The sequence below is a fragment of the Acidobacteriota bacterium genome (assembly GCA_016184105.1).
Taxonomy (GTDB): domain Bacteria; phylum Acidobacteriota; class Vicinamibacteria; order Vicinamibacterales; family 2-12-FULL-66-21; genus JACPDI01.
The window spans coordinates 1-94548 of record JACPDI010000014.1; the positions used below are offsets into that span (position 1 = coordinate 1).

A 94548-nucleotide genomic window follows, 5' to 3' on the forward strand; every position below is an offset into this window, starting at 1 on the left:
ATGGTGCCTCCCTCTTCTGACGTGCAGCGGACTACTGGGTGATCCAATCCCCCGAGAAGCCAGCCTTGTATCACCGCCCCGGAATGAAGTCAATAAAGACGCATTTCCACGCGTCTTCTCGCATATACTGGCCCCATGTCATAAAGTTGAAAGCTTCCGCGGCTGACGAAATCAAGCGATTGGGTCATCCAATGGACCACTTGCCCGAACACTCGGCGCACTCCAAGCTCCATAACTTCTCCGCTGTCCGTCCCCATCGGTTGTTTCAGGATGTGGTGAGCCAGGTCATGGGGCTCATTTCGAGCGGCGAACTGCCGCCGGGCAGCCGTCTGCCCACCGAACGTCAGCTCACGAAGCAAATCCGCGTCAGCCGCAACGTGCTGCGCGAGGCGTTCCGGGTTCTCGAGGAGCGAGGCATCATCCTGGCCAGGCCTGGCGACGGTCGATACGTGCGCGCGCTCAAATCCGCCCGCGTTCAGGAGCCGACCAGCGCGGTCGAGCAACTCGAGCTCGCGACCATATTCGACATCCTCGAAGCGCGCGAAGTGATCGAGACACAGACGGTCGCGCTCGCCTGCTCGCGGATTACGCCGCCTCACGTGACGCGGCTGCGGGAGGCGGCCGGGCGCACGGGGAGCTGGCAGGACAATCTCGAATTCCATGTCAGCCTGGCGTCGGCCACGCATAACTACATGCTCGAACGCCTGGTTCGGGAACAGATCGAGTTGCTGCGCGACCTCCACCAGCGGCAGCATTACACGGCCCGAGACCAGAGCATCAAGCTCCTCAAGGAGCACGCGCAGATCGCGGAGGCGGTCATCGCGCGGGATGCGGCGACGGCAAAGAGGTTGATGCGGCGGCATTTGGCGCATACCCGCCGGAGCCTCAGCGACCTGCACGGCGCCGCGTCCCGGCCAAACGGAGACGAGTGACGATCCGCCGCACAGACATCACCATCATCGGCGCTGGTATCGTGGGGCTGTCACTGGCGTGGCACCTTCAGCGGCTCGGCGTCGACCGGGTGGTGGTGCTCGAGCGCGGAAGCGCCGGCGGCCAGTCAACCGGCCTCGCCGCGGGCGGGATCAGGCGGCAGTTCGCCACGCGCATCGAGATCGAGATGACGCTCGCCGGCTGGCAGTTTTACGAAGCTGTCCTCTCCGATCCGAGCTTTCCTGGCAAGTTTGAACCGGCCGGGTACGTCTTTCTGGCCGGCCCTCAGCAAGCCGAGAGCTTGCAGCGCGCGTGGGCCCTCCAGCACGAGCTGGCCTTACCCGTACGATGGCTGGAACGCAGCGATCTGGCAGACCTGTGTCCCTACTGCGACCTGGCGGGGCTCTCGTGCGGAACACTCTGCGCGGACGATGGTTTCATCCGTCCATCGGAGGTCGTGCAGTGGCTCCTGCGCGAGTGTCGGTCGCGAGGGATCCTGATTCGCGAGCACACCCCCGTTGACGCCCTCGAGGTCTCGGCCGGCCGCATCCGGGCAGTTCGGAGCGGCAGCGCGAGGACCTTCTCCGATGTCGTCGTGAACGCGGCAGGAGCCTGGGCAGGCGTCGTCGGAACCATGGCGGGCGTGAACATCCCTGTGGAACCGTCCCCGCGGATAAAGTTGATCGCCGAAGGGAACACCGGGCTACCTGGTGAAACGCCGATGATCGTCGACCTGCCGAGTGGAACCTATCTACGGTCGAATCGCGCGCGCACGACTGTCGGCGTCAAGCCGGAGAAGCGAGTGGTGAGCTTCCGTGTCGAGGCCGACGTCGGGCTGCTGCTTTCGATGCTGCGACGAGCCAGCGCGCGATTCCCCGGATTGCGCCATGCGCAGGTGCGAGGCGTGATTAAAGGATTGTACGAACTGACGCCTGACGGCCTGCCTTTGGCCGGACCTGTTGCGGGTGTAGCCGGCCTCTATGTCGCCGCCGGGTTCAACGGGCACGGCATCATGCATGGACCTGGCGTGACGCGCGCGCTGGCACAGCTCATTGTGACCGGTAGTGCCGAAGCGCTGGATCTCGAAAGACTGCACCCGGATCGTTTCGAACGCCGCGCAGCCGAAGAGCGGGTCAGTTTCCTCTGAGAGGCGGCATCGGCGGTACCTCCGATGGCCTTCGGCGAGGAGATCGCCCTTCCGGTATGACAGCCACCGCACGCCGCGAGCGATTGACGCGGCAACGGCGAGCCGGTACCGTACGAGCCAGGGACACTCTCAATGAATCAGGCGGGCGGCGCGCGGCGGATCGATGTCGGAGTTCTCGGTGCGACCGGAATGGTCGGCCAGCAGTTTCTCGCGCAGCTCACCGCGCACCCGTGGTTCCGCCCGCGATGGCTCGCCGCGAGCGAGCGCTCCGAAGGACGGACGTATCGCGAGGCCGCGTCCTGGCGGCTCGCGGGCGCGCCGCCGCCGGATCTCGCCGACACGCGCATCGAAGCGTGCGTGCCCGGCAAGGGCCCGCTCGTGATGTTTTCCGCGCTCGACGCGAAGGCCGCAGGCGAGATCGAGCCGGCGTTCGCGCGAGCAGGCCACATCGTGATCAGCAACGCCCGCAGCTTCCGCATGGACCCGTCCGTGCCGCTGCTGATCCCCGAGATCAATCCCGACCACCTCGGCTTGCTCCCGCGCCAGCGCCGCGAGCGCGGCTGGCGCGGAGCGATCGTCACCAACCCGAACTGCTCGACGGTCGTGCTCGCCATGGTACTGGCGCCGCTGCGCCAGTTCGGGCTCTCCGCGGTGAACGTGACGACGCTGCAGGCGGTGTCGGGCGCGGGATACCCGGGCGTCCCGTCGCTGGACATCCTGGGCAACGTCATCCCCGCGATCGGCGGAGAAGAAGAGAAGATCGAAAGCGAGACGCAGAAGATTCTCGGCGCGTTCGATGCCGAGGCGGTTGTCCCCCACCCCACCGTCGTCAGCGCGCACACGACGCGGGTGCCGGTCGTCGACGGCCACACCGAGATGATCTCGCTGCGCCTGGATCGAGGCGCGTCTCCGGAGGATGTCCGCGCCGCGCTGGCCTCCTGGCGCGGGCGCCCGCAGGAACTCGGCCTGCCGAGCGCGCCGGCCGAGCCGATCGTGTGCCTCGACGATCCACTTCGCCCGCAGCCGCGGCTCGACGTGATGCGGGGCGGAGGGATGACCGTGTCGGTTGGACGCATTCGTCCCTGCCCGGTGCTCGGGCTGAAGCTGGCGGCCCTCGGCCACAACACGATTCGCGGGGCAGCGGGAGCGGCGGTGCTCAATGCCGAATTGATGCGGGCGGACGGGTGGATCGAGGGGGACTGACCCTTCCTGTGTGCTGTCACGAAAGCAGGCGCGCGCGAAGCGACTCGAGCGCCGGCGGAATCTCCTGTTCCTGTCTCGGCAGATTCAACAGCCGCTCCAACGCTGGAGGAACGGCGACCGGCCGGCCAAGCAGCGGCTCGACGATGTCGTTGAACTTCGCCGGGTGTGCGGTCGCGACCAGGATCCAGTGTTGGTGCGCGCGCCTCCGCGCCAGCATCCGGTACACGTGCGCGGCCGTCGCGCCGTGCGGGCACCAGGCATACCCCAGTGACGCAGCGTCGCCTGCAATCGCCGCCCGAATCTCCTGGTCCGTGACCGAATAGGCGGACACCCGCTCGCGCACCCGATCGTCATCCTCATACAACCAGCGCAGCCGGTGCACGTTGGATGGATTCCCCACGTCCATCGCCGATGCCAGCGTCGGCACGCCCGGCCGCGGGCGCCACGATCCGCCATCCATGTAGTCCGCGATCGTCCGGTTCTCATTGGTCGCCAGGACGATGTCGCCGATCGGAAGTCCAATCTCGCGCGCCCAGATGCCGGCCACAGCGTTGCCGAGATTTCCGGCGGGGATGATGAACCCGGGCTTTCGTCCCTCGCGCCGCCAGATCTGCAGGGCGGCCGCCGCGTAGTAGGACATCTGCGGCAGCAGCCGTCCCAGGTTGATGCTGTTGGCCGATGAGAGCGCATGGCTGCGCGCCAGCTCCGGATCGCGGAACGCCTCGTTGACGACGCGGTGGCAATCGTCGAAGCTCCCGGACACGGCAAACGTCCGCACGTTGTCGCCCCAACAGGCCAGCTGCTGCGCCTGGCGATCGGACACGCGCCCCTTCGGGTACAGCAACGCGATCTCGACCCACGGCCGCTTGTAAAACGCGGCGGCCACCGCTCCGCCCGTGTCTCCGGAGGTCGCGACCAGGATGGTCAGGCGCTGCGCGGATCCGCGCCGGGATCGCGGCGTAACGCGCTCCAGGCTTGCGGCGAGGAAACGCGCGCCGAAATCCTTGAACGCGCACGTGGGGCCGTGAAACAGCTCCAGGACGCTCGCAGGCCCCGGCGCCCGATCGAGCGCCACCAGCGGCGCGGGGAAATTCAAGGCCTCGCGGCAGATCGCCGCCAGCTCCGGCTCGAGCGCGCTGCCCGCCACAAAGGGGGCCAGCAGACGCTCGGCAATGCCCGGAAGAGACTCCAGTCCGTCGAAGTCAGAAACGGTGAGCGCCGGCAGTTGCGTCGGGACGTACAGGCCGCCGTCCGGCGCGATGCCCTTGATGATGGCCTCGCTCAGATCGCTGGCCGAGACCGCGGCGCTTCCGGTACTGGTGAACTTCATGACTGTTTTATGACGTGGGCTCCCGGCGTATCGATCGGCGAGATCCACGAGTCGCTTTCGAGGCCGACCGACCGGAACGCGCCGGCCATGGCCGCGCGCACGGCGTCCGCCCGGGACTGCTCGCACCAGGCGAACACCGACGGGCCCGCGCCGGATATGGAGCACCCGAGCGCGTCGGCTCGAAGCGCGGCGGCCTTGACCTTCTCGAACCCGGGAATGAGCTGCTTGCGCTGCGGCTCGATGAGCACGTCCTCGAACGAGCCGCGGATCAGCGGCAGGTCGGCGGTGAAACAGCCCGCGAGAAACCCGGCGAGGTTGGCCTGCTGCCAGACGACATCGGAGAGGCTGACCGTGCGGCTGAGGATCTCCCGCGCTTCACGCGTCGACAGCTCGAGGTGCGGGTGTACGACGACCGAGCGCAGGGCCGCGGGCACGGGGATCTGCTTCACGATCGGCTGCTCGATCCCGACGGTGAGCACGAGCCCGCCGTAGAGCGACGGCGCGATGTTGTCCACGTGGGCCGTGCCGCTCGCCGCCGCCTCTCCGGCGATCGCGAACTTGAGCAACTGGAGCTTGTCGAACGGCGCTGGAAGCAGCGCGTTGGCCGCCACCACGGCGGCCACGGCGGAGGCGGCCGAGCCGCCAAGGCCGGAGCGCATCGGGATCCCCTTTTCGATCGTCAGCTCGAATGCGTGGCCACCGCCGAGCGCTTCGGCCAGCGCCGCCACGGCCACCGCCGCCGTGTTGCGCTCGGGGTCGTACGGCAGGTCCGCCGCGATGCCGGAAATGCCCGCGATGCGCACGCCGCGCCCGGCGATCCGCTCGGCTCTGACGCGATCGCCAATCGAGGACAGGCTGTGGCCGAGGACATCGAAGCCGACGGCGACGTTGCCGACGCTGGCGGGCGCGAATGCAACGGCCGCTGTCTGCATCAGAGGGGGCTCCGCCGTTCGTGGCCGAAGGGCGAACCTATGACACCCTCGACGAGAAGTCTCGTTTGACGTAGCGGAACGGGGTCATTATACTTCGTCAAGTCATGACGCTCACGTGCACGCGCACCCAGACTCGAAAGCGGATTAAGCGGGCCAGCAGGCCGCGGTGGTGCATGCGCGCGTAACGTCCTCGAACAATTGGAGCGATACTGGACGCCGGCCTGCACCACAGGCCGGCGTTTTTTTTTGCGGGAGTGGCAATGGAGGAGAACGGTCGGGTGGTCATCATGAAGTTCGGCGGCACCTCCGTGGCGGACGCGGAAGCCATCGCGCGCGTCGTCCGGCACGTGATGGCGCGGGCCGGCCGGCATTCGTCGAACGCGCAGCCCGTCGTCGTCGTCTCGGCGCTGGCCGGCGTCACCGACCGGCTGCTCGCGCTCGCCACCGCGGCCGAGCAGGCGGACGCGCAGGCGCTGCGCGCGGGCGTCGAGGCGCTGCGGGCGCGTCATCTGCAGGTCGCGGCGGAGGTGGCGCCGAAGCCGATCGCCGATCTGGCGACCGCGATCGACGCGGAATTCGCGGCGATCGGCGCGCTCCTCGACACCGCGGCCGCCGCGCGTCACGCCTCGCCGGCGGTCGTCGACGCCGTCGCGGGAATCGGCGAGCTGCTCAGCAGCCGGATCGTCCACGCGGCGCTGGCCCGCGCGGGCGCGCCCGCCGCGTGGGTCGATGCGCGGCGCGTCATCGTGACCGACGACCACTTCACGGCGGCGATCCCGCTGGTGGCGGACACGGAAACCGCCATCGCGCGCGAGATCCGTCCCCTGCTCGCCGCCGGGCAGATGCCGGTCGTCGGCGGCTATATTGCGGCCACGCGCGACGGCATCCCGACCACGCTCGGGCGCGGCGGGTCGGACTACTCCGCGGCTCTCCTCGGCGCGGGGTTGGACGCGTGCGAGATCCAGATCTGGACGGACGTCGACGGCATGATGACCACGGATCCCCGCATGGTCTCCGGTGCGCGCGTCGTCTCGCAGCTCTCGTTCGGGGAAGCGTCCGCGCTGGCGCACTTCGGCGCGAAGGTGCTGCATCCCGGCACGATCCTGCCGGCGGTCGCCAAAGGCATCCCGGTGAGGATCCTCAACAGCCGGCGCTTCGACGGGCGCGGCACCGAGATCGCGAGCGTCGCGTCGGGGGGCAGCAACGTCGCCGCCATCGCGTGCAAGCGCCGCGTCACGCTGGTCAACTTCACCTCCACGCGCGCGTTGATGGTCTGGGGCTTCCTGCGGCGGGTGTTCGAGGCCTTCGAGCGCCATCGGACGCCGGTGGACCTGCTGGCCATGTCGGAAGCCGGCGTGTCGGTCGTCATCGATGACGACCGGCGTCTCGAGGCCATCGTCCAGGGCCTGGCGGATATCGCCGTCGCGCACGTCGAGCGCGCAATGGCGATAGTCTGTGTGGTCGGCGATGGTCTGCGTGAAGAGCCGCGGCTGGCGGAACGCATGATGGGAGCGCTCGACCGGTTCCAGGTGTGGATGGTCTCGCAGACCGCGTCGCAGCGCAGCCTCGCGGTGGTCCTCCGGGATACCGACGCGGCCGCGGCGACCTCGCGGCTGCACACCGAGTTCTTCGGGGCCAGGGGACCTGAAGAGCCGCTGCGTCATTCGAGGGCCGCGGACACCGCCGCCCGGGCGGTGCGCGGTCCGGTCCGCGAGATCAGGCCGTGAGCGTCCCGCTGCTGCTGATCGGGCACGGGCGCATGGGACGCCAGGTCGAGGCGCTCTGCGGCGAGTTCGGCATGCACGTGGCGGGCGTCGTGACCCACGCGTCGGCGGACCATCCCGAGCGCTGGCCCGCCGCGGATCTGGCCATCGATTTTTCCCGTGCCGAGGCCGTGCCGGTGAATCTGCCGCGGCTCGCGGCGCGCGGCACCAGCGTCGCGATCGGCACGACGGGCTGGCAGGATCATGAAGCCGCTCTGCGCGCCGAGGCGGAGCGCCATGGCATCGGCGTCGTGTCCGCCTCGAACTTCGCGCTGGGCGTGAACCTGTTCCTCGTGCTGGCAGAACGGGCCGCAGAGCTGTTCGCTGCCCATCCGGGCTTTGGCGCCTGGATTCACGAGCAGCATCACGCCGCCAAGCGGGATGCTCCATCGGGAACGGCGCTCGCCATCGAGCGCACCCTCCGGCGTTCGGGCTACGCGCACCGAATCGATGTGGCATCCACCCGGGCGGGAGAAATGCCCGGCGCGCACACGCTGGGCTTCGATGCGGCCTCGGAGACGATCACCCTGACGCACACCGCGCGCGACCGCGCGGCGTTCGCCCGCGGCGCGCTCGCCGCCGCCGCCTGGCTGCGCGGGCGCCGCGGCTGGTTCGGCATGAAAGACGTCCTCGGCGTTCAGCAGCAACAGGAGCAGCGATGACGCGAAGCACTTGGACCGGATGCGGGACCGCGCTCGTGACGCCCTTCAGGCAGGACGGAACGCTCGACGAGCCGGCGATTCGACGGCTCGCGCGCCGCCAGGTGGACGCGGGCATACACTTCCTCGTCCCGTGCGGGACAACCGGTGAAAGCCCGACGCTCTCTGAAGACGAGCGCGTGCGGATCGTCGAGATTGTCGTCGACGAAGTGGCCGGCCGGGTGCCGATCCTGGCCGGGGCGGGTGGATACGATACGCGGGAAGTCATCCACACGGCCCGCCGGATGAAGCAGGCCGGCGCCTCAGGCATCCTTTCGGTCACCCCCTACTACAACAAACCCACTCCCGAAGGCCTCGTGCAACACTACAGCGCGATTGCCGGCGAGGCCGGCCTTCCGATCGTCGTGTACAACGTCCCCGGACGCACCGGCTGCAACGTCGACGCGGCCACGCTGCTGAAGCTGAGCGCGATCCCGGGCATCGTCGGGGTCAAGGAGGCGTCGGGCCAGATCGCCCAGATCTGCGAGGTCTGCCACGCCGTGCCGCGAGACTTCATCGTCTTGTCGGGCGACGATGCGCTGACCCTGCCGGTGATGGCGGTGGGCGGGCGCGGGGTGATCTCGGTGGCGTCGAACGAAGTGCCCGCCGCGATGGTGCGGCTGGTCGAACTGGCCGAGCAGAATGACTTCGCCGCCGCGCGGGGGATTCACGCGCGGCTGCTGCCTTTGATGACGGCGAACTTCGTGGAGTCCAATCCCATCCCGGTGAAGGCGGCGATGGCGGCGATGGGACTCATCGAGGAAGTCTACCGCCTCCCGATGGTGCCGCCACGCGCCGAATCCCGCCGCCGCATTCTCGACGCGCTGACGCTCGTCTCCGCCAGCGAGCCGGCGGGAGCGCCCGCGCGATGACCACCGTGCTGAGGGATGAAATCGACCGGCTCACGCTGGCTTCCGAGACCGAGCCGCTCGATCCGGCACGCCTGAAAGAGACGGTCGCGCGGCTTCGCGCGGCGCTGTCGGCCGGCGAGGTTCGCGCAGCCGAGCCTGATGCCGACGCCCCGGCGGGCTGGCGCGCGAACGAGTGGGTGAAGCGCGGCATCCTCCTCGCGTTCCGCGCCGGCGAGCTGGTCGATGTGTCGGCCGACCATGGGCGCTGGCCGTTCTTCGACAAGGACACGCTGCCGCTGAAGCCGTTGACGCTGGCGTCCGGCGTGCGGGTCGTGCCCGGAGGATCGAGCGTCCGCGACGGCGCCTACCTCGGACGACGGGTGATCTGCATGCCGCCGATGTACATCAACATCGGCGCGTATGTCGGAGACGAGACGCTGGTGGACTCGCACGCGCTGGTCGGATCGTGCGCGCAGATCGGGCGCCGCGTGCACCTGAGCGCGGGAGCGCAGATCGGCGGCGTGCTCGAACCGGTCGGGGCGCTGCCGGTCATCGTCGAGGACGAGGTGCTGGTCGGCGGCAACTGCGGCGTCTACGAGGGTGCGGTGATCAAGCGCCGCGCGGTACTTGCCGCCGGAACGGTCCTGACGGGGTCCACGCCGGTCTACGACCTGGTCAACGATCGGATCGTCCGGGGGACGCGCGGCGAGCCGCTCGTGATCCCGGAGGGAGCCGTCGTGGTGTCGGGCACGCGGCCGATCGCCTCCGGGCGCGGCGCGGAGTTGGGGCTGTCGATCTCCGCCGCGATCATCGTCAAGTACCGGGACGACCGCACCGACGCGAGGACGGCGGTCGAGCAGGCGCTTCGGTGAACGTCGTCTCGTTCGCGCGGGCGCTGATCGACATCGACTCGACGACGGGATGCGAGGCGGCGGCCGGCGCGTGGCTGGCGGCGGAACTGGAGGCGCTCGGCTACCGCGTCGCCCGGCAGCCGGTGGGCGACGGCCGGTACAACGTGCTCGCGACGCTCGACGCGCCCTGCGTCGTGTTCTCGACCCACTACGACTGCGTTCCGCCGTTCTTCCCGAGCCGGCTGTCGGACGGCCGCCTGTATGGGCGCGGCGCGTGCGACGCGAAAGGGATCCTGGCCGCGCAGGTCGCGGCCGCCGAGCGGTTGCGCGCCCAGGGGGAGCGCCGGGCGGGACTGCTGTTCGTGGTCGGGGAAGAGCGCGGAAGCGACGGCGCCGCGGTGGCGAACGCGGCCGCATGCGATTCGCGGTACCTGATCAACGGCGAGCCGACCGACAGCCGGGTGGCGTCCGCCACGCGCGGCGTTCTTCGCGTGCGGCTGCGCGCCAGCGGGCGCGCCGCGCACTCCGCCGCGCCCGAAGCGGGGATCTCGGCGATCGAGAAATTGATCGACGCGCTCGTCCGCCTGCGCGCGCTGCCTCTTCCCGCCGATCCGGAGCTTGGCGCGACGTCATATTCGATCGGCCTCATCGAGGGGGGCGTGGCGCCGAACGTCATCCCGCCGCACGCCTCCGCCGAGGTGATGTTTCGAACGGTTGGCGATCACGAGGCAGTGCTGGCGGCCCTGCGCCCGATATCGGACCTGGTGGCGGTGAGTGAAGTGCTGACCGTGCCCGCGGTCAGGTTTCGGGTGCCCGCGGGCCTCGACGTCGACGCCGCGGTCTTTCCGTTCACGACGGATGTGCCGTTCCTGGATCGCTGGGGAACGCCGCTGCTCTTCGGGCCGGGATCGTTCCTGGTGGCGCACACCGCAGACGAGCACGTGGCGATCGCGGAGCTCGAGGCGGGTGTTGACGTCTACGAGCGGCTGGCGCGATGGTGCCTCGCGAAGCTGGGCTGAGGTTCGCCCCCGCACGCTCACGCGCCCGCGCTCCCGAAGCGCTCGCGCAACACGGATTTCTGCATCTTCCCCGTGGACGTCTTCGGGATCTCCGTGACGATCTCGAACGCGTCGGGCAGGGCCCAGGACACGAAGTGCGGCGCGAGGAACGCGCGCAGCTCCTCCGGCGTCGCGCTCGCGCCGGGCCGGAACACGACGACGGCAAGCGGGCGCTCCCCCCATTTCGCGTCGGGCATCGCGATCACCGCCGCCTCGGCGACCGCCGGATGCCCGGCGAGCGCGTTCTCGATCGCCAGCGAGCTGATCCACTCCCCTCCCGACTTGATGACGTCCTTGATGCGGTCGCGGATCTCGACCGTGCCGCGCGGGCCAATCGTCACCAGGTCACCGGTCCGGAACCAGCCGTCAGCGGTGAAGCGATCGGTCGAGTCGTCGCCGTAGTACGCGCTCGCCACCCAGGGCCCGCGCACCTCCAGCTCGCCCATCGTCTTTCCGTCCCACGGCACGTCCGAGTCCGCAACGCGCGCGCGAATCTCCACGAACGGAGCGGGCTGCCCCTGCGTGCAGCGATAGCGGTACCGCTCTTCGATCGGGGCGCTCGCCAGATCTGACGGCAGCTCGGCGACGGTGCCGAGCGGCGTCGTCTCCGTCATGCCCCACGCGTGGAGCACGCGCAGGTGGTGCCGCTCCTGGAATCCGCGCAGGATCGCCGGCGGGACCGCGGCGCCCCCCACGAGCATGGTGCGCATGCTCGAGAGGTCGTAGACCCCGGGCTTCGCATCGAGCGCCTGCAGGATGCCCGCCCAGATCGACGGCACGCCCGCCGTCACGGTGACCCGCTCGGCCGACATCAGCTCGAGCAGGCTCGTGGGATCGAGATAAGGACCGGGAAACACCTGCGCCGCGCCCGCCATCGCGGCGGTGAACGGCAGCCCCCACGCGTTGACGTGAAACATCGGGACGACGGGGAGCGCGACGTCGTCTTCGCGAAGGCCCATCGCGCAGCTCAACCCGGAAGCGAGCGAGTGGAGCACGATCGCGCGGTGCGAATACAGCACTCCCTTGGGCCGCCCCGTCGTGCCGCTCGTGTAGCACATGGCGGCGGCCTCCCGTTCGTCAATCTCGGGCTCGGTGAACGCGGCGCTGCCCGTGTCGAGCAGCGATTCGTAATCGAGCATGCCCGCCGGCGCCGGCTGGCCGTCCCCCATTACGATCAGCTTGGCGTCGGGCACGGCGGAACGAAAGCGCTCGAGGAGCGGGAGCAGCGTGGCGTCCACGAGGATGGCGCGATCCCCCGCGTGCGTCGCGATGTAGCCGAGATCGTCTGGATGCAGCCGGAGGTTCAACGTGTGCAGCACCGCTCCGGCGAGCGGGATTCCGAAATACGCTTCGAGGTGGCGGGAGTGGCTCCACGCGAGGGTTGCGACGCGATCTCCCGGGCGGATGCCGAGCGCCCGGAGCGCCGCCGCGAGCCGCCGGGCCCGCGACCCGATCTCCGCGTAGGTGGAGCGGTGGATCGACTTGTCCGCCCGCCGGCTGACGACAGGCTTGTGCGGAAAGAGTGTTTCGGCACGCCGGAGAATGGCTGACAGCGTGAGCGGGAAGTCCATCATCAGACCGTGCATGGCGCTCTCCTACGGAGGGAGATTCTACCGGCAGACGGCTTGCCGCCGTATGGCGAATCTGGTCTAATGCGCTCACCCAGCGGCCGGTCCTCTTCATGGAGGCGTACACGTGCTCATCAGGCGCAGCTTCGGATTGACGCTCCTGCCCATCATCGTGGCGCTCGCTGCCACCACGCTGTCCGCGGCCGCACAGAGCCGCGCGACGACCGCGGATCTCAGCGGCATCGTGCTCGATCAATCGAAAGCGGTCCTGCCCGGCGCGACGGTGGTCGTCACCAACATCGCGACGGGGGTCGAACGCACGACGGAAACGGGGGGGGACGGCCGCTTCATCGTGCCCGCCCTCCCGCCCGGCTCCTACTCGATCCGCGTCAGCCTGCAGGGTTTTGCCACGCAGGCCATGCCGCGCCTCGATCTGGCGCTCGGCCAGGAAGCGGAGGTGAGCTTCGTGCTGTCGATTGCCGGCGCGGCCGAGCTCGTCACCGTCACGGCTGAGGCCGGGATGGCCGACGTGCAGCAGACGGCGGTTGCCACGGTGGTCTCGCAGCAGCAGATCGAGGCACTCCCCATCAACGGCCGGAATTTCATGACGTTCTCGATCCTGACGCCCGGCGTCACGACCGACCGGACGCCGCAGCAGGGAGCCTCCGCCACCTCGGGGCTGACGTTTGCGGGCCAGCGCGCGCGGTCGAACAACATCACGGTTGACGGGCTCGACAACAACGACGCGACGCTCGGCTCCGTGCGGGCGACGTTCAGCCAGGAAGCGGTGCAGGAGTTCCAGGTCATCACCAACTCCTACTCGGCGGAGTTCGGCAAGGCGTCGGGCGGCGTCGTGAACATCGTGACGCGGAGCGGCAGCAACGATCTCCGGGGAAACGCGTTCTATTACTTCCGCGACGAGTCGCTCAACGCCAAGGAGCACTTCGAAAAGAAGAACCCGGCGGGCGATCGGATCGACCGGAAGAAGGCGCCGTTCAGCCAGCAGCAGTTCGGCGGCACGCTGGGAGGCCCGATCCGGCGGAACCAGTCGTTCTTCTTCCTCTCGGCCGAACGCCTCGACACGCAGGCGAACAACTTCGTCAACATCGACGACAAGACGCCGGTCACCGTCTTCGGACAGAACGTCGGCACCGCCGTCGACATCCTGCGGCGCGCGGGCTTTCCGGTCGAAGTCGGCAACGTCCCGTACGACGTCGAGTCGTCGCAGATCCTCGCGAAGGTGGACACCAACGTCACCGCGAACCACGCCGTGGCGGTGCGCCTCAACTGGGCCGACCTGTTGAACGAGAACATCGAGCCGTGGGGCAGATTGCGCGGAGCCGCGGCGCGTACCTGGACAGCCGCGACCTCATGGCGGCGGTGTCCCTGACCTCGGTGTTCTCCTCCGCCTTCGTCAACGAGCTGCGGTTCCAGGTCGCCAACCGCGATCAGAAGATCAACTCGCTCGATCCCACCTGCACGGGCGGGTGCGACCAGGAAAACGAAGGGGGACCGACGCTGGAAATCGGCGCGATCGGCGTCGGCCGCCACCGGTTCACGCCGCAGCCGCGCGAGAACCGCCGCTACCAGGTCGTGGAGACGTTCAGCGCCGCGGCCGGCGCGCACCACCTGAAAGCCGGCCTCGACTTTTCGTACATCGATCACATCTCGCAGGCGCTGCCGCTGCACTTCGGCGGCCGGTATATCTTCGCGCCGCTCCCCGCCATTCCGGCGCTGGGGCTGCCCGCGCCGATCAGCGCGATCCAGGCGGTCGCGCTCGGCCTTCCCGCCGCGTACGTGCAGGGATACGGCAACGCGTCGGTGCCGTACGGATACAAGGATGTCTCCCTGTTCCTGCAGGACGACTGGCGGATGGCGGACACCGTGACGCTGAAGGCCGGCGTGCGCTACCAGAACCAGTTCTGGGAGAAGACCACCCGCGTCGTGAACGGCCTGGCGCCGCACGGCTGGCCGAAGGACAACAACAACATCGCGCCCCGCCTGGCGATCGCGTGGGACGTGACAGGCGACAAGAAGACGTCCGTGCAGGCGTCGTACGGGATCTTCTTCGACAATCACATCACCGCGATCTGGGGCATCACCGAAGGCATCAGCGGAACGGCGGAGCAGGTGCGCACGCTCGCGGTCCGCATCCCGCAGTCGGTGCTCGCCTGGCGCGCGCCAGGGCGCCGGCTGCCGGAGCCGACCACTCCGTTTCCCAGCCTGGTGCTGTCGATCGATCCCGGGATGAAGACGCCGTACGCCCACCACGCGTCGGCGGGGATCGAACGCGAGCTGGGGACGGACATGGCCATGTCCGCGCATTTCGTGTACGCGCGCGGCCTCGATCAGCTCGGCACGATTGACTACAACCCCGTCACGAACCCGCTGACCCAGGGACGGCCGCTCGACGTCGGCGGCAGACCCGGAACATCGGCGTCGGTGCTGCAGTACACGACGTGGGGCGAGACCTGGTACAAGGGGCTCGCGCTGTCGGTGCGAAAGCGTTTCAACGGGCGGCATCAATTCCTCGCCTCCTACACGCTGTCGAAGGCGGAGGACACATCGGCGGACTACCAGAGCTTCTTCATCCCGCAGGACAACGGGTTCGGGCGCAACCCGAACGATCCCGACGGGCTGCCGATTGGATTCACGCCGTCGGCGGAACGCGGCCCCTCGCTGCAGGATCAGCGGCACCGGTTCGTGTTCAGCGGCGCGTACGTGCTGCCGTGGAACGTCACGGTGTCCAGCATCGTGACGCTGGCGTCCGGGCGCCCCTACAACATCCTCGCCGGCGCGGATCTGAATGGCGACGGCAACGGCGGCGCGACGGCGCCGGACCGGCCGAGGACGGACCCGGCCAACCCCGCCACGTCGATCGGGCGGAACGCGGGCGTGCTGCCGAATCAATACACGGTGGACGCGCGCGTGGCGAAGCGGTTTGGCATCCGCAACGCGGCGACGATCGACGTGATGCTCGAAGCGTTCAACCTGTTCAACACGACCACCTACACGAACGTCGATAATATCTTCGGTACGCGTGCGTACCCCGGCAGCCCGCTGCCCACCTTCGGCCAGTTCACGGAAGCCGCCCCGCCATTCCAGGCACAGCTCGCCGTGAAAATCGGTTTCTAGTCGATCGCACAGGGGGCGGACCTGAAAGGTCCGCCCCCGCAACCGCAGCCGCTCCTCCGACGCGATCCGTGCTACTCTGACTGCAGCTTTCCTGAAGCCTTCCTGCCTGTCCTGCTGGTAGCCAGACTCACTAAAGCGAGAGCGGCATCCGTTGGCCGGCTCGGCAGCTCTTTCAAGCAGGCGGAAGGAATCCCATGCTCACCGCGTTTTCACTGACGGGCTTCGTGTGGGTGCTGGCGACCCTGGCGGCCATCGCTATCGTGACGCTTCTTGCCGCGCGCAACGCGCGTCCGGCCAGTTCGATCGCCCTGGTGCTGTACGAAACGGAGCACCCGGAGCGGACGCGATGAGCAGGAGGCACGGCGGACCGGCACGCCCTGCGGCCGGACACGCCGACCTGCTCGACCCCTACCGCCACCTGGCGTTTCGAGTCATCGCGCAGGCGTGGCGCGACCTGTTCACGAGTGGCGCGGCCTCCTCGGAACGCGAGAGCGCGCGCGCATTCCTGAGCGGCGCCGGCCTGCTGGCGCACTGGTGCGAACTGGCCGACATGGACGCGGGCGCCGTGCGCTCCCGCGTCCACATGCACATCGCGAGGGGGCGGAGCGCCGCCGTCGCGGGAAAGGGGCGCTGACATGCGCACACGGCTTCCGCAGACGACGGAAGGACTCCCCATCGCGCCGCCGGAGGCGTGTCCGTTCTGCCGTTCGAAGACACTGACGACCACGAGCCGGACGATCACGTCCGCCACGTACTGGCGCTGCACGAGCTGCGGCGAGATCTGGAACGCGTCGCGACTGGAATCCGGCAGCCGCGGCTGGCAGCGCTACCGCTGAGGCGTGCTCACGATTTCCTTCGAAACACGCGATCCGCGCTGAGCATGCCGGCGCCGCGCGTGGCGATGAAGAGGAACGCGAAGCAGTACAGCACCGCCAACTCCCCCTGGTTCACAATCGGCCACACGCCTTTCGGGGCGTGCGCCATGAAGTACGCGGCGGCCATTTCGCCGCTCGCGACCAACGCGGCCGCCGTCGTAAACAGGCCGACCATCACCAGCAGCCCCCCCGCCAGCTCAATCACACCGGCCACCCAGAACAGGGATCCCATCGGCACCACCTGCCCGCCGTAGAGGCCGAACAGCTTCTGCAGCCCGTGAAACAGAAACAGCAGGCCCGTGACGATGCGAAACGCGGCGTAGGCATACCCTTCGAGGCTCATTCGTGCTGCCATGCGTGCTCCTCCTGCGCGGCAATTGTATCCGCTCCGGGGATCACGACTATAATGCCTTTCCCCGCGGGCCCACGGCCGTACTGGCAGGAAGGACGATATGCAGTCGAGCTGCGTCCGCGCGCTCCGGGGCGTTCGTTTCGGGCTGGTCCCCCTCTTCCTGCTGCTCGCGGGCGCCGCCGCATCGGCGCAATCCCCGCATATTCCCCAGCACCTGCGTGACCGCGCCGCGCGAGACGGGTCGGCCCGCGTCATCGTGGAACTCGGTGCCGGCACCCGCGCGGCGGACGTCCTCGCCGGCATGCCGGAGCACGCACGCCGGGTGCACCGCCTGTACCGCACGATCCCCTATCTCGCGCTCGATGCCACGCCGGTCGCGTTGAACGCCCTCGAAACAATGACGGGCAGCGTCCTGCGCGTCATGGAGGATGCGCTCGTCCGCCCGGCGCTCGCCGACAGCGCGGGCATCGTGCAGGCAGACCAGGTGTGGGCGTCCGGTTACGACGGCAGCGGAACGGCGATCGCCGTGCTCGACACCGGCGTGGACGGCTCGCACCCGCTGCTCGCCGGAAAGGTTGTCGCCGAGGCGTGCTTCTCGAGCACGGTGCGGGGAGAGAGCGAGTCGTTCTGCCCCGGCGGCGGCGACGAGGAAACGGGAGCCGGCACGGGGGCGCCCTGCGAACTCCCGGAGTGCCTGCACGGCACGCACGTCGCCGGAATTGCGGCGGGCAACGGCGCGGGCGCGGGACAGTCCTTCAGCGGCATCGCGAGCGGCGCGTCGCTCGTCGCGGTGCAGGTGTTCTCACGCATCGTGTCGGCCACCACGTGCGGCGGCCCGGCGCCGTGCGCGGCCGCGTACACATCGGATATCCTGGCCGGGCTCGAGCACGTTCAGAGCCTTGCGCTCTCGCACAACGTCGCGGCGGTGAACATGAGCCTTGGCGGCAGCACGTTCACCGCGCCGTGCGATGGCCAGCCCTACAAGCCCGCCATCGACAACCTCCGGTCGATCGGCGTGGCGACGGTGGTCGCATCGGGCAACAGCGGAGCGACGAACGCGATCTCCACGCCAGCGTGCGTGTCCTCGGCGATCAGCGTGGGAGCGACCACCAAGACGGATGCGGTCGCGTACTTCTCGAATGTCTCGCAGTACTTGACGCTGCTCGCACCAGGCGAAGCGATCGTCTCCTCGGTGCCAGGCGGCGGATGCCAGGCGTTGAGCGGGACGTCGATGGCCGCACCCCACGTGGCGGGGGCGTTCGCGCTCGCCCGCCAGGCCGCACCGCACATCGACGTCGTCGCGCTCCGCAACGCGTTCCGGTCCACCGGTCTCCCCGTCACGGATACGCGGCTGTTTGGAACCGCCACGACCCCGAGGATCAGGATCTTCCAGGCGCTCGCGGCCCTCGTGCCGATCACGAACCCGCCGCCGCAGGCGATCTCGCTGAGCCCGTCGAGGGCACGCGCCGGCGCGGGACTCGCGCTCGCCGTGGCGGGCTCGGGGTTCAACGCGTTCTCGGTCGTCCACTGGAATGGGTCGCCGCGTCCCACGACCGCGACGAGCACGACCCGCGTCGTCGCGTCGATTCCGGCATCCGATCTTCCGGCGGCCGGTACGGCCCAGATCACGGTCGTCACGCCGGAACCGGGCGGAGGCACGTCTGGCCCGCTGACGTTCACCGATCCGCCCCCGTCACTGGCGATCACGCAGTCGCTGGTGGCGCCGCAAACGTCCGTGACCGCGACGCTCACGAACGGGTATGGCAGCTGGTGGGATTGGCTCGGGCTCTTCCCGGCCGGCGCGCCTGATACGGGCTACCTGCAGTGGACGTATGTGGGCAGCGGCGTCACGGATCGCACGTGGACGGTCGCGATGCCCTCCACGGCCGGCGCGTACGAATTCCGGCTGTACGTAAACGACGCGCGGGCGGCGACGAGTCCGGCAATCACGGTTGATCCGACGGTGAATCCGACGCCATCGATTCAATCGCTCTCTCCGGCCGCAGCCGCGGTTGGAGGCGCGCCGTTCACGCTGACGGTGGGCGGCGACACGTTCGTGAGCGCCTCGGTGGTGCGGTGGAACGGCTCGAATCGCCCGACCACGTTCGTGAGCGCCACGCAGCTTCGGGCGACGATTGGCGCCGCCGACATCGCGGCGCCCGGCACCGCGATGGTCTCGGTTGCAACACCGGCCCCCGGCGGTGGGGAGTCCTCATCGTTGATCTTCGCGATTCAGCCGCCGCCGGCGCTGACGGTCGGCTCGGCGAGCGTCACGGCCGGCGCGAGCGTCACGGTGACGCTCACGAACGGCTTCGGGGGTGTCACGGATTGGCTCGCGCTTGCGGCCAGTGGCGCGCCGAACAACAGCTACGTCCAGTACGTGTACGTGGGCACCGGCATCACCACCCGCACCTGGACGGTGGCCATTGCCTCGCCAGGAACGTACGAGTTCCGCCTGTTTCTGAACGGGGGATACACCCTGGCGGCCACGAGCCCGGCGGTCACGGTGTCATCAGCGTCGACAACACCGCCGCCCGGCGGGTCGCCCGCGCTGTCAGTCAACGCGACAACGGTGCCGGCAGGCGCCCCAATCACGGTGACGCTGACGGACGGATACGGGGGCGGCACGGACTGGCTCGCGTTTGCCGCAACGACCGCGCCCAACGGGAGCTACTTGAGATACACCTACGTTGGCGCCGGCGTGACGACGCGCACGTGGACCGTCACGGCGCCGTCCACGCCCGGCACGTACGAATTTCGGCTCTTTCTGAACAACGGGTACACGCGAGCCGCGACCAGCCCCCCGGTGACGGTGCAGGCTCCCACAACGACGCCGACGCTCACCGTGAGCGCGACGAGCGTCGCGCCAGGCACGAACGTGACCGTCACGTTGCACGACGGGTACGGCGGAAGCTGGGACTGGCTCTCGCTCTCGGCGGCGGGTTCTTCTGCGCAGAGCTACCTGCGATACACGTACGTCGGCGGCGGCGTCACGACGCGCACGTGGACGGCGCCGATGCCGACCACGCCGGGCTCCTACGAATTTCGCCTGTACCTGGACAACAGCTACACGATCACCGCACGAAGCCCGGTGATCACGGTCACACAATGATGCGCTTGCGGACCGCGTACAGCACGATCTCCGCCGTGTTGTGCAGATTCAGCTTCTGCATGAGATTCGCGCGGTGCGTTTCAATCGTGGAGACGCCGAGCTCGAGGAGTGATGCCACCTCCTTGTTGGAACGTCCTTCAGCGAGGAGCTGAAGGACCTCCTTCTCGCGGTCGGTCAGCAGGTGGTACGTGTCGGTCAACCCGCGTGACTGGAGCTGGCGCATGTAGTCCTCGACGAGGACATTGGTCACCGTGGGGCTGAAGAACGTCTTGCCGGACGAGACCGACCGCACCGCCGGGATGAGGTCCTCGTCGGTGGCGTTCTTCAGCAGGTACGCGCGCGCGCCGGCCGCCAGCGCGCGCAGGATGTAGGACTCGTCGGTATGCATGCTCAGGATGACGACGCGCGGAGGCTGCTCGAGCTTCTGCAGCCGCGCGGTCAGCTCGATGCCGTTCATGGTCGGCATCGCGATGTCGGCGACCACGAGGTCCGGCCGCAGCTCCTCGCAGAGCCGGAACGCCTCCAGCCCGTCTGCCGCTTCACCCGCCACCTGCACGCCTGGCTCGGTCTCGAGCAGGCTCTTGAGGCCGCGCCGCACGATCGCGTGGTCGTCAACCAGCAGGATGCGCAACTGGTGCCGCCTCCACGAGCCCCTCGACCGGTATGTGAATGAGGATTGAAGTCCCGCCGCCGGGCTCCGTGCTGATCGCCATGGTCCCGTGGAGCTCGCGCACCCGCTCCTCCATCCCGCGCAGGCCGAGACCGTCCGGCCGCCGGCCCGGCTCGAAGCCCACCCCGTCGTCGCGAACGAACAGGTCGAGCCCGCCGTCGCGCGCGCTGACGCCGACGGCGATGCGATGCGCCCTGGCATGCCGGGCGCAGTTGGTCAGCGCCTCCTGCACGACACGGTAGACGCATGTCCGGTGGCGGTCCGGCAGCATCTCGAGCGCGCCGTCCACGCTCAGATCCACCGGGATGCCGGAACGCGTGCTGAAATCCCTGGCGTGCCACTCGAGCGCCGGCGTGAGCCCGAAGTCGTCGAGCATGCTCGGCCGGAGGCCCATGGAGAGGTCGCGCACCGTGTGGAAGATCTCGTCGATGAGATGCCGGCATTCGGCCACCGCCGCCGATACGCGGCTGCCGTCCTGCGTGCCGACCCGCTCGAGCCGGCCGAGCTCCAACCGGAGCGCCGTGAGCATCTGCCCCACGTGATCGTGAAGCTCACGCGAGAGGTTCTTGCGCTCCTCCTCCTGCGTGGCCACCAGCTGCTGTGAGAGCGAGCGCATCTGCCGCTCCGCCTCCTCGGTCACGGCCCGCTGCTGTTCCGATCGCGCCTCGAGCACCTTGAGCCGAACGGTGACGACGAGCGCCACGACCAGGCCGAACAGTACGCTCTGCCAGAGCAGCGCGTGCAGGTCGTCGCGAAACGCCACCTGACGGCGCCGCACCTCGGCACGCTGTGCGGCCAGGTTCGCATTGTTCAGCTCTTCGATTTCCCGCGCGATCCCCAGCACCGCCTCGCGGCGCGGCAGCACCTCGGTCCGGAGGAAGCGCGCGCTGCGCAGAATCTTCTGGACGAGCGTCCAGTCGAACAGCGGCTCGAACGCGGTCCAGTAATCGTCGAGCTTCTCCGCCAGGCTCGCGATCCGCTCGTCGTCGCGTCCATCCTTCCGCGCGATCGCGCCCAGCTCGTCCAGCGTCGTCGTGGTCGTTCGCCTGAAGGCCGCCAGTTGCTGCCGGTACTCGGGGGCGCGTTCGTTGTCGGTGTCGAGCAGATAGTCGCGAATGAAGATGCCGGACAGGTGAACGTCGGAGCGCAGACGCCTGAGCTTGGCGTCCACCTCGGAGTGGTGAGCGTTCAACCGGTCGAGCTGGGCCTGGATGTCCTGCGCGCGTCTGGAGGCGGTGGTCACCGACAGGGCGACGAGCAGCAACAGGGCACCGAGGCCCAACGCGGCGACCGGCCAGGTCCGCATCCTGAACACGACCTCACAAGCGTAACGCGCGGCGGCCCGCGCCGCCATCCCGGAAAGGGGGGAGGGGCTTTCTCCCCGATCAACCCGATTCCAACGGCCGGGTGCCGCGGTGTTAACTCGCGTGCATGCCCAGTCTGGCGTTTGCCGACATGCTGCCCCTTGCGGCCGACCACGTGGCCTGGACGCGCGAGTCATTCACCCGCTGGTTCCGCTCGCTGGAGTTCGACGAACGGATCATCGTGCTCTCGAATCGAGAGCCTGTCTGTCACGAGTTCAATGGGAGTGACGCGCCTCTCGCCGTGCGTGGGGGGTCCGGTGTCGTCAACGCGGTGGAGCCGCTCATTCGCGCGACGTCCGGCGTCTGGGTTGCCGCGGCTGGCGGATCGGCGGATCGCCTGGTGCCGCTCGAGCGCGACGGGCTACCCGTGCCCTCCGGCGCGCCGGAGTACCGGCTGCGCCGGGTGTGGCTGACACCGGAGGAACAACAGGGCTACTACGCGGGATGCGCGAACGAGGCGCTGTGGCCCCTGTTTCATCGCGCGCACGTGAAACCGGTGTTCCGATCCGACGATCTGTCCGCGTACTGGTCCGTGAACGCGCGGTTTGCCGATGCGGTGTGTGAAGAAGCGACGAACGTCGCGTCGCCGACCCACGCCGGCACGACCGGCGCGCCGGTGGTGCTCGTCCAGGATTACCATTTCGCCCTCGTCCCCGTGATGCTTCGCGAGCGCCTGCCCCGGAGCACGATCGTGACCTTCTGGCACATCCCGTGGGTGGACTGGCGGACGTTCCAGGTATGTCCCTGGCGCGATCACCTTCTCGAAGGGCTGCTCGGCTCCGACATCATCGGATTCCAGACCGCCGCCGACTGTCACAATTTCCTCGAGACGGTGGCGCGGTGGGGCGAAGTGCACGTGGATCGCGAGCAGGGCATCGTGACGTACCAGCGGCACCGCGTGCGCGTTCGCGAGTACGCCGCGTCGGTCGAATGGGATCCCGAACGCGAGCGCCGGACGCTGCCCGTCTGGGCGTGCCGCGCGGCCGTCCGGCGCGCGCTGGCGCTGCCCGCGCACATCCGACTCGGGGTCGGCGTCGATCGCCTGGACTACACGAAGGGAATCGAGGAGAAGTTCCTCGCCGTCGAGCGGCTCTTCGAGTGCTTTCCCGACATCGCCGGCCGGTTCGCGTTCGTGCAGCTCGCGCAGCCGACACGCGGTGCCCTTCCCGTCTATCGCGATCTGCGGTCGCGCGTGAGAGCGACGGCCGACCGGATCAATCGCCGCTTCGGCGAGGGGGACTACCGCCCGATCCTGCTGCTCGAAGGGAATCACGGCGCGGACGAGATCGACCGGTACTTCCGCGCGGCGGATGTCTGTTACGTCAACAGCCTGCACGACGGGATGAACCTGGTGAGCAAGGAGTTCGCGAGGGCGCGCGACGATCTGCGCGGCGTGCTCGTCATGAGCGAGTTCGCGGGAGCCGCGCGGGATCTTCCAGGGGCCGTATTGGTCAATCCCTACGACCTGGACGAGTCAGCGCGCGCGCTGGCGGGAGCGCTGGGCATGCCGGAACAGAGCCAGCGCGAGCGGATGCGGCAGATGCGCGAAAACGTCGCAGAGTTCAGCGCGCATCGCTGGGGCGCACGTATCCTGGCCGACGTGATCCGGCTGCGCCAGGATGACCGGCATCTGGGTGCAACCCAGGCCCGCATGTCCGCGGGATAGAATCATGGCATGCGGATTCTCGTCTTCGGGGCGGCGCTGCGCGCCGGCTCCTATAACAGGAAGCTCGCCGCGCTCGCCGCCGCACGCTTCGCCGCGCTCGGCGCCGAGGTCGATCACGCCGACTTCCGCGAGTTCGAGTCGCCGATCTATGACGGCGACCTCGAGGCCACGTCGGGGCTCCCGCCCCGGGTGCGGCAATTCAACGAACGCGTCAAGGCCGCCGGCGCGTTCGCCATCTCCACGCCCGAATACAATTTTTCTGTGCCTGGATCCCTGAAGAATCTCATCGACTGGTCGTCGCGCGAGCGGCCCATCGTGTGGAAGGGCAAGCCGGGCCTGCTGCTCGGCGCGTCGCCGTCGACGATCGGCGCCCAGCGCAGCCTGTGGGCGCTGCGCGTGCCGCTCGAGGCGCTGGGGGCGCACCTGTACCCGGACATGTTCTCGCTCGCGCAGGCCGACCAGAAACTCGACGCGTCCGGGCAGATCACCGATGAAAAGCTGGTGAAAAGGCTGAGCGACCTGACGGCGGCGTTTCTCGCGTTCGCCGGCGCGCTGTATTCACCGCGGAACGCGCAGAAGACGCAGAGGTGACCCGCGGACGGGAAACCGTCCGCGGGCATGATGCCAGGTTAGTTCTGGACCGACGGGCAGGTGCCGGTGGTCTCGCGGACGCTGGTCACCTCGAGCTCCTTCAGTTTCAAGTCCTTGCTCGTCACATCGATGCCGCTCGGCGGCGTGCCGGCCGTCGGGCCGCCGGTCGGCCCGGTCGCGCCGCGCTCACCCGCCTTCAGCGTGCCGGTGATCTCCACGCGGCGGCCGACGAACTGCTCGACCTGGCCCTCGTTCGCTCCGGTCAGCTCGTACGCCAGACCTGCGGTCGACGCGGCGCCGGAAGTGCCGGTCGGCGTTTCAGCCGGGGTTTCAGGTGTGCCGGCCGATGCCTTCCTGGCGTTCGCAAGCACGAACTCGTTCCCGACGCCGACGCCCGTTCCCATGGCGCCACCGCGACCCTGATCGTGCGTCCTGCGATAGTCGGCCTCGCGCACCACGCACCCGACCACGGTAATTTCGGACTCCTGCCGTGGAGCCGAGGTCGCGGCCTGGCTCTGGGGCTGCGCGGGTGTCTGCCCGGCCCCTGTCGTCTGCGCGAACACGGCCGTACCCAAGATCGCCACAGCGGCAAGGGTCACGGCGCTCGACAACGTCACTTTCATTGGCTTGCCTCCTGCTGAGTGATTCACGTTGCCGACCTCTCCTGCAAGCACCGGACCTCACGAACCTCTGCCGCATCACTCCTTCAGCGCCACCGGTTCGTCCTCGGGTTCGAGCGTCGTCATCTCTGCGGCGAGCATCTGCTCGCCCGCGCCGGCGCGCACGCGGCCGGCGCCCTCCTCCGCCGGAAGCGCCAGCGCCACCAGGAATCCGGCGGCGCTGATCACCGCGCCGGTGGCGAACACGCGGCGGAGCGCGGCGCCCAGCGCAGCACGCGACGCGGGATCGAGGGAAACGGCCGAGGCGCCCGCGCCCTCCGACGCGCCAAGCCCGCCGTTCGTCGCCATCCCCGCCGCGAGAATGGCGCCCATGATCGTCACCCCGATGGCGCCCCCGATGCTCCGCGCGAACTGGTTCAGCGAGGTCGCGAGCCCAAGCTCGGCGCGCGAAACCGATCGCTGCACGTGCAGCAGCAGCGACAGCATCGAGAAGCCCATGCCGCACCCGATGAGCGCCATGATGCTGATGAGCGTCCCCCAGCGCGGCTCGGCGCCAATGAGCCCGAGAAAGACGAACGCGATCGCCACGAGCGCCGCACCGATCTGTGTGGTGATGCGATAGCCGATGCGCAGCATCAACCGCACGCCAATAACGGACGTCGAAACCCATCCGAGGAACAGCGGCGTCAGGATCTGCCCCGCCTCTGTCGCGGTCAGTCCCATCGTGCCCTGGACGAACAGCGGCACGAAGGCCACGGCGCCGAACATCGCGACACCGATCAGAAACACGATGATGTTCGACAGCGCGATGAGACGGTGCGACAGGAGAGCCAGCGGCAGGATGGGGTGCGCCGTGCGGCGGTACGCCGTAATGAGGCCCGCGACGCACGCGGCCGACACCACGAACCACGGCCACCGTACGCCGACCACATCCGACAGCCCGACGAGCAGCGCGGCGACGCTGCCGGTCAGGAGCGCCGCCCCGCGCCAGTCCACGTGCGCATGCTGCGCCGGGGCGCCGCCCGGCAGCGTCCGTCCGACGACGATCGCGGCGACCAGCGCGAGCGGCACGTTGATGAGAAAGATCCACCGCCACGAGATCGCATCGGTGATGTAGCCGCCGGCGAGCGGCCCGAGGATCGATGCAACGCCCCACATCCCGCTGAACACCGCCTGCATCCGCGCGCGTTCGCGCAGCGTGTAGATCTCGCCGACAATCGTCACCGACACGGGGACGATGCAGCCGGCGCCGAGCCCCTGGACCGCGCGAAAGACGACGAGCTGCAGCATCGACTGCGCCGCGCCCGCCAGCGCGGATCCGATCAGGAAGATCCAGAGCCCGATCAAGTACAGAGCCCGCCGGCCGCGAAGGTCCGAGAGGCGCCCCCAGACCGGCACCGACGCGGTGGACGTGAGCATGTACGCGCTGAACACCCAGCTGTAATGCGCGAGACCGCCGAGCCGCGCGATCACCGTCGGCATCGCGGTCGCCACCACCGTGGCTTCCAGGGCGCCGAGCGCCATTCCGAGCAGCAGTCCGCCGGTGACAATCTGGCGGCGGAGCGGGGAGAGAGGTACGGACGGGGATGACTCGTCAGGGGCGGGCGCCGACATCAGGACATGATGTCACGGTTGACCGGCAGGTCACACGACGCGCGATCGTCAGGCCTCTTCCTCTGCATCCGTCCGCTCCTCGCGGCTGATGCGATCGGCGAGGCCAAACTGCTCGAGCCGCCGGTAGAAGGCGCGCCGGCTGAGCCCGACGAGCCGCGCGGCCACTGCCTTGTTGCCGCCGGCCTGATCGAGCGCGGCCACGATCCGCTCGCGGTCGACATCGGGCCGCTGGACGGCGGGGGCTCCCCCGCCGAGCGATCCCGGCGCGGCATTCCAGAGGCTTCCGGACAACTCGCGCTCGCTGATGAAATCCCCCTCGGCGAGCATGCACGCACGCTCGAGCACGTTGCGCAGCTCGCGGACGTTGCCCGGCCAGTGAGCGGAGACCAGCAGCTGCTCGGCGGCCGGCGTCAGCCCGGTCACGCGTTTGCCGAACTTTTCGTCGAACTCGCGGACGAACGCGGCGGTCAGGTACGGGATGTCCTCGCGGCGCTCGCGGAGCGCCGGCAACGCGATCGGGATCACGTTCAGCCGGTAATACAAGTCGCTGCGGAAGCGCCCCGCAGACACTTCCGCCGCCAGGTTGCGATTGGTGGCCGCGACGATGCGGACGTCCACGCGGCGCGGCTCCAGGGAGCCGACACGCTGCACTTCGCCCGTTTCAATGACGCGCAGCAGCTTGGCCTGGACCGCCGGCGGCAGCTCGCCCACCTCGTCGAGGAACAAGGTGCCGCCGTTGGCCGCCTCGAACAGCCCGGCCTTCGTGTCGGCCGCGCCCGTGAACGCGCCGCGGACGTGACCGAACAACTCCGATTCGAACAGGCTCTCGACCACGGCCGAGCAGTTGATCGCGACGAAGCGCCGGTCGCGGCGGGGCCCGACGTCGTGCAGCGCGCGCGCGACCAGTTCCTTGCCGGTGCCCGTCTCGCCGCTCACGAGCGCCGTCCGGACGTGCGGCGCCAGCCGGCGTATGAGCGCGAACAGATCCTGCATGGCGGGCGCGCGGCCGATCATCCCGCAGAATTCCAGCTGCCGCGCGACATCCCCTTCGACCGCGAGCAGCCCCCGGCGGCGCTCGGCCTCTTCTCTCGCCGCGTCGAACGCCTGGCGCAGGCGGTCGAAATCGAGCGGCTTGGCCAGGCAGTCGATCGCACCGCGCTTGACCGCCTCCACGGCGGTGTCGATCGTGGCGTGGCCCGACATCAGGATGATGTGGCAGTGCGGGTCCACGTCACGCACGCGGCTGATGACGTCGAGGCCGCCGACATCCGGCATGCGCAAATCCACGAGGACGAGGTCGGCGCGGCGCGCGCGCACCTGCTCGAGCGCCTCCGTGCCCCCCTGGCACAGTACGACCTCGAACCCTTCGCCCGCGCCAAAGCGGCTGATGACCGCAAGCACCTGCGGGTCGTCGTCCACGACGAGGAGAACGGGCCTGGAAGCGTCTGCCGGCTGGGCCATCGGGAATGTTGCATATCGTATACTCTCTGCGGGATTTCCTCCTCATGGCAGGAACCGGGGCCCGACAGCTCGCCGAGGCGCAGCAGCTCCACGACGCGCTGCGCCAGCTCGCCGCGGAAACCGAGGCGGCGCGGGAGGCGGAGCGCTCGCGCATCGCGCGCGAGCTGCACGATGAGCTCGGCCAGTTGCTGACCGGGCTCAAATTCGATATCTCCTGGCTGACCGCGGAACTGGCGCGCACGCCCGGCCAGCCCACGGTGGATGTCGCCAACAAGCTGCAGGCGATGGCGGGCCTGGTCGAGGTCTCCATCAAGACCGTCCAGCAGATTGCGAGCGAGCTGCGCCCGCCGGTCCTCGATCATTTCGGCCTCGCCGAGGCCGTGCAGTGGGAGGGCGCGATGTTCGAGCGGCGGACGGGAATCCGCTGCCGGGTGTCGGGCCGCCTTCGCCGGGAGCTGGCGACGGACCGCGCCACGGCGGCGTTCCGGATCGCGCAGGAGGCGCTCACCAACGTCGCGCGCCACGCCGGGGCGGGTGCCGTCCGCGTCGCCCTGCGCGAGACGAGCCGCGAGATGGTGCTCGAAATTCGCGACAACGGCCGCGGCATCAGCGCGCGTGCCGCGTCGGACCCGGGCTCGACGGGGCTGCTCAGCATGCAGGAACGTGCGCGCCTTCTTGGAGGCTCCCTTCGAATCACCGGCGCCCGCGGGCGCGGCACGACGATCGTGCTGAGGATCCCCCTGCAGCAGACGACATGACCGGCGGATCCACCCACGTGCTGCTCGTGGACGATCACCCCGTCGTGCGCGCCGGCCTCAAGCAGGAACTGGCGGGCACCGGCATCACGGTCGACGAAGCCGGCACCGCCGAGGAAGCGATCGCCCGCCTCCGCGCCGGACGCTGTGACATCGTCGTGCTCGACATCACGATGCCGGGCAGGAGCGGGCTCGACCTGCTGAAAGACCTGCGCCGCGAGCGCCCCGCGCTGCCCGTGCTCGTGCTGAGCATGCACCCGGCGGCGCAGTTCGCGCGGCGCGTCCTGAGCGCGGGCGCATCGGGCTACCTGACGAAGGACAGCCCGCCGGGAGAGCTGGCGAAGGCCATCGAGAAGGTGCGCGCCGGCCAGCGGTACCTGGGCCCCGGCACTCCGCAGGAGCCCGGCGGGACCCCGCAGCACGACCGGCTGTCGGACCGGGAATACCAGGTGATGCGCATGCTGGCGGCGGGCAAGTCCGTGTCGCAGATCGCGACCGACCTTTCGCTCAGCATCAAGAGCATCAGCACGTACCGCGTCCGCATCATGCGGAAGATGGGGCTGAAAACCAACGCGGACCTGATTCGCTACGGGCTCGACAACAACTTGGTGGATTGACGCGTGCCTACAGCCGCACGCCTCTCAGCCTGAGCGCGTTGCCGATCACCGACACCGAACTGAACGTCATGGCGGCGCTCGCCCAGATCGGCGAGATCAGCAGACCGAAGAACGGATAGAGCAGCCCGGCGGCCACCGGCACGCCGACCGAGTTGTAGATGAACGCGAGAAAGAGGTTCTGCCTGATGTTGCGCAACGTGGCGCGACTCAGGCGGCGGGCGCGCACGATGCCGCGCAGGTCCCCCTTGACGAGCGTGACGCCGGCGCTCTCCATCGCCACATCGGTCCCCGTCCCCATCGCGATCCCGACGAAGGCTTCCGCGAGCGCGGGGGCGTCGTTGATGCCATCGCCGGCCATCGCGACGCGGCGCCCCTGCTGCTGCAGCTGCTTGACCACGTCGCGCTTGTCGGGAGGGAGCACCTCGGCCCGCACGTCGGCAATGCCCAGGCGCGAGGCGACCGCCTGCGCGGTCGTCCGGTTGTCGCCCGTGAGCATGACGAGGTTGACCCCCTCCTCGCGCAACAGCCGCAGTGCCTCCGGCGTCGTCTCGCGAACGGGATCCGCCACGGCGATCCCGCCGGCGAGCCGCCCGTCGATCGCCGCCAACACGACGGTTGCGCCGTCGCGGCGCAGCGACTCGGCTTCCCCGGCGAGGGAATCGGGGTCGACTCCGTGGCGTCGCAGGTACGCGGCATTGCCGAGCACGACCCGGCGGCCCTCGACGATCCCTGACACGCCGCCGCCGGTCGCCGACTCGAACTCCTTCGCCTCGGCGAACGCCGCTCCGCTCTCGCGCGCGGCCGCCGTGATCGCCGCGGCCAGCGGGTGCTCGCTTCCCTGCTCGAGGCCGGCCGCGAGGCGCAGCACGTCCTTCCGCTCGAAGCCGGGCGAGGCGATGACACGCGAGACCTTCGGCTTGCCCTCGGTGAGAGTGCCGGTCTTGTCGACGACGAGCGTATCCACGCGCGCGAGGTGCTCGAGCGCTTCGGCGTTGCGAATGAGGACGCCGGCGGCGGCGCCGCGCCCCGTGCCCACCATGATCGCCATCGGCGTGGCGAGCCCCAGCGCGCACGGGCACGCGATGATGAGCACGGCCACCGCGTTGACGAGCGCGTGCGCGAGCCGGGGATCGGGGCCGACGGCCGCCCACACGACGAACGCGCCGGCGGCGGCGGCGACGACGGCCGGCACGAACCACGCGGCGACCGTGTCGGCAAGCCGCTGGATTGGCGCGCGCGTCCGCTGCGCTTCGCTCACCATCCGCACGATCTGCGCGAGGAGCGTTCCGCTGCCGACGCGTTCCGCCCGCATGATCACGCTGCCCGTCCCGTTGATGGTCGCGCCGGTCACGCGGCTGCCCGGCTCCTTCTCCACCGGCAGCGGCTCTCCCGTGACCATCGATTCGTCCACCGCCGTGCGCCCCTCGATGACAACGCCGTCCACCGGCACTTTTTCTCCGGGGCGGACGCGGAGGAGATCGCCGACCTGCACGCGCTCGAGCGGCACATCCGTCTCCGTCCCGTCGCGCAGAACGCGTGCCGTCTTGGGCGCCAGCCCGAGCAGCTGGCGGATCGCCGAGTTCGTGCGGCTGCGCGCGCGCAGCTCCAGCACCTGGCCGAGCAGCACGAGCGCGGTGATCACGACCGCCGAGTCGAAATAGGTTTCGACGACGCCGTGGTGGCGGAAGCTCTCGGGGAACACGCCGGGCGCGAGTGTCGCCGCGGCGCTGAAGAAGAACGCCGCGCCCACGCCGAGCGCGATCAGCGTGAACATGTTCGCGTGCCGGTTCACGACGGAGGCCCACGCGCGCTCGAAGAACGGCCAGCCCGCCCAGAACACCACCGGGATGGAGCAGGCCAGGCCCACCCAGTTGGTCACCCGCATGTCGATGAAGGGTGCGAGCCGCCAGCCGAGCATGTCGGCCATGGCGAGCACGAAGACGGGCAGGCCGAGCAGCACCGCGACGCGGAAGCGGCGCGTCATGTCCACCAGCTCCGGATTCGGCGCGTCCTCGAGGCCGACCGTGCGCGGCTCGAGCGCCATGCCGCAGATCGGGCACGAGCCAGGTTCGCTGCGCACGATCTCCGGGTGCATCGGGCACGTCCACTCGACCCGCCCGATCACGGTGCTCAGATCGGGCTCGAGCGCCATGCCGCACTTGGGGCACGCGCCGGGATGCGGCTGCCGCACCTCGGGGTCCATCGGGCAGGTGTAGATCGTGCCGTCGGGCGCGGGCGGCGCGTCCGCGGGCCTCGGCTGCAGGTACGTGCCGGGATCCGCCTTGAACTTGTCGGCGCAATCCGTCATGCAGAAGTAATACGTCTGCCCCTTGTAGTCGCAGGTCGCCGCGGCGCCGGCCGGCTCGATCATCATTCCGCACACCGGATCGAGAACTTCGACCGGATCGCTCTGCCTGTCTTCGTTCGCCATCTCGTTAGCCTCGCTGTCGATCGAACAGCGTGACGAGCTCGTCGTACATCGCCTCGGACGCGCCGGGCGCATCACGCTTCAGGGTGCCGGTCACGCAGTGGCGGAGGTGGTTGCGCAGCAGCCCGCGGCCGACGCCGCGCAGCGCCTCGTGCACCGACGAGATCTGCGTGAGGATGTCGGCGCAGTAGCGGTCTTCGGCCACCATCTTCTGGAGGCCGCGGACCTGCCCCTCGATGCGGCGCAGGCGGGTCAGGTTCGACGCCTTGATTTCCGGATCGACCGAGAGGGCTTTGCGGCCGTCGCCGTGCGCGCCGCAGCCGCATGCGGCCGCCTGGTTGGGGGCGTCCGCCGGTGACGCGGTCTTCCTGGGCATGGGGGCCTCCGGAGACATTATACATATACCCCCTATCCCTATGTCAACAGGAGCGCGCGCGATGTCACGAGAGGCGGACCGGGAGCGCGGTCGCCACCGTGCCGAACTGCCGTGCGGCGCTGCCGATCGCGGGCGCCACGGCAATCATCGGCGTCTCCCCCGCGCCGGCCGGCGGCAGGTCGCGCCGATCGAGGAACACGAACTCCATCGCGGGCACATCCTTGAACCGCGGCACGCGGTATTGCCCCATCGTCCCGTTGAGGATCTGCCCGCCCGAGAACTCGATCTGCTCGAACAGCGCACCGCCGAGCGCCTGCACGACGCACCCTTCCGCCTGGTTTCGCAGACCGTCGGGGTTGACGATCGCGCCGCACTCGAACGCGGTCACGATCCGCTCGGCCCTGAAGCCATCGGCGGTCCTGGATAACTCCGCCGCCGTGGCCACGACGCTCCCCTTCTCGGTGCCGCACGCGATCCCCAGCGCGCGTCCCGGGTGCGAGGGGCGCGGCCATCCCGCCTTCTCCGCGGCCGCGGCCAGCACGCGGCGCAGCCGCGCGTCCTGCAGGTGTGTGAGCCTGAACTCCACCGCGTCCACGCCAAGCTCGCGCGCGATTTGATCCATGTGCATCTCGCGGGCGTAGTTGTTCGCGTTCGCCGCGAGCGCGCGGTACGACCCCTGGCGCAGGGGCGAATCCGCCGCGCGGTACTCGATGCGCTGATTCGGGACGGCGTAGGGCGTCCGGATGCCGGCCGCGCCGGAGTTGTAGTCGTCGAACGCCCACAACACGACCGCGCCCGCCGCGTCCACGCCCGCGACGATATCGATGACGCCCGCGGGACGGAAGTAGCCCCACATGAACTCCTCGTCGCGGGTCCACACCACCTTCACCGGACGGCCCGCCGCTTTTGCCAGCCGCGCCGATTCGATCGCGTGCTCGCCGCGATGCTTGCCGCCGTAGGCGGAGCCCACGTCCGGCACGATGACGCGCACGCGGTCCTCGGACAGCCTGAAGGCGTCCGCCACCTCGGCGCGCACGTCGAAGGGACGCTGGGTCCCGGCCCAGACGGTCACCTTCCCGTCTTTCCACTCGGCCACCGCCGCGTGCGGCTGGTCACGCACGATCGCGCCGCCGCCCCGCCGACGAGCACCGTGCACGCGCCGCACTGTCCCTCGCCGCAGCCGTACTTGCTTCCGGTCAGCCCGAGTTCCGACCGGAGAATCGTCAGCAGATTGTCGCCGGGCGCCCCTTCGACCTGGTGCGCCCGCCCGTTGATGCGAAGTGTGTATTGGGGCATAGCCTTCCTTCAGGGGACCGCGTCAGTGGTGCAGCGAGTACGTCATCTTCGCAACCAGCGATCGATTGGATCTTCCCCCGAAGGCGCCGGCCGTCCGCCGCGTTTCGTTGTAGACGAGGTAGAAGTTGTCAATCGTCCTGAAGATGCGGTTGAGCCGGAGCTGCAGCACGGCCAGGCTGCCGGCGCTGTTGAACTGGACGTTCGCCGACGCGAGGAGCGTGGTGGTGAACGACACGTTCGAGCTGAGCCCGAGCAGGTGCGTCGTGAAGGCCCCCTCGACAAGATCGATGTCGTTCAGCTCGTAGCTGGACTCCAGGGAGAAGTTCTTTCCGGGCCGGTACGCGAACGCGAGCTCGTACGATCCGTGCGTGCCGTCATAGAACTGGCCGACGTTGGCTTCCGCCCTGCCGCTCACCTTCCGCCCGTTGTACGTCTCGATGCTGATCTCGGCCAGGTTCCAGCTGTAGCGCCCCGGCGGCAGGACGATGCCCTCGTGAATCTCGAACGGGTCCGGCAGATGTTCCACCTGGTTCTCCACCTTCCCGGCGAGCTTGTCTCCGGTCTGGAAGAGAACGCCGAACATCACGTTGCTCTCGCTCGACAGGAGCCGCCCGTCCTGCTCGTGGAAGTACACCGCCGACGGGGTCACATCGTACTGCCGCACCAGGCGTCCTCCGGGGCGGGGCTTCACCGACAATCGCGCGCCCAGCATCCGGTCGTCGCGGCGGATGAACCCCACGCCCGCGCGAAAGTCGTCGTCGATGTCGAGATAGTTGACGCCGGCCTCGATCAGGTCGGAGCGCCATTCCGCGCCGGCCTGCCTGGCCCAGCGCGTGCCCTCCACGCCGGCGTCGGTCGCGGCGGCGGCGAGCGCGGCGACGTTGAGATGATTCCAGAAGACGAACCGCGCGTCGATGCCGGCGACGCGGTTGCGGTCGCCGGCGCCCTGGCGGCTGGTGGCGATCGCCCCGATGTAGGATCGGCCGAGCAGCTCCTTGCGGATCCTGGCGACGCCGAAGTTCTCGCCGTCGCGCCCGGCGGTGCGATCGGCCTGCACGTTCAACACGCCCACGTCGAACCCGCCGGCCTTCCCCGTGAGTTTTCCCCCGGCGACGATCGGGATCGGCTCGCCGCCGGGTGAAAGGCCAATCGAACGGGTGTAGACGATCTCGAGCGGGCGCGACACGAACGGCAGCAGCCCGACTCCCATGCGCAGCAAGTCCGCCCCTTCGATGAAGAACTGCCGGCGCTCGGGAAACGACAGGCTGAAACGCGTGAGGTTGACCCTTTGCTCGTCCACCTCCGCCTGCGCGAAGTCCGGGTTCACGGTGAGATCGGCAGTCAGGTTCGTCGTCACGGCGAACTTCACGTCGTCGAGCCCGATCTCGCGGAGCAGGCTCGCGGGGCGCGAGGGCGACACGGCGTCAAGTCGTTCGGCGCCCGCCAGCACGTACGGCCGGACCCGCAACCGTTCCGCCTGGCGGATCTCCCGCAGCCCCGTGAGGTGACCGGCCTGGGAGACGTGCGTGAACGCGAAGTTGCGGTTCCACGCCGCCCAGTATGCGATCTCGTTCTTCCTCTTGATCACGCGCTCGAAGTTAATCCCCCAGGTCTGCTCTCTCGCGCCGGTGAACCGCAGCGTCTTGAAGGGGATCGCGATCTCCACCGTCCATCCCGTCTCTCCGAGCGCCGCGACCGCGCGCCAGTCCTCGTCCCAGGTGGCATCCACCGCCGTCGCCTCGTTTCGGATGATGCCGTCGAACCGGGTGCCGCGTGCGTTGGTGCGGAAGACGAACGCGTTGCGGTGATCGTGGTACGTGTCGAGCAGCACCGCGAAGCTGTCGTCGCTCTCGAGCGGGTTGTCGCGCCGCAGCTCCGCCGCGCGAATGAGATGCGGCTCCCGATCCGACAGCTCCGCCGCGATGTACACGTGTGTCCTGTCGTAGACGACGCGCACGCGCGTGGCCTCGGTGGCGCTCCGGCCCTCGACCGGCTCCTTCTGCCGGAAGTCGGCCATCGCCGCGGCGCCCATCCACGCCGCGTCGTCCAGGCGCCCATCGAGGGTCGGCCCCTGTTCGACGGCGCGTGCGGCGCTCGCCGGCGGGCCCGCCGGATCCGGGCCCGGCACCTGCGCGAGCACGGCTGGTCCGCCGACGAGCACGAACGAGAGCAATGCGGCTCTTCGCATGCGCGGGTTCAGAACGCCACGAGGTGCGTGTACTTGAACTGCAGCGCGCGGCGCGTCGCGCCTGCCAGCCGGACCTCGTTCCACACGACGTAGATGTCGCTGAGCGGCCGGTGAATGAGGTTGAGCCGCACGTTCGAGAGCCACGCGTCGAGGTCGCCGTTGTACTGCACGAAGGCGTTGAGGAACATTCGCGGCGTGAACGAGTAGTCGAGACGCAGACCGAGCAGGGTCGGGTCGAACGCGCCCTGGGGCAGGCTGATCGAGTTGCGGCCGATGGTGACGCTTGCCGAGAAATGCTGGTTGACGCGCACGCGGAGCCCGCCCGTCGCCGTGCGCTGGCGGCCGTCCCAGAATTCGCCGATTTGGGCGTGGATGTTTCCCGACAGCGCGGCGCTCTTGTTCGACTGGTAGCTCACGCTGGCGTGCTCGAAGGCGTACTCCCCTGCCGCGACGGTCAGGCCGGAGGCGCCCAGCGGAAAGCCTTCCAGAATCCGCTCCCGCGTGGTCGTCACGCCCGCCTTGAAGTCACCACCATCGGCGAACACAATCCCGAAGCTCACGCCGCCGACCCTCGTCAGCACGTCACGGTACCGATCGTCGGCGGTGATCTCGGCGTCGGCGCCGATGGTGTACTCGCGTATGGCGGTGTCGGTGCGCGCGGGGCGGAGCACCCGCGTGTACTCGCCGAAGAAGGTGCCGCTGGCCGGCCGCCGCACGAAACCGAGGTCGTGGCGGAAGGCGTCGCCAACGTGGACGAGCGTGGCGCGCGCCCGATGCGCGCGGTGATCCAGCCGCAGGCCGGCGCGCCCCGCCCAGTCGCTCTCCGCCTCAACGGTGCTGCTGCGCATCGCGAACGCTTCCATCTCGAGCGTTCGAACGGGCCGGTAGCGGAGGTCCGCGCCGGCGACGCGATTGAATGCCGCGGCGCCGCTCGCCTCACGGCCGAAGTAGAACACCCCCGCGGTGACCGACGCCGACAGGTCGCGCGTGAGGCGTACGGCGCTGAAGTTGTCGCCCGGCACATCCTCGAACTCGCGCGTCTGCACGGTGAGAATCCCGACGCCGTTTCGACCCGCACGACCCGTCAGCCTGAGGCCGCCGATGACGGGAACCGGCCGGCCGCCTCTCAACCCGATGCGGCGGCTGAAGAACGGCAGCAGATCGCGCCGCGGCTCCTGGTTTTCCGGTTCCACGATCCCAATCTGGAAGCTCCCCGGGCTCTCCAAGAAGAACTCGCGCTTCTCGGGGAAGAACAGGCTGAACCGCGTCAGGTTGATCTGCTGCTCGTCGGCCTCCACCTGGGAGAAATCCGTCCGGAACGTCCCGTCGAGCACGAGCGATGAGGTGATGCCCCACTTTGCGTCCAACCCGCCGTCGCCGTCTCCCGTCCAGCCGCCCCCTTCCGGCTCGCCGCGTCCCACCGATCCGGTCGCGAACGGCTTCGCCTGAACATGGCGGCCGCGCCGCACGCCGGCGATGCCCTTCAGCACGCCGGCATACGCCACGTTGTAGTGCGAAAACTGCCGCGGCACCGGAGACCAGGTCGTGGTTTCGTTGTCCCGCCTGGCGACGCGCACGAGGTTCAGGCCCCACTCCTGCTCGGGCCGCTCGGGAAAGCGCAGCGTCTTGAACGGAATCGCGATTTCCGCGGTCCAGCCGTTCGGGCGGATGGCCGTGCGGACGAACCAGATCCCGTGCCAGTTGGCGTCGGCGCGCCGGCCGTTGTCGTACGACTGTGTCTCGCGCTGCGCGCCGCCGGGATTGGTGAGAAAGCCGAACGCATTGCGCCGGTCGAGGAACGTATCGAGCACGACGCCGAACATGTCGCTGTCGCGCCCGTTGAAGTCCCGCTTCAGATCGTTGATGATCACCCGCTCCGGTGCGGGGTCGTAGAGCATCGCGCCGACGTACAGCGTCGAGTCGGTGTAGAGGAAGCGCACCTCCTCGCGGCGCGTCGACAGCTCGAACTCGGTCGGCTGCTGCTGGTAGAAATCGGTGGCGGGCTCGGCGAGCTGCCAGGCGGCCTCGTCGAGCAGGCCGTCGATGACAATCGGCTGTTCGATCCTGACGGCCGTTGCCCGCTTCGACGCGCGAATCGCTTCGATGTCCGCGGGCGCACGCGGAGGGTCGGCAGCAGTCGCGGCCAGCACCGACGCGGTCAGCAACGAGGCAAGAAGCACCTACTTTTCCACCAGCGCGAGCGCCTTCTTCAGGTACTTGGGGTCGTAGTAGCGCTCCGGCTCCGGCGGCGTGCCGCCCCACGTGCCCTCGACCTCGGCGCGCAGCGCCAGGCCGTTCCTGAACGCCTCCCCCTCGAACGCCGCGGTCGGGCGTTCGTGCGTTGCCAGCCCCCTACCGTGATGAGTGCGTTCGCGCGCCGGCTCCGGACCAATGGTCGATGAAGTTGATCACGTTCGCGTTGAATTCGCCGGGGTATTCCCGGTAGTGAAAGTGTCCCGCGTGGTTGGCGATCAGCATCCGCACGCGCGGATTCCGGGCGGACACGACCTCGAGCAGCGCGAGGCCGTTGCGCAGCATCGCCGACGGATCGTTCTTTCCCCAGTAGAGAAGAATCGGCATCCGCAGCACGGACTCGGTCCGCACCCGCTCGTGCACCTGCTTCTTCCACGCGTCAAACTGCGATCGCAACGGCTCGCCCGCCCCCGCGGCGATCTTCGCCACCGTTTCCCGCGCCTTCGGCAGGCCCGCCATGTAGACGCCGGTCGCAAAGAACCGATCATCGAACGCCACGTCCGGCAGGTACGAGATCGCGCGCAGCCGGCACTTCCACTCCTCCGCATCCGGCTCGCGCGGGCAGCCGGCGAGGACTTTCTGCCGATCGGTCTCACCGGTATCGGGCGCCGCCGTGTTCGAGTCGACGATCACCAGCGTGCGGACCACCTCCGGGTGCGCCACCGAAAGGAAGAACGCCAGCCCGCCGCCGCGTGACTGCCCGACGACGTGCACCTTGTCCAGCTTCATCGTCTGGATGAATCGGAACATGTGAGCGACTTCACCCTGGATGTTGAAGTCCTTGTCGTCTTTCGGGTTCCCGGTCATGCCGGACGCCAGCTTGTCGGGGGCGAACACGTGGAATCGCCGGCTCAGCCCGGGAATGTTCTTCACCCACGTATTGGCGCTCGAGTGCCCGGACCAGCCCTCGCCGTGGAGCAGGAGCAGCGGCTCTCCCGTCCCCGCCTCGTAGTAGCGGGTGCGGACGCCGTCCACGTCGATGAATTTCGCGTTCAGGCCGCCGAGGGCACCATCGGGCGAGACGCCCGCGGGTTGTGCCGCACCGGCCGGCGGGAGGAGCGCGCAGGCGAGCGCAACGGCGAGCGCCGGAATCTTGAATCTCATGAGCGGTTCTTCCAGAAGTCGATAAACGCCACCAGGTCGGCGTTGAATTCTTCGGGGTGTTCGCGGTAGGGAAAGTGTCCGGCTTCGTTGATGACGATCATCTTCACGCGCCGGTTCCTGGCGCCGACCACGTCGAAAAACCCGAGCTCACCGCGCATCATCGCGTGCGGGTCGTCGGCATCCCAGGACAGCGTGTCCTGCTTCGCGCCGTAAATCAGGATCGGCATCTGCAAGACACCCGCGCGCGCCCGGTCCCATGCACGCTCCCGGTACGCCCGGGTCGCCGCCGCGCGGGCGTCGGCCGGCATCGCAGCGTACTTCGCGCGCGCTTCGCGCGACTTGGGCTGATCGGCCATCCACGCGTCCGCCGCCAGGAACTCGGCATCGAAGGTGGCTTCGGTGTGGCCGAGCGCGATCAATCGGCATCGCCGTCCCTCGTACGTCGTCTGCGGCGCGCACTTCTCCTGGAGGACGTCCAATTTCGTGGGGCCGTCACCCGCCGCCGGCATCCCGGGGCCATGCGCCACCACCGTCAGGGTCTTGATGACCTCGGGGTGCTCGACGGCGAGATAGAAGACCAGCGCCCCGCCGGACGAATGGCCGACCAGGTGGACCGGCCCGAGCTTCATCGCCTGAATGAAGTCGTACATGTGCCGGACCTCGCCTTCCGTGCCGAGATCCGTGTCGTCGGTGGGGTTGCCGGTCATGCCGGCGGCGCTCTTGTCCACGGCAAGCACGCGGAAGCGCTGCGCAAGCCCGCGGATGTTGCGCGACCAGTTGTTGGCAGACGACGTGGTCCCGCGGCCGCCGCCGTGCACCAGGACCATCGGCTCGCCGCTGCCGTACTCGTAGTACCGCGTCGACACGCCGCGGACCTGGACGAATCTGGGCGTCAGGCCGTCGACGGCGGCGTCCCTGGCCACCGCCGCTGGTTGTGCGGGCGCTCCGCCGCCCGGCAGGACGGCGGAGCCGAGAAGAAGCGCTGCCGCGAACGCAGATGGCCGTCGCATCAGAAGACGAACTTGATCCCGAACTGCGCCTGCCGCGACGGCGTGACCGTGCGGGTAATGCGTCCGGCGTCCGCGCGGCGGCGCGTCGCATTCGTCCACAACGCCCCGACCGGCACCGCGAAGTTGGCGCGGTTGGTGACGTTGAAGATCTGCGCCTCGACGTCGAACCGGCTGCTTCCGCGCATGCGGAAGCTCTTCGTGAACGACCAGTCCATCGTGAACAGCCCAGGGCCACGCAGGATCCGGGACGGCACGTTGCCGAGGAACCCCGGCTCGTTCAACTGGAAGCAGTTCACGTCGAAGTACCGGTCCACGCCCCCGAGGATCACGTTGCCGGGGTTGCACCCCGGCGCCCAGTCGGGGCGATCGCCGAGCGAGCGGGTGCCGATGTTCTGTCGCGAGCGGTTGAACCCGGTCGCGACGTTGAACGGGTAGCCGCTCTGGACCGTCGTGATGGTGCTCCAGCGCCAGCCGCCGAGCAGCACGCCGGTCACGCCGGCCAGATTGCGACCGGGCAGATCCCACGTCGTCGTGAAGTTCGCCGAGTGCACCGTCGTGAACGAGCAGTTGCCGCGGCCGGTGCTCGGATCGCGCGAGTACTGCATCGCGGTGGGGCCGCCCGTGTTCTGCACCGCGTTGTTCAGCTCCCCGGACACATCGTCCTTGCAGTCGGTCCAGGTGTAGTTCGCGGTGAAACCCAGGCCTTCGGTGGCGCGGCGCTCCACCCGGAACTGCACGGACTTGTACGACGAGGCGTAACTGAAGTTGCCGTAGCCGATGCGCCCGAAGTTCGGATTCGGGCGCGTCAGGCCCGGCGCCCAGAAGTACCGGCCGTCGGACAGCACCTCGGGCACCAGGCGGTTGCCATAGTCGCTGTTGACGATCGTGCCGCTCGGAAGGTGACGGCCCTCGGAGGCCACCCACGAGACCGTCGCGCTCGTCCGCGCGCCCAGCTCCCGCTGGATCGCCGCGTGGTAGGAGTAGAGCACCGGCGTCTTCGGCCTGTACTCGATCGACGCGATGTCCGGCGCCACGTTGGCGCGCACGAACCCGTCGAAGACATTCGGGAACGATCGCGGCGAGTTGATGGAGACCTGCGTGGCAATCGGGAAGTTGTTGCTCATCTCGCGCAGGCTGTACGGCGTGATCTGGTTGTAGAACACACCGCCGCCCCCGCGCAGGCTCGTCCGGCCGTCGCCGAAGACGTCCCAGTTGAAGCCGAGCCTCGGCGCGACGTTCCCCTTCTGCCCGATCAGAATCGGGTTGCCGACGTGCGGCGCGGGATCCAAAGGCCCGCCGCGCAGGTTCGAGATCTCACCTTCCGCCTCGTCCATCTGCAGCAGCGCTTCCCACCTGAGGCCCGCCGTCATCGTGACGCGGGGGCCGACCCGAATGCTGTCTTCGGCGTACACCGCGGCCGTCTGGCTGCGGAAGTCGGTCTCCGGCTTGCTGCCCGGCAGCAGGATGTTCACGCGGTCCGCCCGCCCCCGCAGCAGGTCGCTCAGCGACGCGAAGTCCGTCTCCCCTTTGAGCTGCTCGGCCGCGTACGATCCGTCGTCAGCGGCACGGAGGTACGACGCGCCGAACTGCCACGAGTGCGCCCCGCGGACGTAGTTCAAATCGAGGTCGAAGCTGATGGCGCGGTGGGTGTACCACACCGGGCCGTTGCCCGACGAGGCCAGCGCCGAGAGGCCCGACGTGCTGAGCTGCGGAAACTGTCCCGCGCCTGTCGGCGTGGGGCGGTAATCCTCGGCGATGTAGAGCGCGGGATCGATGTCCACGAGCGCGTGGTTTTCATCGAGGTACCGGTTCCAGTTGTAGCCGAAGCGGACGCTGCCCACCAGCGTCGGCGAGAAGGTGTGGGAGTCCTGCACGCTCCAGATCATCTTGTCGCGGAGCGAGTACCCCGCAAACGACGTGGTCGGCTCCGGCGTGAGGCTTTCAGACCAGTCGCCGGTGAACACCGACCACAGCGTGTTATTCGGCCTGAGCTGATGGTCGACGCGCAGCGTGATGTACTGCTCGTCGATCTTCTGCTCCGGATTGGCGAAGAATTCCGCGGTGCCGTCGCCCAGATCCCGGCCGTTCGGCAGCGGATAGAGGTTCAGGTAGGGCACCATCTGCGGCGCCACTCCCACGAAGACTTCCTGGCCCGAGGGGCTGGGCACGTACCCCTGGCGCGCGCGCGCCGTCGGAACGAACCCGAGCAGCGAGAGCCCGAGGCGCTGCCGGAACTGTTCGTAGTTGGTGAAGAAGAACGTCTTCCCCTTCAGGATGGGCCCGCCCAGAGAGGCGCCGAACTGGTGACGCGTGAAGGGCGGCGGGTCGTCGCCGCGGTCGAAGAAGTTCTTCGCGTCGAATCTGTCATTGCGGAAATATTCGTAGGCGCTGCCGGCGAACGAGTTGGTGCCGGATTTCGTGATCATGTTGACCACGCCCCCTTGCTTCATCCCGTAGGCCGCGCTGTAGTCGCTCGTCAGCACCTTGAATTCCTGCAGCCCTTCGACGCCCATCATGATGTTCGCCGCGCTGACCGGCGCGGTGCCGAACGTCGTGCCCGCGTCCACGCCGTTGAGCAGATACCGGTTCTGCTCCGGCCGGGAGCCGCGCACGCTGATGTTCGCGCCGTACAGCCCGTTGTACGCCGCCTGTGACTGCACCCCGGGCTGCAGGACCGCGAGCTGCTGGATGTCGCGCGCGTTGAGCGGGAGCGCCTGGATCATCTTCTGATCGATGAGTGCACCGACGGATGTAGACGTGGTCTCGACGACGGGCGCTTCGCTCGTGACGGTCACCGTTTCCCGCAGCGACCCGACCTCGAGCGTGAAGTTGATGACCACCTCGGCTCCGACGGTCAACTGGATGTTTTGGCGGATCTGGGTCTTGAACCCTTCCATTTCGGACCGGATTTCATACGGCCCAATCGGCAGCTGCGGCACGCGGTACCGCCCCTGGCCGTCGGTGACCGCCGCATGGACCTGCTCCGTGCCCGTGTGCTTGATCGTGACGGTCGCGCCAGGCAGCACGCCGCCGCTGTTGTCGGTGACCGTGCCCAGCATGGTCGCCGTCGTCTGCGCCTGCAGCGGCGCCGAGAGACCGAGCACGACCATCGCGGACAGGAACACCCTGCGACACTTCATGACGTCCTCCCATTCAGTACTTGCTGGCGTCGGCGCGAGGTGTGGTGCGCGTGCTTCAGGTGCTTGTCGAAGAACGCCATCACCAGATCGAACGCCTTCCGCTGGATCGCGTCCGGCTTGTACGCGCCGTCCGGCCCCGCGTACAAGAAGCCGTACCCGTGTACCGGATGATCGAAGCTGGCCCAGGTCGAATCCTTCCCTGCTTCCTTCATCCACTCGTGTGTCAGCTTGAAGATTCCCTGCAGGTGGTCATCGTCTCGGCCGAGGTGAAGAAACGGCGTGCGGATCGGCTGGATGCGGGCCATCGCCCGGCGTTTGTCGGCGTGCGTCCGGACCACCTCGATGTCCTGGTACTGGATTTCGGTGCCCTTGCGGGGCGCCGCCGGTCCGGTATCGACGCCGAGAAACTCGTGCGCCGCCCCCTCGTTCGGCACCGCGGCGCCGAACGTGATCTCGCTCGCGGCTTTCAGCATCAACTCGCCGCTGTGGCTCACGCCGTAGGTGCCGACGGCGTCCTTGTCCACGTACGGCAAGGACTGCAGGTAGTGGATGAGGGCGATGTAGTCGTCTGAGTCGAGGGAGGGATTTGACTTCAGCGTGCGCTGGCCGCCGCTGATGTTGTCGGAGAGGTTCTCGGACCGGTCGATTTTCTCGTACAGATAAGGAATCTCGTTGCGGTACTCGGCGTACGCGACGACGTAGCCACGCCCGAGCATCTCGTCTGTCATAGGGCCGAGGCGGCCGACCTGCCGCTCGACTTCGGGCATACCGCCGGCGCCATTGCCGGATCTCATTAGAATCGCGGGGAACGGACCCTTGCCGGCAGGCTTGCGAATGCCGACCGGAACGTAGATCTCGTCTCGCGTGAGCACGAAGGTCAGGTCGACGGGAGTTGACGCGCCCGCGATCGTTTTCGTGATGGTGTAGCCGTGAACGGTAGCGTGAAGTGCGGGTGGGGCGCCCGGAACACCCTTGGCCTGGCCGGGCGCGGGGCGCGATTCGCGCGCGCCGGGTCCCGCCATGCTTGACGCACCAGCCGCCGCAAACACCAGGGCCGCCGCGAACCCGGAAAGACGAAGAGTCATGGGGTGCCTCCGCGGCTGGCAGGAAAGTCCGAGGGACACCGATTGCTGCCAGTGTTGGGCGGCACTATAATCAGACCATTAGACCATGTCAAGCCTATTGGTCTTGTGATATGGTGGTCATACCAATGTATAGGACAGTCCAGCAGCCATCCAGGCTGTATGAACAGATCGTCGAGCAAATCGAGGCGTCGGTCGTCGGCGGGTCGCTGAAGCCGGGCGACCAGCTTCCGCCGGAGCGGGAGCTGGCGGAGCGGTTCGGCGTCAGCCGGACCGCCGTGCGCGAGGCGATCAAGACGCTGCGCGAGAAGGGGCTCGTCGAAGCCTTCCCCGGCCGCGGTACGTTTATTACCAACCAGACCACGCAGAACATGCGCGGGTCGCTCGCGCGCATCGCGCGCACGGCGCAGGACGAGGGGCTCACCCATCTCGTGGAAGTCCGCGAGATTCTCGAGCCCGAGATCGCCGCGCGTGCCGCCGCCCGCCGCCGGCGGGACGCCGACCTGACGGCGATGCGAGAGGCGGTGAGCGCCATGGACGCCGCGCTCGATGACGCCGACGCCTTCGTCGAGGGGGACCTCGACTTCCACCTCGCGCTCGCCGAGGCGTCCGCCAATCCGATCTTCCTGACCCTGATCGACTCGATCGTGGGACTGCTGCGCGAGCAGCGCAGCCGCATCTCGTTCGTGCCGGGCGGTGCGGAGCGGGGACAGTTTCACCACAAGCGCATTCTCGCGGCGGTCGAGGCGGGGGACGCCGACGCGGCCCGAGACGCGATGCGCGATCACATGAAGCAGGTTCGCGAGGACTCGGAGGCAGGCGCGCGGATCCAGGCGGAAACGACGCAGCCCTGAGCCTCCCATCGAATGGCGTATGGCAAATCTCGGCTTTGTAGGTCTGGGCACGATGGGCGGCCAGATGGTCAAGCGGCTGCTCGACCACGGGCACGTGGTCACCGGCTACAACCGCACGCGCTCGAAGGCCGGCTGGCTGATCGACGCGGGGATGAAGTGGGCTGACTCCCCGCGCGAGGCCGCGCAGGCCGGGGACGTGATTTTCAGCATGGTGACGGACACCAGGGCGCTGAAAGCCATCACCGACGGGCCCGACGGCATCCTGTCGGCGCTCGGGCCGGGCAAGACCTACATCGATATCAGCACCGTCAGCCCGGCGGTCAGCCGCGAGGTGGCGGCCCGGGTCGCAGAGACCGGCGCGGTCATGCTCGACGCGCCCGTGTCGGGCAGCGTCATCACGCTGCAGGAGGGCAAGCTGTCGCTGATGGTGGGCGGGCCGACGGACGCGTTCGACCGCGTGAAGCCGATCCTGCAGGACATCGGCCCCAAGGTGACGCACGTCGGCGACAACGGCCTGGCCGTCTGCATGAAGATCGCCGTCAACCTGAGTCTTGCGGTCCAGATGCTCGCGTTCAGCGAAGCCGTGCTGCTCGCCGAGAAGAGCGGCATCCCGCGCGCGACCGCGGTCGACGTCCTGACCAACAGCGCGATCGCCTCACCGATGGTGAAGTACCGCGGCCCGTTCGTGCTCGCCCTGCCGCCGGAAGCCTGGTTCAACTGCGACATGATGCAGAAGGATCTGAACCTCGCGATCGAGATGGGGCAGCGTCTGGGCGTGCCGCTGCCCACCACCGCCGTGAGCAACGCGTTTCTCTCCGCCGCGCGCGGGATGGGGCTCAGGGCCGAGGACTTCGCGGTGATGTTCGACGTGCTGGCGTCGATGTCCGGGGTGTCCCGATGAGCACGGTCGTCCGGAAGGCGGGCGTCGAGCCGGCGGTGACCGCGGCCCGCTGGCTGGAGATGTACGCGCAGATGGTCCAGATCCGCGCGTTCGAGGAGAAGGTCAACGACCTCTACACGAGCGCGATCATGCCCGGGCTCGCGCATCTCTACACCGGGCAGGAAGCGGTCGCGGTGGGCGTCTGCCAGGCCCTGCGCCGCGACGACTACGTGACCAGCACGCACCGCGGCCACGGCCACTGCCTGGCCAAGGGGGCCTCGCCGGATCGGATGTTCGCGGAGCTGCTCGGCAAGGAAGCCGGGTACTGCGCGGGCAAGGGGGGCTCGATGCACATCGCCGACCCCGACACCGGCAACCTCGGCGCCAACGCGATCGTCGGCGGCAGCACCGGCATCGCGACCGGCGCGGCGTTCAGCGCGCGCTGGCTGAAGACCGGCCGCGTCTCCGTCTGTTTCTTCGGCGAGGGGGCGCTCGGCCAGGGCGTGCTGTACGAAGTGATGAACATCGCGCAGCTCTGGAGCCTGCCGGTCATCTACGTCTGCGAGAACAACCAGTACAACGAGTACACGCATTTCACCGAGACGACCGCGGGGGACATCCTCGCGCGCGCCGCCGCGTTCGGCCTGGCGCGCGAGCGCGTCGACGGGCAGGAGGTCGCCGCGGTGTTCGCCGCCGCCTCACGGCTCGTCGAGCGGGCGCGGCAGGGGGCGGGCCCCGGCTTCCTGCTCTGCGAGACGTACCGGTATCACGGCCACCACGTCGGCGACATCAGCCGCTCGTACTATCGCAGCAAGGAGGAGGAACAGGACTGGGCCGCCAACCGCGATCCGATCGCGCGTTTCGGCGACTGGCTGCGCGGCCAGGGGCTGGCCGACGCGGCCGCGCTCGGCGAACTGCGCGCGCGCGTCACCGCCGAGATCGACGCCGCGGCACAGTTCGCGCTGAACGCGCCGTACCCCGATCCCTCGCAGGTGGAACGCCATGTCTACGCGTGAGGCGGCCGGCGGCGCGCGCGAGCTGACGTTTGCCGCGGCGATCCGCGAGGCGCTCGCCGAGGAAATGCGGCGCGATGATCGCGTGGTCATTCTCGGCGAGGACGTCGCGGAGGCCGGCACCCCCTTCAAGGTGCTGTCCGGCCTTGCCGAGGAATTCGGCACGAGCCGCGTCATCGACACGCCGATCTCCGAAGCCGGGTTCACGGGGATTGGCGTCGGCGCCGCGATGACCGGCATGCGCCCGTTCATCGACATCATGTTCGGCGACTTTCTGACGCTCACCATGGACCAGATGGTGAACCAGGCGGCCAAGATCCACTACATGTCCGGCGGCAGGTGGAAGGTCCCCATGGTGCTGCGGACGACGCTCGGCGCGACGCGCCGCTCGGCCGCGCAGCACTCCCAGTCGCTGCACGCGTGGTACAGCCATATTCCGGGCCTCAAGGTGGTGCTGCCCTCGACCCCGTACGACGCCAAGGGCCTTCTCAAGGCCGCCATCCGCGACGACAACCCGGTCGTCTTCTTCGAAGACAAGATGATGTACAAGCTCTCGGGGCCGGTGCCGAACGAGGACTACACGATCCCGCTCGGCGTCGCCGACATCAAGCGCACCGGCACCGACATCACCCTGATTGCGACGAGCAGCATGGTGCAGGTGGCGCTGGCCGCCGCGCAGCGCCTCGACCAGGCGGGCATCAGCGCCGAGGTCGTGGATCCCCGGACGACGCTGCCGCTCGACCGGGCGACGATCGTCGAGTCGGTCCGGAAGACGTCGCGCGCGATCGTCATCGACGAGGGGTACGAGCAGTGCGGCATCACGGCGGAGATCGCCTCGGTCATCGCCGACGAAGCGTTCTATCACCTGGACGCGCCGGTGAAGCGGATGGGCGCGATGAACGTGCCGGTGCCGTTCTCGCCGCCGCTCGAGGATGTGACGGTCCCCACGCCGCAGACGGTGTTTGACCAGGCCCGCGCCCTGTGCGGCAAGGCCTGAGGAACGAGGAGACATGGCGCTCAAGACCTACGGCACGATGGCGGTGGACTGGGAGCAGCGCGTCGATTTCGACCGGCTCCGCCGCGAACGGCTGGCGCGCGCGCGCGCCGAGATGGACAGGACGGCGCTGGGCTCGCTGCTCTGCTTCGACATGAACAACGTGCGGTACATCACCGCGACGCACATCGGCACGTGGGCGCAGGACAAGGCGAACCGCTTCACGCTGTTGCCCCGCGGCCACGAACCGATCCTCTGGGACTTCGGGTCGGCGGCGCGGCACCACCAGCTCCACTGCCCGTGGCTCGGCGAGCGCTCGCGCCCGGGAATCTCGCTGCTGCGCGGCGCGATGTCCCCCGAGATGGGACGCGCCGAGGACGTCGCGCGCAAGATCCGGATCGAGCTGGAGTCGCGCGGCCTGCACAAAGAGCCGGTCGGCATCGACATCATCGAGCCGCCGGTGCTCTTCGCGCTGCAGAAGGAAGGGCTCACCGTCGTGGACGGCCAGCAGGTCCTGTCCGACGCGCGCGTGATCAAGACGCAGGACGAGATCACGCTGCTGAACATGGCGGCGATGATGGTCGACGCGGCGTACGACGAACTGTACCGCGCGATGAAACCCGGGATGCGCGAGAACGAGGCGGTCGGCCTCGTCTCCAAGGTCCTGTACGACCTCGGATCGGAGTACGTCGAGGCCGTGAACGCGATCTCCGGCGAGCGCTGCAACCCGCATCCGCACGTGTTCTCGGATCGCGTGCTGCGTCCGGGCGACCCCGTGTACTACGACATCCTGCACTCGTACATGGGCTATCGCACGTGCTACTACCGCTGCTTCTCCGTGGGATTCGGATCGCGCGCGATGGTGGACGCCTACAAGCGGTGCCGCGATTACCTCGACGCCGCCATCGAGCTGATCCGCCCCGGCCGCACCACCGCCGAGGTGGCCGCGGTCTGGCCGCGCGCGCAGGATTTCGGGTTCGCCAGCGAGGAGGCCGCCTTCGCGCTGCAGTACGGCCACGGCGTCGGCCTGGCCATCTGGGAGAAGCCCGTCATCAGCCGGCTCGTGTCGCTCGAACATCCGTACGAGTTGAAGCCGGGGATGGTCTTCGCGCTCGAGACATTCTGGCCGTCGACCGACGGCTGGAGCGCCGCCCGCATCGAGGAAGAAATCGTCGTGACCGAAGCGGGGCACGAGGTGATCACGCGCTTCCCCGCCGAGAAGCTGCTCGTGGCCGGCGCGCACTACGTCACGGTTGACGGGCCGCTGCCCGCCACGCGCGAGGTCGAGGTGGCACCGAGCGCGGACGTGAAGGCGTTGATTGACGCGGGCGCGAGGACGGAACGCGTGGGGGTCTGAGCGAATGGCCGTACACGTCGTGATGCCTGCCCTCGAGATGGCGCAGGAAACGGGCAAGCTCGTCGCGTGGCGGAAGCAGGAAGGCGAGTCCGTCCGCAAAGGCGAGCTGCTGATGGAAGTCGAAACCGACAAGGCCGTCGTCGAGATCGAGGCGTCGGCGGACGGCGTGCTCGCCGGCGTTCGCGCCCGCGAAGGGGACGTCGTCGCCGTGGGCCAGACGATCGCCTGGATCGTCGCGCCGGGCGAGCAGCCACCCGCCGAGACCCAGCCGGCCCGGACGGGACGCGAGACCGTCCACCATCAGGCGGCGGACATGCCACCGCCCTCGCGCGCGGCGGCGGACGCAGGCGCGCGGCCGTTGATGTCACCCAAGGCACGCCGGCTGGCGGCCGAGCGCGGCGTCGCGGTGGAGGCAGGCTCCGGACCCGGGGGCGCCGTCCTCGCGGCGGACCTCGCGGGATCGGCCGCGGCATCGGCGTCGGCCGGGGCGCTGCCCGCGACGTGGCGCGTGATGGCGGAGCGCATGGCCGCGTCGTGGTCCACCGTGCCGCACTTCTTCGTCGCCCGCGATGTCGATGCGGGTTCGCTCGCGGCCCTGCGCGCGCGCCTCAACACGACCGCCGGCGCGCCCCGCGAGATCACCGTCACCGATCTGCTCGTGGCGCTCGTCGCGCGGGCGCTCCGGAGGCATCCGGGCATCAACGCGAGCTGGATGGACGGCGCCGTCCAGGCACACGCGCAGGTCAACATCGGTGTCGCGATTGGCGTTGACAACGGCGTGGTCGCCCCGGTCATCCGTGACGCCGACCGCCTGGACGTTGCCGCCCTCGCCGAGCGCCGCGGCCAGCTCGTCGATCGCGCGCGCGCCGGCCGCCTGCAGCCGTCCGATCTCACCGGCGGAACCTTCACCATCAGCAATCTGGGCATGTACGAGGTCGATGCCTTCAGCGCGATCGTCAACGCGCCGCAGGCCGCGATCCTCGCGGTCGGGCGGATCGCCGACCGCGTGGTCGCGCGGGAGGGCCGTCCCGCCGTGCGCCCCATGATGAGCGTCACGCTCTCCTCCGATCATCGCGTGATCGACGGCGTCCGCGCAGCGGCGTTCCTCGCCGACCTCGCGCGCCTGATCGAAGACGCAGAGGGGTCGCTGTCATGAGTCGCCCCGATCGGCTGCGCGGCGACAGCCGCCGGCCGGCCGCCGCAAGCCTCGACCGTCCGGCGCTGGGCGAGTTCCACTGTCTGATCGCCGGCCGTCGCGTCACGACGGGACAGCTCTCGCACGTGCGCAGCCCCTACGACGACACGCTCGTCGCGGTGACGCACCGCGCGGGACCGCGCGAGATCGAGCAGGCGATCCAGGGCGCCGCCGAGGCGTTCCCGATCACGCGGCGCCTGCCCTCCTGGCAGCGGTCGCAGGTCCTCGAGAGCGTCAGCGCCGGGATCGCCTCGCGCGCCGAGGAGCTGGCGCGCGTCCTGGCCCTCGAGGCGGGCAAGCCGATGAAGGCCGCCCGTCTCGAGGTCGCACGCGCGGCGTTCACCTTCAAGGTGGCGTCCGAGGAGGCGCGGCGGATCTACGGCGAGATCGTCCCGCTCGACTGGCTGCCGGGCAGCGAACGGCGCGAGGCGCACGTGCGGCGCGTGCCCCTCGGGCCCGTGGCGGGCATCACCCCCTTCAATTTCCCGTTGAACCTGGTCGCGCACAAGGTGGCGCCCGCCGTCGCGGCGGGAGATCCCGTCATCATCCGGCCCGCGAGCCAGACGCCGGTCTCCTCCCTGCTGCTGGCCGACCTGATCCTCGAGGCGGGCTGGCCCGCCGGAGCGCTCAGCGTCGTCCCGAGCAGCACCGCCGACGCCGCGCCGCTCGTGGAGGACGACCGCATCACGCTGCTGTCGTTCACGGGCAGCCCCGCCGTCGGGTGGGAGTTGAAGCGCCGCGCCGGGCGCAAGCGCGTGACCCTCGAGCTCGGTGGCAACGCCGCCGTCATTGTCCACAGCGACGCGGACCTCGCCTACGCCGCCGAGCGCATCGCGTGGGGCGGCTTCTCGTACGCCGGGCAGTCGTGCATCTCGGTCCAGCGCGTCTTCGTCCATGCGCCGGCGTACGAGCGTTTCCGCGAGCTGTTTCTCGGGCGCGTCAGGGCGTTGAAGGCGGGCGACCCGCTCGCCGAAGCGACCGACGTCGGCCCGCTCATCGACCGCACCGCCGCCCAACGCGTGCGGGCCTGGATCGACGAGGCGCGTGGTGAAGGCGCGCGCGTGCTCGCGGGGGGAACGCTTCAGGGGTCGGTGCTCGCGCCCACGGTGCTCGAGGACGTGCGGCCGGAGATGCGCGTGGCCTGCCAGGAAGTGTTCGCGCCGCTCGTCGGCCTCGTGCGCTACGACGAGGTGGCGGCGGCGATTGCCTCGGCCAACGCGAGCGACTTCGGGCTGCAGGCGGGCGTGTTCACGCACGACGAGCGGATTATCACCGCCGCGATCGAAGGCATCGACGCCGGCGGCGTGATGGTGAACGACGTCTCCACGTTCCGCATCGACCACATGCCCTACGGCGGACTGAAGCTCTCCGGGTTCGGCCGGGAGGGCGTGCGCTACGCCATCGAAGAAATGACCGAGATGAAGCTCGTGACCTACAACCACCGGATGTAGCCGGCGGGGAGGGACCCGTGACACAGGCGGCCCGAAAGAAACCGCTCTACCGTCAGCTCTGGGTGCACGTGCTGATCGGCATGACGCTTGGCGTGTTGCTCGGACACTTTGCCCCGGCCACCGGCGCCGCGATGAAGCCGCTCGGCGACGCCTTCATCAAGCTGATCAAGATGATCATCGCGCCGATCATCTTCGTCTCGGTGGTCGCCGGCCTCTGCAAGATGTCGAACATGAAGGAGGTCGGCCGCATCGGCGTGCGCGCCGCAGTCGCCTTCGAGATCGTGTCCACCGTCGCGATGATCGTCGGGCTCATCGTCGGCCTCCTGGCGCGCCCCGGCGCGGGTTTCAACGCGGATCCCGCCTCGCTCGATGCGGGAGCGGTGTCGGCGTACGCCGGCCGGTCGAGCGCGCCCGTTGGCACCGTCGACTTCTTCCTCGGGATCATCCCCGAGACCGTCGTCGGCGCGTTCGCCACGGGGTACATCCTGCAGGTGCTGTTCTTCTCGATCCTCTTCGGGCTGGCGCTGCTCCGTCTCGGGGAGAAGGGGCGCCCGCTGGTGCATCTCATCGAGCAGCTGTCGTCCGCGTTTTTCGCGGCGCTCGCGCTCATCATGAACCTCGCGCCCATCGGCACGTTCGGAGCGATGGCGTTCGCGATCGGCAGGTACGGCATCGGCTCGCTCGTCCCGATGTTCAAGGTGGTGGCGGCGGTCTATCTCACCTGCTTCTTCTTCGTCATCGTCTTCATGGGGCTCCTCGCCTGGGTCGTGGGCTTCTCCATCTGGAAGTACCTCGCCTACATCAAGGAGGAGATCCTCCTCGTGCTCGCGACCTCCACGTCAGAAGTCGCGCTGCCGCGCCTCATGAACAAGCTCGAACGCGCGGGCTGCAAGCAGAGCGTCGTGGGCCTGGTCGTGCCCACGGGTTACTCGTTCAACCAGGACGGCTCCGCGATCTACCAGACGATCTCCGTGATGTTCATCGCGCAGGCGATGAACATCCACCTGACCTGGGGGGAGATTCTCACGTTCCTCACGGTGCTGCTCTTCAGCTCGAAGGGAGCCGCCGGCGTCTCCGGCTCCGCGTTCGTGGTCCTCGCGGCCACGCTCGCGTCGGTCGGCACGCTGCCGGTCGCCGGCATGGCGCTGCTGCTCGGCATCGAGCGGTTCATGTCGATGGCGCGCGGGACCACGAACATGATCTGCAACGGCGCGGTGACGATCTTCGTCGCGTGGTGGGACAAGGCGCTCGACCTCGCGGAGCTGCGGCGCGCGCTCAGCGGGGGGGCCGCGTGGCCCGGCGCGGCGGCGGAGGCGGCGGACGTCCGCCCGGCGGCGGCGCGTGCCGAGGTGGAGCGCACGTGAGGCGGCGCGCCTGGTGCCTGCTCGTCGCGTGCGCGGCGCTGGCCGGGGCACGGCCGGCGGCGCAGGCGCCTGCCGCGCGGCGGCTCAACGTCGTCGCGTTCTCGAGCGTGCCGACCTTTCCGCTGCGCGTCGCCGAGGCGCGCGGCCTGTTCGCCGCCCGCGGCCTCGCGGTGCACGTCGAGATCACGCCGAACTCGCCGGCGCTTCGCGACGGCCTGGCGGCAGGCAGGTACGACATCGCGCACGCCGCCGTCGACAACGCGATCGCGATGGTCGAGACCGCGGGCACGGACGTCGTCATCGTGCTCGGCGGCGACGACTCGATGAACGAGGTCATCGTCCAGCCCGGGATCCGATCGATCGCCGACCTCAAGGGGCGCAGCGTCCTCGTGGATGCGCCGAACACCGCCTACGCGCTGCAGTTGAGGAAGATCCTGCGCGCCGCGGGGGTGCGCGAGGGGGACTACGAGCTGAAGGCGATCGGCGGGACGCCGCAGCGGATGAAGGCGATGCTCGCCGAAAGCACGAACGCCGCGTCGATGCTGAATCCGCCGTTTTCGATCCAGGCGGTGCGCGGCGGGCTCCGCTCGCTGGGGACCGCGGCCAGCCTGCTCGGCGCGTACCAGGGCATGGGCGCGTTCGTCCGCCGCGACTGGGGGCGCGCGAACCGGCAGACGCTGGTCGATTACCTGTCGGCGTTCGTCGAGGCCCAGCGGTGGCTCGTCGCGCCGGAGCACAAGACCGAAGCCGTCGACCTGATGGCGCGTGCGCTGCAGCTCGATCGCGATGTCGCCGCGGAGACCTACGCGCGTGGCGTTGCCGCGCTGGCGCCGGACGCGCGGATTGACCTCGCAGGCCTTCGCAGCGTCCTGGAGCTGCGGGCGGAGATCGAAGGGCAATGGGGCGGGCGCGCGCCCGCGCCGGAGCGGTATGTCGATTCGACGTATCACGACGCGGCGCTCGCGGCGTTGAAGGCCGGCCGCTGATCGGCCGGCGGGGAGGACTCGAATGGTGCGGACGCTTGCGCTCGTCTGCTGCGGCGTGTGGTGTCTCCAGGCGCCGGTTGCAGGGCAGGAACCCGCGAAGGTCTTCGGCCTGGAACAGACGAAGGCCTTCGGCCCGGTGCGCGTCACCGAGCCGTGGGAATCGATCGTGGTCACCGAGGCGGTGCCCAACTCGGACATCCCCGCCGAGATCACGCTGCTCGAGACCGTCGACGGCCTCTTCACGCCGATCGGCATCCGCCGCCCCAAGGGGCGCGGGCCGTTTCCCATCGTGCTGTTCTTCACGGGCAACGGCGGCTCCGGCCTCGCCCACGTCCGCGACTACATCAACAACCGCGCGTACACCATGGAGCGCTTCCTCAAGGAGGGCTACGCGGTCGGCTTCCTGAACTACCGCGCGGAAAGCTGGTTCACCTACACCGTTGCGCCGCCGCTCAGGCTCGGCAGGCAGCAGGCGAACCAGGCGACCAACCGGCCGGTGCTCGAGTACGACGACCTGATGACGATCGTCGAGTACGTGAAGCGGCTGCCCTACGTGGACCCGAACCGCGTGGGGCTGGTCGGCAACAGCCACGGCGGCGGGATGATCCTGCGGGCCGCGGCGGAAGGGATCGGCGCGCGGGCCGCGATCGTGTCCGAGCCCGACGCGAGCGAGTTCCTGCAGATGAAGGAGGCGGTGTTCGCCGCCGACAACCCAATCTACCGCACGGTCGAATCGGTCGCGCCGCACCTCGACAAGGAGGTGGCCATGGAGCGCATCCGCCGGATCACGCTGCCGATCCTGCTGATGAACCGCGACCAGGACGAGCTGCAGGGGCTCTTCGAGACCGTGTACGTCTGGATGAAGGAAGCCGGGAAGACGATCACGCGCGTGTCGTTCGATCACCCCGTGCACGGCTACATCATCCGCGTGCCCAGGGACGAAACAGGCGTGTACCGCCCGGACCGGATTCAGCTCGAGGCCATCCAGATGGCCCTCGATTTCTTCAAGGCACAGATGCCGTCCGAACACTCAACGAGGTGACACATGTCGATGTCGCGCACGGATCCGGATTCATCGGAAGCACAGGGGCCACACGACAGTGAGGAGCGGAGCGGCATCAGCCGCCGCGCGCTCCTGACGGGCGCCGCGGGCGTGGCGATCGGCACGCTCGCGCACGCCGTCAGCGCGCGCGCGCAGGTGACCGGCCTCACACCGGGGGGCGGCACCGTGCCGTTCCGCCTGCCGAAGGGCGCGCTCCCCTTCCTCGATCGAAAGCAGTACCTCCACAACATGGAGGTCCACGCGCACCTGCCAGGCGTGCGGTTCACGACCGGCGAGCCGCTCGTCGTGATGTACGCAAGAGGCTCGCAGCGGCTCCTGCCGGGGGGCGCCGGGTTCCTCGATGTCAGCGACGGCCGCAAGCCGGTCCTGATCGAGACGGGCAAGGTTCGCACCGGCGGCGCCGTGGCGTACAACTCGAATCTCAAGAAGTGGATCATGGTGGTGTCGGCGGGGCGGCCGCTCTCCGGGGCGAATCCCCAGTACCCGCTCGGCCAGCACCACCCGGAATATCGCGACAAGATCCTCAACTGGGAAGGTCATCGCGGCATCCGGACCTACGACGTCACCAACCCGGCCAGGCCGGTCCTGCTGCAGGAATTCAGCACGGGGAAGCGCGGCGGCGGTACCCACCACAACTTCTACGACGGCGGCAAGTACGCCTACCTCGACGCGGGCTGGGACGACGAGCTGCGGATGGAGAACGCGCAGCGTCCATCGAGCAACGGCATCATGATTGTCGACATGACCGACCCGGCCAACATCAAGGAAGTGTCCCGGTGGTGGGTGCCGGGGCAGCGCGTCGGCGAAGAGGAAGAATACAAGAAGTACTGGTTCGCCGGCGATCAGTCGTCATGGACCGGCAACCACGGCGCGCTGACCGTCCCCAAGCGCGTCGAGGACGGCGGGAGGTACGGCTACGGCGGCTTCGGGCACTTCGGACTGTTCGTGTTCGACCTCACCGACGTCCGGAACCCGAAGCCGATCGCGCGCTTCCAGGCGCCGTTCGAGTCGATGGGCGGCATTCCGTATCACACGGTCTATCCGCTCGCCGCCAACATGCGCCATCCGCGCCTGCAGAACCTGCTCATCGGCGTGCCTGAAACGGTGCAGCCGGACTGCCGCGAACCGTACAAGCCGGTGCAGGTCATCGACGTCAACGACCCGAAGAACCCGCGTCTGGTCGGCATCTTCCCGCGCCCGGTCGCACCGAAGGATGCCCCGTACGCGGACTTCTGCCAGGCGCGCGGCCGATTCGGCTGGCACAACACGCACGCCTGGGCGGCGCCGGGCATCGAGCGTCCGGAAGTCCTCGGCGTGACCGCCTTCGCGGCGGGCATCCGGCTGTTCGATCTGTCCGACCCGGCGCAGCCGAAGGAAACCGCGTGGTTCGTGCCGGCGCGCGACGGCGAGATCGAGGATTACGAGACCTGGTTCCGCGGCACGGCGGAGAGCGTGTACATCGAATGGGACCGCAACCTGATCTGGCTCGGCACGCACGAGGGCACGTACTGTCTCTCGTCGCCGGCGCTCGGCAAGCCGATCTTCGAGCCGAGACCGGTCGAGCGCTGGTCGCAGGCGCACGTGAACGCCGGCTGGGACGATCACACGTCCAAGAGCGTGTACTTCGGCCGCGGACTGCGTGAACGGCTCGGGCTGTAGAGGGCGCCGCGAAGAGAAGAGGGCGCTGAGAAGCGGGAGGTCGCGTCGAAGAGAACGCCGGGGGCAGCCACAGGGGTCGCCCCGGCGTCCTCTCTCCGCATCGCTCCGGGCTCCTCAACCTCGCAACTCCCTGGAGGGTCTCATGAGCATCAGTCGCAGAACGATGATCAAGGGCGTGGCCGGGGCGGCGCTGGGCGCTGTGGCCGGCGCCGTGTCCGCGCGCGCGCAGGTCAGCGGCGTCATGCCCGGCGGAGGCACCGTGCCGTTCCGCCTGCCGATGGGCGCGCTCCCCTATCTGGATCGCAACCAGTACGTACACAACATGGATGTTCATGCGTTCGTGCCCGGCCCGGAAACCGCCGGGGGCGAGCCGCTGATGAACATGTGGGCGAAGGGACGACAGCGCTTGCTCCCGGCCAGCGGCGGCTGGCTGGACATCACCGACCCGGTCAAGCCGGTCGAGGTGAAGGCGGGATCGATCCGCCTGCGGAAGATCTGCGTCGCGTACAACACGGCCCTGCGAAAGTGGATCGCCGTCGAGTCGGTGGAACCGCCCATGCCGCGGCACACGCCGAAGTACCCGCGCGGCCAGCACCACCGCGAATGGGTCGAGCAGACGACGCTCGCCTATAAGGGGCTGCGGGGGTTCCGGACCTACGACATTTCAGATCCGGCGCGGCCCGTCCTGCTGCAGGAGTTCGATACGGGACAGACCGGTTTCGGCACCCACACGAACTTCTACGACGGCGGGAAGTACGCGTTCCTCGACTGCGGCTGGGACGACCAGCTTCGCATGGAGAACCCGCAGCGCCCGTCGAGCAACGGCATCATGATCGTCGACATGGCCGATCCGGCCGCGGTCAGGGAGATGTCGCGCTGGTGGGTGCCGGGACAGCGCGTCGGCGAGGAAGACGAATACAAGAAATACTGGTTCGCCGGCGACCAGTCCTCGTGGACCGGCGTGCACGGCGCGCCCACCGTGCCGAAGCGCATCGAGGATGGCGGCAGGTACGGCTACGGCGGATTCGGCCACTTCGGCATGTTCGTGTTCGACTTCAGCGACGTGCGAAATCCGAAGCCCGCCGGCCGCCTGATGTACGACTTCGAGACCCTCGGCGGCATTCCGTATCACACCGTTGCGCCGGTCTTCGCCGACGCGGCCCACCCGCAGCTGCAGGATCTCGTCATCGGCATGCCGGAAACCATCTACGGCGATTGCCGCGAGCCGTTCAAGACGCCGCTCATCATCAGCGTCAAGGATCCCGCGCACCCGCGCGTGGTCGGACGGTTCCCGCGGCCGATGCCGCCGAAGGAAGCCCCGTACGCCGACTTCTGCCAGGCGCGCGGGCGATTCGGCACGCACAACATCCAGGCCTGGGTCGCACCCGGGACCGCTCGCCCCAACGTCGTCGTGATCACCTGGTTCAACGCCGGCATCCGCATCCACGACATCTCCGATCCCGCCCGGCCGAAGGAGCTTGCGTGGTTCGTTCCACGGCGCACCGGGGAGATGGACGACTACATGAGTTGGTACCGCGGGACGTCGGAGAACGTGTTCGTCGAGTGGGATCGCAACCTGATCTGGATCGGCACGCACGAGGGGACGTACTGCCTCTCGAGCCCCGCGCTCGGCAAGCCGATCCTCGAACCGCGCCGGATCGAGCGGTGGACGGTGCCGCACGCCAACAGGGGCTGGGACGATCAGACGCCGACCAGCGTGTACTTCGGCCGAAGCCGACGCCAGTTCATCGGCAATTGATAATCGGGGGATCGGGCAACGGCACAATCGGCAATCGGATTATCGATCGTGCAATTCCCCGATCCCCGATCAATGCCCCGATGGGCAGGGGTCCTGGTCAGGGGTCCTAGTATCGATAGTGTGCCGGCTTGTACGGCCCCTCCACCGGCACCCCGATGTAGTCCGCCTGGGCTTTTGTGAGCGTCGTGAGCCTGACGCCCAGGTGATCGAGGTGCAGCCGCGCCACCTCCTCGTCCAGGTGCTTCGGCAGGATGTACACCTTCTTCCCGTACTTGTCCGAGTGCTCGTGCAGCTCGAGCTGCGCGATCGTCTGGTTGGTGAACGACGCGGACATCACGAAGCTCGGGTGCCCCGTGGCGCAGCCGAGATTCAGCAGCCGCCCCTCGGCCAGAACGAGGATGCTCTTCCCGTTCGGAAACACCCACTCGTCGTACTGCGGCTTGATGTTGATCTTCTCGATCCCGGCGACCTTCTTCAGGCCGGCCATGTCGATCTCGTTGTCGAAGTGGCCGATGTTGCCGACGATCGCCTTGTTCTTCATCCGCTTCATGTGGTCGGCGGTGATGATGTTGAAGTTCCCCGTCGCCGTCACGAAGATGTCCGCCGTCTCGATCACGTCGTCAATCGTCTTGACCTCGAAGCCCTCCATCGCCGCCTGCAGCGCGCAGATCGGGTCGATCTCGGTCACGATCACGCGGCATCCCTGGCCGCGCAGCGCCTGCGCGCACCCCTTCCCCACCTCGCCGTAGCCGAAGACGACCGCGACCTTGCCGCCGAGCATCACGTCGGTGGCGCGGTTGAGGCCGTCAATGAGCGAGTGGCGGCAGCCGTAGATGTTGTCGAACTTGCTCTTGGTCACCGAGTCGTTGACGTTGATCGCGGGGAAGAGCAGCGTGCCGTGCTGCTCCATCGGGTAGAGCCGGTGCACGCCCGTCGTGGTCTCCTCGGAGACGCCGCGGACATCCTTCGCGATCCGCTGGTAGAGCGAGCCGTCCTTCTTCAACTGCCCGCGCAGCAGCTCGAGGATCACGCCCCACTCCTCGGGCTCCGTGTCGGCGTTGAACGCCGGCACCTCGCCGGCTCTTTCGAACTCGACCCCCTTGTGAATCAGGAGCGTGGCGTCGCCGCCGTCATCGACGATCTGGGTCGGGCCGGTGCCGTCCGGCCAGGTGAGCGCCTCGGCCGTGCACCACCAGTACTCCTCGAGCGTCTCCCCTTTCCAGGCGAACACCGGGATGCCGCGAGGATGCTGCGGCGTGCCGCCGGACCCGGGACGCCCGACCACGACCGCCGCGGCGGCGTGGTCCTGCGTTGAGAAGATGTTGCAGGAGACCCAGCGCACGTCGGCGCCGAGGTCCGCGAGCGTTTCGATGAGGACCGCGGTCTGCACCGTCATGTGCAGCGAGCCCATCACGCGCGCGCCCGCCAGCGGCTTCCCGCCCGCATACCGCTGGCGCACGGCCATCAACCCGGGCATCTCATGCTCGGCGAGGCGGATTTCCTTGCGCCCGAACTCGGCGAGCGCGAGGTCGGCAACCTTGTACGGCACGCGCCCGGCCTGCTTCGCGGCGTCGAACGCGTGAACTTCTCCGACTGCAGTACTCATCGTCTCTCCTCTAACGATTCACCACGAAGGCCGCCAAGGCCACGAAGACGGGCACTGGTGTCCTGCTTCGTGCTCTTAGTGGTCTTTGGGATCCAAGACCCGGGCTGTCGCCACGAATAATGCCGGGCCCTTCGCGTCGGGCGCCGGCGGTAACGATCGAAATTTCGGCCGGCAGAACCCGGCCGCCTGCATCCACGTCGAGAGCTGGTCTTCCGGGAATCCCAGCCAGACGTGGCCCATCTGCTGTTTATATTCCTCCCGGTCGTGCGGCCACATGTCCACGATGAGCAGGGTGCCGCCCGGCTTGACCGCGCGGGCGGCCTCGCGCAGCGCCGCCGCCGGATCCGGCAGGTGGTGCAGCACCAGGACCGCGAGTGCGACATCCACCGACGCGTCCTCCAGCGGGAGCGATTCCAGCTCGCCGCGCCGCAGCTCCACGTTCGCATGATCGCGCAGCCGCTTGCGGGCCGCGGCCAGCATCTCGGTCGACCCGTCAACCGCAATCACGCGCGCCACGTTCGGCGCGAGCACGGCGGCAACCTGCCCCGTCCCGCAGCCGAGATCGGCGACCACCCGCCGGGGGTCGAGCAGGCCGAGAAGAGCGAAGACGTAAAACTCGCTGCCGAACAATTCGTCGCGCAGCTTGTCCCACTGCCCCGCCGCGGTGGCGAAGAACTCCTGCGACGCGGTGCGACGCCGCGTGAGCGCTGACGCCAGGCGCCGCGCATCCTGCCCGGCCGCCGGCAGCGTCATCACGTGCTCGCGGACGACGTGCCAGAGCCGCCGCGGCCCCGTGCCGTTGTCGCGCAGCGTGAGCGTGTAGAACCGGCTCGTCCCGTCCTTCCGCGACGCCACCCAGCCGGCATCCCCCAGCACTTTCAGGTGCCGGCTCACCGTGGACTGCGGCAGCTGCAGAACGCTGCAAATCTCCGACACCGTCAGCTCGTGCCGCTCCAGCACGACGAGCATGCGGGTGCGGACAAGATCGCTCAGCGCCGAGAGGTCGTCCAGGAGGCCAGCCGTCACTGCATCTATATATCCGGATTAACGGATGAAATCAACCCTCCCACCCTCCCACCCTCCAATCCCCCAATCCTCCAATCCTCAAGTTCCTGTGTCGGATTGTCGGCGCGTCAGGCGCCAGCCGTCTGAGTCTAAATCTCTGAATATTGGGTGTTTAGACCTGCCAACCCGTCTTGCGACGTGGCACCTTCGTTGCCTGAGGAGTACCGCCGGTTATCCGTCTGCCAGAAAGTCGGCATTCAGTGGAGGGCCCTTCGTGGCACGCATTCTCAGCATCAGTTCTCTCGCGCCGGGCGTTTCGCGCCTGTGGCTCGACGCGCCGCCCATCGCGAAAAAGCGCCAGCCGGGCCAGTTCGTCATCCTCCGGATCGACGAGCAGGGCGAGCGCATCCCCCTCACCATTGCCGACGTGGACGTCGCGCGCGGCGCCATCTCCGTCATCGTGCAGGCCGTCGGCAAGTCGACGCGCCAGCTCTGCGCGATGCACGGGGGAGACGACGTGCTCGACGTGGTTGGGCCGCTGGGGCTGCCGACGCACATCGGCGAGCGCGAGCAGGTGTGCTGCGTCGGCGGCGGCATCGGCACGGCGGTCGTCTACCCCATCGCGCGCGGCGTGAAGGACAAGGGAGGCAAGGTCGTCGCGATTATCGGCGGGCGCTCGAAGGATCTCGTCATCCTCGAACAGGAGCTGCGCCAGATCGCCGACGACGTCATCGTCACCACCGACGACGGGAGCTACGGGCGCAAGGGGCTGGTCACCCACGCGCTCCAGGATTTGATCGAGAAAGGCCACGCGTTCGACAACGTCGTCGCCGTCGGGCCGATCCGCATGATGCAGGCGGTCTGCGACCTCACCCGGCCGCTGAAGCTGCGGACGACGGTGAGCCTCAACCCCGTGATGGTGGACGGCACCGGCATGTGCGGCGGGTGCCGCGTCACGGTCGGCGGCCAGCAGAAATTCGTGTGCGTGGACGGACCCGAGTTCGACGGCCACGAGGTCAACTTCGCGGAGCTGGCAGCACGCCTCGAGGCGTATCGCGACCAGGAACGCGCGTCGATGGAGCGGATGCAGCAGATGTCCGCCGTCGGCATGGAGGCGTGGTAGGAACGATGGCGAAAAAGGTTGGACGCAAGACGCGCCTGCCGATGCCCTGCGCGGATCCGCACGAGCGGGCCCGCGCGTTCACGGAGGTGGCGCTCGGCTACGAAACGGCGATGGCCGTCGAGGAAGCGGACCGCTGCATCGTCTGCAAGAACCGGCCGTGCATCGCGGGCTGCCCGGTCGAGATCGACATCCCGAAGTTCGTCGAGCAGATCGCGCAGAAGGATTTCGAGGGGGCCTGGCGCACGCTGACCGACAAGAACGTCCTGCCTGCCATCTGCGGCCGCGTCTGCCCGCAGGAAGAACAGTGCGAGCAGAAGTGCACGCTCGGCGTGAAGTTCGAGCCGGTCGCGATCGGACGGCTCGAGCGGTTCGCCGCCGATTACGCCGCGGCGGCGGGGCTCAAGAGCGACGCGCCCGTGGAGAGTCCCACGGGCCGGTCGATCGCGATCGTCGGCTCCGGACCGGCCGGGCTGACCGCGGCGGCCGACCTCGCGCGCCTGGGCCACCGGGTGACGATTTTCGAGGCGCTGCACAAGCCCGGGGGGGTGCTGATGTACGGCATCCCCGAATTCCGGCTGCCGAAGGACATCGTCCAGCAGGAGATCGAGACGCTGCGCGACCTCGGCGTCGAGATCAAGTGCAACCACGTCATCGGCCGGACCTTCACGATCGACGAGCTGATGGTGGAGCTGGGGTACGACGCCGTGTTCGTCGCGACCGGCGCCGGGCTGCCGCACTTCCCGAAGATTCCCGGCGTGAACCTGATCGGCGTCTACTCCGCCAACGAGTACCTGACGCGCTCCAACCTGATGAAGGCGTACCGGTTCCCTGAGTACGACACGCCCATCATCCGCGGGAAGCACGTGGCGGTGATTGGCGGAGGCAACACGGCGATGGACGCGGTCCGGACGTCGCTGCGGCTCGGCGCGGACCGCGCGTACCTGATCTACCGGCGGTCGCGAACGGAGATGCCCGCGCGGCACGAGGAAGTCGAGCACGCCGAGGAAGAAGGGGTGCAGATCGAAATGCTCGCGGCCCCGGTGGCCGTGCTCGGCGACGAGAAGAACCGCGTGCGCGAGATTCGCTGCACCCGGATGGAACTGGGGGAGCCGGACGCATCCGGCCGCCGTTCGCCGATCGAGATCACGGGCTCCGAGTTCGAGCTCGCGGTCGACACGGTCGTGTTCGCCGTCGGCCAGGGTGCGAACCCCCTGATCCGGCAGACGACGCCGGACCTGCCGACGAACAAATGGGGCAACCTCATCGCCGACGACCGCACGGGCGCGACAACGAAGAAGGGCGTTTTTGCCGGCGGCGACATCGTCACGGGCGGCGCAACCGTCATTTCCGCGATGGGCGCGGGGCGCCGTGCCGCGCGCGCGATCGATCGATATCTCGCCAACCCGCTTCCAGACGGAGCGTAGCCATGCTCGCAGTCAGGTTTCACGGCCGGGGAGGGCAGGGAACCGTCATCGCGTCGAAGCTGCTGGCCTGCGCGATGTTCCGCGAAGGATGGCAGGTCCAGGCGTTTCCCGCGTTCGGCGCGGAGCGCAGCGGCGCGCCCGTGGCCGCGTTCCTCCGGGCGGATCGCGATCCGATCACGATCCACTACCAGGTGTACGAGCCGGATCACGTGGTCGTGCTCGATGCCGTGCTGCTCGGCACGATTGACGTCACCGCCGGCCTGAAGCCGGGCGGAACGATTCTCGTCAATACGCTCAAGAAGCCGGAGGAGCTGAAGCTGCCCGACCGGTTCGTGGTGGGTACGTGCGACGCCACCGGCATCGCGCTCCGGCACGGCCTCGGCTCGCGTACCACGCCGATCGTCAACACCGCGATCGTGGGCGCGTGGGCGGCGCTGACCGGCGCGGTCGGCATCGAGGCGGTCGTCGCGGAAGTGCCGGCGCTCGTGCCGATCAAACCGGAGGCGAACGTGGCGGCGGCGAAGGATGCCGCCCGGGCAGTGCTGGCACTCAGCGCCCGGCACCGCACATAGCACCGAGCACCCGGCACCGAGCGTCGAGCACTTCAAGGGACACCCATATGGCCCGTATCTCAACGATAGACGACGTCCCGGCTGGAACGCCGATGGCGGTCTCGCTCCGGAGCACGCGCGAGCTGGTCACGGGCAACTGGCGGACGTTCCGCCCCGTCTGGACGACGCGGCCGTCGCCGTGCAACCTCGATTGCCCCGCCGGCACGGACGTGCGCGCGTACCTGCGACACGTCGCGGACGGACAGTTCGAAGAGGCGTGGCGAACGATCCTCGAGCACAACCCGCTGCCCGGGATCTGCGGGCGCGTGTGTTATCACCCGTGCGAGCGCCACTGCAATCGCCAGGGGCTCGATTCCGCGGTTGCGGTGCACGCGATCGAGCGCGCGATCGGCGACGAGGCGCGCCGCCTCAGGTTGCAGGTCGAGCGCCCTGCTCCGTCGAACCACGCGCGTCGCGTCGCGATCATCGGCGCGGGCCCGGCGGGCATCAGCTGCGCGTACCACCTCGCGCTGCGCGGCCACCTGCCCACCATGTTCGACGCCATGCCGGAAGCCGGAGGCATGCTGCGGTACGGGATTCCTCCTTACCGGTTGCCCCGCGAGGTGCTCGACGCGGAGCTGGAGACGCTCTGGCGCCTGGGCGTTGCCTTCCAGGGCAGCGCACGTTTCGGCGAGTCGTTGCGCTGGGAGGACCTGAATCCGTACGCCGCGGTGTTTGTCGCCGTTGGCGCGAATCGCTCCCGCGAGGCGCGGGTGCCGGGCGACAACCTGGCCGGCGTCCGCTCCGGCCTCGAGTTCCTGCGCGCGGCGAATGCCGGCACGGAGACCGCGCTCTCGGGAGCGGCCGTGGTCATCGGCGGCGGCAACACCGCGATGGACGCGGCGCGAACCGCGCTTCGCCTCGGCGCCGCCCCCGTCACCGTCGCCTATCGCCGGTCGCGGGAGCACATGCCCGCCCACCCCGACGAGATCGCGCAGGCCGAAGCCGAAGGCATCGAGTTCATCTTCGAGGTGGCGCCCTCCGGGTTCGTGAACGGCAGGGGACGCCTGAGCGGCGTCGAGCTGCGGCGCATGCGTCTCGGGTCGCCGGACGCGAGCGGGCGGCCGCGGCCGGAGCCGGTCCCCGGATCGGAGTTCCGGCTGGACGCGGCCCATGCCTTCACCGCGATCGGCGAAGACGTGGAGGTCGATCCGTTCGCGCAGGTGATCGACACGCACGGCGGCCGCCTCTACGCCGACGCCTGGGGCCGGACGACGCGGCCGGCGGTATTTGCGGGCGGCGACGCGGCGACGGGGGCCGGCATGGTGGTCAACGCCATCGGATCGGGCCGCGTGGCCGCCGACGCGATCGACGCGTGGCTTGCCGGGCGCGATCCGGTGGAGCTGGGGCACGCCGAACGCGTCGGGCCGTCCGAGGTGAATCTGTTCTACTTCCGGCCCTCCGCGCGCGCCACGCAGGCGCACCTCCCGCGCGAGCAGGCGGTGCGCGTGATGGACGAGGTCGTCCAGGGACTCGATGCGCTCGCCGCGACGCGCGAGGCGCTCCGCTGCCTCACGTGCGGCACCTGCACCGAGTGCGACAACTGCCTGGTGTTCTGCCCCGACGCGGCCGTCCGCCATGACGCGCGATCGGGGACGTACAGCGCGGATACGCTGCACTGCAAGGGATGCGGCATTTGCGTTGCCGAGTGCCCGCGCGGCGCGATCGTGCTCGCGCCGGAGGAGCAGCGATGAGCGCGGTCACCAAGGTCATCGAAGGCACCCACGCCATCTCCTACGCCGTGCAGCGCGCCCGCGCGCGTGTCATCGCGGCGTACCCCATCACCCCGTCGTCGGGCGTCGTCGAGCTGCTGTCGGAGATGTGCGGTGACGGCCGCCTGGACGCGCGCTTTGTCGCCGTGGAGTCCGAGCACTCGGCGCTGGCGACCTGCGCCGGGGCGTCGCAGACGGGACTGCGCGCGTTCACCGCCACCTCGTCGCACGGGCTCGCGTACATGCACGAGATGCTGCACTGGTGCGCGGGGGCGCGGCTGCCGATCGTGCTGGCCAACGTGAATCGGGCGATGGGGTCCCCCTGGAACATCTTCGTGGACCAGAACGACAGCCTGTCCCAGCGCGACACCGGGTGGATCCAGTTCTACTGCGAGAACAACCAGGAAGTGCTCGACACGGTCATCCAGGCGTTTCGCGTCGCCGAGCACGTGCTGCTGCCCGCGATGGTGAACCTCGACGCGTTCTTCCTGTCGCACACAAGTGAGCCGGTCAGCATCCCCGACCAGGCGCTCGTGGACGCGTACCTGCCGGAGTACCGCCCGGCGTTCGCGCTCGATACCGCGAAGCCGAGCGCGTTCGGCGGGCTGCCAGCCAACGACGCGTACATGGAGCTGCGCGCCCGCATGGAGCGCTCGATGGACGAGGCGAGAAAGGCGGCGATCGACGCGAACGAGGAGTTTTACAAGCTGTTCGGCCGCCGCCACCCGATCGTCGAGACGTATCCGTGCAACGACGATCGCGCGCGCGGCGAGGTGGATATCGCGCTGGTGACCTCGGGCACCGCGGCGGCGACGGCGCGCTCGGTGATCGACCAGTACCAGAAGGCGGGGAAGCGGGTGCGGCTGGTGAAGATCCGGCTGTTCCGGCCGTTCCCATTCGATGCGGTGCGTGCGGCGCTGTCCGGCGCCAAGAAGGTCGTGGTGTTCGACCGCAATATCTCCTTCGGCCACGGCGGCATCATGGCGTCGGAAGTGCGCGCCGCGCTCCACAGCCGCAAAAGTGGGACAGTCACACTTTCCGGTGCCGGAAGTGGGACTGTCCCACTTTTCTCCTTTGTCGGCGGGCTGGGCGGGCGGGACGTCACCCCCGACACGTTCGAGTCGATGATTGCCTACGCGCAGGAACGCGACGAGCCGGAGCGCGAGACGCTCTGGGTCGGACTGAAGGAGAAGTAGCCGTGACGGTGCTGCGACAGGTCAATTACGATCTCCCGCCTGACGAGGTCCTCTCGCCCGGACACGTCGGGTGCGCCGGCTGCGGCGCCGCGCTGGCCATGCGGATCGCGCTGAAGGCGCTCGGGCGCAAGACGATCCTCGTGATCCCGGCGTGCTGCTGGACGGTCATCGACGGCCCCTCTCCCTACAGCGCGGCCGGCGTGCCGGTCATGCACGCCCCCTTCCCCTCGGCGGCCGCCGCGGCCACCGGCGTGCGCGCGGCGCTCGACCTCCAGGGAGACACGGATACGACGGTGTGCGCCTGGGCCGGCGACGGCGGTACGTTCGACATCGGCATCCAGGCACTCTCAGCCGCGGCCGAGCGCAACGAGAACATCCTGTACGTCTGCTACGACAACGAGGCGTACATGAACACCGGCGTCCAGCGCAGTTCCGCCACGCCGCTCGGCGCCTGGACCACGACGACGCCGGGCGCCCACATCAAGGACCAGCCGAAGAAGGACCTGCTCGCGATCATGGCGGCGCACCGGATTCCCTATGCCGCCACCGCCAGCGTCGCGTTCCCCGACGACCTGGCGGCGAAGATCTCCAAGGCGCGCTCGATCAAGGGCACCAGGTTTCTCCACGTGCTCGCCCCCTGCCCCCCGGGATGGAAGATCCCGTCCGACCGCGCGATCAAAGCCGCGCGCATGGCCGTGCAGGCGCGGGTGTTCCCGCTCGTCGAGATCGAACGCGGCACGACCTGGCGGCTCACGCTCGATCCCGGCCGCATCGCGCTCGAGGACTACCTCAAGGATCAGGGACGCTTCCGCTTCCTGCTCGACAACCCGCCCGCGCTCGAGGCCGCACGCGCCGCGGTCGAGGAGCGGTGGCGCGAGATCGTCGGCAGGACGGGGAGGGCGATGTGTGGGTGATGGGGGCTGGGCGTGCTCGTGCCATTACCCGATCGCCCGATGATCAATTGCCGACAGACAGGCGCAGCACCCTCCCCTTCCTCGCCCCGGTCAGTTTGCCCCCCTCCATCGCGAGCGTTCCGTTCACGACCACGTCGCTCACCCCGGTCGCAAGCTGGTGCGGGTTCTGGTACGTCGCCATGTCCTGGATCCTGTCCGGGTCGAAGAGGACGAGGTCGGCGACCGCGCCTTCGCGGATAACACCGCGGTCTTTCATCCGAAACACAGAAGCCGGCAGGCTGGTCATCGCGCGGATGGCAAACTCCAGCGGCACGACCTTTCGCTCCCGGACGTAGCGCGCCAGGCGGCGCGCGAACGATCCGTTGCCGCGGGGGTGCGGTACGCCGCTCCCCATTTCGACGAGCGCCCCATCGCTCGAGGCCATCGTGTACGGCGCGCGCATGATCGCCTCGATGTCCTTCTCCGACATGTTGAACGAGACGATCGACGCGCCCCCCTGCGCGATGATGCCCAGCGCCGCGGCGACCGCCGTCACCCCGCGCGCCTGGGCAATCTGCGCGAGGCTCTTCCCTTCAAGCGTGCGATCGCTCCGGCAGAACGCGATGACGATGCTGTCGGCTCCGCCGCGCCGCCTGAGATTCTCCGTCGCGACGGCCTCGCGGGCCGCCGGATCCGTGTTGTCGCCGTCGGGCAACAGCGCCGCCTGGAGATTGGTCGAAGAGGCTTCGTAAGGATATTGATCCGCGAACACCTCGACGCCGCGCGCGCGCGCCGCGTCGATGTGCTCGAGCAGCGCCGCCCCCTTGCCCCAGTTGTCCGGGCCGAGCGCCTTCATGTGCGTGACGATGCCGCGAAGGCCACCCTCGTCGGCGATGCGGATGACCTCGTCGACGGCAGCGACCACTCCCGCGCCGTAATCACCCTCGTCGCGCACATGGCTGGTGCACACGCCGCCCGCAGCCGCGGCCACGCGCGCCAGCGCGATGACCTCCTCGGTCTTCGCGTACCGGCCCGGGATGTAGAACAAGCCGCTCGACAGGCCGAAGGCACCTTCGCCCATGCCGCGACCGACGAGCGCTTCCATCGCGACCAGTTCCGAGGCCGTCGGCTCGCGCGCTTCCGTCCCGAGGACCGCGCGGCGCACGCTGCCATGGCCGATGAGCTGCGCGACGTTCACGCCGATGCCGCCGGCCTCGATCTGGCGTCGCTGCGCGGCAAGATCCAGCGGACCGCCGCCGTCCGGATTGATGAAGATGGTCGTGACCCCCTGCGCGATCATCGGGGCCGCATCGCGCAGGGTCTCGCGCGTCAGGCTCTCGCCGGCGTGCGAGTGCACGTCGATGAAACCGGGCGCGAGCACCCGGTCGGCTGCATCGATGACGCGCGCCGCGGTTGCGCCGTTGAGCTTCCCCACGGCCGCGATGCGCCCCTCGCGCACGCCCACATCCGCGCGAACCCACGGGTTGCCCATCCCGTCCATTACCCGCGCGCGGCGAATCAGGATGTCGAACGCCTCCGTCTCCGGACGCTGCACCGAGCGCGCGGAGATTGACGCGAGCAGACCGAGAACCACACATGAACACGCGACGAACGTGCGCATGAGGCGGATGCTATCACCGAAGCGCTGGCGGGCACGCGATGTGCACTGTGGCGTTGTTCTGGGTGAGATTATGGCTTACGAGTCACGCAACCTAAAGGTGAGTCGATCGACCGGGAACGTGTGGGAACGGCCGGGGTGGACGCCGGAGACGTCGCAGTGGGATCGCGAGCGGCTCCTCGTCGGTCTCTTCGGCGCGGGTCTCGCGCTGTACGGCTTGCGGCGCGGCGGCTGGCTCGGCACGGTGCTCGGCGCCGCCGGCGCAGGCATCGTCGCACGTGCCGCGCAGGGGCGGCATGACGTCACGCGCGCGCGGGCGCTGGCCGATCGCACGCTGCGCGCGCGCGGCTGGCGCGACGAGGACGTCGTGGACGACGCGTCGCAGGAGTCTTTCCCGGCGAGCGACGCCCCCTCATGGACGCCGACCGCCGGCGCGAAGACCGACAGGTAAACGAACGACAGAGGACAACACATGGAACCCATGGCCGCAAGTTCCAGCGTCTTGCGAGAACGAGAATGGCTGAACGTCGGAGGGATTGAGCGATGGGCGTCGCTCGCCGCGGGCGCCGGCCTCCTGATGGCCGCGCTCTCCCGCCGGAAACCGTCGAGCGCGCTCGGCGCGGTGGCCGGCAGCGCGCTCCTCTTCCGCGGCGTCACGGGACACTGTCCCGTCAACGCGCGCATCGGCCGCAACACGGCCAGCCAGCGTACGCAGGTCGCCCTTGGCGGCAGCGGCGGCGTCCACGTGAAGGACTCGGTCACGATCGACCGCCCCGTCGACGAGCTGTTCGCGTTCTGGCGGAACTTCGAGAACCTGCCGCGCTTCATGGAGCATCTCGAGGCCGTCACGGCCACCAGCCCCGATCGCTCCCACTGGGTGGCGAGGGCGCCGGCGGGCATGCGCGTCGAATGGGACGCCGAAATCATCAACGAGGTCGGCAACCAGGTGATCGGCTGGCGATCGCTGCCCGGCTCCGACGTGACGAGCGCCGGCTCGGTCAACTTCGATGACGCGGGCCCGGGTCGCGGCACCCGCATCACCGTGCACCTGCAGTACGGGCCGCCCGCCGGAAAGCTGGGCGCGCTGTTCGCGAAGCTCTTCGGCGAAGAGCCGTCGCAGCAAATCCACGAAGATCTCCGGCGGCTCAAGCGCCTGCTCGAGACGGGCGAGGTGCCCACCACCGAAGGTCAGCCAAGCGGCCGCCCGGCGGGACTCTCGCGCGGCATGCTCGCGTTGCGGCGCAAGCGCCAGAAGCGCTCGCCCGCAGCAACAATGGTGAATGCCAAGCCACGGAGGAGCGCATGAGGGCTCTGTGCTGGCATGGGAAGGGGGACGTGCGCGTCGATCGGGTGCCGGATCCTGAAATCCTGAACCCGAGGGACGCGATCGTGCGGGTCACGTCCACCGCCATCTGCGGATCCGACCTCCACATCCTCGACGGCTACATCCCGACGATGAGGCCCGGCGACATTCTTGGCCACGAGTTCATGGGCGAGATCGTCGACGTGGGATCCGAAGTCAGGAACCTGAAGACCGGCGACCGCGTCGTCGTACCGTTCACGATTTCCTGCGGCTCCTGTTTTTACTGCAAGCGCGGGCTGTTCTCGGCCTGCGACAACTCGAACCCGAATGCGTGGATTCCCGAGACGATGTACGGCGCGTCGCCGTGTGGCATCTTCGGGTACTCGCACATGCTGGGTGGCTACGCGGGCGGGCAGGCGGAGTACGCGCGCGTGCCGTTCGCCGATGTCGGGCCGCTGAAGATCCCCACGATGCTGGGCGACGAGCAGGTGCTGTTCCTCTCCGACATCTTCCCCACCGGTTTCATGGCTGCAGAGGGATGCGCGATCGAGCCGGGCGACACCGTCGCGGTGTGGGGCTGCGGACCGGTCGGCCAGTTCGCGATCCGCAGCGCCTGCCTCCTGGGCGCCAGCCGCGCCGTCGCGATCGATCGGGAGCCCGAGCGGCTGCAGATGGCGGCGCGCGACGGGAACGCCATCACGCTGGACTACGAACAGGTGGATGTGTACGAGGCGTTGATGGACCTCACCGGCGGCATGGGGCCGGACTCGTGCATCGATGCGGTCGGCATGGAAGCGCACGGCGCGACGCTCGATTACTGGTACGACCGCGTGAAGACGGCGGCGTTCATGGCCACCGACCGCCCGGTGGCGCTCCGGCAGGCGATCCACTGCTGCCGCAAGGGGGGCACGGTGTCCATCCCCGGCGTGTACGGCGGGTTCCTGGACAAGGTGCCGGTCGGCGCCGCCTTTAATAAAGGACTCACGCTGAAGATGGGCCAGACTCACGTCCAGCGCTACTTGCCCAGGCTGCTGCGGCTCATCGAGGCGGGTCCACTTCGTCTCGCTCTCGCGTCCTTCCTTGAGCCGATCCCCGTCGTGTCCAGCCGGCGGCGGCAGGAACCGGTTGGCGAGCGTCATCAGCCGCATGACGAGCCCCGGCGCGACGCCGTGCAGCGCCTCGACGAGCCTGGCCTGCGGCGTGATCGTCAGCGCCGGATCCCCGTAGCGGCACGCGTCGACGATCTTCGCGGCGGCGCGCTCGGCGTTGATCGTCACGAGCGGCAGCGAGTCGGACAGCGCGAACCAGGTGTATTCCGCCTCGTGATCCCCCTTGAACCCGGCACGGTCGCCGACATCGCACGTGAGGGTGAAGACGTCGGCTCCTTCCTTGCGCAGCTGTGCGGCGGCCATCTCGAGGTCATCCATCGTGCGCGCGAAGAGCGCGAGGCGCGCGCCTTCTGCCGCGAGCTGGCGCGCGAGGACGAACCCGAGGCCCCGCGAGCCGCCGGCAATCAGCACCACCCGGTCGAAGAAGTCGATCGCGCGCGACCGACGCGCGCTCTCCCACGCGATCAGCGCCGCGCCGACGCCGACCGCCGCCGCGGTCACGGCTGTGTTCCTGGCCATCTGTCGCCCTCCTTGCATTGCGGAGCATCGCTCACCCGGTCGCGCGAAGATGCGGGCGCTCCGGCTCGAGCGCATGCCTGAGCGTCACGGCGTTTCGCGGTGCGTGCCCCCCTGCGTCGTTGTTGAAGTACGCATACACGTCGCAGCCGCGCGCCAGGTGCGCCGCGTCCTTGAGCTTCCGCATGTGCGTGAGATACCGGCTCGCCCTCACGGCGTAAACGAACCCCACCGGCGCCTGCAGCCGCCATCTCTTCATCGTCTCCTTCTGCGGCAGGCGATAGTAGTACTCGAACCATTGCTGCCGCGGGAGACTGTCGGGATAGAAGTCACCTTTCCAGTGTGTATTCCCAGCCGGAGCAGCCGACGCGCGCGCCGGCGCGGTTTTGAGCCATGCTTGTCGTGATGTCTGCAAGAACTGTTTCCGCGGCCTGGCTCATCTGCGCCGCGGTGGCCGTGCTGCCCGCCGCACCTCGACCGGCTGCTCGGCGCCCATTCGACCGGACCGTGCTCGGCGCGTCGCTGTTCCGCGCCGCGTGGGCGTATCGCCACGACCGCGCGTGGCTCGAGTCGCAGCTCGACTACCTGTCGCTCCACGGCTTCGACGCGATTCGCGCGTTCGGCGTGGTGGGCGATCCGTCGCGGCCGGACTACTGGGACGGCCGGGAAATCGACTGGAAGTGGGAGGACTACGACTCGGTGGTTGCGGGCCTGACCGATCTGGCGTACGACGAGTACGGAATCCGCGTGCAATGGACGATCTTCGCGGGTGGTCGCTTCCCGGCCGCCGCCGATCGCGCGGGAGTCGTGGACCGATTCATCAGGATGTCGCGCGGGCGCGAGCAGAAGATCCTCGCGTTCGAAATCGCGAACGAGCACCTGCAGAACGGATTCGACGGGCCGGAGGGCCTCGAGCAGGTGAGGCGGTTCGCGAGGACAGTCCGCGCCGCCACGAGCGTCCCCGTCGCGGCCTCCGCACACCGGCCGGAGCTCTGCCCCCTCTACGCCGCGGGAGACGTGGATTTCGCGACCGTGCATTTCGATCGCGAAGCACCGCACGCGCGCTGGTCGCCGCTCCTGGAGCCGTGGCAGAGTGCCCGGCGAAAGGGGCACCTGTCGTCATGCGACCTGCCCGAGGTCGCGAGCAACAACGAGCCGTCGGGGCCCGGCGCTTCCGTGAAATCGACGTCCGATCCACTGTCGATCGTGATGGCCGCGGTCAACACCTATCTGGCCGGCATCCCGATCTACATGTTCCATAGCGGCCCGGGCGTTCGTGACGACCCCGCACACGACCAGGGGTTGCGGCCGTCAGGGCTCGAGGAATTGCCCGGAGCTGACGCGCTCTTCGCCGGGCTGGCGGAGATGCGGCGTTACCTGCCGGGCGACGTGTTCGAATGGACACCGATGCCGGCGAACGAGCCCGGCTTTCCCTTCGATGTGGAGGGGCCCGTGGCGGTCATGCTCGGCGCGCGCCGCGGCGCCGCGTTCATCGTCGCGTTGTCGGGAATCGAATCGGAGGTGACGCTGGTCGCGCGGCGGAGCGCCAGCGTGCGAGCGCTCGACCCGCTGACGGGCAAGGCGTTCGATCAACAGACGTTACGCCGCGGGGAGCGCTGGCCGCTGCACGCCGTGGCCGCAGTCGTCCTGGCCTCGACGCCGGCCTCCGCCACGGTACAATGAGCCGAGCCTGCCATGATCATCGCCCGCGAGCGCTACCTCGACGAGACCTCGAACTTTCACCTGACGCTCTCGCTCGTGACGCGTACCGGGGTGATGCACAGCCTGCTCTCGAACGTGCCGGACGAGGAACGCGCGGCCATCAGCGAGATCCTCGTCCGGGCGCTGAACGAAATCGAGCAGCGCCTGAAAGCCCACCTGCCCCTGAACCCTGAACCCTGAGCCCTGAGCCCTACTTCCGCCCTCCGTCCGGGAACACCAGCGGCGGCGGTTCGTTCTCAATCAGGTACTCGAACTCGCGGCGGAACTCATCGAGCGACATGTGCGCGGTCGCCGCGAACTTCGCCAGCTCGTGCGCGTCGTCGAAGTCGTCGCGCCGCAGGCGGATCATGTAGCGCCGCGCGATCGCGTAGCGCTCGGAGTTGATCTCGACGTACCGGACCCGGGCGCGCCCCGTGTCGCGGTCGATCATCTCGCTGAACGGGATGGGCACGAAGTGTCCCGCCTGCATCGAGATCATCGCGTCGCTCCCGCCCGACAGCAGGTATTTCGCCGCGCAGTAGCCGAGATCGCGCGTGTACTCGATATCGTACGGAATCGGATCGGCGCACCGCAGCTCGTAGCCGATGTTCTTGGCCACGATCGGCGCCTTGAGCCCGAGCTGCTTGAGCCGCTCGGCGACGGCCGCCTTGAGGATCTCGCCGATGTTCACTTCCGCGATCCGCAGGTGCCCGTGCTCGTCGCGCTCCACCTCGTGGAGGCTCCGCAGGTCGTCCGGGTGCACGTCGAGCACGACCCCTTCGGCAATGATCGCCACGCCATCGCGGCGGCCGTAGCTCAGTCGCTTGATGACGGCGCCCGCGAGCGTGTCGACGATCGTGTTGAGCCGGATCGGCTTGGTGAACTCCTCGGGGATCAGCGTGAGGGTCGCGCCGGAGGCCTTGCCCATGCCCAACGCGAGGTGCCCAGCCTTGCGCCCCATCGCGATCACGAAGTACCACCTCGACGTCGTCTTCGCGTCCACCATCAGGTTCTTGACGATCTCCACGCCGTAGTGGCGCGCCGTCTGGAACCCGAACGTGTCCACGTACGGGGGCAGCCCGAGATCGTTGTCAATCGTCTTCGGCACGTGGACGACCCGGATGCGTCCGGCGGATTTTTCGGCGAGCTTCAGCGCCGAGAACGCCGTGTCGTCGCCGCCGATGGTGATGAGCTGCGACACGTTGAGCCGCAGCAGGGAAATGACCGTGTTCTCCAGGTGCTGTGGGTTGCGCGTGGGGTTCGCGCGCGAGATGCCGATATGCGAGCCGCCGCGGAAATGGATCCGGCTGACGGCGTCAATCGTGAGGGGCATGACGTGGTCGATGTCCCCCTGCATGATCCATTCGAACCCGTCACGGATGCCGACGACATCGATGCCTTCGACCTGTGCGCGGATCGTGGCGGTGCCGATGACGCTGTTGATGCCGGGGGCCGGCCCGCCGCCGACGAGGATGGCGACATTCTTATGATGTTCCATGGCTGCCCTGATCCTATTCCACTTCCATCAAGGCGCCGGTGTGCGTGTTCAGAGCGCGTCGACGATCGCCGCGGCCACCTCCCGCGTCGTCGCGCGGCCGCCGAGGTCGGGCGTGCGCGGGCCGCCGCCGGCGAGCACGTGCTCGATGGCACCGACGATCGCGTCGTGCGCGCCGGTCGCGCCGAGGTGGTCGAGCATCAGGGCGCCCGCCCAGATCGCGCCGATGGGATTGGCGATGCCGCGCCCGGCGATGTCGGGAGCCGAGCCGTGGATCGGCTCGAACATCGACGGAAACGTGCGCTCGGGATTCAGGTTGGCGCCCGGCGCGATCCCGAGGCTGCCCGACACCGCCGCGCCGAGGTCGGTCAGGATGTCGCCGAACAGGTTCGACGCGACGATCACGTCGAGGCTCGACGGGTCGGTCACCATGCGCGCGGCCAGCGCGTCGACGTGGTACTTCCGCCAGCTCACGTCGGGAAAATCCGCGGCAACCTCTTCGACCACATCGTCCCACAGGACCATCGAGTGCTGGAGGGCGTTCGATTTTGTCGCGCTCGCGAGGAGCCGGCGCGGCCGCTTCAGAGCGAGGGCGAAGCCGAACCGGGCGATCCTCTCGATGCCGCGCCTCGTGAACACGCCGGTCTGCTCCGCGCGGTCGTCCGGCGTTCCCGCGCCGGTGCGCGCGCCGGCGCCGGCATACTCTCCTTCGGAGTTCTCGCGGACGCACACCATGTCGATCTCCGCAGGGGTGCGCCGCGCCAGCGGGCCCGTCACGCCCGGCAGGAGCCGCATCGGCCGCAGGTTCACGTACTGCTCGAACCGCTGGCGAATCGGCAGGATCAACTCCCAGACCGACACGTGGTCGGGCACCGACGGGTCGCCGACCGCGCCGAGGTAGATCGCGTCGAAGCCGCGCAGCCGATCGAGCGCGTCCCGGTCCATCATGCGGCCGGTCTCGCGGTAGAACGTGCAGCCCCAGGGGAACCCGGTCCACTCGACGGCGATCCCGTGGCGCGCCGCCGCGCGATCGACGACCTGCATGCCGGCGGGAATCACCTCCCCGCCGATGCCGTCGCCGGCGATGACCGCGACGCGGTATCGCACGCCTACATTCCCGGCGGCGTGAACCGCCCGTCGGCCGCCAGCCATCCGCCGTCGGCGAAGATGATGGTGCCGGTGACGAAACTCGCGGCGTCCGATGCGAGGAACAGCGTCGGTCCCACCATCTCGTCCGCGCGCCCCCACCGATTGAAGACGCTCTTGGCGGCGTACGCGTCGTACCATCCCTTATTCGCCTTGATGGGTGCGGTGAGCGGCGTCTCGATCACGCCGGGGCCGACCGCGTTCACGCGCACGCCGAACGGCCCGAATTCGGCCGCTGCCGTGCGCGCCATCTGCAGGATGCCCGCCTTGGTCGCCGCGTACACGGCCTGGCCCGGCTCGACCACCTGCGAGCGGATCGACGAGAACAGCACGATGCTGCCGCGGCGCTCGGCCGTCATGATGCGCCCGGCGGCCTGCAGCACGTTGAAGTTCCCCTTCATGTTGATCGCCAGCACGCGGTCGAACTCCTCGGCCGTGTAGTCGAGGATCTTCTTCCGCACGTTGATGCTCGGCGTGCAGATCACCACGTCGAGGCGGCCGTGGCGCGAACGCAGATCCTCGAACGCGCGGGCCACGGCCGCGGCGTCGCGGATGTCGAGCGCCGCGCACTCCGCCGCGCCGCCCTCGCGCACGGCGGACTCGGCGACGCCGCGCGCCGCGGGCTCGTTGACGTCCAGGCACGCGACGCGCGCGCCTGCCGCGGCGCAGCCCCGCGCCACCGCCTCGCCGATCCCGGATCCGGCGCCGATCACCGCCGCGACCTTGCCCGATAAATCAAAGATGTTCGCCATAAGTGCTCCTGCTGATATTCCCCTGATTGCGTCGCACCGCCATGACAGCCGCGTAGGCGGCCGCGGCCGCCGCGAGCCCTATGAGATTGGGGTTCGCGATGCCGAACCCCTTGCCGCCGGTCCAGGCGTGGACCGCCAGCAGCGTCGCCACCCCCGCCGCGATCGACGCGAGCGCCTCGGGCGCCCCGGCGCGGCGCGTGAGGAGCCCGCCGATGACCGGCACGAACAGGCTGACGCCGAGGAGTGAATAGAAGATGCTCAGCGCGCCGATGATGGTCTCGAGCTGCGTGGCGAGCACCACGCCCCCGGCCCCGCCCGCCAGCGCCGCCAGTCGCGCGACCTTCAACAACCGTCGATCGTCGGCCGCGGGATTCACGAAACGCTTGTAGAGGTCCTTCGACAGCGACGTGGCGAGCATGAACAGAATCGCATCGCACGTGCTCACTTCCGCGGAGAACACCGCGGCCAGCCCGAGCGCGCCCAGGAGCACCGGCAGCTCGGTGGCGAGCACCGCCGGCAGGACCATGTTCGGGCTGTCCACCTCGATGTGCGCCGCGCGCGCGGCAATCCCGAAAAACACCGGGATGCACGCGAACAGCATCTGCGCGACGGCTTGCGTGCCCACGCCCACGCGCACCACGCGCGCACTGCCGGCGCCGTAGACTTTCTGCAGCAGGCCCGGCGAGATGATGAAGGCCGGCGTGAGCAGGGCGACCATCGCCCACCCGGAGCCCGCGCCGCTGGAGTGCATGATGTTCCAGTAGCCGTCCGGCACGTTGGGGATCGCGTGGAAGGCCGCCGCGCCGCCAAGCGACGAGTACAACAGCGGAATCGACACCAGGAAGCCCGTCAGGAGCACGCCCAGCTGGATCAGGTTCACCCACGCCGAGCTCAGGAGCCCGCCCGCGACGAAATACACGGTCATCACCGCGGCGCCGATGAGCGCGCCGGCGGGACGGGAGATCCCGGCGACGACGTTGAGCACGGCCGCGCCGGCGATCAACTGTGCCGCGAGGATGGCGAGCGTGCCCAGCCAGATGAACGACGCGATGACGCCACGCACCGCGGCGCCGTAGCGGAACTCGAGGTAATCCCCCGCCGTGTAGAACCCGTGCTCGCTCGCAAGCCGCCACAGGCGCGGGCCCACCCAGAACGCCAGGGCGAGCGACCCGATCGCCGCCGCGCCGTTCCACCACCACGCGCTGACACCCTGCTCGTACGCCAGACCGGCGGCGCCGACCGTCGTTCCCGCCCCGATGTTCGCGGCGAGGACGGTCGAGAAGAGGAGCGGCGCCGTGAGCTGCCGTCCCGCGACGAAGAAATCGCCGCTGCTGCGCACGAACCGCGAGACCCACAGCCCCGCGGCCGTCAGCGCCACGGAATACACGACGAGGAGGGCGAGGTGGAGATTCACGCGGTCAGAAGGTGGGCGGCGTGTTGATCCACACGAGCACGGCCTCGGTGTTCCCGGGGTTGAACCAGCGGTGCGCGAGCGTGCTCTCGAACCAGAAGCCGTCCCCCTCGTGCAGGACGTGGTACTGCAGCTCGTCGAGCCAGATTTCGAGCGTGCCGCTCAGCATGAAAATGAACTCCTCGCCCTCGTGCGCGTACGCGCCTTCGCTGCCGGCGAGCGGCGCAACGCGGAACAGCATCGACTCCAGCAGCCGCGCGCCCGTGGACAGGAATTCCATCCGCACGCCGGGCACGCCGTGCAGCAGGCGGCGCTGTCCCGGGCGCACGAGCCGGCTCTTTCGTGCGCGGCCGCCGAAGAGCGCCATGAGCGTCGTGCCGTACACCGCGGCGAGCCTCTGGAGCGTGGCGACCGACGCGTTGGCCTCCGCCCGCTCGAACGCGCTGAGGAACCCCGTCGAGATCCCGGCTTGCGCGGCGACGGCGGCGATGCTCAAGCCGCGGCGCTCCCGCAACAGGCGCAGCCGCGGCCCGATGTCGGCCGCGTCGCCCGCCCCGTCGCCGGCGCGTCCATTGCTCCTCCGCGCGCGGGCGCCGGCCTCGCCCAGCTCCCGCTTGATGCCGTGGACGTTCAGGCGCTGGACGTCGCGGAGGTACTTGATCCGCTTCAGGACCTTGAGCACGTCGGGGCTGTACAGGCGGAAGCGGCCCCGCGTCCGCAGCGGCGCGACGAGGCCGACGTTTTCCCAGAGGCGCAGCGTCGAGGCGCTCACCCCGATGACGCGCGCGGCCTGGCCCACGGTGAGCAGCCCGCCCGTCGCCGGGCGCGGCGCGGCGCGGCCGGGGGCGCGGCGTCTCTGCGTCACGATGGTCGCCGATGGTAGACCGATTCGCGGCGTTTGACAAGATTGCAGGATTCCTGTAGAAACGGCCATCGCCAACACACGCGTGCCGGGCGCGTGGCGTTCTGCAGTGCCCCCGAAACTCCGAGGAGAAGGTTCGATGCGCGCACCGCTCCCGTTCCGATGGCTCGCTCCACTCGCTCTCCTGCTCGCGACGGCGCTGCCGTCGGCCGCGCAGGTCACCGGCTCGATTGCCGGCACGATCAAGGACGACAGCGGCGCCGTGCTGCCCGGCGCGACGATCACCGTCAGCGGCCCCGCGCTCCGGCGCGGGAGCGCGACCGCCGTCAGCGCGAACGACGGCAGCTACCGCGTGCCGCTGCTCCCTCCCGGCGTCTACGACGTCAAGGCGGAGCTCGGCGGCTTCCGCCCCGTCCTCCGGCAGGGGGTCGAGGTGGCGCTGAACCAGCAGGCGATCCTGGACCTGACGCTCGGCCTCGCCTCGGTGACCGAGGCGGTCAGCGTCACGGGCGCCGCGCCGGTCGTCGAGACGACGCGCTCCGACATCACCAACCGCGTCTCCACGCGGACGATTGACGCGCTCCCGCTGAACGGCCGGAACTTCACCGACCTGGTGGCGCTCGTCCCCGGCGCGCGGCCCGTGCCCGAAGGGCAGCAGGGCGCGAACGTGTCCATCTTCGGCGAGCGCGGCGCCGCCACCTCCTTCCTCGTCGATGGCGCGGAGAACAACGACCCGCTCGAAGGGGGCGCGGCGCTGCGTTACACGCAGGACTCCATCCAGGAGTTCGAGGTCATCACGACCGGGTACGAAGCGGAGTTCGGCCGCGCCCAGGGGGGCATCGTCAACGTCGTCACGCGCTCGGGGACGGACAGCTTCGACGGCCGCGGCTTCTGGTTCCGCCGCGACGATGCGATGGATGCGTCGAACGTGCCGAACCAGGACGCGCCGAAGCTGGCGCGCGACCAGTGGGGCGCGACGCTCGGCGGGCCGATCCGCCGCGACCGCGCGTACTTCTTCGGATCGTTCGAGCGCCTCGGCGAGACGCGCGGCGTCAACATCAACCGCGCGGCGATCCCGCCGTTCATCGCCTCCGGCATCGCCACGCCGGCGGGCACCGAGGATTTCGGCATCGCGCCCGAGACGACCGGCCTCACCGGCATGGGCAAGGCGGACTACGTGTTCAACGCCGCCAACCGCCTGACGCTGACGGTCAACGGCAACGATCAGGACGTGAGCGGCGAGATCAGCTCGCCCGTCGCGGGCACCACCGCGCTGCCGAGCGCGGCGCGCACGCAGAGCGCGAGCGGGTACGCGACGATCGGCCGGCTGACCAGCGTCATGTCCGAGCGGACGTACCTCGAGAGCACCGTCGGGTACACCTCGACCACCTCCGGCACCAACCTCGATCGCGACCAGCGCGCCGAGCCGCTGCTGATCCTCCTGCGGACCGGGTTCATGCAGACCGGCGCGCCGTTCGGCGGAAAGACGAAGCGGGACCGCGACCGCGTGCAGCTCGCGCAGTCGCTGACGCGTGCCGGGATCGACTGGCGGGGCGATCACCAGTTCAAGTTCGGCTGGGACTACAACCACGTGGGCCTGTCGGGCTTCAACGAGGTCACCAACGACGTCGAGTACTCCGCCGCGTTCCTCGCGCCGAACGCGCACGCCGTCAACGAGGACCTGTTCCGCCGGCTCGGCTTCGCGCAGTCGGCGGCGCGGTTCTTCACGCTGTCGTCGAGCCCCGACGGCAGCTTGAACCTGGACATCACGAGCAACGACCTCGCCTTCTTCGCGCAGGACACGTGGCAGGCCGGCTCGTCGGTCACGATCAACGCGGGCGTGCGCTACGACTACTCGAGCCTGTTCAGCGACGACACGAACAACGTGGCGCCGCGGCTCGGCCTCGCGTGGGACGTCGGCGGCCGGCACCGCACGATCGTCAAGGCGAACTGGGGCATCTTCTTCGACCGCAACGTCCTGTCGGCGGCGGCCACCGTGCCCGAGAAGGGGGGCATCTTCACCCGCTCCGCCTTCGACGTCACGCTGCCGCGCCTGGGGGCGGACTACACCGACTCGCTGATCGATCTGGTGATCACCTCGGGGTTCCCGATCGGCGGCGGCGTCCGCACGCCGCCGGAGAATCGCGCGTACGCCGCGTTTGCCAACGCGCTGCGCGCCAACCCGTTGTATCTCTACCAGCTCCTCGGCATCTCGGTGGCGAACCCGTCGGCGCCGCCGGTGGTGACCTCCGACAACGTCCAGCAGTTGAGCGGCAAGTCCGCCGCGCAGGTGGTGGCGTTGCTCGAGTCGACCTTCCCCGGCACCGACTGGGAGTTCTTCGACGTCCCCGGCGGCTCGGTCGTCGGCGACCGGGTGCTGTCCTTCTTCCCGCGCGGCCCGCTGGCGTTCAGCCGCGACGTGTCGGTGTACTCGCAGGACCGCACGCCGTGGACCAACGCGTTCAACGCAGGGATCGAGCAGCAGATCGGCGAGAACGTCAGCGTCTCGGCGATGTACGTCCGCCGCCGCACGCGCGACCTGCTCACCCGCCGCATCACGAACCTGTTCGACGTGCCGAGGGGCGACCCCAACTTCGGCCGGACGACGGACGGCGGCCCGCGCATCAGCCAGGTCACCTACGACGGCCGCATCAACTACGACGGCCTCGTGCTCTCGGCGCGCAAGCGGTTCTCGTCGCGCTACCAGCTCGGCGTGTCGTACACCGGGTCCCGCGCGCGCGACAACCTGCTCACCGGCAGCGTGGGGTCCACGTTCAGCAACAACAACCATCCCGAGATCGACTTCGGCCCGTCGAACCAGTCGGTGCCGCACATCTTCACCGCCAACGGGCTGGTGGTGGTGCCCTTCGACATCCACGTCAGCGGCATCGTGTTCTGGCGGTCCGGCTCCGCCTTCAACCCGCGCGGGATCCAGGACCTCGACGGCGACGGCCTCGTGGACCAGCGCGACACCACGCAGGAACGCAACGCGTTCCGGACCGAGTCGTACGGCGACTTCGACATGCGTGTCGAGAAGCGGGTCGCGCTCCCGGGGCGCAGCTCCGTCACGGTGCTGCTGGAGGGGTTCAACCTGCTCAATCGCGCCAACGTCCGGAGCGTGACCGACGTGGCCGGGCCGAACTTCGGCACGCCGACGACGTTCTTCTCGGGCCGGGAACTGCAGGTGGGCATCAGGTTCCTGTTCGGCGCTCGATGAGCGGATCGTCGTTCGCGGGCGCGCGCGACCGGATTCTCTCGGCCGTGGACGCCATCGCCGCGGAGGCGGTGGCGTTTACGGCCGGCTTGATCCGGATCCCCACGGTCAATCCGCCGGGCGACGCGTACGACGAGTGCGCGCGATTCATCGGCCGCCAGCTCGCCTCGTTCGGCTTCGAGACGGAGTACGTCGACGCGCAGGGCCGTCCTGAGCACACCACGCGTCATCCGCGACTGAACGTCGTCGGGCGCCGCCGCGGCGAGCGGGCGCGCCCGTGCGTGCACCTGAACGGCCACGTCGACGTCGTGCCCGCCGGTGCCGGATGGACGAAAGACCCGTTCGGCGGCGAAGTATCGGACGGCCGGATCTACGGACGCGGCGCCTGCGACATGAAAGCCGGCATCGCCGCCGCCGTGTTCGCCGCCGAAGCGATCCGGCGCGCCGGCGTGCCGATGGCGGGGACGATTGAAATCAGCGCCACGGTGGACGAAGAGAGCGGCGGGTTTGCCGGGATGGCGCTGCTCTGCGAGCGCGGCCTGCTCGCGCGCGACCGCACGGATTACGTCATCATCCCTGAACCGTTGAACGTGGACCGCGTGTGCGTGGGACACCGCGGCGTCTACTGGTTCGAGGTCACCACGCGCGGGCGCATCGGCCACGGGAGCATGCCGTTCCTCGGCGTGAGCGCGATCGAGCACATGGGCCGCGTCCTCGATCGCTTCCATCGCGACCTGGCGCCCCGCCTGGCGTCGCGCACGACGGCCGTGCCGGTCGTGCCCGAGAGCGCCCGGCACCCCACCCTCAACATCAACGGCATCTCCGGCGGCCAGCCCGTGGACGGCATCCAGACGCCGTGCGTGGCGGACCTCTGCCGCGCGGTGTTCGACCGCCGGTTCCTGCTCGAGGAGGGCTTCGAGACGACGCGGGTGGAAATCGTCGAGATGCTCGACCGCGCCGCCCGCGAGACGCCGAATTTCGAGTTCGAGCTGCGAGACCTAATGACCGTCCACCCGGTCCGCACGCCGCAGGACTCGCCGCTCATCGCGGCCCTCGGCGACGGCATTCACCAGGTGCTGGGGCGGAAAGCCACCCAGGTGGCAAGCCCGGGGACGTATGATCACAAGCACGTGGCCCGCATTGCCGGCATCGAGCACTGCGTCGCGTACGGGCCGGGCATTCTCGATCTCGCGCACCAGCCGGACGAGTGGTGCGGCGTCGACGACCTGGTGAACGCGACGAAGGTGATCGCGCTGGCGCTGCACGAGCTGGCGGGGGCGCGGTAGGGTTCAAAGTTCAGGGTTTAGGAGCTCTCTATGCGGACCTTCGGCACCGTGCTGTGCGTCGCCGTGGCGGGCGGCATCCTCGCGGCCCAGGGACCGACGCCGGCCAACCGGACGCTGACCGCCGTCGAGGGGCTCAAGGTGGGGCACGTCACACTCGCCGCACGCCCCACCGGATGCACGGTCGTGCTCGCCGAGCAGGGTGCCGTTGCCGCGGTGGACGTGCGCGGCGGCGCGCCAGGCACGCGCGAAACCGATCTCCTCGATCCGGTCAACATGGTGCAGCAGGTGCACGCGATCGTGCTGGCCGGCGGCAGCGCGTTCGGCCTGGATGCGGCGAGCGGCACGGTGAAATACCTCGAGGAGCGCGGCATCGGCTTCGACGTGCGCATCGCGAAGGTGCCGATCGTGCCGGCGGCGATCCTGTTCGATCTCGGCTTCGGCGGCGACGCGAAGATCCGGCCGACGGCGGACTGCGGCTACAAGGCCGCGGCGGCGGCGACGTCAGACCCGGTGCAGGAAGGCAACGTGGGGGCGGGCGCCGGCGCAACGGTTGGCAAGATGGGCGGTCCGGGGCGCGCGACGAAGGCGGGCATCGGCTCGAGCGCCATCGTCATGGCAGACGGGCTCGTCGTCGCGGCGCTCGTGGCGGTGAATGCCGTCGGCGACATCGTCGATCCGGCGACGGGCCAGGTGCTCGCGGGCGTGCGGACCGAGGACGGCAAGCGCTTCGCCGACGCGCGCACGATCGTGCGCCGCGGCGAGCTGGTCATCAACGAGCATCCGATCGAGAACACCACCATCGGCGTGGTCGCCACCAACGCGCGGCTGACGAAGGTGCAGGCGAAGAAGATCGCGCAGATGGCGCACGACGGCTACGCGCGCGCGATCGCGCCGGTGCACCTCCCCGACGATGGGGACACGATCTTCTCGATGGCGACGGGCCGGTGGGAGGGAACGGTCAATCTGTCGCGCCTGGGGGCGCTCGCCGCCGACGTCATGGCGCGTGCGATCGTGCGCGCGGCCACCGAGGCGCGAGGTCTCGGGGGGCTGCCGTCGAGCCGGGATCTCAGGGAATAAGTGGGACAGTCACACTTTCCCCAGTAACGGCCCGGGAAAGTGTGACTGTCCCACTTATTCCCCAGTAACGGCCCGGGAAAGTGTGACTGTCCCACTTATTCCGCACCCGCCGCCGCCTGTCATATGACGCGCCCTGCCGTTGAACGTTCCCCCCAGCGCCCTCTATCCTCGTGTGGTCTGCGTTAACGCAGGCGCTTATCCAGAGTGGCTGAGGGAACAGGCCCGATGAAGCCACAGCAACCAGGCCCGAGTGCCCCGGTGCTAATTCCTGCCCGAACCCGGGAGAGATAGGACCAAAGGCTGGCGACTCCGCCGCCTGACGTCTTTCGTTCCCAGAACAGCGCCGGTCGTCCTAGCAGTAGGGGTGTGTCCGCAGTCTCGGCTGAGCCACGTCGCAGCGGCCGCATAAGGAGAAGACATGAAGTTCGCCACGAAGACCATTCACGCCTCGCAGCCCTCCGAGCCCGGCACCGGCTCGCTGATGGCGCCCATCTTCCAGACCTCGACATACGAGCAGGATGAGCCGGGCGTGCACCGCGGATTTGACTACTCGCGCACGAACAACCCGACACGCGCACGGCTCGAGCACGTCCTCGCGGACCTCGAGGGAGTGCCCCACGCGGCGGCGTTCGCGTCAGGTCTCGCGGCGGAAAACGCCGTGCTGCAGGCATGGCTCAAGCCGGGCGACGAGATCGTCATTCCGCTCGACGTGTACGGCGGAACGTACCGAATCCTCAACCAGGTGTACCAGCCGATTGGCTGCGTCATCAAGCAGGTCGACCTGTCGGATCCCCGCGCGCTCGAGGGTGCCGTTTCGGCGAAAACGCGCCTTGTCTGGGTGGAGTCGCCGACCAATCCGCGCCTCCTGGTTTACGATCTTGAGGCGATCGCCCGCGCCGCCCACGCCTGCGGCGCGCTGCTCGTTGTCGACAACACCTTCGCGACACCGTACTTCCAACAGCCCTTCCAGCTCGGCGCCGACATCGTTGTTCACAGCGTCACGAAGTACCTGGGCGGCCACTCGGATCTGATCCAGGGGGCGGTGCTCGCGCGCGAGGCGCACATCTTCGAGCCAATCAAGTTTCTTCAGAACGCGACGGGCGCGGTGCCTTCGCCGTTCGACTGTTGGCTCACGCTTCGCGGCCTGAAGACGCTCGAGTTGCGCATGCAGCGGCACGCGGAGAATGCCACGGCGATCGCCGCAGCGCTCGATGGTCACCCGCTTGTCAAGCGCGTGTACTTTCCGGGTCTTCCCACGCATCCCGGCCACGACGTGGCGCGCAGGCAGATGTCGGGCTTCGGCGGGATGGTGTCATTCGAGCTGGACGGCTCGGTCGACGAGGTCGTGCGGCTCGTGTCGTCGCGCCGCTACTTCGCGCTCGGGGAGAGCCTGGGCGGCGTGAAGTCGCTGATCTGCCATCCGGCGCGGATGACGCACGCGTCGATCCCGCCGGAGGCGCGCGCCGCGCTGGGGCTGTCGGACACGTTGGTCAGGCTGTCGACCGGCTGCGAGAACGCCGGCGATCTGGTGGAGGATCTCCTCGAGGGCTTGGCGGAGATCGAGAAAGATCGGAACGCGGAGCGTGAGCTGACGGGCGTGCGCGGGTAAGAGAAAGGGGGACAGTCACACTTTCCCTGAGGCTCCCCCGGGAAAGTGTGACTGTCCCCCTTCTTCTCCTTACTCGACCACGACGAACGCCACGCCCAGCTCCGCGGCCTTCGCATTCAGCGCCGCGACGTCCACCGCGAGGAACTGCTTCAGCCGCCCTTCCCACTCCTCCAGCTCGCGCTTCTGATCCGCGAACACCTCACGCGCCCCCTGCGTGGGCGCGCCGTCGCCGTCGATGACGAACTCCAGGAGGGGACTGACGCGCGAATAGAGCTTCGCGCCCCCCTTCATCGCGAGAATGTCGTACACCACCTGCGCGCGCGGATTGTGGATCTCCTCCTCGAAGGCCTCGATCTTCGTCAGCGCCGCCTCCGACGCTTTCACCAGCGGCGCCGACGGCGCGTGGCCCTTCAACGCCGTGTTCCTCGCCTTCAGCTGCCCGCTCACGGCGCGCAGCCGGTTGACGTTCTCCGTGATCCGGCTGAACGTGTCGCGCACGTCGAGCGCGAACGCCTGCTGGGCCTCGAGATCCGCTTGCGACGCTTTCGAGCGCGGGTCCGGCTTGACCACGATCGGCGCGCTCGTGCTGCGGCCGTCCACGGTGAGCGTGACGGTATACGTGCCGGGAACGGCAACCGGCCCGTACGCCGGGTTGCCCCAGTCGATCTTCGCGTTCCGGATCCGCTCCGCGCCGCTCCACCGCAGATCCCACACGGCACGCTGCACGCCCGGCTCCAGCGTGAGAGCCGGCTTCGGTTCCGGCTCGTTGTCGTCGGCGCCGGCCGCCGGCTCCGCCACGCTCGCGTAGCGTCGCAGGAGCCGCTTCTGCGCGTCGCGGATCTCGATGGCCACCTCTTTCGGCTTGTCCTTCAGGAAATACGTGATGACCGCGCCGCGCGGCGGGGTCTGACCGGCCGCGCGATCCCGCGTCCCCCCGGAGTAATACCAGCGGTAGGCCTCGCGAGGCTTGAACAGGTGCACGTCCGATGCGAGCAGCGACGGCGTCGCCTCGCGGAACGGCGCGAGGTCGTCGAGAATCCAGATCGACCGGCCGTGCGTGCCGACGACGAGATCGTCGTCTTTGACGACGAGGTCGTGCACGGCCACCGTGGGGAGGTTCAATTGAAGCGACTGCCACGTGGCGCCCTCGTCGGTCGAATACATGACGCCGCGCTCGGTGCCGAGATAGAGCTGCCCTTTCCTCTTTGGATCTTCGCGGACGGCATGCAAGTACACGTCCTGCGCGAGCTTGTCGTCGAGCCGCTTCCACGACGCGCCGAAGTCCGTCGTCTTGAACAGGTACGGCCGCATGTCGTCGAGCCGGTGCGCATCCACCACGACGTAGGCGGTGCCGGCGTCGAACGGCGAGGCCTCGATCAGGCGGACGGTGCCCCACTCCGGGAATCCCGTCATCGCACCCGTGACATTCTTCCAGGTCCTGCCGCCGTCCCGCGTCACGTGCACGAGCCCGTCGTCGCTGCCGGCCCAGATCAGATCCTTCTGCCTCGGTGATTCGGCGACCGCGAAGATCGTGCAGTAGGTCTCGACGCCGGTGTTGTCGCCGGTAATCGGGCCGCCGGCCCACTGCTGTTTTGACTTGTCGTTGCGCGTGAGGTCCGGGCTGATGGCCGTCCACGTCTGCCCGCCGTCTGCCGTTCTGAACAACACGTTGCCGGCGTGGTACACGACCCTCGCGTCGTGCGGAGACACCACGATCGGCGCGGTCCACTGGAAGCGGTACTTCAGGTCCGCGCCGCCGTGCCCGGAGCCGTTTTCCGGGTACGCGCTGATGTTGCGCGCCTGGCGCGTGCGATGGTCGTAGCGCGAGATGTAGCCGAGGTATTCCCCCGCGTACACGATGTCCGGGTCGGACCAGTCGGACACGACGTGGCCCGCTTCGCCGCCGCCAACGGAGTACCACTCCGCCGCGCTGATGCCGCCGCGCGTGAGGCTGTCGCTCGGACCCTGCGCGGTCCCGAGATCCTGCTGCGCGCCGGCCACGTGGTACGGCACGCGCGTGTCCGCGGACACGTGGTACAGCTGGCCGATCGGCAGCATCGGCGCGTACCACGACTCTCCGCCGTCGGTCGTCACGTCCACGCCGCCATCGTTGGCGACGATCATGCGCTTCGGGTTCTGAGGATCGATCCAGGCGTCGTGATAGTCGCCGTGGTGCGGTCCGCGGATGTACTTGAGCGTCTTCCCTCCATCAATCGTGCGCAGCAGCGGCACCTGCGGAAACCACACGTCGTCGGGGTTCTGCGGGTTGATCGTGAGCGTCGTGTAGTACCACGCGCGCTGGCGCAGCGCGCGGTCGGAGGTCGCCAGCGTCCACGTCTCGCCCCCATCGTCGGAGCGGAACAGACCGCCCTTTTCCGCCTCGATTAACGCGTACACGCGGCGACCGTCGGAAGGCGCCACGCCGACGCCCACCTTGCCCCAGATGCCTTCCGGGAGTCCAGATCCCGTCAGCGGCTTCCACGTGTCGCCGCCGTCGCGCGATACGTAGAGGCCGCTGCCCGGGCCGCCGCTGACCAGGTCCCAGGGTTTGCGGCGCGCCTGCCAGAACCCGGCAAAGACAATGTTCGGGTTCGACGGGTCGAGCGCCACGTCGGAGGCTCCGGTGTCGCTGTCCTTCTTCAGGACCTGCTGCCACGTTCTGCCGCCGTCGGTCGTGCGGTAGACGCCGCGCTCCGGGTTGGGCCCGAAGGCGTGGCCGAGCACCGCCGCAAACGCGATGTCGGCGTTGCGCGGGTGCACGGCCATCGTCCCGATCTGCCCTTCCTGTTTCCAGACGTGGGTCCAGGTCTTGCCGGCGTCGATCGACTTGTAGATGCCGTTGCCCGCTGCCACGTTGCCGCGGATGTTGGCTTCGCCGGATCCGACGTACACGACGTTCGGATCGGAAGGCGCGACGGCGATCGAGCCGATTGACGAGATCGGCTGCTCGTCGAACACGGGCTTGAAGCTGATGCCGCCGTCAGTGGATTTCCACACACCGCCCGACGCGGTCGCCGCGTAGTAGATCGACGGGTTCCCTGCGATGCCCGCGACACGCGACACGCGCCCCCCTTGCGCGGGGCCGACGTTGCGATACTTGATGGCTTTGAAGGGCGTCGCCGCCTTGTCGCTTTGCTGCGCGGCGCCGCCCGAAACGAGAAGAAACAGGCAGACGACGAGTGAAGTCAGGAACCTGAGACGCATGGATGACCTCGTGTGCGGCAATGATACGCGAAGTGTCCAGCCGGTGGTCTATTTCGGAGCACTCCGTGTGCGCCCCCGCGGCGCCCATTCCCCTAAGCTGGCCGTGCAGAACACATTGCGGGCATCGCGTTGTTTGGCGCTGACCTTGCCTGCCAGGACGCGTGGCTCAACCTGTCTCCCTCGGCTCCATTCGTGAGACGGCCAAGGTGCGCGCGCTGCCGGATCGCGCCAGGACGTTAACGCTCCGCGCCGTGGGGGACCCGCACGGCATCACCGCGGTGTCTCAGCGGGCGCACGCCCCGCGCGGGCATATTGCCCTTGGCGGGCTGCTCGTCGAGCGCGGCCTCATCACCTCGGAACAGCTCGATTCGGCGGTCGCCGAACAGAAGAAGACGGGGCGTCGTCTCGGCCACGTCCTCGTGGACCAGGGCCTGGTCTCGGCGGAGGCGCTCCTTGAAGTGCTCAGCGAACAGCTCGGCGTGCCGACCGTGCGCATCAACGCGTACACGGTCAGCCTCGAGGCGATCGCGTCGCTTCCCGAAAAGGTGGCGCGGCGGCACACGGCGTTCCCGCTGCGGAAGACCGGCAGCACGCTCGTCGTCGCCCTGCCGACGCCGAAAGACCTGACCGCGCTCGACGACCTGCGCTTCGCGTCGGGTTGCGAGATCCACACCGTGCTCGCGCTCGAGGACGAGATTGTCGCGGCGCTGAACCGCTACTATCGCGATGAGTGGCTGCCGGACGCCGGCGCGGAGCAGGCGAACGCGGTCGTGCTCGATTCCCCGTCCACGCAGTTGCTCGCGCGCGACGAGGCGGCGGAACGCTCCGCGGTGGCGATGCTGGAGCGCGTGATTGCACGCGCCGCGGCCGACACCGCCAGCGACATCCATTTCGAGCCGCGCCAGGACGATTTCCACATCCGCTTCCGCGTGGACGGCGTCTTCCGGGAGGTCGCCGTGCTGCCGCTCGCGCTGGCGCCCGCCGTGGTCGCGCGCGTCAAGGTGCTGTCGGGGATGGACATCGCCGAGCACCGGCTCCCGCAGGATGGACGCTTCAGTGCGACCGTCGGCGAGCAGCGGCTCGATCTGCGCAGCTCGACCTACCCGACGGTACACGGCGAGAAGGCGGTGCTGCGCCTGCTCGACAGCGCGCGGCTGCGGCTGCTGCTCGATCGCATCGGGATGAATGGCACGACGCTCGACACGATGCGCGAGCTGATCCACCGGCCCGAGGGGATCCTGCTGATCACCGGGCCGACCGGCAGCGGGAAGACGTCCACGCTGTACGCGGCGCTCGGCGAGTTGGTACAGACCGGCAGGAACATCGTCACGATTGAAGATCCTGTCGAGTACTCGCTGCCCGGCGTCAACCAGGGGCAGACGAACGACAAGGCGGGGTTCACGTTCGCGCGCGGGCTGCGCGCGATCCTTCGACAGGACCCGGATGTCGTGATGGTCGGCGAAATCCGCGACGTCGAAACGCTCGAAGTGGCGATCGAAGGATCGCTGACCGGCCACCTGGTGCTCTCCACGCTGCACACCAACGGCGCGGTGGCCACGATCGCACGGCTGATGGAGATGGGCCTCGAGCCGTACCTGCTCGCCTCGAGCGTCCTCGGAATCGTGGCGCAGCGCCTCGTCCGGCGCATCTGCGATACGTGCCGCACGCAGGTGACCACGCCGGCCGCGCTGCGGTCGATGTTCCGCGAAGGGGAGCCCGCGTCCTACTTCCGCGGCGCCGGGTGCCCCGACTGCCGTGGAACCGGCTTCCGCGGCCGGGCCGCGATCTTCGAGCTGCTGCGGATAACGGAGCCGATGTGCGAGCTCGTGCTCGGACGCGGCTCGGGCGCGCAGCTCAACGAGCTGGCCCGCCGCGAGGGGATGCGCACGTTGCGCGAAGAATGCCTGTCGCTGGTCGAACGCGGCGAGACCACGCTCGAGGAAGTCTTGCGCGTGACGCAGGAGCGCCGCCAGCACGCCCGCACCGGGGAGTGAACCGCCGGGCGTTTTCCGTTCCCGCCTTGTCTGGCCCCCACGTTGCTATAAAGTGAGGACGTCTGCGAGCCTGCCGGATTTTCGGCAGGCGGTCGACCAGGAGATCGCCCATGATCCGCCGTCTGGCCGTCGTGATCGGTGTCATCGCCGCGTCCGTGCTCGTCGCCGCGCAAAGGAAGCCGTCGGACCCGCAGACCGCCGGGCACATGAGAGAGCACTACACGCAGGTACATGCGGTGGAGCACGCGGTGATTCGCGGCGATCTCGAGGCGGTCAAGGAGCCGGCCACGTGGCTGGCCGCGCACGAGGCGTCGCAGGAGCTCGACAAGGCGTCGGCCGCGCAGGTGTCGGCCATGCGCCAGGCGGCGCGGCGCGCCGCGGACGCGGAGGATCTCAAGTCGGCCGCGACCGCCACGGCGGCCATGCTCGCGGCGTGCGGCGACTGCCATCGCGCGGCGGCCGTCGTCCCGCCGGTGCCCGTGCCGGACCGCCCGGCCGTGGCCGGATCGGTGGGACACATGCTCGAGCACCAGCGCGCGGTCGACCAGATGGCGAACGGGCTCATCGTTCCGTCGACGGGGATGTGGAAAGAGGGGGCCGACGCGCTGAAAGCGTCGCCGCTGCGCGCGGGCGACCTCCCGCGCGACCCGAAGCTGACGCGCGAGATCGCCGCGGCCGAGGACCGCGTGCACGTGCTCGCCGACCAGGCCTCAGCCGCCGCCGAAGAGAGCGCGCGCGTGAACGCCTACGCGCAGATCATCTCCACCTGCGCCCAGTGCCACGGCCTGCACGGCCGGATCTGGGGGCCGGGGTTGCCGAAGGCGGAGGTCAAGTAAGCGCCTAGCGGGTGGCTCCGTGGGCGGCGCCCTTTCTGATGACACCGTCCACAATGACGATCTCGACACGCGACAGCGCCGTGATGTCGAAGTTCGGGTCGCCATCAACGACAATCACGTCGGCGAGTTTTCCCGGTTCTATGGTGCCGAGATCGGTCCGTCCGAGGACGCGTGTCGCGTTCAAACGGGTCGCGGCAACCAGTACTCGTGACGGAGCCATGCCCATGTCGACATGGGCCTTCATCTCCCTCCACAGCGCTTCGGTGTGGAAGTTCATCGGGGTTCCAGAGTCGGTCCCCATGCCCATGACTGCGCCGGAGTCGATCCACTGCCTCGCGACACGCTCGCGGAAGAACAACTCGCTGTCGATACGGTTGAAGTAGCTCAGCGTGTGCCAGTTCTTGAACGACTTCTGGACCTCGTCGTAAATCTCCGGCCCGAAGTCCTCCTTCAATCGTGGATCCTGAAGGCGTTCGGGGAACGCTTCGGTCGCCGGATAGATCCATGATCGATGCGCGATCGTGTCGACGATGGGCCGTCCGGATTGGGCGATACGTCGGACGAGATCCGCGGTGTAGGGAGGGTGCGTGCCGCCGGATCCGACGTGCTGCAGGACGTCCACGCCGGCCTCGAACGCCTCGCGCACCTCGTCCTCCGCGTAGACGTGTGCGTGAACCTTGAGCCCTCGCTTGTGCGCGGCTCCCACGATCGCGCCGAAGTACGCCGCGTTCAGGCCGGACTGCGCCTTGATGAGATCGACGCCGGCGTTCGCGAGTTCCTCAACCGCGGCGGCCGCCTCCTCCGGGGTGCTCACCGGCTGCGTCAATCCAACCTTCTCTGTGACACCAGGCGCCCCGCCCGGACGCCGGCGTACAATCATCCGGCCGGACACGAACAGGCGCGGTCCCGCCAGCTCCCCCTTCTTAATCCGGTCGCGCACGCGGAGACTCTCTGGAAGCGGGTCGCCGACGTCGATTGCCGTCGTCGATTCCGTGGCGGGCCAAGCGGCGGCCGGAGCCGCCAAATGAAGGGTGGATTCAACCTGTCGCGCTGGGCGCTCGAACACATCCCCCTGACCCGCTACCTGATCGTCGCCCTGCTGATCGGCGGCATCATGAGTTATTCCCGTCTCGGCCAGGACGAGGATCCGCCGTTTACGTTCCGCGCGATGGTGGTGCGCGCCATGTGGCCGGGCGCAACCGCCTTGCAGATGGCCGACCAGGTGACCGA

General features: G+C 68.9%; 77 protein-coding genes, 2 pseudogenes and 1 riboswitch. Of the genes and pseudogenes, 48 read left to right on the plus strand and 31 right to left on the minus strand.

Annotation, left to right across the window (positions count from 1 at the left end; all coding sequences use genetic code 11):
* The first annotated feature begins 65 nt into the window (after positions 1-65).
* The 3 genes from HYU53_05865 (at position 66) to asd (ending at position 3280) form a co-directional block, all read left to right on the plus strand.
* The gene (locus HYU53_05865; GenBank protein ID MBI2220717.1) at positions 66-932 is read left to right on the plus strand and encodes a FadR family transcriptional regulator; all 867 of its coding nucleotides are present in this window, start codon (positions 66-68) and stop codon (positions 930-932) included.
* Positions 929-2077: an FAD-binding oxidoreductase gene (locus tag HYU53_05870; protein MBI2220718.1), complete on the plus strand. Its 1149-nt coding sequence runs from the start codon at positions 929-931 to the stop codon at positions 2075-2077. The genes HYU53_05865 and HYU53_05870 overlap by 4 nt, the downstream gene beginning before the upstream one ends.
* Positions 2078-2209: 132 nt before the next feature.
* Entirely contained in the window at positions 2210-3280 is a 1071-nt protein-coding gene (asd, locus tag HYU53_05875) for an aspartate-semialdehyde dehydrogenase (protein MBI2220719.1), read from the plus strand.
* Between the two features lie 16 nt (positions 3281-3296).
* Here the strand turns inward: asd and thrC are convergent, their stop codons facing one another.
* Together thrC and HYU53_05885 are read right to left on the minus strand one after the other, a co-directional pair.
* Positions 3297-4610: a threonine synthase gene (gene thrC / locus HYU53_05880; protein MBI2220720.1), complete on the minus strand. Its 1314-nt coding sequence runs from the start codon at positions 4608-4610 to the stop codon at positions 3297-3299.
* On the minus strand, positions 4607-5542 hold the full coding sequence (locus tag HYU53_05885) for a homoserine kinase (protein MBI2220721.1): 936 nt from the start codon (positions 5540-5542) through the stop codon (positions 4607-4609). Before HYU53_05885 ends, thrC begins: the two co-directional genes overlap by 4 nt.
* Positions 5543-5802: 260 nt before the next feature.
* On the opposite strand from HYU53_05885, the gene HYU53_05890 reads away from it, so the two are divergent.
* The 5 genes from HYU53_05890 to HYU53_05910 are packed head-to-tail and all read left to right on the plus strand — an operon-like array spanning position 5803 to position 10724.
* Positions 5803-7269 (plus strand): aspartate kinase, encoded by a 1467-nt coding sequence (locus tag HYU53_05890; protein MBI2220722.1) that lies wholly within the window; start codon positions 5803-5805, stop codon positions 7267-7269.
* The gene (locus HYU53_05895) at positions 7266-7967 is read left to right on the plus strand and encodes a dihydrodipicolinate reductase (protein ID MBI2220723.1); all 702 of its coding nucleotides are present in this window, start codon (positions 7266-7268) and stop codon (positions 7965-7967) included. Before HYU53_05890 ends, HYU53_05895 begins: the two co-directional genes overlap by 4 nt.
* Positions 7964-8875, plus strand: coding sequence for a 4-hydroxy-tetrahydrodipicolinate synthase (locus HYU53_05900; GenBank protein ID MBI2220724.1), 912 nt, complete (start codon positions 7964-7966; stop codon positions 8873-8875). The genes HYU53_05895 and HYU53_05900 overlap by 4 nt, the downstream gene beginning before the upstream one ends.
* A complete protein-coding gene (locus tag HYU53_05905) occupies positions 8872-9726 on the plus strand; it encodes a 2,3,4,5-tetrahydropyridine-2,6-dicarboxylate N-succinyltransferase (protein ID MBI2220725.1) in 855 nt (284 codons plus the stop codon). Before HYU53_05900 ends, HYU53_05905 begins: the two co-directional genes overlap by 4 nt.
* The gene (locus HYU53_05910) at positions 9723-10724 is read left to right on the plus strand and encodes a M20/M25/M40 family metallo-hydrolase (GenBank protein ID MBI2220726.1); all 1002 of its coding nucleotides are present in this window, start codon (positions 9723-9725) and stop codon (positions 10722-10724) included. The genes HYU53_05905 and HYU53_05910 overlap by 4 nt, the downstream gene beginning before the upstream one ends.
* Before the next feature lie 17 nt (positions 10725-10741).
* Here HYU53_05910 and HYU53_05915 read toward each other — a convergent pair whose 3' ends face one another.
* Complete coding sequence (locus HYU53_05915) at positions 10742-12349, minus strand: long-chain fatty acid--CoA ligase (GenBank protein MBI2220727.1); 1608 nt, start codon at positions 12347-12349, stop codon at positions 10742-10744.
* Positions 12350-12458: 109 nt separating this feature from the next.
* Between HYU53_05915 and HYU53_05920 the strand changes: the two genes are divergently transcribed.
* The 5 genes from HYU53_05920 to HYU53_05940 all read left to right on the plus strand — a co-directional run bounded on the left by HYU53_05920 (position 12459) and on the right by HYU53_05940 (position 16302).
* Entirely contained in the window at positions 12459-13721 is a 1263-nt protein-coding gene (locus HYU53_05920) for a TonB-dependent receptor (protein ID MBI2220728.1), read from the plus strand.
* The gene (locus HYU53_05925; GenBank protein ID MBI2220729.1) at positions 13652-15466 is read left to right on the plus strand and encodes a TonB-dependent receptor; all 1815 of its coding nucleotides are present in this window, start codon (positions 13652-13654) and stop codon (positions 15464-15466) included. The genes HYU53_05920 and HYU53_05925 overlap by 70 nt, the downstream gene beginning before the upstream one ends.
* 194 nt (positions 15467-15660) lie before the next feature.
* Positions 15661-15816 (plus strand): hypothetical protein, encoded by a 156-nt coding sequence (locus HYU53_05930; GenBank protein MBI2220730.1) that lies wholly within the window; start codon positions 15661-15663, stop codon positions 15814-15816.
* On the plus strand, positions 15813-16100 hold the full coding sequence (locus HYU53_05935) for a hypothetical protein (protein ID MBI2220731.1): 288 nt from the start codon (positions 15813-15815) through the stop codon (positions 16098-16100). The genes HYU53_05930 and HYU53_05935 overlap by 4 nt, the downstream gene beginning before the upstream one ends.
* A 1-nt stretch (position 16101) precedes the next feature.
* Positions 16102-16302, plus strand: coding sequence for a hypothetical protein (locus HYU53_05940; protein ID MBI2220732.1), 201 nt, complete (start codon positions 16102-16104; stop codon positions 16300-16302).
* A gap of 7 nt (positions 16303-16309) precedes the next feature.
* Here the strand turns inward: HYU53_05940 and HYU53_05945 are convergent, their stop codons facing one another.
* On the minus strand, positions 16310-16696 hold the full coding sequence (locus HYU53_05945; GenBank protein ID MBI2220733.1) for a DoxX family protein: 387 nt from the start codon (positions 16694-16696) through the stop codon (positions 16310-16312).
* A 97-nt stretch (positions 16697-16793) separates the two neighbouring features.
* On the opposite strand from HYU53_05945, the gene HYU53_05950 reads away from it, so the two are divergent.
* On the plus strand, positions 16794-19805 hold the full coding sequence (locus HYU53_05950) for a S8 family serine peptidase (protein MBI2220734.1): 3012 nt from the start codon (positions 16794-16796) through the stop codon (positions 19803-19805).
* Here HYU53_05950 and HYU53_05955 read toward each other — a convergent pair.
* Both HYU53_05955 and HYU53_05960 read right to left on the minus strand, forming a co-directional pair.
* Positions 19795-20436: a response regulator transcription factor gene (locus HYU53_05955; protein MBI2220735.1), complete on the minus strand. Its 642-nt coding sequence runs from the start codon at positions 20434-20436 to the stop codon at positions 19795-19797. The two genes, HYU53_05950 and HYU53_05955, sit on opposite strands and share 11 nt — an antisense overlap.
* Positions 20417-21781, minus strand: coding sequence for a hypothetical protein (locus HYU53_05960; GenBank protein MBI2220736.1), 1365 nt, complete (start codon positions 21779-21781; stop codon positions 20417-20419). Before HYU53_05960 ends, HYU53_05955 begins: the two co-directional genes overlap by 20 nt.
* Positions 21782-21906: 125 nt before the next feature.
* On the opposite strand from HYU53_05960, the gene HYU53_05965 reads away from it, so the two are divergent.
* Both HYU53_05965 and HYU53_05970 read left to right on the plus strand, forming a co-directional pair.
* Positions 21907-23505 carry a trehalose-6-phosphate synthase gene (locus HYU53_05965; GenBank protein ID MBI2220737.1) on the plus strand — a complete coding sequence of 533 codons (1599 nt, stop codon included), beginning with the start codon at positions 21907-21909 and terminating at the stop codon, positions 23503-23505.
* Between the two features lie 9 nt (positions 23506-23514).
* Entirely contained in the window at positions 23515-24096 is a 582-nt protein-coding gene (locus HYU53_05970; protein ID MBI2220738.1) for an NAD(P)H-dependent oxidoreductase, read from the plus strand.
* A gap of 38 nt (positions 24097-24134) precedes the next feature.
* On the opposite strand, the gene HYU53_05975 is transcribed toward HYU53_05970, so the two are convergent.
* From HYU53_05975 to HYU53_05985, 3 genes are all read right to left on the minus strand, one after another.
* A complete protein-coding gene (locus HYU53_05975) occupies positions 24135-24719 on the minus strand; it encodes a hypothetical protein (GenBank protein ID MBI2220739.1) in 585 nt (194 codons plus the stop codon).
* 75 nt (positions 24720-24794) lie between these two features.
* Positions 24795-26330 carry an MFS transporter gene (locus HYU53_05980; protein MBI2220740.1) on the minus strand — a complete coding sequence of 512 codons (1536 nt, stop codon included), beginning with the start codon at positions 26328-26330 and terminating at the stop codon, positions 24795-24797.
* A 48-nt stretch (positions 26331-26378) separates the two neighbouring features.
* On the minus strand, positions 26379-27791 hold the full coding sequence (locus HYU53_05985) for a sigma-54-dependent Fis family transcriptional regulator (protein MBI2220741.1): 1413 nt from the start codon (positions 27789-27791) through the stop codon (positions 26379-26381).
* A 44-nt stretch (positions 27792-27835) separates the two neighbouring features.
* Between HYU53_05985 and HYU53_05990 the strand changes: the two genes are divergently transcribed.
* A complete protein-coding gene (locus HYU53_05990; GenBank protein ID MBI2220742.1) occupies positions 27836-28549 on the plus strand; it encodes a sensor histidine kinase in 714 nt (237 codons plus the stop codon).
* Complete coding sequence (locus HYU53_05995; GenBank protein ID MBI2220743.1) at positions 28546-29163, plus strand: response regulator transcription factor; 618 nt, start codon at positions 28546-28548, stop codon at positions 29161-29163. The genes HYU53_05990 and HYU53_05995 overlap by 4 nt, the downstream gene beginning before the upstream one ends.
* Positions 29164-29170: 7 nt before the next feature.
* On the opposite strand, the gene HYU53_06000 is transcribed toward HYU53_05995, so the two are convergent.
* The 10 genes from HYU53_06000 to HYU53_06045 form a co-directional block, all read right to left on the minus strand.
* Positions 29171-31594, minus strand: a complete 2424-nt coding sequence (locus tag HYU53_06000) for a heavy metal translocating P-type ATPase (GenBank protein MBI2220744.1) — start codon at positions 31592-31594, stop codon at positions 29171-29173.
* 4 nt (positions 31595-31598) lie between these two features.
* Positions 31599-31967, minus strand: coding sequence for a metal-sensitive transcriptional regulator (locus HYU53_06005; protein ID MBI2220745.1), 369 nt, complete (start codon positions 31965-31967; stop codon positions 31599-31601).
* 64 nt (positions 31968-32031) lie between these two features.
* Positions 32032-33147, minus strand: a complete 1116-nt coding sequence (locus HYU53_06010; protein ID MBI2220746.1) for a molybdopterin-dependent oxidoreductase — start codon at positions 33145-33147, stop codon at positions 32032-32034.
* Positions 33036-33263 (minus strand): 2Fe-2S iron-sulfur cluster binding domain-containing protein, encoded by a 228-nt coding sequence (locus HYU53_06015; protein ID MBI2220747.1) that lies wholly within the window; start codon positions 33261-33263, stop codon positions 33036-33038. The genes HYU53_06010 and HYU53_06015 overlap by 112 nt, the downstream gene beginning before the upstream one ends.
* Positions 33264-33285: 22 nt before the next feature.
* Positions 33286-35451, minus strand: coding sequence for a carbohydrate binding family 9 domain-containing protein (locus tag HYU53_06020; GenBank protein ID MBI2220748.1), 2166 nt, complete (start codon positions 35449-35451; stop codon positions 33286-33288).
* An 8-nt stretch (positions 35452-35459) separates the two neighbouring features.
* A complete protein-coding gene (locus HYU53_06025) occupies positions 35460-37631 on the minus strand; it encodes a carbohydrate binding family 9 domain-containing protein (GenBank protein MBI2220749.1) in 2172 nt (723 codons plus the stop codon).
* A gap of 172 nt (positions 37632-37803) precedes the next feature.
* A complete protein-coding gene (locus HYU53_06030) occupies positions 37804-38808 on the minus strand; it encodes an alpha/beta hydrolase (GenBank protein MBI2220750.1) in 1005 nt (334 codons plus the stop codon).
* On the minus strand, positions 38805-39818 hold the full coding sequence (locus HYU53_06035; protein MBI2220751.1) for an alpha/beta hydrolase: 1014 nt from the start codon (positions 39816-39818) through the stop codon (positions 38805-38807). Before HYU53_06035 ends, HYU53_06030 begins: the two co-directional genes overlap by 4 nt.
* Positions 39818-42958 (minus strand): TonB-dependent receptor, encoded by a 3141-nt coding sequence (locus HYU53_06040; protein MBI2220752.1) that lies wholly within the window; start codon positions 42956-42958, stop codon positions 39818-39820. Before HYU53_06040 ends, HYU53_06035 begins: the two co-directional genes overlap by 1 nt.
* Positions 42955-44043, minus strand: coding sequence for a prolyl oligopeptidase family serine peptidase (locus HYU53_06045; GenBank protein ID MBI2220753.1), 1089 nt, complete (start codon positions 44041-44043; stop codon positions 42955-42957). The genes HYU53_06040 and HYU53_06045 overlap by 4 nt, the downstream gene beginning before the upstream one ends.
* Before the next feature lie 125 nt (positions 44044-44168).
* On the opposite strand from HYU53_06045, the gene HYU53_06050 reads away from it, so the two are divergent.
* The 12 genes from HYU53_06050 to HYU53_06105 all read left to right on the plus strand — a co-directional run bounded on the left by HYU53_06050 (position 44169) and on the right by HYU53_06105 (position 58615).
* Positions 44169-44894, plus strand: coding sequence for a FadR family transcriptional regulator (locus HYU53_06050; GenBank protein ID MBI2220754.1), 726 nt, complete (start codon positions 44169-44171; stop codon positions 44892-44894).
* Between the two features lie 19 nt (positions 44895-44913).
* Positions 44914-45795 (plus strand): NAD(P)-dependent oxidoreductase, encoded by an 882-nt coding sequence (locus HYU53_06055; GenBank protein MBI2220755.1) that lies wholly within the window; start codon positions 44914-44916, stop codon positions 45793-45795.
* Complete coding sequence (locus HYU53_06060) at positions 45792-46790, plus strand: thiamine pyrophosphate-dependent dehydrogenase E1 component subunit alpha (GenBank protein ID MBI2220756.1); 999 nt, start codon at positions 45792-45794, stop codon at positions 46788-46790. The genes HYU53_06055 and HYU53_06060 overlap by 4 nt, the downstream gene beginning before the upstream one ends.
* Positions 46777-47784: an alpha-ketoacid dehydrogenase subunit beta gene (locus HYU53_06065; protein ID MBI2220757.1), complete on the plus strand. Its 1008-nt coding sequence runs from the start codon at positions 46777-46779 to the stop codon at positions 47782-47784. Before HYU53_06060 ends, HYU53_06065 begins: the two co-directional genes overlap by 14 nt.
* Before the next feature lie 13 nt (positions 47785-47797).
* On the plus strand, positions 47798-49138 hold the full coding sequence (locus tag HYU53_06070) for an aminopeptidase P family protein (GenBank protein ID MBI2220758.1): 1341 nt from the start codon (positions 47798-47800) through the stop codon (positions 49136-49138).
* Between the two features lie 4 nt (positions 49139-49142).
* Positions 49143-50294, plus strand: a complete 1152-nt coding sequence (locus HYU53_06075) for a 2-oxo acid dehydrogenase subunit E2 (GenBank protein ID MBI2220759.1) — start codon at positions 49143-49145, stop codon at positions 50292-50294.
* Positions 50291-51784, plus strand: coding sequence for an aldehyde dehydrogenase family protein (locus HYU53_06080; GenBank protein ID MBI2220760.1), 1494 nt, complete (start codon positions 50291-50293; stop codon positions 51782-51784). Before HYU53_06075 ends, HYU53_06080 begins: the two co-directional genes overlap by 4 nt.
* Positions 51785-51864: 80 nt before the next feature.
* Positions 51865-53148 carry a C4-dicarboxylate transporter DctA gene (gene dctA, locus HYU53_06085; GenBank protein MBI2220761.1) on the plus strand — a complete coding sequence of 428 codons (1284 nt, stop codon included), beginning with the start codon at positions 51865-51867 and terminating at the stop codon, positions 53146-53148.
* On the plus strand, positions 53145-54134 hold the full coding sequence (locus tag HYU53_06090) for an ABC transporter substrate-binding protein (protein MBI2220762.1): 990 nt from the start codon (positions 53145-53147) through the stop codon (positions 54132-54134). The genes dctA and HYU53_06090 overlap by 4 nt, the downstream gene beginning before the upstream one ends.
* A 22-nt stretch (positions 54135-54156) precedes the next feature.
* Positions 54157-55176: a prolyl oligopeptidase family serine peptidase gene (locus HYU53_06095; protein ID MBI2220763.1), complete on the plus strand. Its 1020-nt coding sequence runs from the start codon at positions 54157-54159 to the stop codon at positions 55174-55176.
* Between the two features lie 3 nt (positions 55177-55179).
* On the plus strand, positions 55180-56856 hold the full coding sequence (locus tag HYU53_06100) for a hypothetical protein (GenBank protein ID MBI2220764.1): 1677 nt from the start codon (positions 55180-55182) through the stop codon (positions 56854-56856).
* 142 nt (positions 56857-56998) lie between these two features.
* Positions 56999-58615: a hypothetical protein gene (locus HYU53_06105; protein ID MBI2220765.1), complete on the plus strand. Its 1617-nt coding sequence runs from the start codon at positions 56999-57001 to the stop codon at positions 58613-58615.
* 106 nt (positions 58616-58721) lie between these two features.
* On the opposite strand, the gene HYU53_06110 is transcribed toward HYU53_06105, so the two are convergent.
* Complete coding sequence (locus HYU53_06110) at positions 58722-60221, minus strand: adenosylhomocysteinase (protein MBI2220766.1); 1500 nt, start codon at positions 60219-60221, stop codon at positions 58722-58724.
* 75 nt (positions 60222-60296) lie between these two features.
* Entirely contained in the window at positions 60297-61190 is an 894-nt protein-coding gene (locus HYU53_06115; protein MBI2220767.1) for a methyltransferase domain-containing protein, read from the minus strand.
* An 82-nt stretch (positions 61191-61272) separates the two neighbouring features.
* On the opposite strand from HYU53_06115, the gene HYU53_06120 reads away from it, so the two are divergent.
* From HYU53_06120 to HYU53_06145, 6 genes are all read left to right on the plus strand, one after another.
* Positions 61273-62349, plus strand: a complete 1077-nt coding sequence (locus HYU53_06120; protein MBI2220768.1) for a sulfide/dihydroorotate dehydrogenase-like FAD/NAD-binding protein — start codon at positions 61273-61275, stop codon at positions 62347-62349.
* Between the two features lie 5 nt (positions 62350-62354).
* On the plus strand, positions 62355-63773 hold the full coding sequence (gltA, locus tag HYU53_06125; GenBank protein ID MBI2220769.1) for an NADPH-dependent glutamate synthase: 1419 nt from the start codon (positions 62355-62357) through the stop codon (positions 63771-63773).
* Positions 63774-63775: 2 nt separating this feature from the next.
* Positions 63776-64345 (plus strand): 2-oxoacid:acceptor oxidoreductase family protein, encoded by a 570-nt coding sequence (locus HYU53_06130; GenBank protein MBI2220770.1) that lies wholly within the window; start codon positions 63776-63778, stop codon positions 64343-64345.
* A 47-nt stretch (positions 64346-64392) separates the two neighbouring features.
* The gene (locus HYU53_06135) at positions 64393-66078 is read left to right on the plus strand and encodes an FAD-dependent oxidoreductase (protein ID MBI2220771.1); all 1686 of its coding nucleotides are present in this window, start codon (positions 64393-64395) and stop codon (positions 66076-66078) included.
* On the plus strand, positions 66075-67292 hold the full coding sequence (gene porA / locus HYU53_06140; GenBank protein ID MBI2220772.1) for a pyruvate ferredoxin oxidoreductase: 1218 nt from the start codon (positions 66075-66077) through the stop codon (positions 67290-67292). The genes HYU53_06135 and porA overlap by 4 nt, the downstream gene beginning before the upstream one ends.
* A gap of 98 nt (positions 67293-67390) precedes the next feature.
* Entirely contained in the window at positions 67391-68206 is an 816-nt protein-coding gene (locus tag HYU53_06145; GenBank protein MBI2220773.1) for a pyruvate synthase subunit beta, read from the plus strand.
* A gap of 43 nt (positions 68207-68249) precedes the next feature.
* On the opposite strand, the gene HYU53_06150 is transcribed toward HYU53_06145, so the two are convergent.
* A complete protein-coding gene (locus HYU53_06150; GenBank protein ID MBI2220774.1) occupies positions 68250-69806 on the minus strand; it encodes a D-aminoacylase in 1557 nt (518 codons plus the stop codon).
* A gap of 70 nt (positions 69807-69876) precedes the next feature.
* Between HYU53_06150 and HYU53_06155 the strand changes: the two genes are divergently transcribed.
* The 3 genes and pseudogenes from HYU53_06155 to HYU53_06165 all read left to right on the plus strand — a co-directional run bounded on the left by HYU53_06155 (position 69877) and on the right by HYU53_06165 (position 72158).
* A complete protein-coding gene (locus HYU53_06155; GenBank protein ID MBI2220775.1) occupies positions 69877-70254 on the plus strand; it encodes a hypothetical protein in 378 nt (125 codons plus the stop codon).
* A gap of 30 nt (positions 70255-70284) precedes the next feature.
* Positions 70285-71109 (plus strand): DUF2892 domain-containing protein, encoded by an 825-nt coding sequence (locus tag HYU53_06160; protein MBI2220776.1) that lies wholly within the window; start codon positions 70285-70287, stop codon positions 71107-71109.
* A pseudogene (locus HYU53_06165) lies at positions 71106-72158 on the plus strand (glutathione-dependent formaldehyde dehydrogenase). The gene HYU53_06160 and the pseudogene HYU53_06165 overlap by 4 nt, the downstream one beginning before the upstream one ends.
* A gap of 285 nt (positions 72159-72443) precedes the next feature.
* On the opposite strand, the pseudogene HYU53_06170 reads toward HYU53_06165, so the two are convergent.
* Both HYU53_06170 and HYU53_06175 read right to left on the minus strand, forming a co-directional pair.
* Positions 72444-72809 (minus strand): annotated as a pseudogene (locus tag HYU53_06170) (SDR family NAD(P)-dependent oxidoreductase).
* Entirely contained in the window at positions 72766-73146 is a 381-nt protein-coding gene (locus HYU53_06175; GenBank protein MBI2220777.1) for a DUF72 domain-containing protein, read from the minus strand. The pseudogene HYU53_06170 and the gene HYU53_06175 overlap by 44 nt, the downstream one beginning before the upstream one ends.
* Here HYU53_06175 and HYU53_06180 point away from each other — a divergent pair.
* The gene (locus HYU53_06180) at positions 73137-74414 is read left to right on the plus strand and encodes a hypothetical protein (protein ID MBI2220778.1); all 1278 of its coding nucleotides are present in this window, start codon (positions 73137-73139) and stop codon (positions 74412-74414) included. The genes HYU53_06175 and HYU53_06180 overlap by 10 nt on opposite strands.
* A gap of 12 nt (positions 74415-74426) precedes the next feature.
* Positions 74427-74633 carry a hypothetical protein gene (locus HYU53_06185; protein MBI2220779.1) on the plus strand — a complete coding sequence of 69 codons (207 nt, stop codon included), beginning with the start codon at positions 74427-74429 and terminating at the stop codon, positions 74631-74633.
* Between the two features lie 10 nt (positions 74634-74643).
* Here HYU53_06185 and HYU53_06190 read toward each other — a convergent pair whose 3' ends face one another.
* From HYU53_06190 to HYU53_06210, 5 genes are read right to left on the minus strand one after another with little or no spacing between them, the layout of a single operon-like run.
* Positions 74644-75930 (minus strand): 6-phosphofructokinase, encoded by a 1287-nt coding sequence (locus HYU53_06190; GenBank protein MBI2220780.1) that lies wholly within the window; start codon positions 75928-75930, stop codon positions 74644-74646.
* A 48-nt stretch (positions 75931-75978) separates the two neighbouring features.
* Positions 75979-77079, minus strand: coding sequence for a tartrate dehydrogenase (locus HYU53_06195; GenBank protein MBI2220781.1), 1101 nt, complete (start codon positions 77077-77079; stop codon positions 75979-75981).
* On the minus strand, positions 77037-77825 hold the full coding sequence (locus tag HYU53_06200; protein ID MBI2220782.1) for an SDR family oxidoreductase: 789 nt from the start codon (positions 77823-77825) through the stop codon (positions 77037-77039). The genes HYU53_06195 and HYU53_06200 overlap by 43 nt, the downstream gene beginning before the upstream one ends.
* On the minus strand, positions 77809-79239 hold the full coding sequence (locus tag HYU53_06205; GenBank protein ID MBI2220783.1) for a sodium:solute symporter family protein: 1431 nt from the start codon (positions 79237-79239) through the stop codon (positions 77809-77811). The genes HYU53_06200 and HYU53_06205 overlap by 17 nt, the downstream gene beginning before the upstream one ends.
* A gap of 4 nt (positions 79240-79243) precedes the next feature.
* Complete coding sequence (locus tag HYU53_06210; protein MBI2220784.1) at positions 79244-80101, minus strand: MerR family transcriptional regulator; 858 nt, start codon at positions 80099-80101, stop codon at positions 79244-79246.
* Positions 80102-80237: 136 nt separating this feature from the next.
* Here HYU53_06210 and HYU53_06215 point away from each other — a divergent pair, with 136 nt between their 5' ends.
* The 4 genes from HYU53_06215 (at position 80238) to HYU53_06230 (ending at position 87284) form a co-directional block, all read left to right on the plus strand.
* On the plus strand, positions 80238-83315 hold the full coding sequence (locus tag HYU53_06215; GenBank protein ID MBI2220785.1) for a TonB-dependent receptor: 3078 nt from the start codon (positions 80238-80240) through the stop codon (positions 83313-83315).
* The gene (locus HYU53_06220) at positions 83312-84598 is read left to right on the plus strand and encodes an acetylornithine deacetylase/succinyl-diaminopimelate desuccinylase family protein (GenBank protein ID MBI2220786.1); all 1287 of its coding nucleotides are present in this window, start codon (positions 83312-83314) and stop codon (positions 84596-84598) included. The genes HYU53_06215 and HYU53_06220 overlap by 4 nt, the downstream gene beginning before the upstream one ends.
* Positions 84599-84628: 30 nt before the next feature.
* Positions 84629-85675, plus strand: a complete 1047-nt coding sequence (locus HYU53_06225; protein MBI2220787.1) for a P1 family peptidase — start codon at positions 84629-84631, stop codon at positions 85673-85675.
* Between the two features lie 192 nt (positions 85676-85867).
* Positions 85868-85969, plus strand: a riboswitch (SAM riboswitch).
* 124 nt (positions 85970-86093) lie between these two features.
* A complete protein-coding gene (locus HYU53_06230; protein MBI2220788.1) occupies positions 86094-87284 on the plus strand; it encodes an aminotransferase class I/II-fold pyridoxal phosphate-dependent enzyme in 1191 nt (396 codons plus the stop codon).
* 69 nt (positions 87285-87353) lie between these two features.
* Here HYU53_06230 and HYU53_06235 read toward each other — a convergent pair whose 3' ends face one another.
* On the minus strand, positions 87354-90488 hold the full coding sequence (locus HYU53_06235) for a glycosyl hydrolase (protein ID MBI2220789.1): 3135 nt from the start codon (positions 90486-90488) through the stop codon (positions 87354-87356).
* 161 nt (positions 90489-90649) lie between these two features.
* Here HYU53_06235 and tadA point away from each other — a divergent pair, with 161 nt between their 5' ends.
* Positions 90650-92482: a Flp pilus assembly complex ATPase component TadA gene (tadA, locus tag HYU53_06240; GenBank protein ID MBI2220790.1), complete on the plus strand. Its 1833-nt coding sequence runs from the start codon at positions 90650-90652 to the stop codon at positions 92480-92482.
* A 110-nt stretch (positions 92483-92592) separates the two neighbouring features.
* Positions 92593-93318 (plus strand): hypothetical protein, encoded by a 726-nt coding sequence (locus tag HYU53_06245; protein ID MBI2220791.1) that lies wholly within the window; start codon positions 92593-92595, stop codon positions 93316-93318.
* Between the two features lie 4 nt (positions 93319-93322).
* Here the strand turns inward: HYU53_06245 and HYU53_06250 are convergent, their stop codons facing one another.
* The gene (locus HYU53_06250; protein MBI2220792.1) at positions 93323-94342 is read right to left on the minus strand and encodes an amidohydrolase family protein; all 1020 of its coding nucleotides are present in this window, start codon (positions 94340-94342) and stop codon (positions 93323-93325) included.
* Here HYU53_06250 and HYU53_06255 point away from each other — a divergent pair.
* A partial coding sequence (locus tag HYU53_06255; protein MBI2220793.1) for an efflux RND transporter permease subunit occupies positions 94343-94548 on the plus strand: 206 nt, incomplete at its 3' end.

What these genes read in the sequence shown, in the direction of transcription:
- HYU53_05885 (MBI2220721.1), bottom strand. Translation starts at nt 5,542, where the DNA reads ATGCAGACAGCGGCCGTTGCATTCGCGCCCGCCAGCGTCGGCAACGTC.
- HYU53_06045 (MBI2220753.1), bottom strand. Translation starts at nt 44,043, where the DNA reads ATGACTCTTCGTCTTTCCGGGTTCGCGGCGGCCCTGGTGTTTGCGGCG.
- HYU53_05965 (MBI2220737.1), top strand. Translation starts at nt 21,907, where the DNA reads ATGCCCAGTCTGGCGTTTGCCGACATGCTGCCCCTTGCGGCCGACCAC.
- thrC (MBI2220720.1), bottom strand. Translation starts at nt 4,610, where the DNA reads ATGAAGTTCACCAGTACCGGAAGCGCCGCGGTCTCGGCCAGCGATCTG.
- gltA (MBI2220769.1), top strand. Translation starts at nt 62,355, where the DNA reads ATGGCGAAAAAGGTTGGACGCAAGACGCGCCTGCCGATGCCCTGCGCG.
- HYU53_06160 (MBI2220776.1), top strand. Translation starts at nt 70,285, where the DNA reads ATGGCCGCAAGTTCCAGCGTCTTGCGAGAACGAGAATGGCTGAACGTC.
- HYU53_05945 (MBI2220733.1), bottom strand. Translation starts at nt 16,696, where the DNA reads ATGGCAGCACGAATGAGCCTCGAAGGGTATGCCTACGCCGCGTTTCGC.
- HYU53_05975 (MBI2220739.1), bottom strand. Translation starts at nt 24,719, where the DNA reads ATGAAAGTGACGTTGTCGAGCGCCGTGACCCTTGCCGCTGTGGCGATC.
- asd (MBI2220719.1), top strand. Translation starts at nt 2,210, where the DNA reads ATGAATCAGGCGGGCGGCGCGCGGCGGATCGATGTCGGAGTTCTCGGT.
- HYU53_06030 (MBI2220750.1), bottom strand. Translation starts at nt 38,808, where the DNA reads ATGAGATTCAAGATTCCGGCGCTCGCCGTTGCGCTCGCCTGCGCGCTC.
- HYU53_06145 (MBI2220773.1), top strand. Translation starts at nt 67,391, where the DNA reads ATGCGGATCGCGCTGAAGGCGCTCGGGCGCAAGACGATCCTCGTGATC.
- HYU53_05940 (MBI2220732.1), top strand. Translation starts at nt 16,102, where the DNA reads ATGCGCACACGGCTTCCGCAGACGACGGAAGGACTCCCCATCGCGCCG.
- HYU53_06215 (MBI2220785.1), top strand. Translation starts at nt 80,238, where the DNA reads ATGCGCGCACCGCTCCCGTTCCGATGGCTCGCTCCACTCGCTCTCCTG.
- HYU53_06055 (MBI2220755.1), top strand. Translation starts at nt 44,914, where the DNA reads ATGGCAAATCTCGGCTTTGTAGGTCTGGGCACGATGGGCGGCCAGATG.
- HYU53_06120 (MBI2220768.1), top strand. Translation starts at nt 61,273, where the DNA reads ATGAAATCAACCCTCCCACCCTCCCACCCTCCAATCCCCCAATCCTCC.
- HYU53_05980 (MBI2220740.1), bottom strand. Translation starts at nt 26,330, where the DNA reads ATGTCGGCGCCCGCCCCTGACGAGTCATCCCCGTCCGTACCTCTCTCC.
- HYU53_05950 (MBI2220734.1), top strand. Translation starts at nt 16,794, where the DNA reads ATGCAGTCGAGCTGCGTCCGCGCGCTCCGGGGCGTTCGTTTCGGGCTG.
- HYU53_05915 (MBI2220727.1), bottom strand. Translation starts at nt 12,349, where the DNA reads ATGCACGGTCTGATGATGGACTTCCCGCTCACGCTGTCAGCCATTCTC.
- HYU53_06070 (MBI2220758.1), top strand. Translation starts at nt 47,798, where the DNA reads ATGGCGCTCAAGACCTACGGCACGATGGCGGTGGACTGGGAGCAGCGC.
- HYU53_06190 (MBI2220780.1), bottom strand. Translation starts at nt 75,930, where the DNA reads ATGGAACATCATAAGAATGTCGCCATCCTCGTCGGCGGCGGGCCGGCC.
- HYU53_06230 (MBI2220788.1), top strand. Translation starts at nt 86,094, where the DNA reads ATGAAGTTCGCCACGAAGACCATTCACGCCTCGCAGCCCTCCGAGCCC.
- HYU53_06065 (MBI2220757.1), top strand. Translation starts at nt 46,777, where the DNA reads ATGTCTACGCGTGAGGCGGCCGGCGGCGCGCGCGAGCTGACGTTTGCC.
- HYU53_05990 (MBI2220742.1), top strand. Translation starts at nt 27,836, where the DNA reads ATGGCAGGAACCGGGGCCCGACAGCTCGCCGAGGCGCAGCAGCTCCAC.
- HYU53_06095 (MBI2220763.1), top strand. Translation starts at nt 54,157, where the DNA reads ATGGTGCGGACGCTTGCGCTCGTCTGCTGCGGCGTGTGGTGTCTCCAG.
- HYU53_06245 (MBI2220791.1), top strand. Translation starts at nt 92,593, where the DNA reads ATGATCCGCCGTCTGGCCGTCGTGATCGGTGTCATCGCCGCGTCCGTG.
- dctA (MBI2220761.1), top strand. Translation starts at nt 51,865, where the DNA reads ATGACGCTTGGCGTGTTGCTCGGACACTTTGCCCCGGCCACCGGCGCC.
- HYU53_06020 (MBI2220748.1), bottom strand. Translation starts at nt 35,451, where the DNA reads ATGCGAAGAGCCGCATTGCTCTCGTTCGTGCTCGTCGGCGGACCAGCC.
- HYU53_05970 (MBI2220738.1), top strand. Translation starts at nt 23,515, where the DNA reads ATGCGGATTCTCGTCTTCGGGGCGGCGCTGCGCGCCGGCTCCTATAAC.
- HYU53_06225 (MBI2220787.1), top strand. Translation starts at nt 84,629, where the DNA reads ATGCGGACCTTCGGCACCGTGCTGTGCGTCGCCGTGGCGGGCGGCATC.
- HYU53_06005 (MBI2220745.1), bottom strand. Translation starts at nt 31,967, where the DNA reads ATGCCCAGGAAGACCGCGTCACCGGCGGACGCCCCCAACCAGGCGGCC.
- HYU53_06075 (MBI2220759.1), top strand. Translation starts at nt 49,143, where the DNA reads ATGGCCGTACACGTCGTGATGCCTGCCCTCGAGATGGCGCAGGAAACG.
- HYU53_06060 (MBI2220756.1), top strand. Translation starts at nt 45,792, where the DNA reads ATGAGCACGGTCGTCCGGAAGGCGGGCGTCGAGCCGGCGGTGACCGCG.
- HYU53_06105 (MBI2220765.1), top strand. Translation starts at nt 56,999, where the DNA reads ATGAGCATCAGTCGCAGAACGATGATCAAGGGCGTGGCCGGGGCGGCG.
- HYU53_06235 (MBI2220789.1), bottom strand. Translation starts at nt 90,488, where the DNA reads ATGCGTCTCAGGTTCCTGACTTCACTCGTCGTCTGCCTGTTTCTTCTC.
- HYU53_06200 (MBI2220782.1), bottom strand. Translation starts at nt 77,825, where the DNA reads ATGGCGAACATCTTTGATTTATCGGGCAAGGTCGCGGCGGTGATCGGC.
- HYU53_06050 (MBI2220754.1), top strand. Translation starts at nt 44,169, where the DNA reads ATGTATAGGACAGTCCAGCAGCCATCCAGGCTGTATGAACAGATCGTC.
- HYU53_06110 (MBI2220766.1), bottom strand. Translation starts at nt 60,221, where the DNA reads ATGAGTACTGCAGTCGGAGAAGTTCACGCGTTCGACGCCGCGAAGCAG.
- HYU53_06195 (MBI2220781.1), bottom strand. Translation starts at nt 77,079, where the DNA reads ATGGCTGGCGGCCGACGGGCGGTTCACGCCGCCGGGAATGTAGGCGTG.
- HYU53_06080 (MBI2220760.1), top strand. Translation starts at nt 50,291, where the DNA reads ATGAGTCGCCCCGATCGGCTGCGCGGCGACAGCCGCCGGCCGGCCGCC.
- HYU53_06150 (MBI2220774.1), bottom strand. Translation starts at nt 69,806, where the DNA reads ATGCGCACGTTCGTCGCGTGTTCATGTGTGGTTCTCGGTCTGCTCGCG.
- HYU53_05935 (MBI2220731.1), top strand. Translation starts at nt 15,813, where the DNA reads ATGAGCAGGAGGCACGGCGGACCGGCACGCCCTGCGGCCGGACACGCC.
- HYU53_06015 (MBI2220747.1), bottom strand. Translation starts at nt 33,263, where the DNA reads ATGCCCCAATACACACTTCGCATCAACGGGCGGGCGCACCAGGTCGAA.
- HYU53_06185 (MBI2220779.1), top strand. Translation starts at nt 74,427, where the DNA reads ATGATCATCGCCCGCGAGCGCTACCTCGACGAGACCTCGAACTTTCAC.
- HYU53_06115 (MBI2220767.1), bottom strand. Translation starts at nt 61,190, where the DNA reads ATGCTCGTCGTGCTGGAGCGGCACGAGCTGACGGTGTCGGAGATTTGC.
- HYU53_05995 (MBI2220743.1), top strand. Translation starts at nt 28,546, where the DNA reads ATGACCGGCGGATCCACCCACGTGCTGCTCGTGGACGATCACCCCGTC.
- HYU53_06180 (MBI2220778.1), top strand. Translation starts at nt 73,137, where the DNA reads ATGTCTGCAAGAACTGTTTCCGCGGCCTGGCTCATCTGCGCCGCGGTG.
- HYU53_06040 (MBI2220752.1), bottom strand. Translation starts at nt 42,958, where the DNA reads ATGAAGTGTCGCAGGGTGTTCCTGTCCGCGATGGTCGTGCTCGGTCTC.
- HYU53_06100 (MBI2220764.1), top strand. Translation starts at nt 55,180, where the DNA reads ATGTCGATGTCGCGCACGGATCCGGATTCATCGGAAGCACAGGGGCCA.
- HYU53_05930 (MBI2220730.1), top strand. Translation starts at nt 15,661, where the DNA reads ATGCTCACCGCGTTTTCACTGACGGGCTTCGTGTGGGTGCTGGCGACC.
- HYU53_06135 (MBI2220771.1), top strand. Translation starts at nt 64,393, where the DNA reads ATGGCCCGTATCTCAACGATAGACGACGTCCCGGCTGGAACGCCGATG.
- HYU53_06220 (MBI2220786.1), top strand. Translation starts at nt 83,312, where the DNA reads ATGAGCGGATCGTCGTTCGCGGGCGCGCGCGACCGGATTCTCTCGGCC.
- HYU53_05890 (MBI2220722.1), top strand. Translation starts at nt 5,803, where the DNA reads ATGGAGGAGAACGGTCGGGTGGTCATCATGAAGTTCGGCGGCACCTCC.
- porA (MBI2220772.1), top strand. Translation starts at nt 66,075, where the DNA reads ATGAGCGCGGTCACCAAGGTCATCGAAGGCACCCACGCCATCTCCTAC.
- HYU53_05900 (MBI2220724.1), top strand. Translation starts at nt 7,964, where the DNA reads ATGACGCGAAGCACTTGGACCGGATGCGGGACCGCGCTCGTGACGCCC.
- HYU53_06155 (MBI2220775.1), top strand. Translation starts at nt 69,877, where the DNA reads ATGGCTTACGAGTCACGCAACCTAAAGGTGAGTCGATCGACCGGGAAC.
- HYU53_05960 (MBI2220736.1), bottom strand. Translation starts at nt 21,781, where the DNA reads ATGCGGACCTGGCCGGTCGCCGCGTTGGGCCTCGGTGCCCTGTTGCTG.
- HYU53_06000 (MBI2220744.1), bottom strand. Translation starts at nt 31,594, where the DNA reads ATGGCGAACGAAGACAGGCAGAGCGATCCGGTCGAAGTTCTCGATCCG.
- HYU53_06035 (MBI2220751.1), bottom strand. Translation starts at nt 39,818, where the DNA reads ATGCGACGGCCATCTGCGTTCGCGGCAGCGCTTCTTCTCGGCTCCGCC.
- HYU53_06130 (MBI2220770.1), top strand. Translation starts at nt 63,776, where the DNA reads ATGCTCGCAGTCAGGTTTCACGGCCGGGGAGGGCAGGGAACCGTCATC.
- HYU53_05985 (MBI2220741.1), bottom strand. Translation starts at nt 27,791, where the DNA reads ATGGCCCAGCCGGCAGACGCTTCCAGGCCCGTTCTCCTCGTCGTGGAC.
- HYU53_05905 (MBI2220725.1), top strand. Translation starts at nt 8,872, where the DNA reads ATGACCACCGTGCTGAGGGATGAAATCGACCGGCTCACGCTGGCTTCC.